Annotated in this window: 122 protein-coding genes, 1 tRNA gene, 1 other RNA gene, 1 pseudogene and 1 riboswitch; of the genes and pseudogenes, 60 read left to right on the forward strand and 65 right to left on the reverse strand. The window is 56.5% G+C overall.

Features of this window, described 5'->3' with window-relative positions:
- Window positions 1–362: 362 nt before the first annotated feature.
- The 4 genes from Q0816_RS19355 to Q0816_RS19370 form a co-directional block, all read right to left on the reverse strand.
- Window positions 363–439 (reverse strand) — tRNA-Arg (locus Q0816_RS19355).
- A gap of 64 nt (window positions 440–503) precedes the next feature.
- Window positions 504–1,886: a HAMP domain-containing sensor histidine kinase gene (locus Q0816_RS19360; RefSeq protein ID WP_298853740.1), complete on the reverse strand. Its 1,383-nt coding sequence runs from the start codon at window positions 1,884–1,886 to the stop codon at window positions 504–506.
- A gap of 17 nt (window positions 1,887–1,903) precedes the next feature.
- Window positions 1,904–3,322, reverse strand: a complete 1,419-nt coding sequence (locus Q0816_RS19365; RefSeq protein ID WP_298853742.1) for an FAD-dependent oxidoreductase — start codon at window positions 3,320–3,322, stop codon at window positions 1,904–1,906.
- Between the two features lie 3 nt (window positions 3,323–3,325).
- A complete protein-coding gene (locus Q0816_RS19370; protein WP_298853745.1) occupies window positions 3,326–4,057 on the reverse strand; it encodes a TVP38/TMEM64 family protein in 732 nt (243 codons plus the stop codon).
- 297 nt (window positions 4,058–4,354) lie between these two features.
- Between Q0816_RS19370 and rpmH the strand changes: the two genes are divergently transcribed.
- From rpmH to Q0816_RS19430, 12 genes are all read left to right on the forward strand, one after another.
- Window positions 4,355–4,489: a 50S ribosomal protein L34 gene (gene rpmH, locus Q0816_RS19375; protein ID WP_005980833.1), complete on the forward strand. Its 135-nt coding sequence runs from the start codon at window positions 4,355–4,357 to the stop codon at window positions 4,487–4,489.
- Between the two features lie 25 nt (window positions 4,490–4,514).
- Window positions 4,515–4,940: a ribonuclease P protein component gene (gene rnpA, locus Q0816_RS19380; RefSeq protein WP_298853748.1), complete on the forward strand. Its 426-nt coding sequence runs from the start codon at window positions 4,515–4,517 to the stop codon at window positions 4,938–4,940.
- The gene (gene yidD, locus Q0816_RS19385; protein WP_298853750.1) at window positions 4,937–5,182 is read left to right on the forward strand and encodes a membrane protein insertion efficiency factor YidD; all 246 of its coding nucleotides are present in this window, start codon (window positions 4,937–4,939) and stop codon (window positions 5,180–5,182) included. Before rnpA ends, yidD begins: the two co-directional genes overlap by 4 nt.
- A 67-nt stretch (window positions 5,183–5,249) precedes the next feature.
- Window positions 5,250–6,866 carry an acyl-CoA dehydrogenase family protein gene (locus Q0816_RS19390; RefSeq protein ID WP_298853752.1) on the forward strand — a complete coding sequence of 539 codons (1,617 nt, stop codon included), beginning with the start codon at window positions 5,250–5,252 and terminating at the stop codon, window positions 6,864–6,866.
- A 44-nt stretch (window positions 6,867–6,910) separates the two neighbouring features.
- Window positions 6,911–7,804 carry a tRNA 2-thiocytidine(32) synthetase TtcA gene (gene ttcA / locus Q0816_RS19395; RefSeq protein WP_298853754.1) on the forward strand — a complete coding sequence of 298 codons (894 nt, stop codon included), beginning with the start codon at window positions 6,911–6,913 and terminating at the stop codon, window positions 7,802–7,804.
- A 61-nt stretch (window positions 7,805–7,865) separates the two neighbouring features.
- Complete coding sequence (locus Q0816_RS19400; RefSeq protein WP_298853755.1) at window positions 7,866–9,398, forward strand: bifunctional diguanylate cyclase/phosphodiesterase; 1,533 nt, start codon at window positions 7,866–7,868, stop codon at window positions 9,396–9,398.
- Between the two features lie 126 nt (window positions 9,399–9,524).
- On the forward strand, window positions 9,525–11,354 hold the full coding sequence (gene yidC / locus Q0816_RS19405; protein WP_298853941.1) for a membrane protein insertase YidC: 1,830 nt from the start codon (window positions 9,525–9,527) through the stop codon (window positions 11,352–11,354).
- Window positions 11,351–12,088 carry an MOSC N-terminal beta barrel domain-containing protein gene (locus Q0816_RS19410; protein WP_298853756.1) on the forward strand — a complete coding sequence of 246 codons (738 nt, stop codon included), beginning with the start codon at window positions 11,351–11,353 and terminating at the stop codon, window positions 12,086–12,088. The genes yidC and Q0816_RS19410 overlap by 4 nt, the downstream gene beginning before the upstream one ends.
- Complete coding sequence (yihA, locus tag Q0816_RS19415; RefSeq protein WP_298853757.1) at window positions 12,085–12,738, forward strand: ribosome biogenesis GTP-binding protein YihA/YsxC; 654 nt, start codon at window positions 12,085–12,087, stop codon at window positions 12,736–12,738. The genes Q0816_RS19410 and yihA overlap by 4 nt, the downstream gene beginning before the upstream one ends.
- A 60-nt stretch (window positions 12,739–12,798) precedes the next feature.
- A complete protein-coding gene (gene argB / locus Q0816_RS19420; protein ID WP_298853758.1) occupies window positions 12,799–13,662 on the forward strand; it encodes an acetylglutamate kinase in 864 nt (287 codons plus the stop codon).
- Between the two features lie 22 nt (window positions 13,663–13,684).
- On the forward strand, window positions 13,685–14,371 hold the full coding sequence (locus Q0816_RS19425; protein ID WP_298853759.1) for a ferredoxin: 687 nt from the start codon (window positions 13,685–13,687) through the stop codon (window positions 14,369–14,371).
- Window positions 14,368–14,865, forward strand: a complete 498-nt coding sequence (locus tag Q0816_RS19430; RefSeq protein ID WP_298853760.1) for a histidine phosphatase family protein — start codon at window positions 14,368–14,370, stop codon at window positions 14,863–14,865. The genes Q0816_RS19425 and Q0816_RS19430 overlap by 4 nt, the downstream gene beginning before the upstream one ends.
- Window positions 14,866–14,914: 49 nt before the next feature.
- On the opposite strand, the gene Q0816_RS19435 is transcribed toward Q0816_RS19430, so the two are convergent.
- From Q0816_RS19435 to Q0816_RS19475, 9 genes are all read right to left on the reverse strand, one after another.
- Window positions 14,915–15,706 (reverse strand): amino acid ABC transporter ATP-binding protein, encoded by a 792-nt coding sequence (locus Q0816_RS19435; RefSeq protein ID WP_085823258.1) that lies wholly within the window; start codon window positions 15,704–15,706, stop codon window positions 14,915–14,917.
- 12 nt (window positions 15,707–15,718) lie between these two features.
- A complete protein-coding gene (locus tag Q0816_RS19440) occupies window positions 15,719–17,023 on the reverse strand; it encodes an amino acid ABC transporter permease (protein WP_298853765.1) in 1,305 nt (434 codons plus the stop codon).
- A gap of 1 nt (window position 17,024) precedes the next feature.
- The gene (locus tag Q0816_RS19445) at window positions 17,025–18,293 is read right to left on the reverse strand and encodes an ABC transporter permease subunit (protein WP_298853766.1); all 1,269 of its coding nucleotides are present in this window, start codon (window positions 18,291–18,293) and stop codon (window positions 17,025–17,027) included.
- A gap of 129 nt (window positions 18,294–18,422) precedes the next feature.
- A complete protein-coding gene (locus Q0816_RS19450; protein WP_298853768.1) occupies window positions 18,423–19,439 on the reverse strand; it encodes an amino acid ABC transporter substrate-binding protein in 1,017 nt (338 codons plus the stop codon).
- Window positions 19,440–19,644: 205 nt separating this feature from the next.
- Complete coding sequence (locus Q0816_RS19455; protein WP_298853769.1) at window positions 19,645–20,352, reverse strand: ATP12 family chaperone protein; 708 nt, start codon at window positions 20,350–20,352, stop codon at window positions 19,645–19,647.
- Between the two features lie 3 nt (window positions 20,353–20,355).
- Entirely contained in the window at window positions 20,356–21,027 is a 672-nt protein-coding gene (locus tag Q0816_RS19460; RefSeq protein WP_298853771.1) for an HAD-IA family hydrolase, read from the reverse strand.
- Window positions 21,024–22,067, reverse strand: coding sequence for an RluA family pseudouridine synthase (locus tag Q0816_RS19465; protein WP_298853772.1), 1,044 nt, complete (start codon window positions 22,065–22,067; stop codon window positions 21,024–21,026). The genes Q0816_RS19460 and Q0816_RS19465 overlap by 4 nt, the downstream gene beginning before the upstream one ends.
- Window positions 22,068–22,320: 253 nt before the next feature.
- The gene (locus Q0816_RS19470) at window positions 22,321–23,631 is read right to left on the reverse strand and encodes a replication-associated recombination protein A (protein WP_298853773.1); all 1,311 of its coding nucleotides are present in this window, start codon (window positions 23,629–23,631) and stop codon (window positions 22,321–22,323) included.
- Between the two features lie 3 nt (window positions 23,632–23,634).
- Window positions 23,635–25,020, reverse strand: a complete 1,386-nt coding sequence (locus Q0816_RS19475; RefSeq protein WP_298853774.1) for a trypsin-like peptidase domain-containing protein — start codon at window positions 25,018–25,020, stop codon at window positions 23,635–23,637.
- A gap of 283 nt (window positions 25,021–25,303) precedes the next feature.
- On the opposite strand from Q0816_RS19475, the gene Q0816_RS19480 reads away from it, so the two are divergent.
- A complete protein-coding gene (locus Q0816_RS19480) occupies window positions 25,304–26,146 on the forward strand; it encodes a TAXI family TRAP transporter solute-binding subunit (RefSeq protein ID WP_298853942.1) in 843 nt (280 codons plus the stop codon).
- Between the two features lie 79 nt (window positions 26,147–26,225).
- On the opposite strand, the gene rplQ is transcribed toward Q0816_RS19480, so the two are convergent.
- From rplQ to rplO, 7 genes are all read right to left on the reverse strand, one after another.
- Window positions 26,226–26,648, reverse strand: a complete 423-nt coding sequence (gene rplQ, locus Q0816_RS19485; RefSeq protein WP_058272384.1) for a 50S ribosomal protein L17 — start codon at window positions 26,646–26,648, stop codon at window positions 26,226–26,228.
- Between the two features lie 118 nt (window positions 26,649–26,766).
- Window positions 26,767–27,783 carry a DNA-directed RNA polymerase subunit alpha gene (locus Q0816_RS19490; protein ID WP_298853776.1) on the reverse strand — a complete coding sequence of 339 codons (1,017 nt, stop codon included), beginning with the start codon at window positions 27,781–27,783 and terminating at the stop codon, window positions 26,767–26,769.
- A gap of 115 nt (window positions 27,784–27,898) precedes the next feature.
- Window positions 27,899–28,288: a 30S ribosomal protein S11 gene (rpsK, locus tag Q0816_RS19495; protein ID WP_037311698.1), complete on the reverse strand. Its 390-nt coding sequence runs from the start codon at window positions 28,286–28,288 to the stop codon at window positions 27,899–27,901.
- Between the two features lie 14 nt (window positions 28,289–28,302).
- Entirely contained in the window at window positions 28,303–28,671 is a 369-nt protein-coding gene (gene rpsM / locus Q0816_RS19500; RefSeq protein WP_074736181.1) for a 30S ribosomal protein S13, read from the reverse strand.
- 414 nt (window positions 28,672–29,085) lie between these two features.
- Entirely contained in the window at window positions 29,086–29,730 is a 645-nt protein-coding gene (locus tag Q0816_RS19505) for an adenylate kinase (RefSeq protein ID WP_298853779.1), read from the reverse strand.
- The gene (secY, locus tag Q0816_RS19510) at window positions 29,727–31,091 is read right to left on the reverse strand and encodes a preprotein translocase subunit SecY (RefSeq protein WP_298853780.1); all 1,365 of its coding nucleotides are present in this window, start codon (window positions 31,089–31,091) and stop codon (window positions 29,727–29,729) included. Before secY ends, Q0816_RS19505 begins: the two co-directional genes overlap by 4 nt.
- 109 nt (window positions 31,092–31,200) lie before the next feature.
- Window positions 31,201–31,674 (reverse strand): 50S ribosomal protein L15, encoded by a 474-nt coding sequence (gene rplO, locus Q0816_RS19515; RefSeq protein WP_298853781.1) that lies wholly within the window; start codon window positions 31,672–31,674, stop codon window positions 31,201–31,203.
- A gap of 358 nt (window positions 31,675–32,032) precedes the next feature.
- Between rplO and Q0816_RS19520 the strand changes: the two genes are divergently transcribed.
- The 3 genes and pseudogenes from Q0816_RS19520 (at window position 32,033) to Q0816_RS19530 (ending at window position 33,516) form a co-directional block, all read left to right on the forward strand.
- Entirely contained in the window at window positions 32,033–33,067 is a 1,035-nt protein-coding gene (locus tag Q0816_RS19520; protein WP_298853782.1) for a fatty acid desaturase, read from the forward strand.
- A 5-nt stretch (window positions 33,068–33,072) separates the two neighbouring features.
- Window positions 33,073–33,168 (forward strand): annotated as a pseudogene (locus Q0816_RS19525) (50S ribosomal protein L23); the annotation flags it as partial.
- Window positions 33,169–33,339: 171 nt separating this feature from the next.
- Entirely contained in the window at window positions 33,340–33,516 is a 177-nt protein-coding gene (locus tag Q0816_RS19530) for a hypothetical protein (RefSeq protein WP_298853783.1), read from the forward strand.
- Window positions 33,517–33,704: 188 nt separating this feature from the next.
- On the opposite strand, the gene Q0816_RS19535 is transcribed toward Q0816_RS19530, so the two are convergent.
- Complete coding sequence (locus Q0816_RS19535; RefSeq protein ID WP_298853784.1) at window positions 33,705–34,844, reverse strand: MBL fold metallo-hydrolase; 1,140 nt, start codon at window positions 34,842–34,844, stop codon at window positions 33,705–33,707.
- Between the two features lie 146 nt (window positions 34,845–34,990).
- Here Q0816_RS19535 and Q0816_RS19540 point away from each other — a divergent pair, with 146 nt between their 5' ends.
- The 9 genes from Q0816_RS19540 to Q0816_RS19580 all read left to right on the forward strand — a co-directional run bounded on the left by Q0816_RS19540 (window position 34,991) and on the right by Q0816_RS19580 (window position 40,306).
- Window positions 34,991–35,563: a TetR/AcrR family transcriptional regulator gene (locus Q0816_RS19540; protein ID WP_298853785.1), complete on the forward strand. Its 573-nt coding sequence runs from the start codon at window positions 34,991–34,993 to the stop codon at window positions 35,561–35,563.
- 266 nt (window positions 35,564–35,829) lie between these two features.
- A complete protein-coding gene (rplB, locus tag Q0816_RS19545; RefSeq protein WP_008757664.1) occupies window positions 35,830–36,672 on the forward strand; it encodes a 50S ribosomal protein L2 in 843 nt (280 codons plus the stop codon).
- Between the two features lie 3 nt (window positions 36,673–36,675).
- Window positions 36,676–36,954, forward strand: a complete 279-nt coding sequence (gene rpsS, locus Q0816_RS19550) for a 30S ribosomal protein S19 (protein WP_010437056.1) — start codon at window positions 36,676–36,678, stop codon at window positions 36,952–36,954.
- Window positions 36,955–36,957: 3 nt separating this feature from the next.
- Entirely contained in the window at window positions 36,958–37,338 is a 381-nt protein-coding gene (rplV, locus tag Q0816_RS19555) for a 50S ribosomal protein L22 (RefSeq protein ID WP_039538267.1), read from the forward strand.
- Window positions 37,338–38,048, forward strand: a complete 711-nt coding sequence (rpsC, locus tag Q0816_RS19560) for a 30S ribosomal protein S3 (RefSeq protein ID WP_298853789.1) — start codon at window positions 37,338–37,340, stop codon at window positions 38,046–38,048. Before rplV ends, rpsC begins: the two co-directional genes overlap by 1 nt.
- Before the next feature lie 12 nt (window positions 38,049–38,060).
- Window positions 38,061–38,474: a 50S ribosomal protein L16 gene (gene rplP / locus Q0816_RS19565; RefSeq protein ID WP_050605840.1), complete on the forward strand. Its 414-nt coding sequence runs from the start codon at window positions 38,061–38,063 to the stop codon at window positions 38,472–38,474.
- A 159-nt stretch (window positions 38,475–38,633) separates the two neighbouring features.
- Window positions 38,634–39,182, forward strand: a complete 549-nt coding sequence (locus Q0816_RS19570) for an amino acid synthesis family protein (RefSeq protein ID WP_298853795.1) — start codon at window positions 38,634–38,636, stop codon at window positions 39,180–39,182.
- 40 nt (window positions 39,183–39,222) lie between these two features.
- Window positions 39,223–39,843 (forward strand): 2OG-Fe(II) oxygenase family protein, encoded by a 621-nt coding sequence (locus Q0816_RS19575; protein ID WP_298853797.1) that lies wholly within the window; start codon window positions 39,223–39,225, stop codon window positions 39,841–39,843.
- Window positions 39,844–40,099: 256 nt separating this feature from the next.
- On the forward strand, window positions 40,100–40,306 hold the full coding sequence (locus tag Q0816_RS19580; protein ID WP_010437077.1) for a cold-shock protein: 207 nt from the start codon (window positions 40,100–40,102) through the stop codon (window positions 40,304–40,306).
- A gap of 68 nt (window positions 40,307–40,374) precedes the next feature.
- Here Q0816_RS19580 and Q0816_RS19585 read toward each other — a convergent pair whose 3' ends face one another.
- A complete protein-coding gene (locus Q0816_RS19585) occupies window positions 40,375–40,746 on the reverse strand; it encodes a hypothetical protein (protein ID WP_298853800.1) in 372 nt (123 codons plus the stop codon).
- A gap of 329 nt (window positions 40,747–41,075) precedes the next feature.
- On the opposite strand from Q0816_RS19585, the gene rpmC reads away from it, so the two are divergent.
- From rpmC to Q0816_RS19650, 13 genes are all read left to right on the forward strand, one after another.
- Window positions 41,076–41,282, forward strand: coding sequence for a 50S ribosomal protein L29 (gene rpmC / locus Q0816_RS19590; RefSeq protein ID WP_058283508.1), 207 nt, complete (start codon window positions 41,076–41,078; stop codon window positions 41,280–41,282).
- 4 nt (window positions 41,283–41,286) lie between these two features.
- Window positions 41,287–41,517, forward strand: coding sequence for a 30S ribosomal protein S17 (rpsQ, locus tag Q0816_RS19595; RefSeq protein ID WP_085823139.1), 231 nt, complete (start codon window positions 41,287–41,289; stop codon window positions 41,515–41,517).
- 75 nt (window positions 41,518–41,592) lie between these two features.
- Window positions 41,593–41,961 (forward strand): 50S ribosomal protein L14, encoded by a 369-nt coding sequence (rplN, locus tag Q0816_RS19600; protein ID WP_155148681.1) that lies wholly within the window; start codon window positions 41,593–41,595, stop codon window positions 41,959–41,961.
- A gap of 2 nt (window positions 41,962–41,963) precedes the next feature.
- Entirely contained in the window at window positions 41,964–42,275 is a 312-nt protein-coding gene (gene rplX / locus Q0816_RS19605) for a 50S ribosomal protein L24 (RefSeq protein WP_298853813.1), read from the forward strand.
- Window positions 42,268–42,828: a 50S ribosomal protein L5 gene (gene rplE / locus Q0816_RS19610; protein WP_298853815.1), complete on the forward strand. Its 561-nt coding sequence runs from the start codon at window positions 42,268–42,270 to the stop codon at window positions 42,826–42,828. Before rplX ends, rplE begins: the two co-directional genes overlap by 8 nt.
- A gap of 20 nt (window positions 42,829–42,848) precedes the next feature.
- Entirely contained in the window at window positions 42,849–43,154 is a 306-nt protein-coding gene (rpsN, locus tag Q0816_RS19615; protein ID WP_010437098.1) for a 30S ribosomal protein S14, read from the forward strand.
- Between the two features lie 13 nt (window positions 43,155–43,167).
- Entirely contained in the window at window positions 43,168–43,560 is a 393-nt protein-coding gene (rpsH, locus tag Q0816_RS19620; protein ID WP_008757119.1) for a 30S ribosomal protein S8, read from the forward strand.
- An 11-nt stretch (window positions 43,561–43,571) separates the two neighbouring features.
- Window positions 43,572–44,105: a 50S ribosomal protein L6 gene (gene rplF / locus Q0816_RS19625; RefSeq protein WP_298853821.1), complete on the forward strand. Its 534-nt coding sequence runs from the start codon at window positions 43,572–43,574 to the stop codon at window positions 44,103–44,105.
- A gap of 11 nt (window positions 44,106–44,116) precedes the next feature.
- Window positions 44,117–44,476 carry a 50S ribosomal protein L18 gene (gene rplR, locus Q0816_RS19630; protein WP_298853823.1) on the forward strand — a complete coding sequence of 120 codons (360 nt, stop codon included), beginning with the start codon at window positions 44,117–44,119 and terminating at the stop codon, window positions 44,474–44,476.
- Between the two features lie 115 nt (window positions 44,477–44,591).
- On the forward strand, window positions 44,592–45,161 hold the full coding sequence (gene rpsE, locus Q0816_RS19635; RefSeq protein WP_298853825.1) for a 30S ribosomal protein S5: 570 nt from the start codon (window positions 44,592–44,594) through the stop codon (window positions 45,159–45,161).
- 12 nt (window positions 45,162–45,173) lie between these two features.
- On the forward strand, window positions 45,174–45,362 hold the full coding sequence (gene rpmD / locus Q0816_RS19640) for a 50S ribosomal protein L30 (RefSeq protein WP_050605831.1): 189 nt from the start codon (window positions 45,174–45,176) through the stop codon (window positions 45,360–45,362).
- A 226-nt stretch (window positions 45,363–45,588) separates the two neighbouring features.
- Window positions 45,589–46,200 (forward strand): hypothetical protein, encoded by a 612-nt coding sequence (locus Q0816_RS19645; RefSeq protein WP_298853827.1) that lies wholly within the window; start codon window positions 45,589–45,591, stop codon window positions 46,198–46,200.
- Window positions 46,201–46,438: 238 nt separating this feature from the next.
- The gene (locus Q0816_RS19650) at window positions 46,439–46,651 is read left to right on the forward strand and encodes a DUF1127 domain-containing protein (protein ID WP_298853829.1); all 213 of its coding nucleotides are present in this window, start codon (window positions 46,439–46,441) and stop codon (window positions 46,649–46,651) included.
- A gap of 398 nt (window positions 46,652–47,049) precedes the next feature.
- On the opposite strand, the gene Q0816_RS19655 is transcribed toward Q0816_RS19650, so the two are convergent.
- The 5 genes from Q0816_RS19655 to rpsJ are packed head-to-tail and all read right to left on the reverse strand — an operon-like array spanning window position 47,050 to window position 49,149.
- Entirely contained in the window at window positions 47,050–47,187 is a 138-nt protein-coding gene (locus tag Q0816_RS19655; RefSeq protein WP_298853831.1) for a hypothetical protein, read from the reverse strand.
- The gene (locus tag Q0816_RS19660) at window positions 47,184–47,480 is read right to left on the reverse strand and encodes a 50S ribosomal protein L23 (RefSeq protein ID WP_058272362.1); all 297 of its coding nucleotides are present in this window, start codon (window positions 47,478–47,480) and stop codon (window positions 47,184–47,186) included. Before Q0816_RS19660 ends, Q0816_RS19655 begins: the two co-directional genes overlap by 4 nt.
- Window positions 47,477–48,094 carry a 50S ribosomal protein L4 gene (gene rplD / locus Q0816_RS19665; RefSeq protein ID WP_298853836.1) on the reverse strand — a complete coding sequence of 206 codons (618 nt, stop codon included), beginning with the start codon at window positions 48,092–48,094 and terminating at the stop codon, window positions 47,477–47,479. Before rplD ends, Q0816_RS19660 begins: the two co-directional genes overlap by 4 nt.
- A complete protein-coding gene (gene rplC / locus Q0816_RS19670) occupies window positions 48,091–48,816 on the reverse strand; it encodes a 50S ribosomal protein L3 (RefSeq protein ID WP_298853839.1) in 726 nt (241 codons plus the stop codon). The genes rplD and rplC overlap by 4 nt, the downstream gene beginning before the upstream one ends.
- Window positions 48,817–48,834: 18 nt before the next feature.
- The gene (gene rpsJ / locus Q0816_RS19675) at window positions 48,835–49,149 is read right to left on the reverse strand and encodes a 30S ribosomal protein S10 (protein ID WP_008756422.1); all 315 of its coding nucleotides are present in this window, start codon (window positions 49,147–49,149) and stop codon (window positions 48,835–48,837) included.
- 274 nt (window positions 49,150–49,423) lie between these two features.
- Here rpsJ and Q0816_RS19680 point away from each other — a divergent pair, with 274 nt between their 5' ends.
- Complete coding sequence (locus Q0816_RS19680; protein WP_298853841.1) at window positions 49,424–49,888, forward strand: hypothetical protein; 465 nt, start codon at window positions 49,424–49,426, stop codon at window positions 49,886–49,888.
- Between the two features lie 299 nt (window positions 49,889–50,187).
- On the opposite strand, the gene tuf is transcribed toward Q0816_RS19680, so the two are convergent.
- Genes tuf through rpsL form a run of 4 tightly spaced genes read right to left on the reverse strand, consistent with a single transcriptional unit; the run spans window position 50,188 to window position 54,414 of the window.
- Window positions 50,188–51,363: an elongation factor Tu gene (tuf, locus tag Q0816_RS19685; protein WP_298849637.1), complete on the reverse strand. Its 1,176-nt coding sequence runs from the start codon at window positions 51,361–51,363 to the stop codon at window positions 50,188–50,190.
- A 57-nt stretch (window positions 51,364–51,420) separates the two neighbouring features.
- Window positions 51,421–53,538 carry an elongation factor G gene (gene fusA, locus Q0816_RS19690; protein WP_282120247.1) on the reverse strand — a complete coding sequence of 706 codons (2,118 nt, stop codon included), beginning with the start codon at window positions 53,536–53,538 and terminating at the stop codon, window positions 51,421–51,423.
- A gap of 18 nt (window positions 53,539–53,556) precedes the next feature.
- Window positions 53,557–54,027 (reverse strand): 30S ribosomal protein S7, encoded by a 471-nt coding sequence (gene rpsG, locus Q0816_RS19695; protein ID WP_008756926.1) that lies wholly within the window; start codon window positions 54,025–54,027, stop codon window positions 53,557–53,559.
- A 15-nt stretch (window positions 54,028–54,042) separates the two neighbouring features.
- A complete protein-coding gene (gene rpsL, locus Q0816_RS19700; protein ID WP_009810698.1) occupies window positions 54,043–54,414 on the reverse strand; it encodes a 30S ribosomal protein S12 in 372 nt (123 codons plus the stop codon).
- Between the two features lie 395 nt (window positions 54,415–54,809).
- On the opposite strand from rpsL, the gene Q0816_RS19705 reads away from it, so the two are divergent.
- Window positions 54,810–55,616 carry a putative rhamnosyl transferase gene (locus Q0816_RS19705; RefSeq protein WP_298853848.1) on the forward strand — a complete coding sequence of 269 codons (807 nt, stop codon included), beginning with the start codon at window positions 54,810–54,812 and terminating at the stop codon, window positions 55,614–55,616.
- A gap of 15 nt (window positions 55,617–55,631) precedes the next feature.
- Window positions 55,632–56,438 (forward strand): putative rhamnosyl transferase, encoded by an 807-nt coding sequence (locus tag Q0816_RS19710; RefSeq protein WP_298853851.1) that lies wholly within the window; start codon window positions 55,632–55,634, stop codon window positions 56,436–56,438.
- Here Q0816_RS19710 and Q0816_RS19715 read toward each other — a convergent pair.
- The 6 genes from Q0816_RS19715 to rplJ form a co-directional block, all read right to left on the reverse strand.
- Complete coding sequence (locus Q0816_RS19715; RefSeq protein WP_298853853.1) at window positions 56,423–57,292, reverse strand: DMT family transporter; 870 nt, start codon at window positions 57,290–57,292, stop codon at window positions 56,423–56,425. The two genes, Q0816_RS19710 and Q0816_RS19715, sit on opposite strands and share 16 nt — an antisense overlap.
- A 90-nt stretch (window positions 57,293–57,382) precedes the next feature.
- On the reverse strand, window positions 57,383–57,865 hold the full coding sequence (locus tag Q0816_RS19720; RefSeq protein ID WP_298853854.1) for a hypothetical protein: 483 nt from the start codon (window positions 57,863–57,865) through the stop codon (window positions 57,383–57,385).
- Window positions 57,866–58,050: 185 nt separating this feature from the next.
- Window positions 58,051–62,292, reverse strand: coding sequence for a DNA-directed RNA polymerase subunit beta' (rpoC, locus tag Q0816_RS19725; RefSeq protein ID WP_298853856.1), 4,242 nt, complete (start codon window positions 62,290–62,292; stop codon window positions 58,051–58,053).
- Between the two features lie 49 nt (window positions 62,293–62,341).
- A complete protein-coding gene (rpoB, locus tag Q0816_RS19730; protein WP_298853858.1) occupies window positions 62,342–66,475 on the reverse strand; it encodes a DNA-directed RNA polymerase subunit beta in 4,134 nt (1,377 codons plus the stop codon).
- Between the two features lie 249 nt (window positions 66,476–66,724).
- Window positions 66,725–67,099: a 50S ribosomal protein L7/L12 gene (rplL, locus tag Q0816_RS19735; RefSeq protein WP_037314964.1), complete on the reverse strand. Its 375-nt coding sequence runs from the start codon at window positions 67,097–67,099 to the stop codon at window positions 66,725–66,727.
- Between the two features lie 80 nt (window positions 67,100–67,179).
- Window positions 67,180–67,698 carry a 50S ribosomal protein L10 gene (gene rplJ / locus Q0816_RS19740; RefSeq protein WP_050605019.1) on the reverse strand — a complete coding sequence of 173 codons (519 nt, stop codon included), beginning with the start codon at window positions 67,696–67,698 and terminating at the stop codon, window positions 67,180–67,182.
- Between the two features lie 442 nt (window positions 67,699–68,140).
- On the opposite strand from rplJ, the gene Q0816_RS19745 reads away from it, so the two are divergent.
- Entirely contained in the window at window positions 68,141–68,911 is a 771-nt protein-coding gene (locus Q0816_RS19745; protein ID WP_298853864.1) for a class II glutamine amidotransferase, read from the forward strand.
- A 56-nt stretch (window positions 68,912–68,967) separates the two neighbouring features.
- Here Q0816_RS19745 and rplA read toward each other — a convergent pair whose 3' ends face one another.
- Both rplA and rplK read right to left on the reverse strand, forming a co-directional pair.
- Complete coding sequence (gene rplA / locus Q0816_RS19750; protein WP_298853865.1) at window positions 68,968–69,666, reverse strand: 50S ribosomal protein L1; 699 nt, start codon at window positions 69,664–69,666, stop codon at window positions 68,968–68,970.
- Between the two features lies 1 nt (window position 69,667).
- Entirely contained in the window at window positions 69,668–70,117 is a 450-nt protein-coding gene (gene rplK, locus Q0816_RS19755) for a 50S ribosomal protein L11 (RefSeq protein ID WP_037314971.1), read from the reverse strand.
- 313 nt (window positions 70,118–70,430) lie between these two features.
- Between rplK and Q0816_RS19760 the strand changes: the two genes are divergently transcribed.
- Together Q0816_RS19760 and Q0816_RS19765 are read left to right on the forward strand one after the other, a co-directional pair.
- Window positions 70,431–71,291, forward strand: a complete 861-nt coding sequence (locus Q0816_RS19760) for a hypothetical protein (RefSeq protein WP_298853867.1) — start codon at window positions 70,431–70,433, stop codon at window positions 71,289–71,291.
- A complete protein-coding gene (locus Q0816_RS19765; protein ID WP_298853869.1) occupies window positions 71,288–72,052 on the forward strand; it encodes a hypothetical protein in 765 nt (254 codons plus the stop codon). Before Q0816_RS19760 ends, Q0816_RS19765 begins: the two co-directional genes overlap by 4 nt.
- Before the next feature lie 131 nt (window positions 72,053–72,183).
- Here Q0816_RS19765 and nusG read toward each other — a convergent pair whose 3' ends face one another.
- From nusG to ccoN, 10 genes are all read right to left on the reverse strand, one after another.
- Entirely contained in the window at window positions 72,184–72,717 is a 534-nt protein-coding gene (nusG, locus tag Q0816_RS19770; RefSeq protein WP_298853871.1) for a transcription termination/antitermination protein NusG, read from the reverse strand.
- A gap of 200 nt (window positions 72,718–72,917) precedes the next feature.
- The gene (gene secE, locus Q0816_RS19775; RefSeq protein ID WP_298853873.1) at window positions 72,918–73,115 is read right to left on the reverse strand and encodes a preprotein translocase subunit SecE; all 198 of its coding nucleotides are present in this window, start codon (window positions 73,113–73,115) and stop codon (window positions 72,918–72,920) included.
- Between the two features lie 99 nt (window positions 73,116–73,214).
- A complete protein-coding gene (ccoS, locus tag Q0816_RS19780) occupies window positions 73,215–73,373 on the reverse strand; it encodes a cbb3-type cytochrome oxidase assembly protein CcoS (RefSeq protein WP_170417043.1) in 159 nt (52 codons plus the stop codon).
- A 5-nt stretch (window positions 73,374–73,378) separates the two neighbouring features.
- Window positions 73,379–75,556 carry a heavy metal translocating P-type ATPase gene (locus tag Q0816_RS19785; protein ID WP_298853875.1) on the reverse strand — a complete coding sequence of 726 codons (2,178 nt, stop codon included), beginning with the start codon at window positions 75,554–75,556 and terminating at the stop codon, window positions 73,379–73,381.
- A 3-nt stretch (window positions 75,557–75,559) separates the two neighbouring features.
- Entirely contained in the window at window positions 75,560–76,018 is a 459-nt protein-coding gene (locus tag Q0816_RS19790; protein WP_298853877.1) for a FixH family protein, read from the reverse strand.
- Between the two features lie 2 nt (window positions 76,019–76,020).
- A complete protein-coding gene (gene ccoG / locus Q0816_RS19795; RefSeq protein ID WP_298853879.1) occupies window positions 76,021–77,448 on the reverse strand; it encodes a cytochrome c oxidase accessory protein CcoG in 1,428 nt (475 codons plus the stop codon).
- Between the two features lie 356 nt (window positions 77,449–77,804).
- Complete coding sequence (gene ccoP / locus Q0816_RS19800; protein WP_298853881.1) at window positions 77,805–78,668, reverse strand: cytochrome-c oxidase, cbb3-type subunit III; 864 nt, start codon at window positions 78,666–78,668, stop codon at window positions 77,805–77,807.
- Entirely contained in the window at window positions 78,665–78,850 is a 186-nt protein-coding gene (locus Q0816_RS19805) for a cbb3-type cytochrome c oxidase subunit 3 (RefSeq protein ID WP_298853883.1), read from the reverse strand. Before Q0816_RS19805 ends, ccoP begins: the two co-directional genes overlap by 4 nt.
- Before the next feature lie 11 nt (window positions 78,851–78,861).
- A complete protein-coding gene (gene ccoO / locus Q0816_RS19810; protein ID WP_298853885.1) occupies window positions 78,862–79,590 on the reverse strand; it encodes a cytochrome-c oxidase, cbb3-type subunit II in 729 nt (242 codons plus the stop codon).
- A gap of 16 nt (window positions 79,591–79,606) precedes the next feature.
- Window positions 79,607–81,214, reverse strand: coding sequence for a cytochrome-c oxidase, cbb3-type subunit I (gene ccoN, locus Q0816_RS19815; protein ID WP_298853887.1), 1,608 nt, complete (start codon window positions 81,212–81,214; stop codon window positions 79,607–79,609).
- A gap of 201 nt (window positions 81,215–81,415) precedes the next feature.
- Between ccoN and Q0816_RS19820 the strand changes: the two genes are divergently transcribed.
- Window positions 81,416–82,255, forward strand: a complete 840-nt coding sequence (locus Q0816_RS19820; protein WP_298853888.1) for a universal stress protein — start codon at window positions 81,416–81,418, stop codon at window positions 82,253–82,255.
- 38 nt (window positions 82,256–82,293) lie between these two features.
- Here Q0816_RS19820 and Q0816_RS19825 read toward each other — a convergent pair whose 3' ends face one another.
- On the reverse strand, window positions 82,294–82,548 hold the full coding sequence (locus Q0816_RS19825) for a GlsB/YeaQ/YmgE family stress response membrane protein (protein ID WP_298853890.1): 255 nt from the start codon (window positions 82,546–82,548) through the stop codon (window positions 82,294–82,296).
- Window positions 82,549–82,620: 72 nt separating this feature from the next.
- The gene (fnrL, locus tag Q0816_RS19830) at window positions 82,621–83,364 is read right to left on the reverse strand and encodes a transcriptional regulator FnrL (protein WP_298853892.1); all 744 of its coding nucleotides are present in this window, start codon (window positions 83,362–83,364) and stop codon (window positions 82,621–82,623) included.
- A gap of 61 nt (window positions 83,365–83,425) precedes the next feature.
- On the opposite strand from fnrL, the gene hemN reads away from it, so the two are divergent.
- On the forward strand, window positions 83,426–84,781 hold the full coding sequence (gene hemN, locus Q0816_RS19835; RefSeq protein WP_298853894.1) for an oxygen-independent coproporphyrinogen III oxidase: 1,356 nt from the start codon (window positions 83,426–83,428) through the stop codon (window positions 84,779–84,781).
- A 210-nt stretch (window positions 84,782–84,991) separates the two neighbouring features.
- On the forward strand, window positions 84,992–86,920 hold the full coding sequence (locus tag Q0816_RS19840; RefSeq protein WP_298853896.1) for an elongation factor G: 1,929 nt from the start codon (window positions 84,992–84,994) through the stop codon (window positions 86,918–86,920).
- Between the two features lie 24 nt (window positions 86,921–86,944).
- Here the strand turns inward: Q0816_RS19840 and Q0816_RS19845 are convergent, their stop codons facing one another.
- The 6 genes from Q0816_RS19845 to Q0816_RS19870 all read right to left on the reverse strand — a co-directional run bounded on the left by Q0816_RS19845 (window position 86,945) and on the right by Q0816_RS19870 (window position 93,644).
- Window positions 86,945–88,534 (reverse strand): ABC transporter ATP-binding protein, encoded by a 1,590-nt coding sequence (locus Q0816_RS19845; protein ID WP_298853898.1) that lies wholly within the window; start codon window positions 88,532–88,534, stop codon window positions 86,945–86,947.
- A complete protein-coding gene (locus tag Q0816_RS19850) occupies window positions 88,531–88,848 on the reverse strand; it encodes a hypothetical protein (RefSeq protein ID WP_298853900.1) in 318 nt (105 codons plus the stop codon). Before Q0816_RS19850 ends, Q0816_RS19845 begins: the two co-directional genes overlap by 4 nt.
- Window positions 88,845–89,951, reverse strand: coding sequence for an ABC transporter permease (locus Q0816_RS19855; RefSeq protein WP_298853902.1), 1,107 nt, complete (start codon window positions 89,949–89,951; stop codon window positions 88,845–88,847). The genes Q0816_RS19850 and Q0816_RS19855 overlap by 4 nt, the downstream gene beginning before the upstream one ends.
- Window positions 89,952–91,049, reverse strand: coding sequence for a microcin C ABC transporter permease YejB (locus tag Q0816_RS19860; protein WP_298853904.1), 1,098 nt, complete (start codon window positions 91,047–91,049; stop codon window positions 89,952–89,954). It lies immediately after the preceding gene.
- A gap of 1 nt (window position 91,050) precedes the next feature.
- Complete coding sequence (locus Q0816_RS19865; protein ID WP_298853906.1) at window positions 91,051–92,961, reverse strand: extracellular solute-binding protein; 1,911 nt, start codon at window positions 92,959–92,961, stop codon at window positions 91,051–91,053.
- A 170-nt stretch (window positions 92,962–93,131) separates the two neighbouring features.
- Window positions 93,132–93,644 carry a cytochrome c family protein gene (locus Q0816_RS19870; protein WP_298853944.1) on the reverse strand — a complete coding sequence of 171 codons (513 nt, stop codon included), beginning with the start codon at window positions 93,642–93,644 and terminating at the stop codon, window positions 93,132–93,134.
- 120 nt (window positions 93,645–93,764) lie between these two features.
- On the opposite strand from Q0816_RS19870, the gene Q0816_RS19875 reads away from it, so the two are divergent.
- A complete protein-coding gene (locus tag Q0816_RS19875) occupies window positions 93,765–94,598 on the forward strand; it encodes a prephenate dehydratase (RefSeq protein WP_298853908.1) in 834 nt (277 codons plus the stop codon).
- A gap of 4 nt (window positions 94,599–94,602) precedes the next feature.
- Here Q0816_RS19875 and Q0816_RS19880 read toward each other — a convergent pair whose 3' ends face one another.
- The 3 genes from Q0816_RS19880 to nudC are packed head-to-tail and all read right to left on the reverse strand — an operon-like array spanning window position 94,603 to window position 96,685.
- Window positions 94,603–95,145 (reverse strand): chloramphenicol phosphotransferase CPT family protein, encoded by a 543-nt coding sequence (locus Q0816_RS19880; RefSeq protein ID WP_298853910.1) that lies wholly within the window; start codon window positions 95,143–95,145, stop codon window positions 94,603–94,605.
- A gap of 50 nt (window positions 95,146–95,195) precedes the next feature.
- Window positions 95,196–95,663 (reverse strand): SRPBCC family protein, encoded by a 468-nt coding sequence (locus tag Q0816_RS19885; protein WP_298853913.1) that lies wholly within the window; start codon window positions 95,661–95,663, stop codon window positions 95,196–95,198.
- Window positions 95,664–95,701: 38 nt separating this feature from the next.
- Window positions 95,702–96,685 carry an NAD(+) diphosphatase gene (gene nudC / locus Q0816_RS19890; RefSeq protein WP_298853914.1) on the reverse strand — a complete coding sequence of 328 codons (984 nt, stop codon included), beginning with the start codon at window positions 96,683–96,685 and terminating at the stop codon, window positions 95,702–95,704.
- Window positions 96,686–96,867: 182 nt separating this feature from the next.
- On the opposite strand from nudC, the gene Q0816_RS19895 reads away from it, so the two are divergent.
- Together Q0816_RS19895 and ffs are read left to right on the forward strand one after the other, a co-directional pair.
- On the forward strand, window positions 96,868–98,736 hold the full coding sequence (locus Q0816_RS19895; RefSeq protein WP_298853917.1) for a bifunctional 2',3'-cyclic-nucleotide 2'-phosphodiesterase/3'-nucleotidase: 1,869 nt from the start codon (window positions 96,868–96,870) through the stop codon (window positions 98,734–98,736).
- A gap of 39 nt (window positions 98,737–98,775) precedes the next feature.
- Window positions 98,776–98,874, forward strand: an RNA gene (ffs, locus tag Q0816_RS19900) — signal recognition particle sRNA small type.
- A gap of 58 nt (window positions 98,875–98,932) precedes the next feature.
- Here the strand turns inward: ffs and Q0816_RS19905 are convergent.
- On the reverse strand, window positions 98,933–99,871 hold the full coding sequence (locus Q0816_RS19905) for a hypothetical protein (RefSeq protein WP_367180545.1): 939 nt from the start codon (window positions 99,869–99,871) through the stop codon (window positions 98,933–98,935).
- Between the two features lie 55 nt (window positions 99,872–99,926).
- A riboswitch (cobalamin riboswitch) is annotated at window positions 99,927–100,148 on the forward strand.
- Window positions 100,149–100,238: 90 nt separating this feature from the next.
- Between Q0816_RS19905 and Q0816_RS19910 the strand changes: the two genes are divergently transcribed.
- A complete protein-coding gene (locus tag Q0816_RS19910) occupies window positions 100,239–100,646 on the forward strand; it encodes a hypothetical protein (RefSeq protein WP_298853919.1) in 408 nt (135 codons plus the stop codon).
- Here Q0816_RS19910 and Q0816_RS19915 read toward each other — a convergent pair.
- Window positions 100,638–101,150 (reverse strand): dual specificity protein phosphatase family protein, encoded by a 513-nt coding sequence (locus Q0816_RS19915; protein ID WP_298853921.1) that lies wholly within the window; start codon window positions 101,148–101,150, stop codon window positions 100,638–100,640. The genes Q0816_RS19910 and Q0816_RS19915 overlap by 9 nt on opposite strands.
- 150 nt (window positions 101,151–101,300) lie before the next feature.
- Between Q0816_RS19915 and Q0816_RS19920 the strand changes: the two genes are divergently transcribed.
- From Q0816_RS19920 to Q0816_RS19945, 6 genes are all read left to right on the forward strand, one after another.
- A complete protein-coding gene (locus Q0816_RS19920; RefSeq protein ID WP_298853949.1) occupies window positions 101,301–103,085 on the forward strand; it encodes a DNA polymerase III subunit gamma/tau in 1,785 nt (594 codons plus the stop codon).
- Window positions 103,086–103,176: 91 nt separating this feature from the next.
- Window positions 103,177–104,046 (forward strand): TauD/TfdA family dioxygenase, encoded by an 870-nt coding sequence (locus Q0816_RS19925; RefSeq protein WP_298853922.1) that lies wholly within the window; start codon window positions 103,177–103,179, stop codon window positions 104,044–104,046.
- A gap of 212 nt (window positions 104,047–104,258) precedes the next feature.
- On the forward strand, window positions 104,259–104,612 hold the full coding sequence (locus Q0816_RS19930) for a YbaB/EbfC family nucleoid-associated protein (protein ID WP_298853924.1): 354 nt from the start codon (window positions 104,259–104,261) through the stop codon (window positions 104,610–104,612).
- 64 nt (window positions 104,613–104,676) lie between these two features.
- Window positions 104,677–105,270: a recombination mediator RecR gene (gene recR / locus Q0816_RS19935; protein WP_298853926.1), complete on the forward strand. Its 594-nt coding sequence runs from the start codon at window positions 104,677–104,679 to the stop codon at window positions 105,268–105,270.
- A 78-nt stretch (window positions 105,271–105,348) separates the two neighbouring features.
- Complete coding sequence (locus tag Q0816_RS19940) at window positions 105,349–105,912, forward strand: histidine phosphatase family protein (RefSeq protein ID WP_298853927.1); 564 nt, start codon at window positions 105,349–105,351, stop codon at window positions 105,910–105,912.
- A gap of 139 nt (window positions 105,913–106,051) precedes the next feature.
- Window positions 106,052–106,540 (forward strand): hypothetical protein, encoded by a 489-nt coding sequence (locus tag Q0816_RS19945; protein ID WP_298853929.1) that lies wholly within the window; start codon window positions 106,052–106,054, stop codon window positions 106,538–106,540.
- Here the strand turns inward: Q0816_RS19945 and Q0816_RS19950 are convergent.
- Window positions 106,537–107,166 carry a ribonuclease T2 gene (locus Q0816_RS19950; protein WP_298853931.1) on the reverse strand — a complete coding sequence of 210 codons (630 nt, stop codon included), beginning with the start codon at window positions 107,164–107,166 and terminating at the stop codon, window positions 106,537–106,539. The two genes, Q0816_RS19945 and Q0816_RS19950, sit on opposite strands and share 4 nt — an antisense overlap.
- Before the next feature lie 130 nt (window positions 107,167–107,296).
- On the opposite strand from Q0816_RS19950, the gene Q0816_RS19955 reads away from it, so the two are divergent.
- Window positions 107,297–108,058 (forward strand): DUF1013 domain-containing protein, encoded by a 762-nt coding sequence (locus Q0816_RS19955; protein ID WP_298853933.1) that lies wholly within the window; start codon window positions 107,297–107,299, stop codon window positions 108,056–108,058.
- A gap of 51 nt (window positions 108,059–108,109) precedes the next feature.
- Window positions 108,110–108,499, forward strand: a complete 390-nt coding sequence (locus Q0816_RS19960; protein WP_298853934.1) for a hypothetical protein — start codon at window positions 108,110–108,112, stop codon at window positions 108,497–108,499.
- Window positions 108,500–108,555: 56 nt separating this feature from the next.
- Here the strand turns inward: Q0816_RS19960 and Q0816_RS19965 are convergent, their stop codons facing one another.
- Together Q0816_RS19965 and Q0816_RS19970 are read right to left on the reverse strand one after the other, a co-directional pair.
- Window positions 108,556–109,587 (reverse strand): permease, encoded by a 1,032-nt coding sequence (locus Q0816_RS19965; RefSeq protein WP_298853936.1) that lies wholly within the window; start codon window positions 109,585–109,587, stop codon window positions 108,556–108,558.
- The gene (locus tag Q0816_RS19970) at window positions 109,580–109,888 is read right to left on the reverse strand and encodes a winged helix-turn-helix domain-containing protein (protein WP_298853938.1); all 309 of its coding nucleotides are present in this window, start codon (window positions 109,886–109,888) and stop codon (window positions 109,580–109,582) included. The genes Q0816_RS19965 and Q0816_RS19970 overlap by 8 nt, the downstream gene beginning before the upstream one ends.
- Window positions 109,889–110,022: 134 nt before the next feature.
- Between Q0816_RS19970 and Q0816_RS19975 the strand changes: the two genes are divergently transcribed.
- Window positions 110,023–111,483 (forward strand): PLP-dependent aminotransferase family protein, encoded by a 1,461-nt coding sequence (locus Q0816_RS19975; protein WP_298853939.1) that lies wholly within the window; start codon window positions 110,023–110,025, stop codon window positions 111,481–111,483.
- The last annotated feature ends 202 nt before the right edge of the window (window positions 111,484–111,685 follow it).

The raw sequence follows: 111,685 nt of genomic DNA on the forward strand, positions 1-111,685 counted from the left end.
CTTTCGCATTCGTTTGCTCCTTCGAAAAGTTGAGCAAACTCTACATCAGAGCGAGGGAAGTTTCGGGGGGCAGGTCATCCTCAAAATCTCTAAACTAGTCACAAGACAATAGTTTCCACCCCTGTTAGGAGTTAACTTAGAACTTGTATGGAAGTCTGTCGCCCAGCAAAAAAACAGTAAACGGGTAGAATATTTGGCTGAACCCGATCAGGTAACTCATAGTCAGTTTGAACTGACGAGTTAGTTCCCGGTATCAATCCGTCGCTGTCTACAGGCCATTCGAAACTAGCCACCTCTTTGGCGGGTATGTTGGCGGGTAGCTGGTAAAAACCGCCATTTTTTCCAATGAATTCAAAGGAAAGTGGCGGACCGAGGAGGATTCGAACCCCCGACCCCTTGATTCGTAGTCAAGTACTCTATCCAGCTGAGCTATCGGTCCGCGTTGGTGAGGCGGTGTTTAGACCTGCCGCTCGAGACGCGCAAGTCGATTCTTCAAAAAAAAATTAAAAAGTCATATCCCCACGGGGCAGGCTTATTTCAAATATGGTTCCCTCGGGTCCGGTCTCTTTCAATGCCAGATCACCACCGTGCCCACGCACCAGTTCCTGAGAGATTGCCAAGCCCAAACCAGAGCCACCCTTTCGAACCCCGCCTTGAAACGGAGTAAACAGGTTTTCGCGCGCTTTTGGCGGAAGGCCTGGCCCCGTGTCGCGAATTTCAATGCACCAGGTGTCATCATATTCACATCCGGCAATGGTGACTCGCCCAGGTTTTCCCGAAGCCACCAGAGCCTGTCTCGCGTTTCGCACGAGGTTCATGATGACACGGTACAATTGCTCGGGATCCGCGCGGGCGACAAGGTCCTCGGACACTTCGTTCACGATCTCAACGCAGGCATCGGCGACAGCAAGCTGTTCACTGGCCGCAATATCCGCTGCGATCGATCGCAACGGAACCATTGTCAGGGTGGGTGCGGGCTCTTCAGCGCGACCGAAAGCCAACGTGCTTTCACACAAAGACACCGCGCGCGTGATGGAGTTCACCAGTTTCGGTGCCATTCGCCGCACCAGCGGGTCATCACTGGATTCGATCCTGTCCGTGAACAATTGCGCCGATGTCAGAATGTTGCGTAAATCATGACTGACCTTGGCAACTGCACCCCCCAACTGCGCAAGCCTCTCGCGTTGTTTGAGCGCCTGAGTCAGATCGGTCTGAAGCATTTTCAGCGCCTCTTCGGCTTCACGCAGTTCCGTCACCTTGGAATTCGGTGAGATAACGCCACGCGCGTCTTCCGGCGCGCTGGCATAGCGCTGCATATACCCGACAACGCTTTTGATAGGCCGCACAAGAACAACTCGTACAGCAAGAAACAGAAAGAACGCAGTGATGATGGATATCACAAAGGACAGACCCAGAATGCGCAGACCGTAGTCAACCATCGCCATGCGCAACGGTGTGCTGTCTGCGGTGACTTCGATCAGCAGCCCTGCGCCCTTGACCGGCTCCCCGATGACCCGGATGACTTCATTCTCGGGTGTAAAAATCCGGCTGATCGCATCCCGGATCAGAATCCATGGGCTCGCATCCCGTAAATCGAACGTTTTGGCAATCTGGTTCGGAATCGGTGACGACAACATCAGTTGCCGGACTTCATCACGTCGCAATACCACGTTGTAGACGCCTGCATTTGCCAGCAGTTCCGCCTCGAGATCTTCGGCCAGCATATCGTCTGCCAGCAAAGCCAGAGACGCGATCTGGGCGCGCTCCAGCCGGTTCAGCAGAAAATCCTCTCGGAACCGGGCAATCGAAGGGACAAAGATCAGGATTTCGGCCAACATGACGAAGACCGTCGTCAGGATCAGAAATCGGCCCGACAGCGAATTCAAATTGCGCCCTCCTCAAGTCAGGGAATCCAGCGCTGGACGAACCTGACCACCCGTTTAACTGTCTGATTCTCAAACAGCCTTGGCGAGAAATAAGCACCCGCCACGCGTTTGTTAAGCTCTCCGATCGTCGGATAGGGCGAAACCATAGCTGCAATCTGCCCCATCTTCAGGTTATTGGCCAAAGCCAACGACCACAAGTTGATCAACTCACCCGCCTGATGCCCAACGATTGTGGCGCCGACGGGTCGGCCATTCACCACCATGACTTTGATAAAGCCATTGGTTTTGCGCTCAGCAATCGCCCGGTCATTGTGGTGATAGTCAAAGCGCGCGATTTCGAGCTTTTCGCCATGTGCTTCGCGTGCCTGTGCTTCGGTCAGTCCGACCTGTGCCAGTTCAGGGTCGGTATAAGTTGCCCATGGAATATGCGTCGTTTTCGCCTTGGACGGCAGACCGAACAGGGCTGATCGAATGATGATGCCCGCATGATATCCTGCTACATGGGTGAATTGCAGTCCGCCCGCCACGTCGCCAATCGCATAGACCCGACGGTTCGTCGTGCGCAGGGCGTCATCCGTCTTGAGTCCGGTTCTCGTGCGATCAATTCCAGCCGCTTCTAGATTCAGACGTTCAATATTGGCTTTGCGTCCGGCAGCGATCAAAAGGTGAGAGCCACGATGAATATCGCCGTTTTCGGTCACGACCTCCACGGCGCCTTCTTTCCCACGAATCTGCGCAACCATGGCGTTTTCGTGAATGGCCACACCTTCGTTGCGCAAGGCATCCAGCACCACAGACGCCGCCTCGGGGTCGTCTTTACCCAAAGCCTGGAAACCTTCGACAACCGTTACCTTGCTGCCAAGGCGCAGATGGGCCTGTGCCATCTCCATGCCGATCGGGCCACCGCCAATTATCAGCAGGTGATCTGGCCGCTCTCGCAAATCAAAGATGGTCTCGTTCGTATAGTGCGGCACCGCGTCCAACCCCGGAATGGGTGGCACCAACGGTGAAGAACCGGTCGCAATAACGATGCGACGCGCGGTGATGACATGATCCCCAGCCTGCACCTGTTCAGAGGATATGAAGGTGCCGTATTCGCGGATAACCTTCACGCCAAAGCCTTCGAACCGTTCCTGACTGTCCATTGGTTCGATCTGGGCGATCACGTCATGCACATGATCCTTTGCGGCGGCATAATCGACCTGAGGGCTCGTATCCGCGACGCCAAACGCGGCGGAATGCGCCTGCCCAAAGGCGGCCTTGCCACTTGCGATCAGCGCTTTTGACGGGACGCAGCCGAAATTCAGGCAATCGCCCCCCATCTTATGCCCTTCCAGCAGAACGACATCTGCGCCCATCTGACTGGCCCCGGCGGCAACGGACAACCCGCCGGACCCGGCACCAATGACCAGGAGGTCCGTTTTCAGTTCCTTCATGGTTCAGCCGTCCTTTTTCGCGCGCAGCGCTTTGACAACGATGGGCAACGCGGCCAATACACACAACCCGATGATCGGCCCGATCACAAACGGCTCCCACAGCAACGAGACATCAGGGGTTTCTCCACGGTCGAACACCCCGCCCAACCCGACCCCGATCCATGTGTACACAATTCCTCCGGGGATGATGCCCAGCGCGGTGGTCAAAAGGAAATTGCGGAACTTCACACCGACCAGAGCCGGCACAAGATTGGCAACAAAGAAAGGTACGACCGGCACCAGACGCAACAGGAACAGTACCGAGATTTCATTTTCCCGCAGCCCGTCTTTGAGCTTTTTGATCGTCCCTTTGGAAGATTCCAGCCGCGACGTCAGTGCTTCGCCCAATCCCCAGCGTGCCGCCAGGAAAATTGCCGACGCGCCAATAGTGGCGGAGACAACATTGAATACCGTTCCAGCAAACAGACCGAAAAGAAAGCCGCCCGTCATCGATGCCACCGCAGCACCCGGCAGTGAAAAGGCCACTATGACAATGTAGATGGCAACAAAAGCGGCCACCATGACCCAGTAGTGATCGTCTCGCCATGCCAAAAGCGACTCGCGATTGTCCCGCAAGGTCTCGAAGGTCAGGTAATCCCCAAGCGTAAAGAAACCGACAACGGCAATCCCAAGGATTACAAGCAAAGGAACATGGCGCGCAAACCCGTTGCGCGATGCCTGTGTTGTTTCGGACATCGAATTTTCCGGCTGTTTTTGTTTCATCTTGAGCCCAACATGCGCCGCCCGCCCTCCTAACGACAACAGGGTTCACGGGGCCTTGATCCAAGTAGCCGCGAATGTGAGGGTTTCAGTCGATAAACGAGTGTTTTGAAATGTTTTCGTCGGCCAGTGTACAGAATTGTTGCAAAAGCCGCGAAAACCCGGCTGTTGGGGTTTGACTTACCCCCCGCTTAGCAGTAGAGGACGGGCTTCGAACACTAGGGCCAGGCGAATCCGCGCCGCACCCCACCGCTATTGATTGGAGACGGAGCGATGAAACGCACCTATCAGCCTTCGAACCTGGTTCGCAAACGCCGCCACGGTTTCCGCGCGCGCATGGCCACCAAGGCCGGCCGCAAGATCCTGAACGCGCGCCGTGCACGCGGCCGCAAATCGCTGAGCGCGTAAACCGCTTACCGATCAGGTTATGAACATGACGCCGCCGGAGGCCCCTGTGGATGGTAAGAACCACCCCGGGAACACGCCCCCGGCGGCGTCCGTTTGTGCGCCTGAACCTTTGATCGTCCTGAAGAAACGTTCCGACTTTCTGAAAGCTGCTCGCGCACGCAGGCAGGGTACGTCTTCGATGATGGTGCAGGCCCGCAAACGGGAAGCGGACGAAGCCTGTGGCATTCGCGTCGGCTTCACCTGTTCGAAGAAAGTTGGCAATGCGGTGGCCCGCAATCGCGCCAAACGCCGCCTGCGCGAAGCCGCGCGGGCCGTTTTGCTGGAATCTGGCCGCGATGGATGGGATTACGTGCTGATTGGACGTGCGGATGTCACGGCCAATCGCCCCTATGACGCATTGTTGGACGACTTGCGCTATGCGCTCCGCAAGGTGCACGCAGCAGGAAAATGACCTTTCTGTCACATATCGTCGCCCTGCCCGTTCGGGCGTATCGGCTGATCTTCAGCCCATGGGTCGGCTTTAATTGCCGCTACCAGCCCACATGCTCAGCCTATGCGCTGGAGGCGCTGGAGAAACACGGTGCAGTCAAAGGATCATATCTGGCCGCTCACCGAATTTGCCGTTGCCACCCCTGGGGCGGCGATGGGTATGATCCAGTACCCAACGGCGAGCATCACGATCCCTCGGCCTGACCCCTCGTCAGACTTGACCGGTACGCGCAGCGCCTGAACAGTTGGACCAGTTCAATCCGAGGTCCAGATGACATCCCAAGCGCGCACCACCCTGCCGACGCACGACGTTTTGAACCAACCGCCCGTGCGCGGTGATATTGACCTTTGGTCGTCTGACCCGGTGCTGCAAAACGTTGTGAGCGCAACGGGTGGGCGCGTTGCGGAACTGGCAGCGTATGGCAAAACGCTCGGAACAGAAGAAACGCGGGTGGTGGGGCGCGAAGCGAACCGGCACCCACCCGAACTGCGTCTGTTCGATCAGGGCGGGAGGCGTCTGGACGAGGTACGGTTCCACCCTGCCTATCATCAGATGATGCAGATCAGTCAATCCGCCGGCTATGCCGCCCTGGCCTGGGACGGGCAGCCCGGAGGGCATGCGACCCACGCGGCGATGGTCTATTTGGCCGGGCAGGTCGAACCCGGTCATTGCTGCCCGATGACCATGACCTACGCGGCAATACCGGCACTCGCCGCCACTGAACACATTGCATCACTCTGGCAGCAAAAACTTGAGGCCCGCCACTACGACCCTTCTGTCAAACCGATCGGGCAGAAGACCAGCGCAACGCTGGGCATGGCCATGACCGAGAAACAGGGCGGCTCAGATATCCGCGCCAACACAACCGTCGCGACCCGCGATGGAGATCTCTGGCGCTTGCGCGGGCACAAATGGTTTTGCTCGGCACCGATGTCCGATGGGTTCCTTACATTGGCGCAAGCACCCGACGGGTTGACCTGTTTTCTGGTGCCCCGCTGGCTGGAAGGTAAGCGCAATGCAATCCACCTGATGCGCCTGAAAGACAAGCTGGGCAACAAATCTAACGCGTCCGCTGAAATCGAGTATCACGACGCGTTGGCCTTCCGGTTGGGAGACGAGGGCGCGGGTGTGCGCACTATTCTGGAAATGGTGCACCACACGAGGCTCGACACGGCCATGGCCCCCGCTGGCCTGATGCGCGCAGCACTCAGCGAGGCGCATCACTGGGTGACGCATCGCAGCGCCTTTCAGCGCCGTTTGATCGACCAGCCCCTGATGCGCGCCGTGCTGGCTGATCTTGTATTGGATTGGGAAGGCGCATTGACCTTGGGAATGCGCGTCGCAAAAGCCTTTGACGGTCATGCACCCGAGGACAAAGCCTTTGCCCGGGTCAGCGTCGCGTTGGCCAAGTTCGTGAACAACAAGCGCTGTCCGGTCGTCGTGGTCGAAGCGATGGAGGTGCTGGGCGGCATGGGTTACGTCGAAGATACCCCCCTGCCTCTGATCTATCGCGAAGCGCCTTTGAACAGCATTTGGGAAGGGTCAGGCAACGTGATCTGTCTGGACGTCCTGCGCACTCTGGCGCGCGATCCGCTAGCTGCAGAGGTACTGCAGGCAGAACTGGATTCTGCGACAGGCGTAGACAGGGGATATGACGCAGCTCTGGCCGAGCATCGCGACCGCTGGCCAAGTCTACCGCCCGAGGCTGAAGCGCGGTGGTATGTTGAACGCATGGCGCTCCTGCTGACGGCCTCGCAATTGCTGCGTCGAGCGCCGGGCGCCGTGGCGGACGGTTTCATTGCCACGCGCCTTTCTGCGGAAAGCGGCCGCATTCCAGGTTCGGTCGCCGGGTTGGACACCGATGCTTTGCTTGCCCGCCTTGGCTGACCCGACCACTTGCCCGGTTGCACCATCTGCTGTAGGGGCAGCGCATGTTTGACGATGCAGACGATATCCACCCGCTCTTTGCCGGCGCGCCCTCGACCACCGAGTTCAAGAAATTGCGCAAGCGCATTGTTCGCCAGACCCGTGAAGCGATCGAGCAATACGGGATGGTGGATCCGTCCGCCCATGACAAGGATGGCAAACAGCCGCGCTGGCTGGTCTGCCTTTCGGGCGGCAAAGACAGTTATACATTGCTGGCCATTCTCTACGAGCTCAAATGGCGCGGATTGCTGCCGGTAGACCTGCTGGCATGCAATCTGGATCAGGGTCAGCCCGGTTTTCCGGCTACTGTTCTACCCGAGTTTCTGGACCGGACGGGTGTACCGCACCGGATCGAGTATCAGGACACTTATTCCGTTGTGATGGATAAGGTTCCACAAGGTCGGACCTATTGCGCCCTGTGTTCGCGACTGCGCCGCGGCAACCTGTATCGCATTGCTCGGGAAGAGGGATGTTCTGCCGTCGTGCTGGGCCATCACCGTGACGATATTCTCGAGACTTTTTTCATGAACCTTTTTCATGGCGGCCGTCTGGCCACCATGCCACCGAAACTGGTGAACGAAGAAGGCGATCTGTTTGTCTTCCGTCCGCTTGCACATGTTGCCGAAGCCGATTGCGAAAGGTTCGCCAAAGCTATGCAATATCCGATCATCCCGTGTGATCTGTGCGGCAGTCAGGACGGGCTGCAGCGGCAGCAGGTCAAACAGATTCTCGATCAATGGGAAAAGAACAGTCCGGGTCGGCGTCAGGTTATGTTCCGCGCGTTAACCAATGCGCGCCCTTCTCACCTTCTTGATCCGAAACTCTTTGATTTCGTTAATCTTTCATTGAATTTGGACAAAAAACCAGAGAATTCGAAAGAAATTCCGCTGCTGCGTTAACGACTGACTCAGACTGGTTTCCTAGGCTTGGCAGGCAATTCATGCCCAAGGTCAGGACCCGATGCGGAACCATCCCATTGTCGATCGTTTTTTCCAATCCCTGATGACCGTTCTGCACGGTCCCGCCGTGCTGGCATTTCTACCGGCGCTAAGCCTAGGCGCGTTTTGGATCGGTGGTGAACGCGCCTTGATCGCAATCGCATTGGGTTTACCCTTGATGCTTGCAGGCATCGGTGTTTATTCATCTGCCCCGACAAGCCAGAAAAGGCGACTAAGCGGGTTGCTGTCAAAAGACCGGTTCGAAACTGTTCTGTGGCAGGTTTTTGCGGATACTCGCCGTCAAGATGAAACTTCGGCCTGTTTCGCAGTGGTCCTGGACGACTATACCCAACTGCTTGATCTGCATGGCCAAGCGGCCGCGAACCATGTGGCTCAACAATTCTGTTCTCGTATGTTGGCGATGATTCGCGTCAATGATTGCGCAACTTGTATTGATGGAAGCAAGATGATGGTTGTTCTGCGCCCCGCGCAGCAGCTTGATCTGGAAGCCTGCATACAGATGTCCGGTCGAATGCAATCCGCCGTTGAAGATCCTATCGTGCTGAACGGAACCGGCGTCTATATGTCCTGCTCCATAGGTTTCTGCCTGAGCAGCAATGTCCGTGAGGGGTCAGCGATGGATTGGTGTCAGGCCGCGAACAGCGCCCTGCTGGAAGCGCAACAAAACGGGCCATCGACGATACGTTCCTTTTCGTCCGAAACACGCCGCCGGGCTCAGGTCAGAACAAATCTGCGCAAAGAGTTCGACACAGCATTGGAGAGCGGGGAAATCCGCCCTTGGTTTCAGCCACAGATCTCGACAGATACCGGACACGTCTCTGGTTTTGAGGCTCTGGCCCGTTGGGAGCATCCGGAAAAAGGAGTGCTGGGACCGACTGTGTTCCTACCCTTCGCCGAACAGGCCGAACTGATGGGGCAATTGGGACAAGCCATGCGGCACCACGCCTTTGCCGCAATGCACGACTGGGATCAGGCCGGTCTGCCAGTGCCGCGCATCGGAATCAATTTTTCCTCGGACGAGCTGCGCGACCCTCGCCTGATCGACCGCTTGAAATGGGAACTGGATCAATTCGATCTGACACCTGACAGACTGGCAGTCGAGGTGTTGGAAACCGTCTTTTCCAGAGGACCAGATGACGTGATCACTCGCAATGTCACAGGGTTGGCCGCGATGGGATGCTGTATTGATCTGGATGATTTCGGCACCGGCCATGCCTCGATCGCGTCGATCAAAAGATTCAATGTGTCCCGGATCAAGATCGACCGGTCCTTTGTGACCAAGGCGGATCAGGACACAAGCCAGCAGCAACTGGCTAGCGCTATTTTGACCATGGCGGAACAGCTGCATCTGGAAACTTTGGCCGAAGGCATCGAAACGCCGGGCGAGCACGCATTGATGGCACAGCTGGGATGCGACCACGTCCAGGGTTTTGGTATCGGCAAGCCGATGCCCTTCGAAAAAACCGCGGGATGGATCACGTCTTATCGCAAGAAGATCGACAGAATGCCCAAAATCGGACGGCAAACGGGCTAAAGTACCGAGTTTAGCACCACGGAAGATCGAACCGTGATGAAATTTCGAGCGATTCCGCTTGACCTTTGGGCCTGCACTCTGTTGAACCCTGCGGGTGTCTTTCACTGCTCAAGGTGGCTGTCCCAGATGGACGATCAGAACAAGAATCTCATCCTCGCAACCGCGCTCAGCTTTCTGGTGATCCTGGTCTGGTTCGTGCTGTTCCCTCCACCGGAACCGACACCGACCGCAGAACAGGCTGAAACTGTCGGTGTCGAAGGCGAAGACGTTCAGACGCCAAGCGCCACTGACGCAGGCGTTGTCGGTGAAGCAACCGCAACCACCTCTGAAGCAGAACCCGAGGCCACGGCACCCCGGGTCAACATCGATACACCCCGTCTGACCGGCAGCCTGTCGCTTGCCGGGGGCCGAATTGATGAGTTGTCGCTCAAGGACTACAAGGTTTCGCTGGCCGAGGATTCTCCGATCGTCGAGCTTTTGTCGCCGGTTGGAAGTGAATCCGCTTATTATGCCCTCTATGGCTGGGCTCCCGGCGCAGGTTTGACAGCCGCGGATGTCCCCGGCCCAAATACCCTCTGGGCGCTTGAGCAGGGCGAGACTCTGGGCGTTGACACACCGGTGACGCTGGCCTGGGACAATGGCAATGGTCTGACTTTCCGCCGCACCATCGCCGTGGACGAGAACTATATGTTCTCGGTCACTCAATCGGTCGAGAACGCCACTGAAGCCGAAGTCGGCATGGCCCCATACGGCATCCTAGCACGCCATGGCATCGGTGAAGACGGTGATTTGCCTGGCTTGAAGAATTTTTTCATTCTTCATGAGGGCGTTATGGTCATGGCTGATGGCGTTCTGGATGAAATCGATTATGGCGATGTGCGCGACTTTGACATCGACCCCAATGAACGCGCGCAGGCCGAGGTCTTTCAGGTCAAGGAAGGCGGCTGGGTCGGGTTCACCGACCACTACTGGATGACCACCCTGATCCCGGCTGAGGGCGCAACATTCAAGGCAGCCGCCAAGTACGATGCGCGCCGCAAGATTTACCAGACAGAAACAGTTCTGCCGACACTGACAGTTGCATCCGGCGCCACCGAAGAGGTCACGACCCAACTGTTCGCTGGTGCCAAGGAATGGGAAACCATCCGCGAATATCAGGCCGAAGGTGTTCAGAAGTTCATCGACAGCATTGATTGGGGCTGGTTCTACTTCCTGACCAAGCCGATCTTCTGGCTGCTGCACAACATCAACGCCCTGATCGGTAACATGGGCTGGTCGATCATCGGCCTGACGCTGATCATCAAGGCGATCCTGTTCCCGCTGGCATTCAAATCCTACGTCTCGATGGCGAAGATGAAGGAACTGCAGCCGCAGATGGAAGCCCTGAAAGAAGCCGCAGGCGACGACCGCCAGAAGATGCAGCAGGGCATGATGGAGCTGTACAAGAAAGAAAAGGTGAACCCCGCTGCGGGCTGCCTGCCAATCCTAATGCAAATCCCGATCTTCTTCTCGCTGTACAAGGTGATCTTCGTCACTATCGAACTGCGTCAAGCCCCTTGGTTTGGTCCGTTCCGGGACCTGAGCGCGCCGGACCCGACCTCGATCATGAACTTCTTTGGCTGGCTGCCATGGGCCGGGCCGCAGCCCGACAGCTTGATGGCCCTGATCTTCATCGGCATTCTGCCGCTGCTGCTGGGTATCTCGATGTGGTTACAGCAGAAACTGAATCCGGCACCAACAGACGCAACGCAGGCCATGATCTTTGCCTGGATGCCGTGGGTCTTCATGTTCATGTTGGGGGGGTTCGCCAGTGGTCTGGTCGTGTACTGGATTGCAAACAACACGATCACCTTTACGCAGCAATATCTGATCATGCGCAGCCAGGGCTACAAGCCTGACGTGTTCGGAAACATTAGGTCCGGCTTCAAACGGGCGCAAAAAACGGACAACAAATGAGCGGAATGGTCTCAGGCCTTTGGCGCCACCCGATCAAAAGCCATGGGCGTGAATCCCTGAGCCAAGTCACAGTTATCCCCGGGCAGACAATGCCCGGGGATCGCGTTTGGGCGGTTGCTCATGAGGTCGCGAAAACCGATGGCTCGGAATGGGCATCTTGTTCGAATTTCAGCCGTACAGCCAAAGCACCCAAGCTGGCGGCGATCTCGGCGGAAATGTTGGGGGAACGGGTGACCCTGTCCCACCCAGAGCGACCTGATTTGAATTTTGCGCCCGATACCGAGCAAGAGATTTTTCTGAATTGGGTAAAACCGTTAATGCCTGCGGACCGCGCGGCATCGGCCCGGATTGTCCGGGTACCGGGACGTGGCATGACCGACAGCGATTTCCCGTCGGTCAGCCTGTGCAACATGGCTTCGCACCGTGCGATCGAACAGAAACTGGGCCAGACCCTGTCCACTGTGCGGTGGCGTGGCAACGTCTGGTTCGAAGGTCTGCCTTTGTGGGATGAGTTTGACTGGCTGGGTCGGGACGTTCGCATAGGTGAGGCCGTGTTTCGTGTACGCGAGCGCATCACCCGCTGTATGGCCACCACAGCCAACCCCCAAACCGGCGAGCGGGACGTGGATACGCTGCGCGCTCTCAACAGCTGGGATCATCAGGATTTCGGCGTCTACGCCGAGGTCATTCAGGGCGGTGAAATCCGCATAAACGATGAGGTGCAGGTGCTATGACCACACTTCCTTTCCCACTGGTTGAGGATCCGGATGAGTTCGCAAAGGAACGCGGACGCAAGCTGTTTGCGGGCCCTTCCGAGTTCGTCAAAGGCGTCGTCGCCATGAACGGTTTGCCCGCCCCTGACAGGCTGGAAGTCTGTTTTGCAGGGCGCTCAAATGTCGGCAAGTCCAGCCTGATCAACGCCTTGACCGGTACCAAAGGCCTGGCACGCGCGTCCAACACCCCCGGTCGCACACAAGAGATCAACTTTTTCACCCAAGGCCCAGATCTCTATCTTGTGGATCTGCCGGGCTATGGCTATGCCAACGCCCCGGTGAAAGTGGTCGAGAAGTGGCAGAAGCTGCTGAAACAATACCTCAGCGGTCGCCAGACATTGCGCCGTGCCTTCGTCCTGATCGATGCACGCCACGGCGTAAAACCGGTTGACGCTGAAATCATGAAACTGCTGGACACCAGCGCCGTGACTTTTCAGTGCGTTCTGACCAAGGCAGACAAGGTCAAAACTGGGGATCGTGAAAAGGTTCTGGAACAAACCCGAGCAGCACTGTCCAAGCATCCCGCAGCTTTCCCGGAAATTGTACTGACCTCATCCGAGAAAGGTGACGGCATCGCAACCTTGCGGTCTATCATTGCGCATCTGGAATAGCTTCGCCCTTGGCACCGCCGTGCAAAGGTCCTAACACGGTTTTCCAGAGGACCTTAAGCCATGAAGACACGAGATATGAACCGGGACTGGATCGCAACCGCAGCCACACTCAACAGCGCCCTGCCTTATCTGCAGCGCTATGACGGAGCCATAGTCGTCATCAAGCTTGGCGGACACGCCATGGGCAGCGACGAGGCGATGGAAAGCTTTGCCCGCGACGTGGTTCTGATGCGCCAAGTGGGGGTGAATCCGGTAGTCGTGCATGGCGGCGGTCCGATGATAAACGCGATGCTCGGCAAGCTGGATATCCAGTCGGAATTCGTGAATGGCAAGCGCGTGACCGACAAAGCCACGGTTGAAGTGGTCGAGATGGTTCTGTCCGGCCTTGTGAACAAACGCATCGTTCAGGCGATCAACGATCAGGGTGGCTCGGCCGTGGGCCTGTCGGGCAAAGATGCAAGCCTGATGGTCTGCGAACAGACGGATGCGTCGCTGGGCTTTGTTGGCACCCCTGCCGAGATGAATCCGAAAATCCTGCATGATCTGTTCTCGCATGACGTGATTCCGGTGATCGCCCCGCTGGGTGCAGGCCGCGAGGGTGAGACATTCAACGTAAACGGCGACACGGCAGCCGGGGCGATCGCCTCAGCGCTTAAGGCAGACCGTCTGTTGCTGCTGACCGATGTCTCGGGCGTGAAGAATGCAGCGGGTGAAGTTGTGACCGAACTGAAGGCAGGTCAGATCAGGGAAATGACCCGCGAAGGCACCATTGCAGGCGGCATGATCCCCAAGACTGAAACTGCACTGGATGCCTTGCACAGCGGCGTTCGGGCGGTTGTCATACTCGACGGGCGTGCACCAAACGCGGTGCTGCTGGAGCTGTTCACGGAACACGGGGCCGGGTCACTGATACGACCAGACTGAACCCTGAGCGCGAGGAAGAGACATGACAAATCTTGCACAACCTTCCTCTGATCCCGTTGTTGCCACCTATGAACAGGTTGAGCGCGCAGCACGGCGCGCGGGGTTGATCGTCATGGGTGCGCTGCATCCCCATCATGCCGCTGCCAATCAACTCGACACCGGCACGCTGATCCTGTTGGGGGCCGGTGCTGATTTCTGGCCTGTTCTGAAAGCCTCAACAGAGTGGTACGGGCCCGACCCGGTAGACCGATGGTCGACAAGAGTGGTGAGCCAGATGGCACAGGCGTTTGGTGCTCAGGCGTATTTCCCGTTTGGAGGTCCTCCCTACACTCCATTCATAGACTGGGCCCTCAAGTCGGGGCGTACGTTCAGCAGCCCGGTCGGGGCGCTCGTGCATGACACCGTTGGCATGATGATTTCGTATCGCGGCGCACTGCACTTTGCCGAAGAGTTTGCCATCCCCGAGGCGTCCTGTGTTTCGCCTTGTGAAACCTGTGCCGCACCCTGCACTACGGCCTGCCCGGTCGGAGCGCTGAATTCGCACGACTTCTATAACATCGCCACCTGCCACGATTATCTTAGTACCACTGACGGTCAGACCTGCATGACTGGCGGTTGCCTTGTCCGCCTCGCCTGCCCGCTCAGCATGGGCGCAGGGCGCGACCCCGAACAGTCAGCCCATCATATGAGAGCTTTTCATCCGTTATGACCCGCACCCTGATCCTGACACGTCATGCAAAATCCAGCTGGGACAATCCGGAGCTTGGCGATCATGAACGCCCGCTGAACAAGCGCGGGCGCAAGTCAGCCCCAGCGGTTGCTGCGTGGTTGCGTGACCATGGCTGGCTGCCGGATGAAGTGCTTAGTTCGACTTCAACCCGCACCCGCGAGACATGGGATCGGATGGGCTTGCAAGCCGATAAGGTCTGTTTTCACGGCACGCTCTATCACGCGGGCTCGGAAAGCATGTTACAAGAGCTGTCCGGTGCCACGGAACCGACCGTATTGATGTTGGGCCACAATCCCGGAATCGCCGATTTCGCCAACCGCCTTGTGCGGCAACCCCCGGATCACATGCGTTTTTTCGACTACCCGTCCTGTGCAACCACGGTCATGACTTTCGACATTAACAGCTGGTCCGAAATCCAATGGCATACAGGCACAGTACTGGGGTTCACCATCCCGCGTGAGTTGATCGAATAGAAAAAGGCGAGGCAATGCCCCGCCTTCGTTCTTAAGATCCTGATTAGGATCAGTGACCCAGAATCTGGCTGAGGAACAGTTTGGTCCGCTCGCTCTGCGGGTTGTTGAAGAACTCTTCCGGTTCGTTCTGTTCAACAATCTGACCCGCATCCATGAAGATCACACGGTTGGCCACCTGCCGTGCAAAGCCCATCTCGTGGGTCACACACAGCATGGTCATGCCTTCCTCGGCCAGTTCGATCATGGTGTCGAGCACCTCTTTGATCATCTCGGGGTCTAGTGCGGATGTCGGTTCATCGAACAACATAATCCGCGGCATCATGCAGAGTGAGCGGGCAATCGCCACACGCTGCTGCTGACCACCTGACAGCTGGCCGGGATACTTGTCGGCTTGCTCGGGTATCTTAACCTTTTCCAGGAAATGCATCGCACGCTCTTCGGCCTCTTTTTTGGGCGTCTTGCGCACCCAAATCGGGGCCAGCGTGCAGTTTTCCAGAATGGTCAGGTGCGGGAACAGGTTGAAGTGCTGGAACACCATGCCAACCTCGGACCGGATCTTGTCGATGTTCTTGAGGTCATTCGACAGTTCGGTTCCGTCCACCATGATCGTGCCCTGCTGGTGTTCCTCCAGCGCGTTCAGGCAACGGATCAGGGTGGATTTACCAGACCCCGACGGACCTGCGATCACGATCCGCTCGCCTTGATTGACGGTCAGATTGATATCGCGCAGCACGTGGAACGACCCGTACCACTTGTTCATGTTGTTGATTTCGATGGCGACCTCGTCGCTCACCTGCATCTTTGAGCGGTCGATTTCGCGTTCAATTGCAAGTTCAGACATGTGTTGAACTCCTTAACGGTGGCCAGTCTGAAGCTTGCGCTCCAGATACATGGAATAACGGGACATGGAGAAGCAGACGACGAAGAACAGCGCGCCAATGAAGGCGAATAGTTCCCAGTAGATGCCATTCCACGCGGTATCGGCGCGGATCGCGTTAGCTAGGCCAAGCACGTCGAACAGCCCGATGATCGACACCAGAACCGTATCCTTGAAGATCCCGATGAATGTGCTCACGATGCCCGGAATTGAAATTTTCAGGGCTTGCGGCATGATGATCAACCGCTGTGCTTGCCAGTAGTTCAGGCCCAAACTGTCGGCGCCTTCGTACTGACCCCGTGGCAAGGCAGCCAGACCACCCCGGATCACTTCGGCCATATAGGCGGCCGAGAACAGGGTCATCATGATCATCACCCGCAGGATGATGTCAAAGTTGGTGCCCGGTGGCAGGAACAGGTTCAGCAGCAGCGACGCCACAAACAACAGGGTGATCAGCGGCACGCCACGGATGAACTCGATAAAGCCCACGCACATGTATTTGACGATCAGCAAGTCGGACTGGCGACCCAGCGCCAAAACGACCCCGATTGGCAGGGATACACCAATGGCGACAACACCCAGCAAGATCGCCAGCATGAATCCACCGAACTGACGGCTTTGAACGGCCTCAATGCCGATGGGCAGGATCGAATCCAATGCGCCAACGAAGTAGCTGGAAAGCAGCAGCCACCAGATCAGTGCGGCGACGGCGCTGCCGATCATCCCGATCAACTCGCTAAGTTGCTTGCTCAGAGCAGAGTATACGCCCCACCCGATGACAAAACCCAGCGCGGCTGAGATCGGGCCCCAGATAGTGCCACCCCACATCAGGAACGGCATCAGGAACGGGTAGATCGCGGTGAAAATCAGCAACTTGCTCGGCACCCGGTCCGAATACAGCACCGGTGCCAGGGCAACCAGCAACAGAACAAGCGCCAGAATCGGGCGCCAATACAGATGGCTTGGGTAGAATCCGAACAACAACTGCAGCCAGCGGTCGTTGATGACGGCCCAGCAAGCATGACCATGGGTAGAGCCCCAGGTTGCCATCATGATCTCACGACACTCTGTCAGTGAATTGGCGTTCCAAACGGATTGGAACGTCCATGGCAAAACGCCCGACAACACATACCAAATCGCATAGAGCGAAACCAGCGTCAGGATCGAGTTAAACCATCCAGAAAACAGGTTATGCTTGGCCCAGCCGATTAGCCCGACTTCGGATGCAGGCGGAGCTTGCTCCGGCAACATTTCCGTGCGGACAAATGAAACATCACTCATATTACCGCTCCACCAGTTTGACACTATTGTTGTACCAGTTCATCACCGCCGAAATGCTCAGCGAGATGCACAGATAGACCAGCATCAGCAGCAGAACGCATTCTAGCTCACGCCCGGTCTGGTTCATGGTGATGCCACCCAGCGTACCCGTGATATCCATATACCCAACCGCAATCGCCAGAGACGAGTTCTTGGTCAGGTTCAGATAGTTCGAGATCATCGGTGGGATGATCACCCGCAATGCCTGCGGCAGGATCACCAGACGCATGGTGCGGCCCGGACGTAGTCCCAGCGCTGATGCGGCTTCTGTCTGACCTTTGGAAATAGCCAGAATACCAGCGCGTACAATTTCTGCGATGAACGCAGCAGTATAGAGTGACAAGGCCAACCACAGCGCAATCAGAGAGTTGCGCATATGCGTGCCACCCTTAAAGTTAAAGCCCTTCAGTTCGGGGTAGCCAAGGTGGAAACCCAGCGCCGCCATCAGAATGATCAACGGAACGAACAAAATGCCCAACTGGATATGCCAGGTTTTGGGACGGTCGCCGGTCGACTCTTGCTTGGCCGCGGCCCAGGCAGACACTTTGCGCATGGAAAAGATGCTGCCGCCGAGAACGATCAAAAACGCGATCAGGTCCAGAGAAATGTCAAACCGCAGGCTTGATGCGCCGAACAGATGGACATCACCAAGACTGCGGGAAAACAGGAATTCCGGGATGTAGACACCGCGATTGGTGACTGCCACGGAATTGAACAAATCCATCGAAGCCGTGGGATTTTCACCCCTGAATGCATTGGGTGCCGGTAAACCTTCGATCAGGATGGCCATTGCCAAGACGATCCAAAGCAAAACGGGAACGTTGCGGAACATCTCGACGTAAACCGTCATGATCCTTGCGATCAGCCAGTTGTTTGACAGACGCAGGACACCGACCATAACACCGACAATCGTGGCCGTGATACAACCCAGAACGGCAACGACCAGTGTGTTTAAAAGCCCGATAAAGGCCGCGCGCAAATGGCTGTCGCGCGAGTCGTATTCCAGTAAGCGCTGGTTGATGTCATAGCTTGCCGATTCACCGAAAAAGCCGAACTCAACCGGTTTTCCAAGCGCTTCGAGGTTTTGAATGGTGTTCGAAATGATCCAGGCTGCCAGAAGCATGAAACCGATCAATGCGATGACCTGAATGGTCGCAGATCGGTACCGCGTATCGTAAAGGAGCATGGACAGCCGGAACTGCTCCTTCGGCGGGTCAGTGAGAGTCGTCATGACCTATGTATATCCCCGTGCATCCCGTTTTTTTTGCCGACAGAGTTGGTCTCCGCTCAGATCTAACGGGCGTGTTTCTTTCTTGATGGAAAAAGGGCGCAGGTTACCCTGCGCCCAATTCCTTATGTTTTAGCGGAACGGCGGCGAGTACAGCAGGCCACCTTCAGTCCACTGTGCGTTCAGGCCACGTGCCAGACCGATCGGAGTTTCTTCGCCGATGTTCTTGGCAAACACTTCGCCATAGTTGCCGCCGGCCTTGATGGCTTTCGCAGCCCAGTCAGCGTCCAGGCCCAGCATCTCGCCCAGGGTGCCTTCGGTACCCAGCAGACGGTTGATTTCCGGGTTTTCGGTGCCAGCGCTCAGCTCATCGATATTGGCCGAGGTAACACCCAGTTCTTCCGCCGAGACCAGCGCGTTCAAAGTCCAGCGAACAACGTCACCCCATTCGTGGTCGCCGTGACGGACCAGCGGGCCCAGCGGCTCTTTCGAGATGATTTCGGGCAGCAGAACGTGCTCGTCCGGTGCTTCAAACGTGGCGCGGGTTGCAGCCAGGCCGGATGCGTCGGTGGTATAAACGTCGCATGCGCCAGCCAGATACTGCTGCTGCGCTTCGGCGTTAGTTTCGATCGGAACCGGCTCGTAGCTGATGTTGTTCGAGCGGAAGAAGTCCGCTAGGTTCAGCTCGGTCGTGGTACCCGTCTGGATGCAGACAGTTGCGCCATCTAGTTCCTTGGCCGAGCTTACGCCCAGCGCCTTGGGAACCATGAAGCCCTGACCGTCATAATAGTTCACGCCGGTGAATTCGAACTTCAGGTCGACGTCGCGGCTGAAGGTCCAGGTGGTGTTACGCGCCAGCATGTCGATCTCGCCCGAGGCCAGAGCGGTAAAGCGTGTCTTACCGGTGGTCGGAACGAACTCGACGGCGTTGGCGTCGCCCAGAACGGCAGCAGCAACAGCTCGGCACAGCGATACGTCAAAGCCCTGCCATTCGCCATTAGCATCGGGTGCAGCAAAGCCAACCAGACCGGTGGTCACGCCACAGTTCAGCTTGCCGCGCGCTTTAACGTCGTCAACGGTGCCTGCTACGGCTGCGCCGGCAGCAAGACCGGCAATCGTCGCCGCGCCCAAGATTACGGATTTTTTCATTTTTACCTCTTCCTGATTTTTCGCCCCTTCCGAGGCGGCTCTGCCCGGCAAGTGGATGCCGGATAGGTTACCCCAAAGGTGTCTCCCCTTTAGTGGCACTGAGTTTGGGCGTATTCATAAACAAACGTCAAGGGCCGGATCATCGAAAACGATGGATCAGGCCGCAAGCTGTTTGCAGATTTGCTCAAAAAACAGAAATTAAGGATCAAACCGACATATCAAAGAAGCGCTTAGCATGCAGAAATGCAGCCTTCTTGGTTTCGGCGACGGCATGGGCTTCGTCGTCATGCCCCCATTGTTCGATCTGCCAGGTTTCGTCCAATCTTGAAATGCGCCATATCTCGTCCGGTTTGCGCCAATTCATGGCTGCCGCAAAGCCGAGAATCAATGACCCCGACATGCTAACCAGATCGTGAAAAGCCGCTAGCTGGAACGCATCCAGCCCGTGAACCTTCGAACGCAATGTTGACACGGCAGAGTCAGATTGAGGCTGGTGCCGTACACCAGAAATTGGCACTAAACGAGCTGACAGAACAGTCTCCGCCCAATCCAGGGCAGGGTCCCATTCAGCGTTCTGACGATCCCGCAATTCCTGGGGATGGGTTGCCCGGTAACACAGCAGATCAGAATCGCCATAATCAGCAAGCATATCGGCAACTTCACGGTGCTGGAGGCGAACTTTATCAATTGCCGCATTTGCCGACCGGGTGAACGGCATCGTCGCGGGATCGACCTCTTTTTCCTGCGTGTCCCATTCTGCTGCGACCGCTTCGGCCAAGGTACGGGTTGGCAGGATCAAACCTTCTTTGGCCGGCGTTTTGACCCGACGGCCATCCAATTCAATCGTAAACCCGCCGTCAGCCTCAACAACGTTGCTGTCTTTCCAGAAGCGTTTCGGTTTCCAGTCACTCATGTTCTAGTCCCACATCCCAGCCAACGCATTGGGCAACTGGTCAAAGGTTTCAATAATGCAAGAGGCCGAGGTCAATTCCGACCGGTCATGATAGCCCCAGGTGACGCCGATACCGCGCACCCCGGCGGTCGAGGCCATGTCCATGTCATAGCTTGTGTCGCCGATCATCACCGCGCAGACGGGATCAACACCGGTTTCCGCCAATGCAGTCTGCACCATGGACGGATGCGGCTTTGACGGATGGTGATCCGCAACCTGCCGGGTTACGAAATACGCGTCCAGCCGATGTGCTTCGATCAACGCGTCCAACCCGCGCTGTGACTTGCCGGTGGCTACTCCCAAAAGCAATTCGGGCACGGCATGCAATGCTTCAATCGCCTCGCGCGCACCAGGGTAGAGCGGAGAACAGGCCGCCCCCAAATCAAGACGATGCGCGTGATAGGCCTCTTTGTACCCTTCAACGAGATCGTTCTGGACCGAAAGCGGCTGATCCGGCACCAATCGGGCAATGGCATGCGGTAACGACAGCCCGACAATGGACAGGATCGCCTCACGCGTGGGCACGGGAACCGAAATGGCCTGAAAGCTGGTGGTCATGGCGTGAACGATACTGCCCTGACTGTCGACCAATGTGCCGTCGACATCGAACAGAACCAACCGCAAGGGTGCGCTCATTGCAGCTCCTCGAACGGGTCGTCTGCGGCCAGATCCTCGGTCCAGCCGAACGTGTCCCAACTGTGTTTCATATGATCGGGCAAAGGCGCGGTCACCGTCACAGGTTTCCGCGTCACCGGGTGCAGGAATGACAGCCGCCGCGCGTGCAGATGCAATTTCTTGCTAATGATCCCACCCAGTTGTGCACCCCAGCCATCGCCAAGATTTTCCTGACCCGAACCGCCGTATTTTCCATCACCGATGATCGGATGCCCGATGGCGGCCATATGCGCGCGCAATTGGTGGGTGCGCCCGGTAATCGGCTCCATCGCGACCCATGCGGCGCGGCCAGCTACACGGTAAAGGGTCGCATACAGCGTATGGGCCCGTTTCGCGCCGGGTGTGCTGTCCATCTCGTTCAGATGCACAGGGATCATCTTTTCCCCTTCACCCTGTTTGCCGTGGCCCGCCGCCTTGACCAGACCGGTTTTGATCTCACCCAGGTACGGCGTTGGAACACCAGCCACCAGCGCCCAATAGATTTTGCGAGTATCTCGATGACGGAACGCCGCCGTCAGCCCTTTGGCGGCTTCACGTGTGCGGGCTAGCAACAGAACACCGGACGTGTCCTTGTCCAAACGGTGGACCAGGCGCGGGTTCTCATCATAGCCGAACCGCAGCGCCTCGGACAGGCTGTCGACATGCCGGGTCTGCCCGCTGCCACCCTGTACGGGTAAGCCATTCGGTTTGTTCAGCGCCAGAATATGATCGTCGCGATAGATCACGCAGGATTGGATCATTTTGGCATCCGCATCCGAGATACGATGCTTGACCTCAGCCGGTTTGTGATCGGCATCCGGCAGGGGCGGCACGCGGACCACCTGCCCCACCTCTAACCGGGTCGAGGCCTTGGCGCGGCTACCGTCAACACGCAGCTCTCCCTTGCGGCACATCTTTTCAATGCGACCCTGGCCGACATGCGGAAACAGGCGGCGCAGCCAGCGGTCTACGCGCTGGTCCCCGTCACCTTCAGCGACTGAAATCATCTGTACGCCACTCATGCCATTACCCCTTGTTCCGCGCGGGTGATCCGCCCGGATTGCGTGTTAGTCCGTGTCCCAGAAATCATGGGCGTCTGTCGCGCGCAACGCGGCAAGAGTCAAGGTATCTGGCTGTTGAACTCAGATGTTCAAAACGTCTCTCTGGTGCCCTGCTCCATCCCAAAAACGGCCCACACCCGGTGCTTTTGCGTTGAACGGCTTCCAAGCCTGTCACCTGTGACGCGACGACTTGGCCAAGCTTGACTCGGCGCACCTAGTCGTTCCGCTGTGCCCGCAGCTTGGCAAAGTAATCGAGGCGCTTCTTCAACTCACGTTCGAACCCGCGTTCGACCGGTTGATACAAAACCGGGCGTTTCATTGTCTCGGGGAAGTAGTCCTGTCCGGAAAACCCATCTTCGGCATCATGGTCATAGGCGTAGCCCGCACCATATCCCTGATCTTTCATCAGGGATGTCGGCGCATTCAGGATATGCTTGGGCGGTGGCTCGCTGCCGGATTGCTTGGCCAGTCGCATTGCCGCCTTGAAACCGACATAGGCGCCGTTGGACTTCGGGGCCAAGGCAAGATAGACCAGCGCCTGGGCCAGCGCCAACTCTCCTTCAGGCGAACCAAGACGTTCGTAAGTTTCCCACGATTGCAAGCAAATGCCCTGCGCTTGTGGATCGGCCAAGCCGATATCCTCGACCGCCATCCGCGTGATCCTGCGCGCCAGATAGCGCGGATCTTCACCACCGGTCAGCATTCGCGCGAACCAGTACAGGGCCGCATCCGGATCAGACCCACGCACCGATTTATGCAGGGCCGAGATCAAGTTGTAGTGTTCATCACCTGACTTGTCATATATCGCAGCCCTCCGCATCAGGCGCGTCGACAGCGCGTCCGGATCCAGCGGCGCATCCACTTTCCAGGCCGAGACTTGTTCGATCAGGTTCAGCAAAGCCCGACCATCGCCATCTGCCATTTCCTGCAACGCATCCCGTGCGGCAGCCGTCAATGGCAATGCGCGGTCCAGTTCTTTTTCTGCGCGTTGGATCAGGCGTTCAAGGTCGGCAAGGCTGAGCCGTTCCAGTACCAGAACCTGCGACCGGCTGAGCACAGCGGCATTCAGTTCAAAGGATGGGTTCTCGGTCGTTGCCCCAACCAAAAGGATGGTGCCGTCTTCCATATGGGGCAGAAACCCGTCCTGCTGTGCTTTGTTGAATCGATGGATCTCATCCACAAACAACAGTGTCCCCTGCCCGTTCTGGCGGCGAATCTTGGCGGCTTCGAAGACTTTCTTCAGATCGGGAACACCCGTAAAAATCGCACTGATCTGAACGAATTGCAGATCGGTCTCTTGTGCCAACAGCCTTGCAATCGTGGTCTTTCCGACACCAGGCGGCCCCCAGAAGATCAGGCTCGACAGACTGCCGGACGCCAGCATCACGCCCAGCGGAGCCTCGGGGCCCAGCACCTGTTCCTGCCCGATTACCTCGGCAAGCGACTGCGGCCGCAAACGGTCAGCCAATGGCCGGTGTGGGGAAGCGGCGGGTTCTGTCGACCCGGTATCAAACAGATCACTCACAGGTCACAGCCGGAACCGCAAAGAGACGGAACGACCACCGCGCAGAAGACCCATCTGCACGCGGCGCCCCGGATCGGTCAGTGCGTTTTCAACGTCACGAGGGCGCTGGACACCTTCGGAATTGATGCTTTCAAGAATATCCCCGGGTCGCAAACCCGCGCGGCCACCGTATGGACCGGGATCTACAACAACGACACCTGTCTGGGACAGCGACAAACCCAAATTGGCAATCACTGCCGGATTGACCCGCGACACAACCAGCCCCGGCAGAACAGTCTCGTCGTCCAGCGTCGTTTCTTCGGCGGCTGGAATCTCGGGGGCCTTGATCAGAGCCACCTCGACCTCATCACTCTGCTCGCCACGCAATCGGGTCAGTACCGAGGTTCCGCCGACCCCGGCGACAGACATTCGGAACTTCATCTCGGCGGGCGAGTTTACCTCGTCTCCGTCCACGTGGGTTACGACGTCTCCCACGTTCAACCCGGCCTCGCGCAACGGGCTGAGTTTATGCAAGTCAGAGATCACAACACCCAGCGGGATGGCCAGACCAAGGGATTCTGCGATATCCGCGCTCATATGTTGACCCGACATGCCGGCCCACGGGCTGACGAAACGGTCATTTCCTTGTTGTGCCTGCTTTAGGAATTCCGCCACCAGATTGGCCGGAATGGCAAAGCCGATGCCATTTGATCCTCCTGAGCGGGTCAGGATTGAGGTGTTGATCCCGATCAGGTGACCATTCACGTCGATCAGCGCCCCGCCAGAGTTGCCGGGATTGATCGCCGCATCGGTCTGAATGAAATAGCCGCGCGCATTCCCGGTAGCCGTACCAGTTCGGGCAAGCCCCGAGATGATACCGGACGACACTGTCTGCCCCACCCCAAACGGGTTCCCGATAGCCAGCGCCAGTTCTCCGACCTCGACCAGATCGGAATCGCGAAGGGTCAGGTAAGGCAAATCTTCAGCCTCTTCCAGACGCAGGATCGCGATATCGCTTTCCTCATGGCCCAGCACAACCCTGGCTGAAAACTCGCGCCGATCCGTGGTCACCACCCGGATCTCGGTCGCGGAACCAACAACGTGGTAATTGGAAACGACATAGCCATCATCGGACAGAATCACGCCTGAACCCAACGAGTTCTGCACCCGTTGGCGCGGTTCCCCAAAGCCCCGACCAAAGAAGTCCTGAAAGAATGGGTCCGAGAGAAACGGGTTCGCCCGGTCCTGCCGCACGATCTTGGCATAGATGTTCACCACCGCCGGTGAAGCCTGCTTGACCACAGGAGCGAAGCCGAGGCTGATCTCGGTCTGCGATGTCGGAATTTTTGTTTCAGCATGAACTGAAACCGCAAATGAGGCCAACAGCAGCGAGCACAGAATTTTCCGCATGATCTTTCCGTCTATGACTTGCCCATCGGATATGCGAGGCATGTGACAAGATTGCAAGCGCGATGCAGTCTCTTGCGCATTGACTTGGTCGGGGGGCGGTGAAAACGTTCGCCCGAATTAGTCAAACGAAACGGACCAATTGTGCTTAGTAGAATACTTGCGGCGGGGCAAAAGCACCTGCGACCATCTTCTTTTCTTCTGACCGCTGCCCTTGGGTTGTCCGCACATACTGTGCAGGCTGCGGATACCAAACTGACCATGGGGACAGGGGGAAAAAGCGGATATCATTTTTGCCATCGGTACCCTGCTGTGCACATCCTTTGCCCAAAATCCAGCTGGTTACAAGTGCAACGCCAAAGCCACAGATGGCCCACGAGAGAATCTGCCAAAGCTACGCCGGGGTAAATTCGACCTCGTGGTAGCGCGGTCGGATTGGGCGCAAAACGGGCTGAAGGGCACGGGCTTTTTCAAAAACAAGGGCGCGGACACATCTCTGCGTTCCTTGTTCTCAATTCACAGCGCACCTTTAACCGTCATCGCGCGCGCCGGGTCCAACATCAGGTCTGTTGATGATCTGGACGGGAAGAGTGTCAAGCTGGATGGTTCAGCCACTTACTTGGTGAAACAACTTCCCCAGGTGGCAAACTGGGATACCTCCGCCTTTGACACCTATAAGCCCAACGAAAGGAACCTATTGCGAAAACGGTTGTGTTCGGGTGACATTGACGCCATTGCAAACGTCACCGGCTACCCGTCCAGTTGGATTCAAAAAACGGCACAGACCTGTCCGATCCAATTGGTTTCGGTGTCTGGCCGTCAGATTGATCGCTTGGTTTCCGGGTCAGATGCGCTCAGCCAAGTTTCGATCCCCGCTAACACGTATAGAGGGGTAGCAAGACCTACCAAAACCTTTGGCTTCAGGGCCACCTTGCTGAGTAGCGCCGGCGTGTCCGAGGACGATGTCTATGCGTTCGTCAAATCCACGTTTGAAAACCTGCCGCAACTTGCGCGCAACCATCCCGCCCTGAGTGGGTTGAGGCCATCGAACATGATCCGCGACGGCCTGCCGGCACCATTGCATCCGGGGGCTGCCCGATATTATCGGGAAAAGGGTTGGCTAAAATAAAGTCGCAGCAAAAAACGCCTGAAAATGAAAAACCCCCGCGTTTGGGACGCGGGGGTTTTCACATGAAAGCCGGGCTTTCTTATTCTTCGTCTGCGGCCTCTTCGGCAGCAACGCGGGCCTTGTCGGCCGCGCCTTTGGCGTCCAGATCACGATCAACAAATTCGATGATCGCCATCGGAGCCATGTCACCATAGCGGAAGCCAGCTTTCAGAATGCGGACATAACCGCCCTGACGCTCGGCATAGCGGGGGCCCAGAATTTCGAACAGCTTGGCGACGTCTTTGTCTTCTTTCAGCTGCGATGCGGCCTGACGGCGGGCGTGCAGGTCGCCGCGCTTGCCCAGAGTGACCAGCTTTTCGATGATCGGGCGCAGTTCTTTTGCCTTGGGCAGAGTTGTCTTGATCTGCTCATGTTCGATGAGCGAGCCAGCCATGTTCGCAAACAGAGCCTTACGGTGCTCATGGGTACGGTTCAGGCGGCGGTAACCACGTGCGTGACGCATTTTCTAGTTCCTTCTTTCGCGTTTTGCTTTGTCTGGCCGGCGATGCGTGTCACCGGCTCTCCTTGGGGCAAGATCGCCCTTTTATTCCCCGGCAGCCCGGGCATTTAGGAAGACGCGTTTAGAACGCGTCTTCGAATTTCTTCGCCAGATCTTCGATGTTGTCGGGCGGCCAGTCCTCGACATCCATGCCGAGGTGCAGACCCATGCCGGACAGCACTTCCTTGATCTCGTTCAACGACTTGCGGCCGAAGTTCGGGGTGCGCAGCATCTCGGCTTCGGTTTTCTGGATCAGGTCGCCGATGTAAACGATGTTGTCGTTCTTCAGGCAGTTTGCCGAGCGGACAGACAGTTCCAGCTCGTCCACTTTCTTCAGCAGCAGCGGGTTGAACTCCAGACCATCATCTTCGTCCTGACGGCTGGCCGATTCCGGTTCGTCGAAGTTGACGAAGATCGACAGCTGATCCTGCAGAATGCGAGCGGCAAAAGCCAGTGCGTCTTCCGGCGTGATCGAACCATCGGTCTCGATCTTCAGGGTCAGCTTGTCATAGTCCAGAACCTGACCTTCACGGGTCGGCTGAACGTCATAGGCAACCTTTTTGACCGGCGAATAGATCGCGTCGATCGGGATCAAGCCGATAGGCGCATCTTCTGGCTTGTTCTTTTCAGCCGAGACATAACCCTTGCCAGTGTTGACGGTCAGTTCCATGAACAGGTCTGCGCCATCGTCCAGGTGGCAGATGACGTGATCGCGGTTCAGAACCTCGATGCCGGCGCTTTCGCTGACGTCGCCTGCGGTGACAACTGCGGGGCCTTTGGCATTGATCGACAGGCGCTTGGGGCCTTCGACCTCCATGCGCAGGGCGACCTGCTTGAGGTTCAAGATGATGTCGGTGACATCTTCACGAACGCCTGCGACGCTTGAGAACTCGTGCAGGACGTTGTCGATCTGGACGCTGGTGATGGCCGCGCCTTGCAGCGAGCTCATCAGGACACGGCGCAGGGCGTTGCCCAAGGTCAGACCAAAGCCACGCTCCAGCGGTTCGGCGACCAGCGTCGCCTGACGCGCGGGATCGTTGCCCGGCTTGGCTTCCAGCTGGGTCGGCTTGATCAATTCTGCCCAATTCTTGTGGATCATGTAATCCCTCCATTCCTGTCCGCGCCCCATGACCAACAAGGTGCAGACGCCCGAGGTTCAAAATGACGTGCTGGGGCCGTGCAAAAACACTGGCCCCAGCCTAATTCAAAATCGCTTAGACGCGGCGACGCTTCGGTGGGCGGCAGCCGTTATGAGCGATCGGCGTCACGTCACGGATCGACGTGATGTTGAAGCCCACAGCAGCCAGCGCGCGCAGAGCCGATTCACGACCCGAACCGGGGCCCTGAACTTCGACTTCTAGTGTCTTGACGCCGTGATCCTGCGCCTTCTTGCCTGCATCTTCCGCAGCCATCTGAGCGGCATAAGGCGTCGATTTACGCGACCCTTTGAACCCCATTGTCCCGGCTGACGACCATGCAATGGCGTTGCCCTGCACGTCCGAGATCAAGATTTTGGTGTTGTTGAAGGTCGAATTCACATGGGCGACGCCCGATGCGATATTCTTGCGCTCTTTTTTCTTGGTACGAGTCTTTTCGCGTGCCATCAGTCAGACCCCCCTTATTTCTTCTTACCGGCAATGGCCTTTGCGGGGCCTTTGCGAGTGCGAGCGTTGGTGTGAGTACGCTGACCGCGAACGGGCAGGTTACGACGGTGACGCAGACCGCGATAGCAGCCCAGATCCATCAGGCGCTTGACGTTCATCTGAACTTCACGACGCAGGTCACCTTCAACGGTGAAGTTTGCATCGATATGCTCGCGGATGGCCAGAACTTCGGCGTCGGACAGTTCATTGACGCGACGGTGCGCTTCAATGCCAACGGCTTCGCAGATCGCCTGCGCCGAGGTGTTTCCGATACCGGTGATATATGTGAGGGCGATAGGTACCCGCTTTGCAGTCGGGATGTTTACGCCGGCAATACGTGCCACGTGTCACTTTCCTTTTTGTTGCGGTTCCGTAACTCCGGAACCTTTTTTCACAACACTTGACCGTGGCAGTGAGGCCAGAGGGTCCAGTATTATTCGAGGTGGTCGGGGCGCAAGCGACGAATCCCTCGCGCGATCTTGATTCCCTTTGGGGATGGGGGTCGATATGGGCTTTTTCCGGTGACGTCAAGCCCTTATCAATCCGGCCAGCAAACCTTCTCTCTGACATACTGGTCAAAGATGAAATGCTTGCTGGTTTGATCTCTGCAAAAGTCGATGTGTGTGTTCAACCCACCTAGGGTTCCCCCAATACTCCACCGACAACAACACCAACTAAGAAACCGACCAGACATCCGCCAGCGAACCCAAAGAATTTCCACATCTCTGGTGTCCTCTGAAATTCAGTATGATTAAATCTTAGTCCAGAACAGCCGCAATAGCGCTCTGAACTTCTTCGATCTCGCCCAATCCATCAACCCAGGACAAGTTGCCCTTGGCATGGTAATAGCCGATCAACATCGAGGTTTTCTTGTAGTATTCCATCAGACGAGTCTTGAGGCTTTCCTCATTATCGTCCGCGCGGCGTTTGAATTCAGTTTCCTTGCCGCAGTTGGTGCATTTTCCGTCCGCCGGGATTGGCTTGGTGATGTCGTTATAAACTTCACCGCAACCACCACAGGTCGACCGCGCCGTGATCCGTGCGACCAGAGCGTCATCATTGACCTCCATCGCGACAACCGAATCCAGCATCTCACCAGTACTGTCAAGCAATTCGCCCAAAGCATCCGCCTGCGCCAGCGTGCGTGGGAAACCGTCGAAGATGAAACCGCCTTTGGCACCGGCTTCCAGCTTTTCGCGGATCAGGCCGATCACGATCTCATCGGTGACCAGTTCGCCCTTGGCCATAACTTCGGCCACCCGGTTACCCATTTCGGTGCCGCTGTCCTTGGCCTCGCGCAGCATGTCTCCGGTGCTCAGTTGCACCATGCCGCGTGTTTCGACCAGGTGGCGCGCCTGCGTGCCCTTGCCTGCCCCCGGGGGGCCCAAAAGAATGATGTTCATCGACGAGCGGGTCCCTTCCTGCTGCGTTTCTTTCCTTTGCCACGCAGTTGGGACTTTTCAATAAGCCCTTCGTATTGATGCGCCAGCAGATGGCTCTGAACCTGTTGGATCGTATCCATCGTCACAGAGACGATAATCAGAACCGACGTACCACCGAAATAGAACGGGATTGCAAACTGGTTCCGTAAAATCTCGGGCAGAAGACAGACCAGTGCAAGATAGGCCGAACCCAGAACCAGAACACGGTTAACCACGTATTCCAGATATTCTGCTGTCTTTTTACCTGGGCGGATACCCGGCACAAAACCGTTCTGCTTTTTGAGGTTGTCCGCCACGTCGTCGGGTTTGAACGACACGTTGAAGGTGTAGAAATAGGCAAAAAACACGATCATTGACGCAAAGAACAACAAGTAAAGCGGCTGACCAGGGCCGAAGTTCGCCAGCAGCCAGGACATGATCGGCCCGTTTGCAGCGCCGGATGAGAATGTCGAGATCGTCACCGGCAGCAGAAGCAGCGAGCTTGCAAAAATCGCCGGGATAACGCCCGCTGGGTTCACTTTGACAGGCAGGTGGCTGGAGCCGCCTTCATAGACTTTCATACCGGCCTGACGACGCGGGTACTGAATGTGGATCTTGCGCAATGCGCGCTCCATGAAGACAACGAATGTGATCACCACAATGACCATAACAATCACGCCGACGATCACGGCAGGGCTGATCGCGCCAGAACGGCCAGAAGCAAAGAATTGCGCCAGAGCGGCCGGAACTTCGGCGATGATGCCAACGAAGATGATCAGAGAGATACCGTTGCCGATGCCGCGTGCGGTGATTTGCTCACCCAACCACATCAGGAACATGGTGCCGCCAACCAGCGTGATCATGGTCGACATGCGGAAATAGAGGCCGGGATCAGTTGCCAGATCACCTGATTCCAGCGAAACGGCCAAACCATAGGCCTGAACCGTGGCCAGCGCCACGGTGCCGAAACGGGTATACTGGTTGATCTTTTTGCGGCCCTGCTCGCCCTCTTTCTTAAGCTGTTCTAGTGCGGGCACCATCGAGGTCAGCAGCTGGACGATGATGGAGGCCGAGATATACGGCATGATGCCGAGGGCAAAAATCCCCATCCGCCCCAGCGCCCCGCCGGTGAACATAGAAATCATGCCGCCGATGCCCTGCCCCGCCTGTTCCATGAACTCGCGCAAGGCTGCACCGTCAATGCCCGGCACCGGAATAAAGGTGCCCAGACGATAGACGATCAGCAATGCAAGCGTGAACAGGATGCGGTTGCGCAGATCGGTGGCTTTGCCAAGGGCAGCCCAGCTTGTGTTGGCTGCCATTTGTTCTGCTGCTGATACCATAAATCGGTCTCTCTTATGAAAACACCGCCCGGAACCGTTTTCCGGCTCGGGCGGCGTCTTGGAAAACTCTGAGGTCTATGTAAGCGGGTCTTTGCCCGCTCACAAGCGCTTACTCTGCCGCAGCAGCTTTTGTGACCGTAAGTGAGCCGCCCGCTTTCTCAACTGCTTCAACAGCAGATTTCGAAGCACCGGTGACTTCCAGGTTCACTTTGGCGCTGATCTCGCCTTTGGCCAGAACGCGGATACCGTCCAGCTTGCGGCGCACCAGGCCGGACGCAACCAAAGCGTCTTCGGTGATCGCAGCCGATGCGTCGAGCTTGCCAGCTTCGACGAATTTCTGGATCAGGCCCAGATTGATAACGGCGAATTCCTTGCGGTTCGGCTTGTTGAAGCCACGCTTGGGAAGACGCTGGTACAATGGCATCTGACCGCCTTCGTAGCCATTGATTGCAACGCCCGAGCGGGATTTCTGGCCCTTGATACCACGGCCACCCATTTTACCTTTGCCGGAACCCGGACCACGGCCAACGCGTGTGCGTTTCGGTGTGGCGCCCGGATTGTCGCGCAGTTCGTTCAGTTTCATTTCGCTTCTCCTAAGCCGGATATGACCCCGAAGCGTGATGGGCCAAACACGGCATTTCTTGGTTTTGATTCTCGCGGCCGGAAAGCCACCGCAGGCGTATAGGCCCGATGACCGTAGTTGGCAAGCCCACAGATTCGCGGCTGCTTTGCGTTACCGACTCGGTTTCTTTGGTGGGTTGAACCGCCCGAAAAGGAACGGGACGGCCCGCGTTACACGGGAAAAAAGGCTCAGCGGCCGGGGCTCCTGATAGCCCATGACCAAAATTTGAGCGCAAATTACTGCGCTTTGACCAGAAAACGCTTGCCATGGCGGTGCGGTAGTCTATCCGGTTTCACACAAACAAGAACTTGGCAGGCGCATGACTGAACCCTTTCTCTCGACCCGGAAACAGCCGGAAGTAACCGCTGCACGTGACTGGGTAACGACGCTTGCCAAATATCGTGAGCCAAACCAACTGCGCAGTTCCTTCGAGTTAGGCGTCAGCATTGTCCCCTTCTTCGCGCTGTGGGCTTTGTCCTGGATGTCGCTGTCGGTCAGCTATTGGCTGGCATTTGCGATTTCTGTTCTCAACGCCGCTTTCCTGTTGCGCCTGTTTGCAATCCAGCATGATTGCGGGCATGGCGCGTTTTTCAGGAACCGGTCGGTCAGTGACTGGGTCGGACGTGGAATCGGAGTTCTGACGCTGACGCCTTATGACGTCTGGCGCCGCACACACTCGACACATCACAACAGTTCCGGCAATCTGGGCAAACGCGGGATGGGCGATATCCACACCCTCACCGTGGCCGAGTATCAGTCGAAAACCCCGATGGACCGGTTCTGGTATCGGGTTTATCGGAACCCGATCACTCTGTTCGTGTTTGGCCCCGGCTATCTGTTTCTGTTTCAGAACCGCCTTCCGCTGGGTCTGACCGATAGCGTCAGGTTCTGGGTCAGTGCGATGGCCACCAATGTCGCAATTCTGGTTGCGCTAGTGGCCATCTACTATTTTGGCGGTCTGATGCCGGTACTGCTGATCTTTCTGCCCTCGACCCTGATCGCCGCAACAGCCGGAGTTTGGCTGTTTTATGTGCAGCACCAGTTCGAGGACACGCATTGGGAATCTGATGATGACTGGCAACTGCACGAAGCAGCGCTGCACGGAAGCTCTCATTATATATTGCCGTCGGTGTTGCAGTGGTTCACGGCCAATATCGGCATCCACCACGTGCACCACCTTTACAGCCGTATTCCGTTCTACCGCCTGACCGAAGTGTTGCGCGACCATGATGAGCTGGCAAACAGCAACAGGATGACCATTCGCGAGAGCCTCGCGAACGCGCGGCTGCATCTATGGGATGAGAAGAACCGCCGCCTGTTGTCCTTCGCCGAGGCCCGCGCGCTTTACGGGTAAACGGTAGGTTCTGCGGCCAGCTGGGCAAGCGGGAATACATCAGAAAGGCATATTTGATGTTCGAAGCGGGCAACACCTTCGCAGTGTCCATCGGTCTCTGATCGAACCCGTCTTTGGAGAGAAACATCGCCCTGCCTCTAAAGCGGGATTTTTGTTTGGGCGGACAAGTGTTTTGGGCCCAAATTGGATGCGTTCCATGTTGCCAAAATTTCCACGTGCCCCTCGGAAAGCAGCCGTTGCTCCGGGCACGTGATACGGATAGCCTCACCCTCATGAAACATGTCCCCAAAGAAACGACGGATGAAGCCCTTATTCAGGAGTTCCTGGATAAAGGAGGCAAAGTCAGTGTCGGCAAGACCAAACCTGCGCCCGCAGAGCTGGGTTTGAGCAAGAATGTCTGGAACGCCAAGTTGACCAGAGAAGAAAAGGCCGCGCGCGATAAGAAGTGATCGTGCGAGGCCAGTTGGGCAGGCGGAAAGACGTCAGGAAACTGTGACCCTGAGAGAGAGGAGCACACATCGACGTGTCCGGCGGTCTCAGGTCGAACCCGTTTTGGGAGCGGCAAAGGCCCCAGCGCTAGCAGGGGCCTTACTTTGTGAGGATTGGTACCAAGCTGTTTTTGGCACGCTGATCGTGTTTAGTAGAGGTCGCCGTCCGAAGCCTGCAGGATGTTGACCACACCTTCGTCGATCATCTCTTGCAGAACGCTGAGCCGGTCAAAGTCTTCAGGGCTGTTGTAGTTCTGCACATGAACCATGACGATGCCTTTGACACCGCTGTCATCTTGCAGCTTCTTCATGTCTTTGGGGAACATGTGGTAGGCGCCGATGACCTTCACTTTTTCTTCCTCGGTCTCACCGCCCCAAGGTGCGTACTTGATGTTCTTGCGGGTGATGCCCTCGATAAATAACAAGTCGGCATCCTTGGATGCATTCACCAAGCCTTCCGAGTAGTGCCCGTCGCCGCCAAAGACAAGAACACGACCGTCAGGTTTGGTCGTGAACCTGTAGGCGTGGGTGTTCTCCAAAAACCCATGCGCTGTCGGGAAGGCTTCGACCAGAACATTGTCATCTTCGAAAATCTTACGTCCGTTGACGTCAACATGTGGCCAAACCGGCACCCCAACTGCGGTTGCACCGTCGAATTTCTGCACTGTCGATCCCTGCGCCATCTCGTTGCGGTCAATGCGCCACGCGTCGTTGATGCTGGCCATCATCTCGTCGACACCGGCGGGGCCGTAAACCTTCTTGTCGACGACGGCCAGGTTCGACCCGAATTTGAACGGATTCAAAATGAAAGACGGCAATCCAACGGTATGATCTTCATGCAGGTGGGTCAGGAACATGTACTTGATGTTCGGAACGTTCATGATCGTTGCCAGATCCATTGCGTCCTGAGATTGAACCGATTTTCCCAGCGCGCGCCACCAGCCTTCTCCAGCGTCAATGAAATAGGGATAGTCGTTTACGATTACCGCCAGAGCCGGGCCATAACGATAGGGGTTGGGGTTCGGGTCGCCGCTTCCCATGACCAGAACTTTGGACGGCTTGTCGGCAGGCGAACGATCAAGTGGCCCTCGGTTCTCAAATATTGGCCAGTTTCCGGGCGAACTGAAGGCCGTCTTCATATTCTTCATTTGCGTGAACGGCACGTTGAGATGGTTCTGCTCTGTTGTTGCAGCACCGGCCGCAAGATTTTCTTCCCAGGTTTGCGCAGTTGCAGTTGCGGCAATGACGCAAGCTGTCGCGAGCGTTGCTGATAAAAGTTTCTTAGGCATCGTACATCCCCCTTGAGGTCTGAAAATCCTATCCATTCGAATATGTATATTGGGTACCTTTTGGTTTGCTCCATACCTAATAGTCTGTAAAGTACTTTTTGGTATGTATATCTTGACGGAACGCAATTTTGGCTTAAAAACAAGGCATGCGCGACACTCAAAAATCACCGCTTCTTCCTCGATATGACCGCGAAAGATGGTTGGAAACAGCCCTTAATGTCCTTGCGACAGAGGGGGGTGCGCGGCTGCGAATCGACTCTCTCGTCAAAAACCTTGGCGTGACGAAGGGCAGTTTTTATCACCACTTCAAAAACCGTGATGAGTTTGTTCGGGCGCTGATCGACTACTGGTCCAAGGAGTTTACGGAGTCAGTCATCAACGATGTCAATTCGTCCGAGGCTTCACCGTCAGAGCGCCTGTTGTCGTTAACGCAACATGTCGAAGCTGAAGGACTTGATCAATTTGATATCGCTTTCCGATCCTGGGCGGCTCAGGACCCCGTTGTGGCCGAAGCCCTGAAAGAAGTCGACCGCAGGCGATATGAGTTTGTGAAGGGGGTTTTTGAGGCCATTGGATTTGAGGGTGCCGAACTAGAAATGCGAGTCAGGCTGTTTCTTGTATTTGTCAGCGCGCGCCGGTCTGTGTACACGCCCCAAAACACGTACGATTCAGCAAGCGAAACACTCCTGAGGCATGAGTTTCTCACTCAAAAACGCTAATTGGTATGCAAACCAACAAGAGGTTCTAATGGCGCTCCTTCGATCAGGGAATAAAGGGGAGTGAGACACATACATAATGTTTTTGATTTCTATAGACACCCACCCCTAACGCTGCTAAATGCACCCAATCTTGCGGCCTCGGATTCGTTCCGGGGCCTATGATATTTGAAACCGGGGACCTTCGGGGCCCTATACCCTTGGCACCTACGGGGGCCTATCACATAGCGGGGAAACTCCCTGCACTTGCTAAACGGAAGACAGAAAGCATGGCACTCAAGTCGTACAAGCCGACGACGCCGGGCCAGCGCGGGCTGGTGCTGATCGACCGTTCGGAGCTTTGGAAAGGACGTCCGGTCAAGTCTCTCACTGAGGGTTTGACCAAATCGGGCGGCCGGAACAACACCGGACGGATCACTTCACGCCGCCGCGGCGGTGGCGCAAAGCGTCTCTACCGGATCGTTGACTTCAAACGGAACAAATTTGATGTCGCGGCAACCGTCGAACGGATCGAATATGACCCGAACCGGACCGCATTCATCGCACTGGTAAAATACGAAGACGGCGAGCAGGCCTATATCCTGGCTCCGCAGCGTCTGGCTGTCGGTGACAAAGTCGTGGCATCCGCCAAGGCCGACATCAAGCCGGGCAACGCAATGCCGTTCTCGGGCATGCCCATCGGTACTATCGTCCACAACATCGAGATGAAGCCTGGAAAAGGCGGTCAGATCGCACGTGCGGCCGGTACTTACGCTCAGTTCGTTGGTCGCGATGGCGGCTACGCTCAGATCCGTCTGAGCTCGGGCGAGCTGCGCATGGTCCGTCAGGAATGCATGGCCACCGTCGGTGCCGTGTCCAACCCCGACAACTCGAACCAGAACCTCGGTAAAGCCGGTCGTATGCGCCACAAGGGCGTGCGTCCGTCGGTTCGTGGTGTTGCAATGAACCCGATCGATCACCCGCACGGTGGTGGTGAAGGTCGTACCTCGGGTGGCCGTACACCGGTTACGCCATGGGGTAAGGACACCAAGGGTAAGCGTACCCGCAACAAGAACAAAGCGTCCCAGAAGCTGATCATCCGCTCGCGGCACGCCAAGAAGAAGGGACGTTAATCTATGTCTCGCTCTGTTTGGAAGGGTCCTTTCGTCGATGCTTACGTGCTGAAAAAAGCCGAAGCAGCGCGCGAGTCGGGCCGCAACGAAGTCATCAAGATCTGGTCGCGTCGTTCCACCATTCTGCCCCAGTTCGTGGGTCTGACCTTTGGTGTGTACAACGGCCATAAACATATCCCCGTCAACGTCTCGGAAGACATGATCGGTCAGAAGTTCGGTGAATACTCGCCGACTCGGACCTATTACGGTCACGCCGCTGACAAAAAAGCGAAACGGAAGTAAGTCATGGGCAAGGAAAAGAACCCCCGCCGCGTGGCCGAAAACGAAGCAATGGCGAAAACGCGCATGCTCCGTACCAGCCCGCAGAAACTGAACCTGGTTGCGCAGATGATCCGCGGCAAGAAAGTCGAGAAGGCTCTGACCGACCTGACTTTCTCGAACAAGCGTGTCGCGCAGGACGTCAAGAAGTGCCTGCAGTCCGCAATCGCGAATGCCGAAAACAACCACAATCTGGACGTTGACGAACTGATCGTCGCTGAAGCATGGGTTGGCAAGAACCTGGTCATGAAGCGCGGTCGTCCGCGGGCCCGTGGTCGTTTCGGCAAGATCATGAAGCCGTTCTCGGAGATCACCATCAAGGTGCGTCAAGTTGAGGAGCAAGCCTAATGGGACATAAAGTCAATCCGATCGGCATGCGCCTTCAGGTCAACCGCACCTGGGACAGCCGCTGGTACGCAGACACCAAAGACTATGGTGACCTGCTGCTGGAAGACCTCAAGATTCGTGAGTTCATCCAGAAAGAGTGCAAGCAAGCCGGCATCGCCCGTGTGATCATCGAACGTCCGCACAAAAAGTGCCGCGTTACGATCCACACGGCACGCCCGGGTGTCATCATCGGCAAGAAAGGCGCGGACATTGAAGTCCTGCGCAAGAAAATCGCTCTGATGACCGACAGCGAACTGCACCTGAACATCGTCGAAGTGCGCAAGCCCGAGCTTGACGCGCAGCTGGTTGCCGAGTCCATCGCTCAGCAGCTAGAGCGTCGTGTTTCGTTCCGTCGCGCCATGAAGCGCTCGGTTCAGAACGCCATGCGCATGGGCGCCCTGGGTATCCGTGTGAACGTCGCTGGCCGTCTGGGCGGTGCTGAAATCGCACGGACCGAGTGGTACCGCGAAGGACGCGTGCCTCTGCACACTCTGCGTGCCGACATCGATTACGCACATGCCGAAGCGATGACCCCCTACGGGATCATCGGGATCAAGGTCTGGATCTTCAAAGGTGAGATCATGGAACACGATCCGCAGGCACGTGACCGTAAAGCACAGGAACTCCAGGACGGCCCTGCACCTCGTGGTGCTGGTGGCGGTCGTCGCTAAGGAGGGAAAGATATGCTTCAACCAAAGCGTACTAAATTCCGCAAGATGCACAAAGGCCGGATCAAGGGCGAAGCCAAAGGTGGCTCTGATCTGAACTTTGGCACTTACGGTCTGAAAGCTCTGCAGCCTGAACGCGTCACTGCGCGTCAGATCGAAGCTGCACGTCGTGCCATGACCCGTCACATGAAACGTCAGGGTCGTGTCTGGATCCGTATCTTCCCCGATACTCCGGTCACTGCAAAGCCGATCGAAGTTCGTATGGGTAAAGGTAAGGGTTCGGTCGACCGCTGGGTTTGCAAGGTCAAGCCCGGTCGCGTGATGTTCGAGATCGACGGCGTCAATGACGAGATCGCCCGCGAGGCCCTGCGCCTGGCTGCGATGAAGCTGCCGATCAAGACCCGCGTAGTGGTTCGCGAAGACTGGTAAGCGATCCGGGGGCAACCCCGTTCGTGACAAGATTGACCCTCGTCGGGAAACCGGCGGGGGTTTTCTGTCGTTTTGGGCACATGTGATCCGGATGGCAGTGAAAACAGTCGACCTTTGATCAAAGCGTTTCTAGGCTGCGTTGAGGATTGGGAGCGTTTTATGGATCAGCCGCGCAAGAAAGTGTTTGTCAAAGAAGTCGTGACCACGGATCAATTGGGGCAACCTTGTGATCCGATCAGTCGCGTCGCGGTTATGGCCGTCATCCGGAACCCCCTGGCAGGAGCGTTTTCAGAGGATCTGTCCGAGCTGTTCGAAATCGGTGGTTCTTTGGGTGCGGAACTTGCCGCCGAGGCGGTGGCGCAACTGGACGGTGCGCCGGTTTCATACGGCAAAGCGGCGATCGTTGGCGTGAATGGTGATCTTGAACAGGGCGGGGCAGTGATCCACCCTAAACTCGGAGCGCCCATGCGTGCAGCGGCGGGCGGAGGAGAGGCGGTGATCCCGTCAAACGCCAAGCTGGGCGCGCCGGGTTGCGCGATTGATCTGCCGCTTGGACACAAGGACAATCCTTGGTCGTTCGACCATTTCGACACAATGACTTTGAACATCCCTGACGCGCCAAAACCGGATGAGATCGTGCTGTGCCTTGCCTATGCCGATGGCGGCCGTCCAATCCCGCGCTGTGGCAAAGGGCCCGTTAAAAGCTAAACGGCTGGTCTTGCCGAAAACACTGGGGTATGCCCGGCCCATGGCACAGATTGAATCACTCTTCGTTACCCGTCTCTATCGCGCAGCTTTGTCCGAATTCGATCCCAAGATCGACGCGGAGGAGTTGGAAAATTCCTGCTTTGTCATCGCCGAAGACGACGAGGCCGGTCAGGGCTGGTGCGAAGAGAACGGCTATCCCGGCTACACTAGCTATGCGTCGCTGACTGACCTGCCCTGGCGGTTCCCGATCTTCGCCGATCTGGTCAAGGTGCTGGATCAGCATGTTGCCGCTTTTGCCAAGGATCTGGAGTTTGATCTGGGTGAGGATAAACTGAAACTGGAAGATCTGTGGATCAACATTCTGCCTGAAGGCGGCATGCATTCCAGCCACCTTCACCCGCACAGTGTTATTTCGGGGACCACCTATGTCGCGATGCCTGAAGGGGCCAGTGCGCTGAAACTGGAAGACCCTCGTTCAGGCCGCATGATGGCTGCGCCAACACGGCTCAAAGGCGGTCGACGTGACCTTCAGCCGTTCATCTATATGAAGCCGCAAGTGGGGGATGTTCTTCTGTGGGAAAGCTGGTTACGCCACGAGGTCCCGATGAACATGGCTGAGGATGAACGGATCAGTGTCAGCTTCAACTACAAATGGGAATGAACCCCGGTTCATGATACGCTGATTGCCCCAGTATATCGATTGCGAGATGTCTGGACTGTACCTTTTCCAATCACGTTTCACCTCAGGTTGCCGATTAGCCTTGCAATATGTGCCGCCATGGACCATGTGAAGCACGCTTACGTTTTTCTTTTTCGACCACTGTCTCCCGATTTTCGGCGTTCAGTCTCTCGATCCAGACCTACCACGCCGCGCTGTCGCAATTCCGCGGACAGCAATTTATTAGGAGAATACGGATATGGCCAATGGCACCGTAAAATGGTTCAACACAACTAAGGGTTTTGGCTTCATTGCACCGGAGACCGGTGGCAAAGACGTGTTTGTACACATCTCTGCTGTTGAGCGCTCGGGTCTGACCGGCCTGGCCGACGACCAGAAAGTAACATTCGACATCGAACCCGGCCGTGACGGTCGCGAGTCGGCTGTGAACATCGCTCTGGCGTAAGTCACTCAGACTTAGACAGTTGCAGACGCGGTCTCGTGCAAACGAGGCCGCGTTTTGCGTTTTGCAGATTACTTGGCAGACACCCGAGCGCGAAACTTTGGGAACCCGATGCAGTTGCCATTCACGGAGCCGGATCTGTAGGCCCCGTTTTTGAATTTAAGGTCAAACTTCATCACGCTTCCCGACGAACAACTGCCTTGTTTGGAAATCGTTGCATCGAATTGCAGCCGATCATCTGTGACTTTTCGAACCTTAATGCCTTCTGGCGTAATTCCATGAGCCGCAAGAACCTGTGGTGTGTTGTTGTTGACGGTAATATCCATCTGCCAGGGTCGGCTGGAATTGATGGTCAGGGTCCATTTGCCGTCGGGCGCAGCCGTAGCAAAGGATGCAGACATCAACATTGTAAATGTAAAGATCGATAATTTGGAACGTTGCATAAGGCACCTCACCGTTAAACAATCACTAAAATCAAACCATGATGATAGGTCAGCATACGTTCAAAGGCCAACAGTTTGAGAATCGCGGGTAGACCGGACCAAGGCGTCTCGACAACTACCAACGATTTGAAACTTGGGTATCAGAGCAAAACAATCCTTCAGAATGGTGTGCAAACTTTCCCTTGTCACCCACCCCTGAACCCCCTATAGAGCGTCATCTTGCGGTCCCCCGGCTGAGTCGGGGGATTCGTATGTCTATCATTCATCCACCAGGTCAAAGGTGACCCGTGTACGGGGCCTTCTGGTGTTTTGAGCAAAGGAAAAAGGCGATGAACGCCCAAGAACTGCGTGACAAGACCCCGGACCAGCTCCGCGAGGAACTGGCCAACCTGAAGAAAGAGAGCTTTAACCTGCGCTTTCAACAGGCAACCGGTCAGCTGGAAAGCACCGCCGGCATCAAGGCGGCGCGCCGCAATGCTGCCCGCGTCAAAACCATTCTGAACGAAAAGGCCGCTGTAGCGGCATCCGAGGAGTAATCAGATGCCCAAGCGTATCCTGTCCGGCACCGTAACCAGCGACGCCAACGAGCAGACCGTGACCGTTTCGGTCGAACGTCGCTTTAAGCACCCGCTGCTGCACAAAACCGTTCGTAAGTCCAAGAAATACCGGGCTCACGACGAAAAGAACGCCTTCAAGGTCGGCGACACCGTACGCATCATCGAATGCGCGCCGAAATCGAAGACGAAACGTTGGGAAGTTCTGGAAGCGTAAGCTTCCGGGATTTTTCATTTGTCGAAACCCTGGGGGATCTAACGAGACCAGCCCCCACAGGTCGGGAGAAACCACATGATCCAGATGCAGACCAATCTGGATGTCGCTGACAACTCCGGCGCACGCCGAGTTCAGTGCATCAAGGTCCTGGGTGGTTCCAAGCGTAAATACGCCTCCGTCGGCGACATCATTGTCGTCTCGGTGAAGGAAGCCATCCCACGCGGCCGCGTAAAGAAAGGTGACGTCCGCAAGGCCGTCGTCGTACGCACCGCCAAGGAAGTCCGCCGCGCAGACGGCACCGCGATCCGCTTTGATCGCAACGCCGCCGTTATTCTGAACAACAACAACGAGCCCGTAGGTACACGTATCTTTGGCCCGGTTGTTCGTGAACTGCGCAGCAAGAACTTCATGAAAATCATCTCGCTCGCTCCGGAGGTGCTGTAATCATGGCTGCTAAACTCCGCAAAGGCGACAAGGTCGTCGTGCTGGCCGGCAAGGACAAGGGCAAAGAGGGAACCATTTCCTCGGTTGACCCGAAAGCCGGAAAAGCTGTTGTCGACGGCATCAACATTGCCATCCGCCACACACGTCAGTCGCAAGGTTCGCAAGGTGGTCGCCTGCCTCAAGCAAACCCGGTCGAGCTGTCGAACCTGGCACTGCTGGACAAGAACGGCAAAGCAACCCGCGTTGGCTTCCGCATGGAAGGTGACAAGAAAGTTCGTTTCGCCAAGACCACGGGGGACGTGATCGATGCTTGATACTGCAAACTATACCCCACGTCTGAAGGCTCAGTACGCTGAAACCATCCGCCCTGCTCTGAAAGAAGAGTTCGGCTACAAGAACGACATGGAGCTGCCTAAGCTGGAAAAAATCGTTCTGAACATCGGTTGTGGTGCAGAAGCTGTTCGTGATTCCAAGAAAGCCAAAGCGGCTGTTGCGGATCTGACGGCGATTGCTGGCCAACAGGCTGTTGCGACACTGGCGAAAAAGTCAATCGCAGGCTTCCGCGTCCGTGAAGACATGCCGCTGGGCGCCAAGGTAACCCTGCGCGGTGACCGGATGTACGAATTCCTGGATCGTCTGATCACCATCGCGATGCCGCGTATTCGTGACTTCCGTGGTGTTAAGCCGTCTTTCGATGGTCAGGGCAACTTTGCCATGGGCATGAAAGAGCACATCGTGTTCCCCGAAATCGATTTCGACAAAGTCGACGAGGTCTGGGGCCTGGATATCGTAATTGCCACCACAGCGAAAACCGACGCTGAAGGCAAGGCACTGTTGAAAGCTTTCAACATGCCGTTCAACGCCTGATCGCCGGGAGGATTTGAGACATGGCTAAAAAAGCAATGATCGAACGCGAGAAGAAGCGCGAACGCCTGGTGGCCAAATATGCCGCAAAGCGTGCCGAGCTGAAAGAAATCGCGAATGACGAGAGCAAGCCGATGGAAGAGCGTTTCAAAGCGCGTCTGAAACTGGCGAAACTGCCGCGCAACAGCTCGGCAACCCGTCTTCACAACCGTTGTCAGCTGACCGGTCGTCCTCACGCTTACTATCGTAAGCTGAAGGTCAGCCGTATCGCGCTGCGCGAGCTGGGTTCTGCTGGTCAGATCCCCGGCATGGTGAAATCGAGCTGGTAAGGGAGACATAGATATGAATGATCCTATCGGCGATATGCTCACCCGTATCCGCAACGCGCAAATGCGCGGCAAGTCCACCGTTTCCACCCCGGCTTCCAAGCTGCGTGGTTGGGTTCTGGACGTGCTGGCGGACGAAGGTTATATCCGTGGCTATGAGGCGACGACCGGTGAAAACGGTCATCCGGCCATCGAAATCAGCCTGAAATACTACGAAGGCACCCCTGTCATTCGCGAACTGAAGCGGGTCTCAAAACCCGGTCGTCGCGTATACATGGGCGTCAATGACATCCCGCAGGTCCGTCAGGGTCTGGGCGTGTCGATTGTCAGCACTCCGAAAGGTGTGATGTCGGACCAGAACGCTCGCTCCAACAATGTTGGTGGCGAAGTGCTCTGCACCGTCTTCTAAGGAGGTCTGCAATGTCTCGTATTGGTAAAAAACCGGTCGAGCTGCCCAGCGGCGTTTCCGCCTCTGTGTCGGGTCAGACCATCGAAGTCAAAGGTCCGAAAGGCACCCGCAGCTTCACCGCAACCGACGATGTGACTTTGTCGGTCGAAGACAACGTGGTTCAAATCAACCCCCGCGGCATGTCCAAGCGCGCGCGCCAGCAGTGGGGCATGAGCCGCACGATGGTCGCAAACCTGGTGACCGGTGTGACCGAAGGCTTCAAGAAAGAGCTGGAGATCCAGGGTGTTGGTTACCGGGCACAGATGCAGGGCAACACCCTGAAGCTGAACCTGGGCTACAGCCACGACGTTGATTTCGTTGCTCCGGAAGGTGTCACCATCACCGCACCGAAGCAGACCGTGATCATTGTGGAAGGAAACGACCAGCAGCAGGTGGGCGAAACCGCGGCGAAAATCCGCGAATGGCGCCGTCCCGAGCCCTATAAGGGCAAAGGCATCCGCTACAAGGGCGAGTTCATCTTCCGCAAGGAAGGCAAAAAGAAGTAAGGACGCAGACAATGGCAAACAGCAAAAGAACCCTGTTTCTGAAGCGCCGCCTGCGCGTTCGGAACAAACTTCGCAAGGTCAACGCGGGTCGTCCGCGCCTGTCCGTACATCGTTCGAACAAGAACATCTCTGTTCAGCTGATCGACGACGTACGTGGCGTGACCCTGGCCTCAGCCTCGAGCCTGGAAAAAGACTTGGGTATCGTTGGCAAGAACAACGTCGAAGCGGCGGCGAAAGTCGGCGCAGCCATCGCCGAGCGTGCCAAGAAGGCAGGCGTCGAAGAGGCTTATTTCGATCGCGGCGGCTTCCTGTTCCACGGCAAAGTGAAGGCTGTCGCCGACGCTGCGCGTGAAGGTGGTTTGAAGATCTAAGACTTGCGGGCGGGTTTCGATCCGCCCCGATGATCCGGGGGCCTTGGCAATGCCGGGGCCCACTTGGATTGAACAAACGACGCCGCAAGCGTCACCAAAGAAAAGGGATGCCAAAATGGCAGAACGTGATAACCGCCGGGGCCGTGGTCGTGACCGCGACGAAGCTCCGGAATTCGCAGATCGTCTGGTTGCGATCAACCGTGTGTCGAAAACCGTAAAAGGTGGTAAGCGCTTTGGCTTCGCCGCTCTGGTGGTTGTCGGCGATCAGAAAGGCCGTGTCGGCTTTGGCAAAGGTAAAGCGAAAGAAGTACCCGAGGCCATCCGTAAGGCAACCGAACAAGCCAAGCGTCAGATGATCCGCGTGCAGCTGCGCGAAGGTCGGACCTTGCACCACGACATCGAGGGCCGTCACGGCGCCGGTAAAGTGGTTATGCGCACAGCACCTGAAGGTACCGGTATCATCGCCGGTGGTCCGATGCGTGCCGTGTTCGAAATGCTGGGCGTTAAGGACGTTGTTTCCAAGTCGCTGGGCTCGCAGAACCCGTACAACATGATCCGTGCCACCATCAACGGCCTGCAGAAAGAGCAGAGCCCGCGTTCGGTCGCACAGCGTCGTGGCAAAAAGGTTGCCGACATCCTGCCCAAGCGGGAAGAAGCACCGGCTGCTGCTGAAGCAGAAGCATAAGGAGAGCGACCCATGGCAAAAACCATCGTCGTCAAGCAGATCGGCTCACCGATCCGCCGCCCCGCCGAACAACGCGCGACCCTGATCGGTCTGGGCCTGAACAAGATGCACAAAACCCGTGAGCTGGAGGATACTCCTTCGGTCCGCGGTATGATCCGCAAGATCCCGCATCTGGTAGAGATCGTCGAAGAGCGCGGCTAAACGCAGCCTCTTTGAAGAACTAAGAACGCCTCTGACTTCGGTCAGGGGCGTTTTTTTTCGCTTTTTGACCTTCTAAACACCGGGAAACATCACTTTGATCTGACTTCCACACTGCAACTATTGACGGGCGCCAATGGGTCAACGAGCGCTCTCGTGAGCGTGGTCAGACTAGACTTTTGCAACATCTTGATTAAGCTTTTGAGCGATATAGTCATGAGGTTTGCCGATGACCGATACCGAGTCCGAACCTGCCGAATCCGAGATTCTCAGAATTGGTGACGAAAAGTATCAAAAAGCTGAAAAGCTAATCCGAACCACGCAAGAGGCTAACGCGGCCAGCACCTTGAAGCTGGATCGGCATATTACTGTTGCCCGGTCCTATTTCTGGGACGCAAACGGCCGGTCTAACCTATTCTCTCGTCTCTTGGGGATCGACGTAAAGGGGAAACGAGTAGGTGTCTTTCAAGAAGCCAAGTCATTCACAGTTTTGCTTGACGCGGATGGTGATGAATACGAGGTCGGAGTCTCTGTGCGCCTTGAGGTCAATGCAGACCGGTTTGAACTAGGGGCGCAGGTTTCAATTCCAAACATCGCTGCTGAAGCACAGCTGGGAAATAGCAAGGCAGAGATGGAGATCAGTGTGCTAGGCTATTATGGCCCTCTAGGAGACATCTTACCCGCCCCCAAGGCAGTGGATGTCACCAGTTACGCAGAATATCTCGAATCCTTTCGGAAAATCCAAAGACTGGTCTTTTCAAAAGAAGGCTCCGAGTTCCACCACCCCATTCCCTTGGGAGAAAGACGCATTGTTCAAGCTGCATCGAGTCTGAACAATTAGTGCCAATTGCGCTCCACTTGAATAAAGCCCTTTTGGTAGGTTTTTGTGATGACTTGCATTTCTGTTTTTGACGCAGAACCGAAAACGTGGCCGCAACGCTATTCCCCTAACGCATATCGGCTAGACCGAAACTTCGGTTGTTAGCGATAAACTTCACGCCTATCTCAGCTTTGTCCAAATAAGGAACACACAAGGAAACGTCAGGGAATTCGCCCTGATTAGAGAAAGGAACATAGAAATGACAACCGCAACACTGACAAATACCGGCTTCAACTTCGGCACACGGATCGCGGACATGATCGTACGGATCAAAACGGTGCGTGCACGTGCCGCTGAGTATCAGCGCACCTATTCCGAATTGCAGCACCTGAGCAACCGCGAATTGGATGACATTGGCGTCCGCCGTTGCGACATCGCGGACATTGCGCACCGGCACGTATACTGCTCGTAACCGCAAATACCGGCAAACCAACTCAAAGGCGCCATCCGGCGCCTTTTCTGTTTTCTGAAATAGACTCCCGTCTGGCACACAGGGCTTTCAGGAGCGGCCTGAGGACTAAAACATGTGCGGCATGCCCTCTCCCGGATCCAACCATTTCGTCGCCCTACGACGCTAAAATCAACGTAATGGTTCGATTGAAGCTGCGAAGCGGCCCTGCAGCACTTGGGAAACACAACGAAGAAACAATCTCGGCAGAAACCTGGGCTGCGCCAATGAGTTTTTTCACCACGATCCATAGGACAAGCGCGAGCGTCCTTAAACGCGACACACGACGCGGAATACTACCGTCACCTGAGGAAGGTTTGATCCAACGACCTGCGGCCTCTCACAGGCGGTTAAGTTCCTTCTCATTTCAACCCGTCCAGCCACAGCCCACCTGAATCGTCCTGGGCAGCATTCAATCCGGTTCCAGTACCTGAAACGAAATCGGCCCCGGCGGGTTGAACCGCCGAGGCCGTGAATAGTTGCAGTAAGCGTCGGATCAAAGACCGGTGCTCACGTCGATGGTGTTACCCTCTTCCAGGGTCACATATGCTTTTTTGACGTCCTTCCGCTTGCCCAATTGGCCGCGGAACCGCTTGACCTTGCCTTTGGTGATGGTGGTGTTCACCGCCTTCACCTTGACGCCAAACAGCGATTCAACCGCTTCTTTGATCTGCGGTTTGTTGCTGTCGATCGCCACTTCAAAGACAATCGCGCCGTTCTCAGACGCCATGGTCGACTTTTCGGTGATGATCGGCTTGCGGATCACGTCGTAGTGTTCTGCCTTCGCGCTCATTTCAGACGAGCCTCCAGTGCTTCGACAGCCGCTTTGGTGAGCACCAGAGTGTCACGCTTGAGGATGTCATAGACGTTTGCGCCCATCGACGGCAGGATATCCAGACCTTCGATGTTCTTGGACGCTTTCAGGAACCCTTCGTTCACGGTCGCGCCATCGATAACCAGAGCGCGTTTCCAGCCCAGGTTTGCAACCTGTTTGGCCAGAGCGGCGGTCTTGCCTTCGGCTTCGGCGTTTTCGATCACAACCAGTTCACCTGCCTTGGCTTTTGCCGACAGAGCGTGGCGCAGGCCAAGCTTGCGGAACTTCTTCGGCAGGTCATGACCATGCGAACGCACGACCGGACCTTTGTAGATACCACCACCACGGAAGATCGGCGCGTTACGGTCCCCATGGCGAGCGCCACCGGTGCCCTTCTGGCGATAGATCTTCTTGGTCGAGTAGCTGGTCTCGCGGCGGGTCTTGACCTTGTGGGTGCCGGCTTGCGCGTTGTTGCGCTGCCAACGGACCACACGGTGCAGGATGTCCGCACGCGGCTCGAGACCGAACAGGTCTGCGTTCAGCTCGATGTCGCCGGCTTTGCCGCCGTCCAGTTTGATTACATCAAGTTTCATGCTTCACCACCTTCCGCGGGAGCTTCTTCCGCAGGTGCTTCGGTTGCAGCCGATTTCACAGCAGCCGGGAAAGGCAGGCCTTCCGGTGCTTTCTTCTTCACGGCGTCCTTGACGGTAACCCAGCCCGACTTCGGTCCAGGAACGGCGCCTTTGATGAACACCAGACCACGGTCGGCATCGGTTTTGACGACTTCCAGGTTCTGGGTAGTAACACGGGCAGCACCCATGTGACCGGCCATCTTCTTGCCTTTGAACACCTTGCCCGGGTCCTGACACTGACCCGTTGAGCCGTGCGAACGGTGGCTGATCGAAACACCGTGCGAGGCGCGCAGACCACCGAAGTTATGGCGCTTCATTGCACCGGCAAAGCCTTTACCGATCGAGGTGCCCGAAACGTCAACCTTCTGACCTTCCAGGAAGTGTTCTGCCGAAATTTCGGCGCCCACTTCGATCAGGCCGTCAGCAGAGACGCGGAACTCGGCCAGCTTACGCTTGGGCTCGACCTTGGCAGCGGCGTAGTGACCGCGCATGGCCTTCGAGGTGCGTTTTGCCTTGGCAGCACCAGCACCCAACTGAACGGCGGTGTAGCCGTCTTTGTCATCAGTGCGCTGTGCAACGACCTGCAGGTTGTCCAGGTGAAGAACGGTCACAGGGATCTGCTTGCCGTCTTCCATGAACAGGCGGGTCATGCCAACTTTTTTTGCGATAATACCAGAGCGCATAATCTATACCCTCCGATCTTACGACTGCAGCTTGATCTCGACGTCCACACCAGCAGCGAGGTCGAGCTTCATCAGCGCGTCAACGGTCTGGGGGGTCGGATCAACGATGTCCAAGAGACGCTTGTGGGTGCGGATCTCGAACTGGTCGCGGGATTTCTTGTCAACGTGAGGGCCACGGAGAACCGTGAACTTCTCAATCTTGTTCGGCAGCGGGATCGGGCCGCGCACGTTCGCGCCGGTCCGCTTGGCAGTGTTGACGATCTCTTGCGTGCTGGCATCCAGAACGCGATAGTCAAATGCCTTCAGCCGAATACGGATATTTTGGCTTTGCATAATAACAGCCTTTTATCAGGCGTTGAGGTTGAGAGGAGGACAAGCGCGCATCGCCAACCCTCATCGAACCCAAAAGGCGGGAATCACCCCGCCTTGAAGTTCTTAGTGAGAACTCGCGCGATCTACAGGGGTTGGTGGGGTTTGGCAAGGGGGAAGTCGCCGAGGGTGATATTGAATCTACTCATTCTATTGTACAATCTCTCATTTAGCATTCATCTCAAAGGAAGCCTCAGCTTTCACATTTTGAACTCGTCTGATTTTGGAGTGACCTTATATGGACAAAGCGGATAAGATATTAGGTATATTGCAAAAAACTGTTGTAGTTATCGGTGCAATTGCGGCTGCGTGGTATGTTTTCGTAAGACAGGATCATTCAATCCACGCAATCTTGAACGTATCCGGTAAAATTCAAGAAGACTGCACGCTGGTTGCACAGATGAAAGTGCAAAATCCAAAAGGTGTAATTATCGAACCTGTTAGTTTTTCCATTCAAGCTTACACCTTGGATTATAGAGAGATCGTCGACACGCCGGACAATCAACTCCGGATTTCAGAACAACTGATAGAAGTGGAGAACATTGCCAAAGTCGGAGAAGACTTTTCTCGCGTCCTTGCTATTAGGCTACCCGAAAGGGTTAGTCGCGAAAAAGCAATAATGTTGCGAGCACAAATGACCCTTAAAGATAGCAAAATTTATAACGAAGAGACAATTGTAGAGGTTCCGAAATGCGTTTTTTGATAGTCATTTTGACGGTGGTTAGTACTTTGCCCGGGTGCTCGGCCAAAATTGGTCCAGAATGCGAGGGCCTATCCAGGCACGTTGGTTATGACTTGCCCGTTACTCCGATTGAACTGGAGAAAATCCGAGTGCGTGGCTTCACCGAATGCGCCGCATACATTGAGAAAAACTCTTTGGTAAAGACCTAAACACAAAAAGGCCGCCCCATGTGGGACGGCCCTCTTTAGTTCAACCGAGTTGCTTCCGGCAGATTTTCCTTTGGAAAATCGCCTGCCGCAACCAGGCGCGACAAGCGCGCCTTACTCGACGATTTTCGACACGACGCCAGCGCCGACGGTGCGGCCGCCTTCGCGGATGGCGAAGCGCAGGCCGTTTTCCATCGCGATCGGGGCGATCAGTTCAACTTCGAACGACACGTTGTCGCCGGGCATGACCATCTCGGTGCCAGCTGCCAGGGTCACGGTGCCGGTCACGTCAGTGGTCCGGAAGTAGAACTGCGGACGGTAGTTCGCGAAGAACGGCGTGTGACGGCCACCCTCTTCCTTGGTCAGGATGTAGGCTTCGGCTTCGAACTTGGTGTGCGGTGTTACCGAGCCCGGCTTACACAGAACCTGGCCACGCTCAACGCCTTCACGGTCAACACCACGCAGCAGCGCGCCGATGTTGTCGCCCGCTTCACCGCGGTCCAGCAGCTTGCGGAACATTTCAACGCCGGTACAGGTGGTTTTGCTGGTGTCGCGGATGCCGACGATTTCGATCTCGTCGCCAACGTTGATCACGCCACGCTCAACACGACCGGTCACAACGGTACCACGACCCGAGATCGAGAACACGTCTTCGATCGGCATCAGGAACGGCTGGTCAACGGCACGCTCTGGGGTGTCGATATACTCATCAACAGCCGCCATCAGTTCGCGGATCTTCTCTTCGCCGATTTCAGGGTTGTTGCCTTCCATCGCGGCCAGAGCCGAACCGGCAATGATCGGAATGTCGTCGCCGGGGTAGTCATATGAAGACAGCAGCTCGCGGATTTCCATTTCCACCAGTTCCAGCAGCTCTTCGTCGTCAACCTGGTCCACTTTGTTCATGAACACGACCATCTTCGGGATGCCAACCTGACGGCCCAGCAGGATGTGCTCGCGGGTCTGCGGCATCGGGCCGTCAGCTGCGTTCACAACCAGAATCGCGCCGTCCATTTGCGCCGCACCGGTGATCATGTTCTTGACGTAGTCGGCGTGGCCGGGGCAATCGACATGCGCATAGTGGCGCGCGTCGGTCTCGTATTCCACGTGGGCGGTCGAGATGGTGATGCCACGAGCCTTTTCTTCAGGCGCACCGTCAATCTGGTCATACGCTTTGAAGTCACCGAAATACTTGGTGATTGCTGCGGTCAGCGTCGTTTTACCATGGTCAACGTGGCCAATCGTGCCGATGTTGACGTGCGGCTTATTACGCTCAAACTTTTCCTTTGCCATGATGGCCTCCTGTCATTGAGAAAGGGAAGAGGTCGAACGCCCCTTCCCCGATTTCGCTTATGCGTATTTCGCCTGGATCTCGTCCGAGATGTTCTGCGGAACCGGATCGTAGTGGTCGAACTGCATGGTGAACTGGGCACGGCCCGACGACATCGAACGCAGAGTGTTGATGTAGCCGAACATGTTGGCCAGCGGAACGAACGCGTCGATCGCGATGGCGTTACCGCGGTTTTCCTGACCGGAAACCTGTCCCCGACGTGATGTCAGGTCACCAATGATACCTCCGGTATACTCTTCCGGGGTAATCACTTCGACCTTCATGATCGGTTCAAGCAGTTTCGCACCAGCTTTGCGCATGCCTTCGCGCATACCCATACGAGCCGCGATTTCAAAGGCCAGAACCGAGGAGTCCACGTCGTGGTATTTACCTTCGATCAGGGCAACTTTGAAGTCGATCACAGGGAAGCCAGCCAGCGGACCGCTATCCATAACGGATCTGATACCTTTTTCGACACCCGGGATATATTCCTTGGGCACCGAACCACCAACAACGCGAGATTCGAACGAATAGCCTTCGCCCGGCTCTGTCGGCGAGATGATCATCTTCACCTCGGCGAACTGACCCGAACCACCCGACTGTTTCTTGTGGGTGTAAACGATCTCGGCTTCGTGACCGATGGTTTCGCGATAGGCCACCTGCGGCGCACCAATGTTCGCTTCAACCTTGAATTCACGCTTGAGACGGTCAATCAGGATGTCCAGGTGAAGTTCGCCCATACCCTTCATAATGGTCTGACCCGATTCCAGATCAGTTTCCACGCGGAAAGACGGGTCTTCGGCGGCCAAACGGCCCAGACCCTGGCTCATTTTCTCCTGGTCAGCCTTGGTTTTCGGCTCAACCGCAATCTCGATCACTGGATCAGGGAAGGTCATGGTTTCCAGAACCACCGGATCACCGGTCGAACACAGGGTGTCGCCCGTGGTGGTGTCTTTCAGACCTGCCAATGCGATAATGTCACCTGCGAATGCTTCCGTGATTTCCTCACGATCATTCGAGTGCATCATCATCATCCGGCCGATACGCTCTTTCTTACCCTTGGTCGAGTTCAGAAGCGTGTCTCCTTTGGCCAGAGTACCCGAGTAGATGCGGGTAAAGGTCAGCGAACCAACAAAGGGGTCGTTCATGATTTTGAACGCCAGACCCGAGAACGCCATATCATCATCCGCACGGCGGGCGATGTTACGGGTTTCTTCTTCGTCACCGGGTTTGAAGCCCATGTAATCAACAACGTCCAGCGGGCTGGGCAGATAGTCGATCACAGCGTTAAGCAGCGGCTGAACACCTTTGTTCTTGAACGCGGAACCGCCCAGAACCGGAACAAACGCGATTTCCAGAGTACCCTTGCGCAGCAGAGCGCGCAGGGTCGGAACGTCGGGCTCATTGCCTTCCAGGTATTCCATCATTGCGTCGTCGTCCATTTCGACGGCCGCTTCGACCATTTTACCGCGCCATTCGTCAGCCATGTCTTTCAGGCTGTCACGGATCGGTGCTTTGACCCAGCTTGCACCAAGGTCTTCACCCTGCCACAGCCATTCTTCCATGGTGACCAGATCGATCAGGCCTTCCAGCTCGGTTTCTGCGCCGATCGGGATACCAACCGGGACAGCACGTGCGCCGGTACGATCTTCGATCATTGCAACGCAGTTGAAGAAGTCCGCGCCGATCTTGTCCATCTTGTTGACGAACACCATACGCGGAACCTTGTAGCGGTCAGCCTGACGCCACACGGTTTCGGTCTGGGGCTCAACACCGGCGTTTGCGTCCAGAACGCAGACGGCACCGTCGAGAACCGCCAGCGAGCGTTCAACTTCGATGGTGAAGTCAACGTGGCCGGGGGTGTCGATGATGTTCAGGCGGTGCTTGGGCGAGTCAGCGGTTTCACCGTCTTCGGTGCGTTCCCAGAAAGTGGTGGTCGCAGCCGAGGTGATGGTGATGCCGCGTTCCTGCTCCTGCTCCATCCAGTCCATGGTGGCTGCACCATCGTGCACCTCACCAATGTTGTGGGATTTGCCGGTGTAATACAGGATACGCTCTGAGCAGGTGGTTTTACCTGCATCGATATGCGCCATGATACCGAAGTTACGGTAATGGTTGAGTGTATATTCGCGTGCCATTTTGATAAGCCTCTGGAATTACCAACGGTAGTGGCTGAAGGCTTTGTTCGCCTCGGCCATCTTGTGGGTGTCTTCGCGCTTTTTAACGGCGGTACCACGGGACTGTACGGCGTCCAGCAGCTCGCCCGCAAGGCGCTCTTCCATGGTGTTTTCATTACGGCCACGCGCAGCAGTGATCAGCCAGCGGATGGCCAGTGCTTCGCGGCGCTCGGGGCGCACTTCGACCGGGACCTGATAGGTTGCACCACCAACCCGGCGCGAGCGAACCTCGACCGACGGTTTGATGTTGTCGAGCGCTTCGTGGAACACTTCGACAGGTGCGCGCTTGATCTTGCCTTCAACACGGTCAAAGGCGTTGTAGACGATGCGCTCTGCAACCGACTTCTTACCGTCGATCATCAGGTTGTTCATGAATTTGGTCAGTACCTTGTCGCCAAATTTGGCGTCAGGCAGGACTTCGCGTTTTTCGGCGGCGTGACGACGTGACATATCAGCCTCTCCTTCTTACTTGGGACGCTTCGCGCCGTATTTCGAACGACGTTGCTTACGATCTTTGACGCCCTGAGTATCCAGAACACCGCGCAGGATGTGGTAACGCACACCGGGAAGGTCTTTTACACGACCGCCACGGATCAGAACAACCGAGTGTTCCTGAAGGTTGTGGCTTTCACCCGGGATGTACGAGATCACCTCGAACCCGTTGGTCAGGCGCACTTTGGCAACCTTACGCATAGCCGAGTTCGGCTTTTTTGGTGTGGTGGTGTACACGCGGGTGCAGACGCCGCGCTTCTGCGGGCACTGCTCCAGGTGCATGGACTTCGAGCGTTTTATTTTAGGCTGCCGCGGCTTGCGGATCAGCTGTTGAATAGTTGGCATTCCGGTTCTTTCCCCGTTTTGCAACACACATGACATGCACGCGCGTTGCGTGCGGCTAAATTCGCTGCGCTTATGCGTCCACAAGCGCAAAACCCACGAGCGTTCCCATTCCGAGGTGAACGTCGCGGTTGTTTCTCAGAGGGCGCGAACTTCAAAATTGTTCGGGCCTTGACCAGTTCATTACTGGAATCGGCTACGGGGCGGCCCCCGGCACCGAGATCACGCGCGTAATAGGGGGTTGCGGACCGAGTGTCAACAGCACTATGCCGAACACCCTTGGCGGATATACACAGACACGTCGGGCAGAATGCCCTGCGTCAAGCCAGTACAACACCCGTTGCGACGCAAACGCGGCACAGGCATAGTCGCGCGGGATACCAGCCGATGGATAAACTATGCAAGTAATTGGCCTGTGCCGCTTTTCCTATCCCGCCATAGGCGGTTTCCAGGCCGGATATGAAACTATCGAAAATCGCCGGCAATTTCTATACGCACCCGACAGGCTGGAAGAGCGGTTTCGCCTGTTCGAAGCCATTACGCTGCCCTGCGTTCGCGCCCAGACAGATGGGGATTTTGAACTTTTGGTTCTGACCGGAACCTGCCTGCCGAAGTCCTGCGCAGATCGTCTGCATGATCTGACCGCAGGGATCAAACAAATCCGTATCATCAAAAAGGAACCAGCTGATCATAAACAGATCATGCGAGAGGTTTTGAACTCCGCCCGAACTGATCCAAATCAGCCTTGCCTTCAATTCCGGCATGACGACGATGACGCAGTATCTGTCGATTTTATCGAAGGGCTGCGTTCTGCTGTTCAGGACAACGCAGGGCTGATTCAGAAGAGCGAGTCTGTCGCGATAGATTTTAATCGCGGGTACATTGCCCGGTGCGATGCGCAAGGTATTCATGCGGCGCAGGTCTACAGGTCGCTGCTGGGTGTCGGGCTGGGTATGATTGTTCAGGGCGGCAGTACACGGACTATATTTGATCGCCTGCACAACAGATTGGCCAGGTTCATGCCCATGATCAATTACCCTGACGCACCGATGTGGGTCCGCACGCTGAACGGATTCAACGATTCCGATCACGCGCAAAACGACACCACCGAACTCCTGCCTCTCACAGCCGAGTTGGATTACGAATTTCAGGTGCGATTCTCTATTGATCCGGATGAAATCAAAGCGGTGTATGCAACCAAATGATCCGGAGTTGAAAAGATGCAGGTCATTGGTCTTTGCCGTTTTTCATATCCCGCAATTGGGGGATTTCAGACAACCCATGAATCCGTCGGAGAAAGACGGCAATTCTTGTACCAACCGGACAGGCTGGAAGAGCGGTTTCGCCTGTTCGAAACCATCGCACTGCCCGGATTCAGAAAACAATCCGACGAAGATTTCCTATTGGTGATTGTGGTCGGTGAATGCCTGCCCAAACCGGCATTTGATCGTCTGCATGATCTGACATCCAACCTAATGCAGGTGCGCATTGTCGCGCAACCACCGGGACGACACCGAAAAGTCATGCAAGAGGTCCTGAATTCAGCACGGGCCGACCTGAACCAGCCATGCCTGCAATTTCGCCATGACGATGATGACGCCGTATCCGTGAATTTCGTCGAACGGTTGCGGGGTTGCGTCCGGGATTGCGCCGATCTGTTTCAGAACCGCGCCTTGGTTGCCGTGGATTTCAATTGCGGCTACTTCGCCCGGGCTAGTACCGATGGCATTCAGGCCGCGCGCGTGCATCGCCCTTTGATGACGGCCGGGCTTGGGATGTATGTGCGGGGGGGCGAGCAAAAGTCGATCATGAACTTTACCCACAACAGGATCAACCGAGCGATGCCAGTCGTCACCCGACCGGACACGCCGATGTGGGTGCGGGGCCTGAACCGCTTCAATGATTCACCGCGCACCAGAAACACCAATGTCGAACTAAACCCTCTTACCCCTCAGCAGAAGGCCGAATTCCTGTCTCAATTCGCTATCGACCATGACATCGTCACACGGGTTCACGCCGCGCCCTGACGAACGCGTTCCCGGAGCAATGTGAATAACCCTGCTCCCACAATCAGGAGAACACCCAGCATCGTCACAGTGTCCGGCCATTCGTCAAACACGACCCAACCCAACCCGAGCGCCCAGATCAGGCTGGAATACCGGAACGGTGCGACAAACCCAACGTCGCCCTGACGCATGACCATGACACTGAACAAATAGCCCAGCAGCACAAACACAGCTGCCGCCGCAACCAGCGGCCCAGCCATGGCCGAGACCGGAACCCAACCTTCAAATACCGAAGCAATCGCCGCTGCCCCTGCGATGGACGCTGACGTCGCAAGGGTGACAACCATTGACGGCACATTGGCCGACATATGTCGGGTGATAAGATCCCGAACCGTTATCGAAGCCACAGCAATCAGCGCATATATGGAATACAGGCTGAACCCGTCAGGTCCGGGCCTGACGATCAGCAGCATACCTACGAAGCCTATGGCTATTGCGATTGCGCGTCGCCAACCAACCTGTTCCGAAAAGCACAATGCCGCACCCAACGTCACCGTGAGAGGCAATGCCTGAAGAATGGCCGTGACATTGGCAAGCGGCATGTTCTTGAGCGCTGTCAGAAAAAAGAATGTTACCGACAACTCGGCAAGGCAGCGCAATGCAATCAGCCATTTGTCGCGGCGCGAAAAATTCAGATGTAACGTTCCCAAAGACCTGGCAAGGATATAGATCAGAAAAACTGCCAATATCCCCCGCATAGCCACCAACTGAAACAAAGGCAGTTCCTGCAGGGCAACCTTTACCAACGTGTCGTTCAGGGTAAACGCCGCCATGCTGCCCATCATCAGCAGGGCGCCTGTTGTGTTTGGGGTCATACTGCGTCAGGCTCCGGGGCTGGAAAATGCCCCGCATTGGCCAAGGACTCGGGTTGGATGTCAATATCGCCTGGACCGATTACCTGACCGTCAACCAAATGGAAGGATGGTGCCAAACAGATTCAGACTGGAGGGTTCAGTCGTGTCTTTGACAAAATCCACCCAGTCTTCTCCGTATATATGTTCGAAAACCACCGGGTATTTCCACACGAGATTATGAAAGGTGAAAGTTGTCACCAACGCGCCAACCGTAAGTGCCCCGGCGAACTCGCGCAGTTTACCTTTCAAAAACATCATCACCATTATACAGGCCCCGCCTGCAAGCCCGAGACTGACGAAGTCCTGCGTATCAACCTGGCTATGCACCGGAATTCCAACCGATTGATATTGAATGAAACGGGTCAGGAAAACCGCCATAACCCCCAGTAAAAAAGCCCCCAGAAACGCAGTGGGATAACCCAGGCGCTGCCAGATACTATCGCTTCTGGACGGGGGCACCTTGCTTGCGTTTTCTTGCGAGCGCTGTTTGATCCGCGCCACACGGTCTTCAAAAGAATTGTTTTCGGTGCCCATGGGTCAGCTCAGAACTATCTGTAAATCACATTACAGGGCTAAACCACAGATTGTAGAACCACAAGCAGCGGACACCCGGGCCAAAGAAAACGTTCAGACAAATCAGATCAAAATGCTGTGCCCTTCAGCGTCAAAAAAAGGCCCCGCGATTTCGCAGGGCCTTTCTTAATTCGATACGACGAAGCTTACTCCCGGCTTTCCGGTGTTTCCACCAGAACGTCCAGTTCATCTCCGACCAGATCGTCATCCATAATCGGCGCAGCCAAGGCAGCGGCCGCTTCGGCCTCTTCCCGGCGGGCTTCGATGACCACGTTGTCACGCGACTGGGCGACACGCTGTACGCTCTGAGTAGCCCCACCCGTACCGGCAGGGATCAGACGACCGACAATGACGTTCTCTTTCAGGCCAACCAGCTTGTCCTTCTTGCCCTGAACCGAAGCCTCGGTCAGAACGCGGGTGGTTTCCTGGAACGACGCCGCCGAGATGAACGAACGCGTCTGCAGCGAAGCTTTGGTGATCCCCAGCAGGATCGGTTCGCCCTGAGCCAGACGACCGCCACGGGCCAACGTCTTCTCGTTGGCCGCGTCGAACTCCTGCTTGTCGACATGTTCGCCTTTCAGCAGGGTGGTGTCGCCTGAATCCAGGATCTCCCACTTCTGCAGCATCTGGCGCACGATCACCTCGATGTGCTTGTCGTTGATCTTCACGCCCTGCAGACGATAAACATCCTGCACCTCGTCGATCATGTAATCCGCCAGCGCTTCGACACCCATGATGGACAGGATGTCATGCGGAGCTGGGTTACCGTCCATCAGGTATTCGCCCTTCTGGATAAAGTCGCCTTCCGCGACCGGGATATGTTTGCCCTTGGGCACCATATACTCGATCGTTTCCATAGACTCGTCCGCCGGTTCGATGCTGATGCGACGCTTGTTCTTGTAGTCGCGGCCAAAGCGCACGTAACCATCGGCTTCTGCGATGATCGCGTGATCCTTCGGACGACGGGCTTCGAACAGTTCGGCCACACGCGGCAAACCACCGGTGATGTCCTTGGTTTTGGCGCCTTCACGCGGGATACGCGCAACAACTTCACCGGCCTCGATCTGCTGACCATCTTCGATCGACAGAATCGCATCCACAGACATCGGATAGTGAACCGGGTTGCCCGCATCGTTACGGACCGGCTCGCCATCTTCGCCAACCAGAATGATCTCGGGCTTGAGGTCGCTGCCTTTGGGGGCCGCGCGCCAGTCGATCACGATTTTCTGGGTCATGCCGGTCGCATCATCGGTCTCGTCCCGGACAGCGATGCCCGAAACCAGATCAACGTATTTTGCAGTACCGGCTTTCTCGGCGATGATCGGCAGAGTGTAGGGGTCCCATTCGTACAGCTTGTCACCGCGAGCAACCTTGGCACCATCCTTGACGAACAGCTTGGAGCCGTAGCCCAGCTTGTGGCTGGCACGTTCCTCGCCGTGTTCGTCCTTGATCACCAGCTTCATGTTCCGACCCATCACCAGGATTTCACCTGCGGAATTGGCCAGAACCTGCGGGTTCTCGAACGAAACCACACCGTCTTGGCTGGCCTCCTGGAATGACTGTTGACCACCTTGGGCAACACCACCGATGTGGAAGGTCCGCATCGTCAGCTGCGTACCGGGCTCACCGATGGATTGCGCGGCGATGATGCCAACAGCTTCACCGGTGTTGACCTGTGTACCGCGCGCAAGGTCACGACCATAGCAGGTGGCACAGACCCCCTCTTCCGACTCACAGGTCAGTGGCGAGCGGATGCGCATGGATGCAACTGCGGCCTCATCAATGATGTCTGCCATGCGCTCGTCGATGAGTTGACCAGCAGCAACCAGCACCTCATCCGTGCCCGGACGAAGAACATCGTCTGCCGATACACGGCCCAGCACACGTTCGGCCAGCGAGGCAACAACCTCGCCATCGTTCACGGCAGCTTCTGCGGTGATAGCACGCTCGGTGCCACAATCGATCTCGCGAACGATGCAGTCCTGTGCGACGTCAACCAGACGGCGAGTCAGGTAACCCGAGTTCGCCGTTTTCAGAGCCGTATCCGACAGGCCCTTACGGGCACCGTGGGTCGAGTTAAAGTACTCGAGAACGGTCAGACCTTCTTTAAAGTTGGAAATGATCGGCGTTTCAATGATGTCACCGTTCGGCTTGGCCATCAGGCCACGCATACCGCCCAGCTGCTTCATCTGAGTGACCGAGCCACGCGCACCGGAGTGGGCCATCATGTAGACCGAGTTCGGCTCCTGCTCGGATCCGTCCGCAGCCCGATCCGAGGATGAGATCGTGCTCATCATCGCCTCAGTCACGCGATCGTTACACTTCGACCAGGCATCGACAACTTTGTTGTACTTTTCGCCCTGAGTGATCAGACCGTCCATGTACTGCTGTTCAAAGTCCTTCACCTGACTGCGGGTTTCATCAACGATGCCCCACTTGTCGTTCGGGATGACCATGTCGTCCTTACCGAACGAGATACCGGCTTTAAACGCTTCTTTGAAGCCCATCGACATGATCTGGTCACAGAAGATAACCGACTCTTTCTGACCGCAATAGCGGTAGACGGTGTCGATCACCTGCTGCACTTCTTTTTTCCGCAGCAGACGGTTGACCAGCTCGAACGGCGCTTTGTTGTTCATAGGCAGCAAGGCACCCAAACGCAGACGGCCCGGAGTGGTCTCGTAACGCTTCTGAACTTCGTTGCCTTCCTCGTCGATCTGGGTGACCCGCGCGGTGATCTTGGTGTGCAGATGTACCTCGCCCGAATCCAGCGCGTGCTGAACTTCGTCGATAGAACCGAACACCTTGCCTTCACCCGACATGCCTTCGCGTTCCAGTGTCACATAGTACAGACCCAGGATCATATCCTGCGAAGGAACGATGATCGGCGCGCCATTTGCAGGCGACAGAACGTTATTCGTCGACATCATCAGAACACGCGCTTCCAGCTGGGCCTCAAGGCTCAGCGGGACGTGCACGGCCATCTGATCCCCGTCGAAGTCGGCGTTAAAGGCCGAACAGACCAGCGGGTGCAGCTGGATGGCTTTGCCTTCGATCAGGACCGGCTCGAACGCCTGAATGCCAAGACGGTGCAGCGTCGGCGCACGGTTCAGCATCACGGGGTGTTCGCGGATAACCTCGTCGAGGATATCCCACACTTCGGGGCGCTCTTTCTCGACCAGTTTCTTCGCCTGTTTCACGGTCGAAGACAGACCCTTGGCTTCAAGGCGCGAGTAGATGAACGGCTTGAACAGCTCCAGCGCCATCTTCTTGGGCAGACCACACTGGTGCAACTTGAGCTCCGGACCGGTCACAATGACCGAACGGCCCGAGAAGTCGACGCGTTTCCCCAGAAGGTTCTGACGGAAGCGACCCTGCTTACCCTTCAGCATGTCCGACAGCGATTTCAGCGGGCGCTTGTTGGCGCCGGTGATCACGCGGCCACGACGGCCGTTGTCGAACAGAGCGTCCACAGATTCCTGCAGCATCCGCTTTTCGTTGCGGACAATGATGTCAGGTGCGCGCAGTTCGATCAGACGCTTCAGACGGTTGTTCCGGTTGATGACGCGGCGATACAGATCGTTCAGATCCGAGGTCGCGAAACGGCCACCATCCAGCGGAACCAGCGGACGCAGTTCCGGCGGAATGACCGGAATCACGGTCATCACCATCCATTCAGGCCGGTTGCCCGACTCGAGGAAGGATTCAACAACCTTCAGACGCTTGATGATCTTCTTGGGCTTCAGCTCGCCGGTTGCTTCGGCCAGATCAGCGCGCAACTGCTCGGCTTCGGCTTCCAGATCGATCTGGGCCAGCATCTCACGAATGGCTTCAGCACCGATATTGGCGGTGAACGCGTCCATGCCATAGGCATCCTGCGCATCCATGTACTCTTCTTCTGTCAACATCTGGCCATACGACAGGTCGGTCAGACCGGGCTCGATGACGACATAGTTTTCAAAGTACAGAACGCGTTCCAGATCGCGCAGCGTCATGTCCAGCATCAGACCGATGCGGGACGGCAGCGATTTCAGGAACCAGATGTGTGCGACGGGCGCGGCCAGTTCGATATGGCCCATACGCTCGCGACGGACTTTCTGCAAGGTGACTTCCACACCGCATTTCTCGCAGACAACGCCGCGATACTTCATCCGCTTATATTTGCCGCACAGACATTCGTAGTCTTTGATCGGGCCAAAGATACGTGCGCAGAACAGACCGTCACGTTCAGGCTTGAACGTCCGGTAATTGATGGTTTCGGGTTTCTTGATCTCGCCATAGGACCAAGACAGGATCCGCTCGGGCGACGCCAAGGAGACTTTGATCTCGTCAAAGACTTTCGGAGGCGTCAGCGGGTTGAACGGGTTGTTGGTGATTTCCTGGTTCATTTTGCGTCCTTACAAATTGGGATGGGATGAGTGTGGGGCGTTGCCGCCCCTACTCTTCCTCCGCATCCAGGAGTTCCATATTCAGGCCGAGACCACGGACTTCTTTAACCAGAACGTTGAACGATTCCGGTACGCCCGCTTCAAAGTTATCCTCGCCCTTGACGATCGACTCATAGACCTTGGTCCGGCCCGCGACGTCATCCGATTTCACGGTCAGCATCTCCTGCAGGGTGTAGGCGGCGCCATAAGCTTCCAGAGCCCAGACCTCCATCTCACCAAAGCGCTGACCACCGAACTGCGCCTTACCACCCAGCGGTTGCTGGGTAACCAGGCTGTACGGCCCGGTCGAACGCGCGTGGATTTTGTCATCCACAAGGTGGTGCAGTTTCAGCAGGTACTTGATACCCACGGTGACCGGGCGCGCAAATTGCTCACCGGTACGACCGTCGAACAGAACCGACTGACCGCTTTCCGAGAAGCCCGCACGCACCAGTGCGTCGTTGACGTCAGCTTCCTTGGCACCGTCAAAGACCGGGGTCGCGATCGGAACACCACGAGTCACGTTGCCCGCCGCTTCGATCAGATGCCCCTCGTCCATGCCGGCAATGCCTTCGTCGTAGACATTTTCGCCATAGGCCAGCTTCATCGCTTCGCGAACCGGAGTCAGGTCGCCGGAACGGCGGTATTCACCCAGTGCATCGTCGATGTTCAAACCCAGACCGCGTGCGGCCCAACCCATGTGGGTTTCAAGGATCTGACCAACGTTCATACGCGAAGGCACGCCCAGCGGGTTCAGACAGAAGTCAACCGGAGTACCGTCGGCCAGGAACGGCATGTCTTCCATCGGAACAACCTTGGAGATCACACCTTTGTTCCCGTGACGACCGGCCATCTTGTCGCCCGGCTGCAGCTTACGCTTCACGGCGATGAAGACCTTGACCATCTTCATCACACCCGGCGGCAGGTCGTCGCCACGACGGACCTTCTCGACCTTGTCCTCGAAACGGGCGTCCAGCGCACGTTTGAGCACTTCGTATTGCTCGTTCAGCGCCTCGACGATCTGTGCATCCTTCTCGTCTTCCAGCGCCAGCTGCCACCACTGACCACGGGTCAGCATGTCCAGCAGGTCCTCGGTGATCACCGACCCTGCCTTGACGCCTTTCGGGCCTTTGACCGCGGTTTTGCCCATGATCAGACCTTGCAGGCGCGCATAGATGTTGCGGTCCAGGATCGCCAGCTCGTCGTCCCGGTCACGGGCCAGACGTTCGACTTCCTCACGCTCGATCTGCAGTGCACGCTCGTCTTTTTCGACGCCGTGACGGTTGAAGACGCGGACTTCAACGACCGTTCCGTAATCGCCCGGTTTCACGCGCAACGAGGTGTCGCGCACGTCAGATGCTTTTTCACCAAAGATGGCGCGCAGCAGCTTTTCTTCCGGGGTCATCGGGCTTTCGCCCTTCGGAGTGATCTTGCCGACCAGAATATCGCCCGGCTCAACATCCGCGCCGATGTAAACGATGCCCGCCTCGTCGAGGTTGCGCAGCGCTTCTTCACCGACGTTCGGGATGTCGCGAGTGATCTCTTCCGGACCCAGCTTTGTATCCCGGGCGGCGACTTCGAATTCCTCGATATGAACCGAGGTAAAGACGTCATCACGCGCGATACGTTCCGAGATCAGGATCGAGTCTTCGTAGTTGTAACCGTTCCACGGCATGAACGCGACGACCACGTTCTTACCAAGCGCCAGTTCACCGATATCGGTGGACGGACCATCGGCAATCACCTCGCCCTTCTGGACGGTATCACCCACCTTGATCAGCGGACGCTGGTTGATGCAGGTGTTCTGGTTCGATCGCTGGAACTTGCGCAGACGGTAGATATCAACACCGGCGTCGCCCAGTTCCAGATCTTCAGTGGCGCGAATAACGATACGCTGGGCATCGACCTGGTCGATGATGCCGGCGCGTTTCGCCTGGATCGCAGCGCCTGAATCGATCGCAACCTTTTCCTCGATGCCGGTACCAACCAGCGGCGCTTCGGCCCGCAGAAGCGGAACCGCCTGACGTTGCATGTTCGAGCCCATCAGAGCGCGGTTGGCGTCGTCGTTTTCAAGGAACGGGATCAGCGATGCAGCGACCGAGACCAGCTGTTTCGGGCTGACGTCGATAAGGTCCACATTCTCGCGCGGGGCAAGAGTGTAGTCGCCCGACTGACGGGTCGAAACCAGATCGTTGATGAACTTGCCATCGGCATCCAGTGTCGCGTTCGCCTGTGCCACGGTGTGACGCATTTCCTCGGTCGCGGACATGTAATGAACCTCATCGGTCACCTCGGCGTCTTTGACAACGCGATAGGGTGTTTCGATGAAGCCATATTTGTTCACGCGGGCGAAGGTGGCCAGCGAGTTGATCAGACCGATGTTCGGACCTTCAGGCGTTTCGATCGGGCACATCCGGCCATAATGGGTCGGGTGCACGTCGCGCACTTCAAAACCCGCGCGCTCACGTGTCAGACCACCGGGGCCAAGCGCCGAGAGACGGCGTTTGTGGGTCACCTCGGACAGCGGGTTGGTCTGGTCCATGAACTGCGACAGCTGCGACGAGCCGAAGAATTCGCGGACAGCAGCCGCAGCCGGTTTCGCGTTGATCAGGTCCTGCGGCATGACGGTGTCAATTTCGACCGACGACATACGCTCTTTGATCGCGCGCTCCATGCGCAGCAGACCGACGCGGTACTGGTTTTCCATCAACTCGCCGACCGAGCGCACACGACGGTTGCCGAGGTGGTCGATATCGTCGATGTCACCCTTGCCGTCACGCAGTTCCACCAGCGCCTTGATGCAGGCGACGATGTCTTCGCGGCGAAGCGTGCGCAGGGTATCCGGCGCATCCAGAGCCAGGCGCATGTTCATCTTCACACGGCCAACGGCGGACAGGTCATACCGTTCGCCATCGAAGAACAGCGTGTCGAACAAGGCCGATGCAGCTTCGACGGTGGGCGGCTCACCCGGACGCATGACGCGGTAGATATCCATCAGCGCGCTTTCACGGTTCAGGTTCTTGTCCTGAGCCATGGTGTTGCGCATGTAGGGGCCAACGTTGACGTTGTCGATATCCAGAACCGGAATGTCGGTGATGCCCGCATCGATCAGCTCTTTTGCGGTGCCGCCGATCAGGTCGCCACCTTTGTCGTATTCCAGGGTCAGCTCATCACCGGCCTCGACATAGATCGCGCCAGTTTCCTCGTTGATGATATCCTTGGCAACGAATTTGCCGACGATGTGATCGAACGGAACCAGCAATTCGGTAACGTTGCCTTCGTCGATCAGCTTCTTGACTGCGCGTGGCGTGACCTTCTTGCCTGCTTCGGCGATCACTTCACCGGATTTCGCGTCGATCAGATCATAGGTCGGACGGGTGCCGCGCACACGTTCGGGGAAGAACGGCGTGACCCATCCCTTCTTCTTGTCCAGCGAGTACGACACTGTTGTGTAATACGCGTCCATGATCGCTTCCTGATCCAGACCCAGCGCATATAGCAGAGTCGTCACAGGCAGTTTGCGGCGGCGGTCGATACGGGCGAACACGATGTCCTTGGCGTCGAACTCAAAGTCCAACCAGCTGCCGCGATACGGGATGATGCGGCAGGCAAACAACAGCTTACCCGAGGAATGGGTTTTACCCTTGTCGTGATCGAAGAACACACCAGGCGAACGGTGCATTTGCGAAACGATCACACGCTCGGTGCCGTTTACGACGAAGGTGCCGTTCGGCGTCATCAGGGGCATGTCGCCCATGAAGACATCCTGTTCCTTGATGTCTTTGACCGATTTCGCGCCGGTGTCTTCATCGACATCGAACACGATCAGACGCAGGGTGACCTTGAGCGGCGCGCTATAGGTCATGTCGCGCTGCATACACTCTTCGACGTCATATTTGGGTTTTTCCAGATCGTATTTCACGAACTCCAGAACGGAAGTTTCGTTGAAATCCTTGATCGGGAAAACCGACTGGAACACGCCTTTGATGCCTTCGCCGTCAGCGGGCTGCTCTGCATCGCCGGAGCGCAGGAATAGATCATAAGAAGATTTCTGGACCTCAATGAGGTTCGGCATCTCCAGCACTTCGCGGATTTTGCCGTAATATTTCCGAAGACGTTTCTGGCCAAGGAACGATTGAGCCATGTCAGATGTCACCTTTCGATGTTCTCAGCGGGCTAAGACACCGTCGGGCCCCGGCGCCTTGCACAATAGAGACAACACGTTCGGATCAATTCGTGGCCACCGTCCCGAAGGCAGCCTCCCGATCCGAAACCGTGTCTTAGAAAACGCCCCACATGCTGAGGCCCTTTCTAAGACAGGTTCGGCTGGACCCGGATTTCTCCGGATCCAGCCAAATTTTACGATACGTCAGCGACGTATCTGTCGACTGACTTAGGCCAGCTCGACTTCGGCGCCAGCTGCTTCCAGCTTGCCTTTGACTTCTTCGGCTTCGTCTTTCGACACGCCTTCTTTGATCTTGCCGCCAGCTTCGACCAGTTCCTTGGCTTCTTTCAGGCCCAGACCGGTGATGCCGCGAACTTCTTTGATCACGTTGATTTTCGAAGCGCCGGCGTTTTTCAGAACGACGTCGAATTCGGTTTTTTCTTCCTCAGCAGCGCCACCGGCGTCGCCGCCAGCTGCCATGACAACTGCGCCGCCAGCTGCGGGCTCGATGCCATATTCGTCTTTGAGGATGGTTTTCAGTTCTTGTGCTTCCAGCAGGGTCAGACCCACGATGCTTTCTGCGAGTGCTTTCAGATCAGCCATTTTATCAGCTCTTTCCGTTTTACAGTGTGTGTTCCAACGTCAGGGCATTTGCCCTACGCAGATCATTCAGTGCCAACCGCTTACGCAGCTTCCGCCTTCTCTTCGATGGTGGAAAGGATGCTTGCGATGTTGCTTGCAGGTGCGCCAATCGCGCCGGCGATGTTCGAAGCAGGTGCGCCAATGCAGCCCACGATCTGAGCAATAAGCTCCTCGCGAGACGGCATTTTCGAAACTGTTTCGACGCCTTTGCGGTCCAGAGCGTTCTCACCCATTGCGCCACCAAGAATCTCAAAATTCTTGTTATCCTTGGCGAAGTCCTCGGCCACCTTGGCTGCTGCCACGGGGTCTTCGGAATAGGTCAGAACGGTCATACCCGTCAGCAGGTCAGCAATGCTTGCACATGGCTTTCCGTCGAGGGCGATTTTGGCGAGCCTGTTCTTGGCAACACGCACGGCGCCACCCGCGTCACGAGCACGTGCGCGAAGGTCCTGCATCTCGGCAACTGTCAGACCGGCGTAGTGCGAAACCACCACGACGCCAGAGCTTTCGAAGATCTGGCCGAGTTCCTCGACCACTTTCTCTTTCTGGGCTCTATCCACAGTTCTCTCCAAGTTTGGGATGATATTTCATCCCGGCTCATATTTGCTGCGGCTTGCGCCCCAGCGTTCAGGTCCGTTGTTACGGGGTTGAGCCAAAATTCGCCCGAGGGCCAGAGCCCCCGAAATTCTTTGGTCTTACCCGTCTCAGGCAGGGAATTAAGGGGCCGAATGGCACCACCCACCGTCTTGGACGAAACAAAATAAAGCGCACGACGAATCGCACGCTTTATTTCGTAGCTCTACTTAGGCCAGTTGAGTGGGGTTTCCAAGGGGTAAATCACTTTGAAAACTCCAATATCCCATAGTCCAGCCCGTTCAGCGCGTTTGACCGTGGTGACCCGCAATCCAGCAGATTAGATTGTGCACAATTGTGAGATGACTTCCTCTGCGAATTGACCGAGCCTTGTGGCGCAGATGTGCTGCGCAACCAGAGGACCAAAATATGTGCCGAATTGTTGCCTATTCAGGGCCTAGCATACCGCTTGAAAACATCATCATCAAACCTCGACACTCTCTCCTTGAACAAAGCCAGCACGCCAATGAAGCAAAGCTTGCTGTAAACGGAGATGGATTCGGCATGGCTTGGTACGCAAAACAGGAAAGACCCGGTTTGTACCGTGACGTTTTGCCAGCCTGGTCGGATGGCAATCTGGATGATCTGTGCAGAATGATCAAGTCACCCCTGTTTCTTGCCCATGTGAGGGCTTCTACTTTTGGAGAGGTTTCGCGTTCGAATTGCCATCCGTTTACCTTCGGAAAATGGTCCTTTGTGCACAATGGTCAGATTGGCGAATTTGGGCACCTGAAAAGAGGTCTGGAAACCTCTTTGACGGATGAGTTTTACGCCGCGCGTCGGGGCTCCACAGATTCAGAGTTGCTGTTTCTCTTAATGCTTGCCAACGGCCTGGATACATCAGTTGCAGAGGCGATCCAGACCACGTTACGGCAAATCCTGGCGCTGGGTGCCGACCGAAAAGAACCAGATCGGATGGCCGTCGCCATATCTGATGGCACAACACTCTATGCATTCCGCTATTCCACCGATCAACGCAGCCCGTCTTTGTATATTGGCGAAGGATTGGACCACGGTGGCAGGGTGATCGCCTCTGAACCTTTGGACAAAGGTGTCGGTACATGGACGTCCATCGAAGAATTCGGGTTCTTTACGCTAAAGGGCAATGTCGCCCGTCACACCAGCCTGACTTTGAATTGAAAAAGAAAGGGCAGCCAAAATTGGCTGCCCGATGCAAATAACAGCTTTGGCGACGTTTATTCGCCCGCAGCTTCCGCAACATCTACAGTCACGCCCGGGCCCATGGTCGAGCTCAGCGCGATTTTCTTCATGTAGGTGCCTTTGGCGCCCGACGGTTTCGCCTTGGCCACAGCCGAGACAAACGCGCGGACGTTTTCGACCAGCTTGGCTTCGTCGAACGACGCTTTGCCAACACCGGCGTGCACAACGCCGCCTTTTTCCGCTTTGAACTGAACTTCACCGCCCTTGGCTGCTTCCACGGCTGCTTTCACGTCCATGGTCACAGTGCCGACCTTGGGGTTCGGCATCAGGTTGCGGGGGCCCAGGACCTTACCCAGACGACCGACGATCGGCATCATGTCCGGGGTGGCAATGCAGCGATCGAATTCGATGGTGCCGCCCTGAATAGTTTCCATCAGGTCTTCTGCACCAATGATATCCGCGCCAGCTTCTTTCGCTTCGTCAGCCTTGGGGCCACGAGCGAACACAGCAACGCGCATGGTTTTGCCGGTGCCATTTGGCAGGCCGACAACGCCACGAACCATCTGGTCTGCGTGACGGGTGTCAACACCCAAGTTTAGAGCGATCTCGACGGTTTCGTCAAACTTCGAAGTTGCGTGGGCTTTAACCAGTGCAACCGCTTCTTCCACCGACAGATCTGTCTTGCCAGCGAAAGCTTCGCGCGCGGTGCGCGTACGTTTACCGAGTTTTGCCATCTTACTTCACCTCGATGCCCATAGAGCGGGCCGAGCCCAGGATGATCTGCATTGCGCCTTCGACGTCGTTGGCGTTCAGATCTTTCATTTTGGCTTCGGCGATTTCACGAACCTGCTTGCTGGTCACGGTAGCCACGGTCTCACGACCTGGGTTTTCCGCGCCACGGGGGCGGTTACGCTTGCCAACCGGCTTCAGGCCAGCGGCTTTTTTCAGGTAATAAGACGCGGGCGGCGTCTTGATGTCCATGGTGAAGGACTTGTCCTGATAATAGGTGATCACAGTTGGGCAAGGCGCGCCCTGCTCCATGTCTGCTGTCTTGGCGTTGAACGCCTTGCAGAATTCCATGATGTTGATGCCGCGCTGACCCAGCGCCGGACCAACTGGCGGCGACGGGTTCGCCTGACCTGCAGGAACCTGCAGTTTCATTGTACCAGCAAGCTTCTTGGCCATTTGGTTTTCCTTTCAACGTAGATGAGACGCGTCCCATCCGGTTTATGTTGCGTGGTCCGATCCGGGATCGCGATCCCTGCAACCTCCCACGAGAGAATCTCGCCCGAAGACGATAGGGCGGCATGTATAGCGGAACAGAGGGGTTGGCAAGTGGTGTGCACCTTATTCCTGAATGGTGCGTTTATCTTCTGATCAGGTGTTGGTGACAGTAAGGAATCTCCAAACATAGTAATTTATTTGAATACTTTAGTTGCTTCAAAAGCGAAGGCAGGTATCGTAGTACAGCTTGGTCAACAAAAAGAGGTGGTCAGGGATGGCATCATCTCGACTAAACAAGGGACTACTGATCTTCATTCTTTTTGCTGTGGTTCCAGGCTGCGGCAGCAAGGCTCAGGATCAAAGCGCCGCGTCCGATACGGTTGCCCAAACCGGCGCATCTGACAGACCTTCTTCATTTGCTCCGACAGGGATTGATCCTGCCTCCTTTGCCGGTCGGTTTCAGATCAAACTGACCAAAGAAGTTCCCCTGCGCGATATTCCTGTTCCCTTTACCGTTTATGGCGGTCTCGAAGAAGCCAGCCCTACCCGTTTGCGATTGAAGGCCTTCATGGATCTGCGTGGATTGCAGGAAAAGGCGCCTCAGATACTAACTGGCCCCTTGGAAGAAAGCTGCAAACGCCAAATCTACCTCGAGGTTCGAAATGTCACTGCCAAGGGTGACACCGTGCGGGTCGAGGGCTCGGCTCGTGCTCGGTTTACAACCTGCAATCGGCGCGAAGAACCGGGCTTTCGATACTTTGGGGCAACGGTAGACGCGGTTGCGGTCGCCAAGGCAGAGGTGAAAGGCCAATGTCTCACATTCAGTATCGAAGGGGTTGATCTGAATCCGCGCGGGTTCATCGGCGCTGTCACCGACCTGTTCGGCCTGACCAATCGCATCAACGAAGCAGTCCTGGAAAAGGGAGGCGAGTTTTTGGCAGCCCATCCGGTTTGTCCGCCACTGCCTGAAGAATTCACAGTTCTCGACCCTGATTACGAGTCCGGAGGCACACGCGAAATTGCTCCCGGTGGGATGGGAGCAGCTATTACCGGATCTGCCGATGTCAGCGCAGAGACAATAGTCAAAGTCCTTGGTGGGCTGAAGGAGCTTGGCGTATTGGAGTTTTCTGAATGAGACTTTGGTTGGTTTTCCCAGTCTTAATAGCAGCCGCTTTGGTTGCCCGGGCAACCAATGCACAACAGGTCGATTTCGTCATCGACTCGACATTACAGGTCCGGGAGACGGCGCTGCCATATACGCTCGATCTGAACCTCACCGCTGTCGCCCCTACTCGGATCGGAGTGGGCGCGTTACTCGATCTTCGAGAAATTCAGAAAATTGTGCCTGAGCGATTGGCTGATAAAGCAATTGTTGACAATTGCGGTCTGCAAGTCCGACTTGATGATCTAAGCTTTGAAGCCCAGGACGATGCGATGGATCTTAATGGGGATGTGACCATCACGATCTTCGAATGCAGCCGGACCAGTGAACGCGACTTTCAGCGCGGTGAACAGAAAAAGGCTATCTTGGCGAATATGTCCACCGAAGCGACTGTCGAGTTGCGCGACAATTGCGCCTTTTTCAAACTCATTGATCTTACGCTTACGGCTCCCGAAGAACTGCGTGAGCAGCTTTTGGAAGATAATACTCTCGACTCCGTAAAGAAGCTTATGCTGGCAGCTATCGATCTTGTGTTAAACGAAACCCCGTTGTGCCCGGAACTCCCGGCGGAACTCGCGTCCCTTGACCCGGTTTACGAAAATGGCGGCCCAAGAGAGATCGGAGAAGGTGGACTTGGTGTATTCCTTGACGGGTCGGTGGATGTCAGCCCTTCGACAATTCTCGACATTCTTACAGTCCTTCAACAACAAGAACTGATCCCCGGCCCACCATAACTGCAAAACAGTTTTATTGTCGCTGACGTACTACGCCGTTTCCATATGGGCTTAAAAACTGGCTCGTCAAAACAAAAAAGCGCTGCGGTGCCGTTGGCACTGCAGCGCTTCAAAATTCTCTGTAAAGCGCGTTAGATCTGCTTCGTGACCTGCGTGAAATCCAGCTCGACCGGAGTTTCTCGACCAAAGATCGAGACCGAGACCTTCAGCTTCTGCGCATCGTCGTCTACGCCTTCGACCATGCCGTCGAAATCTTCGAACGGGCCGTCGTTGACCTTGACTTTCTCGCCAATCTCGAAGGTGATCATCAGCTTGGGCGCTTCTTCACCTTCCTGAACGCGGTTGAGGATCTGGTTCACCTCAGCGTCGCGCATCGGCATCGGGCGCCCCTGAGGGCCCAGAAAGCCGGTAACGCGATTGATCGAATTGATCAGGTGATAACCCTGATCCGACATCTCCATATGCACCAGCACATAGCCGGGCATGAAGCGGCGTTCGGTCGTGACCTTCTTGCCCCGGCGCACTTCGATCACCTCTTCGGTGGGCACCAGAACTTCGTCGATATCGTCCTCAAGGCCCTGCTCGGCCACCGACGTGCGGATCTGCTCTGCGATCTTCTTTTCGAAATTCGAAAGAACGCTGACCGAGTACCACCGTTTCGCCATGAACCTGTCGTCCTTGTTTGTCTTCGGGGCATTCTGTTTGCCGAACACGCCCGTCATTAAAATCCTGTCAAGCCATCCGGAATAAAAAGCGGCGCGCAGCCCGAATCGCCACACGCCCATTCCGAATAGTACCGTGTCACCTACTCTGACATTGCGCGCTGCGCAAGGGGGCAGCGGTGTTTCCGCCCTTCCAAACCGGCTTAGCCGAAGGCACCGAGAATCAGCTGAAGACCACTGCGGATACCCAGATCGACCAGAGCAAAGAAGACCGCTGTCAGCGCCGCCATGATGAAGACCATAACCGTGGTCAGCAGCACCTCGCGCCGGGTTGGCCAGACGACCTTGGAAACTTCGGCACGGACCTGCTGAATGAACTGGATCGGGTTGATAGTAGCCATTTGGCGTGTTCTCTCTGCTAGCGGATGGGCCGGACATAGCCGGGCATTGCGACAATTTCAAGGGCAGTTGGAACAACTCTGCCCCTACCGGACACTCAGTCACGGCTTGGGTTTGTCATCCCATTCGTCACTCAGGATGCGGCGTGCGTCGCCTTCGGGGTCTTCATACTGGTTGGAGCGCACCGTGTAGATGAAGGCGACCAAACCAACGCCGCCCAGAAACAGAGAAATCGGGATCAGATAGGCAAGCACTTCCATCCGGGTCACCTCAGCCGCAATGCATTAAGCGACACGGTAATCGACGAGGTCGACATCGCCAAGGCCGCGATCAGCGGTGTCGCAAGTCCGATAACCGCCAGCGGAACGGCAATCACGTTGTAAACCGTCGCGATCTGAAAATTCTCACGAATACGCTTGGTGGCTTTGACCGCCGTATCGCAGGCATCCGCAATCGGCGAAAGATCATTGCCCAACAACACGATGTCAGATGCGACCCGTGCGGCATCCAGCGCAGAGGCCGGAGAGATCGACACATGCGCCGCCGCCAGAGCGGCAGTATCGTTCAGCCCGTCACCGATCATCAAGACGTTGCGGCCCTGATCGCTGAGGTCCTGAATGCGTTTTGCCTTGTCCTGCGGTAAAGCCTCGGCAATCCAATCCGTGATACCCAGCTTTTCTGCCAGAGATTTCACAGCACCCTGCGAGTCTCCTGAAATCAAAAGCACATGCTTGCCCGAAGCACGTAGCGCGTCCACCGCCTCTGCCGCACCCGGGCGCAACGTATCCGAGAAACGAAACGCTTCGGGCGCGTCATCACCGACCGCCAGCCAGGCTGAGGTTTCCGTACCCTGATCAGCACCGACCCATGCCGCCCTGCCCAAACGAACGCGCTGACCACGGTATTCCCCTTCGGTGCCATATCCGGGCACTTCGGTAATGCCTCGCACATTTGCTGGCTTAATTCCGGCCGCGCGCGCCGCTTTTACCAATGACACGGACAAGGGATGCGCCGAGGCCTCGGCCAGCGCCTGGGCAATCTCGACTTTGGCGCGTGCATGATCTCCTAGGTTGACCAGCTCCGGGGCGCCGGATGTCAGGGTGCCGGTTTTATCGAACACCACCGTGTCGGCCTCGGACAATCGTTCGAGCGCTGTTGCGTGTTTGATCAGCATTCCCTTGCGGAACAACCGACCCGAAGCGGCAGTCGTCACCGCGGGAACAGCCAAACCCAGCGCGCAGGGGCAGGTTATGATCAGAACTGCCGCCGCAATATTCAGTGCCGTACGCAAATCACCGGAATAGAGGTACCACCCAACAAAGCTGAGCGCTGACAGGATATGCACACCAGGCGCATAGAGCTTGGCCGCTTTGTCTGCCAACGAGGTATAGCGGGACCGGCCAGACTCGGCGATGGCCACCAGATCAGCCATGCGATGCAAGGACGTATCCTCGCCCACGGCGGTTGCCTGAATGGTCAAAGGTCCGGTCAGGTTCACTTCGCCCGCGCTGACAGTTTGTCCTGCTTCGGCGAAGACAGGCACTGTCTCGCCGGTCAGAAGGGATCGATCCAGTTCGGACCGACCCGACACGATCTGACCGTCTACAGGCATGCGCCCACCCGGTCGTACGAGGATCAGATCTCCGACGCGCAACTCGGCAACGGCAATTTCTTCTTCAATGCCGTCAATAACCCGAATTGCACGGGGAACTTCCAGAGCGGTCAATTCCTCGGCCGCGGACCGCGCTGCAGCGCGGGTGCGGAAATCCAGATACCGACCAGCCAGCAGAAAGAAGGTCAATGTCAGTGCAGCGTCGAAATAGGCGTGCTCACCGCTCAGTGCGGTTTCCCACAGTGATGTGATAAGCGCCAGCAGGATCGCCAGCACAATCGGCACATCCATATTCAGTCGCCGCACCCGCAAGGCGCTCCAGGCATTGGCAAAGAAAGGCTGGGCCGAGAAGGCTATGGCGGGCAATGCAATCGCGGCTGAGATCCAGTGGAACATGTCGCGCGTCGCGTCGGTCGCACCAGACCAAACAGACACCGAAAGCAACATGACGTTCATGGATGCAAACCCGGCGACCGCCAGACGCATCAACAGGTCGCGGCCGGACTTGTCTGTCTGTGTGGCTGACAAAGCACCGGGATCAAGCTCGTGGGCTTCAAACCCTGCCTGCTCAAGCACAGGGATCAGATCGGCAGCACGCATTTCCGGTGCGGCTTTGATCAACGCGCGCTTCAGGGTCAGGTTCACACGCGCGTCTTCAACACCGGGATGCGCGTTCAGTTCACGCTCGACCGTCGCGATACAGGCCGAACAATGAATGCCCGGCAGTGACAAGGCAATCTGCACGTCTTCCGGTATGGGCCGGGCGGGTTCTGGCGGAGCCGCAAGGCAACCCGGGCAGGCCGCTGTACCAGATGAAAGCTGCGCCGTCATTGGCTACCCTTTCACATACAGCGGCACCCGCTGCGAAAATTCGGCGCCACTATTGTCACGCGCCACCAAGCGGATGTTCCAGTTCCCCTTACTCAATGTGGCAGGTGTAGCATAAGCTGTACCGTCGAACGTGAAATCCGGCGCGAAATCGTCGCGCACGTGGGTTGCCCGCCCAACAACCGCCTGCAATTCGCTCACCTGAACCGGGGCACCACTTTCATCGGTGATGTGCAGGATCAGAAGACCGCCTTTGGTTTCCGCCCGAACAGCCCAGCCCAACGCCTGCTGTTCTTTCAGGCGCTCGTTGAATTCCTGACTGGCAACGTATGAGTTCTTCACCTCCAGCCCGGGAAAGGTTTGGACCGCCTTGTAGGCAAGAACAAGGTTCACCGCGATAATCACGCCGAAAGCACCGACAAACACAGCCAGAGCGTGCTTTCCAGTGAATTTACGTTCAGCCATGATCAGTTCCCCCGTCCGTTAAACGTGGTGTCCTTGTAGGCGCGTTCACCGCTGCTGAGATCTTCGACCCAGATCCGCACTGGCGTGGCCTCCGCTGCGGCCGGGGCAGCATCGCGGGACGCCACGATGTATACGCGGGTCAATTGTGCAGTATCCGCCGTGACATTCACAGTATCGATCTTGGTTCCTTCAATTTCCACCCGCATCGCCGGATCGCCTGCCAAGGACAATTTGAACAATCGGTCCTCACCATGCTTATTGCGTAGACGCACGTCATAGGTATTACGGATTGTGCCGTCTGACAGGGTGACAAACGTTGGGTTACGCACCGGCGCAACAGTCAAATCGATATCGGACCGGATGAACAGTGCGAATAGCAATCCGAAACCCACCAATGACCACATTGCCGTATACATGATCGTACGAGCTCGGAAGATATGTTTCCACACGCTCTTGGGCAGCATACCGGACCGTTCATGCGTTTCATCGCTGAGGGCCATATAGTCGATCAGCCCACGCGGCTTGCCGATCTTGGCCATCATATCATCACAGGCATCGATACATAAGGCGCAGGTGATGCATTCCAGTTGCTGGCCGTCCCGGATATCGATCCCGACCGGGCAAACGTTCACGCAGGCCATGCAATCGATGCAATCTCCCAACTCGGAATCTGCGGTCCGCTTGCCCTTGCCGCGCGGCTCGCCCCGCCATTCGCGGTAACCGACAACCAGCGTATCCTCATCCATCATTGCCGCTTGAATGCGCGGCCAGGGGCACGCGTAAATGCAGATCTGCTCGCGGGCGAACCCACCAAAGAAGAATGTGGTGCCTGTCAGGATCAGCATTGTCGTGTAGGCAACCGGATGCGCTTTGCCGGTCACCAGATCCATCGCCAGCGTCGGTGCATCTGCGAAGTAGAACACCCAGGCACCACCCGTGGCCAAGCCGATCAGGAACCAGGTCACCCATTTCGTCAACCGAAGCCGCGCCTTGCGGAAATCAAGTTTTTCTTGCCGGTGCAAACGCAACCGGGCGTTTCGATCCCCTTCGATCCAACGCTCGACCAGAATGAACAGGTCGGTCCAGACCGTTTGCGGGCAGGCATACCCGCACCACACGCGCCCCAAGGCTGATGTAAACAGAAACAGACCCAGCCCTGCCATGATCAGCAGACCGGCTACAAAGTAGAACTCATGCGGCCAGATCTCGATCCAGAAGAAATAGAAACGCCGGTTAGCCAAATCCAGCAGAACGGCCTGATCCGGCAGGCTGGGGCCACGATCCCATCTGATCCACGGCGTCACATAATAGATGCCCAATGTTACGATGAGGATGATCCATTTCAGGTTTCGAAACGGCCCCGAAACACGTCTTGGAAAGATTGGTTCTCGCGCGGCGTATAGGCTGGGGGCGGGATCGGAATCGCTCACTGGCTGGCTCCATAAATGGGTCTTCTGAAGGCGTCTTGTTCCAGATCATGCATGGATGAACTTTGACATGGGTCAAAACGCGCATCGAGCAAACATCTTTTGGGTTTCACAGAGCCCGGATACCAAAGAAGTTTTTGCACCCTGGCTTCTGTTTTATGGTTTTCCGCTTGGAAATATTGCGTTTTTCAAGCAGGCCTGTGTCTTGATGATAATACAAACACCGGGTTCCGGCCCATTGGCAAATCACCCGAAAATTCGTTAAAAAAGCACCGGCTGTTCAGGAAACGCGCGAACAGATGGAACAGCCGGTGCTACAGCCTTCGGGCGGCGAACCGCCCGAAGGTGCTCTCTAGGTCTTACTGGCCACCACCCAACTGGTGGACATAGGCGGACACCGCACGGATCTGCGCCTCGGTCAGGCGAGTATCCCAGTTCGGCATGACGCCAAAGCGGCTATAGGTCACTGTTTCGGTCAAAGCCTCTTCGCTACCGCCATAAAGCCAGATCGCGTCGGTCAGGTTCGGCGCGCCCTGAAACACGTCGCCTGTGCCATCTTCGCCGTGACAGGACGCGCAATTGTCTTCGAAAACAACTTTGCCCGCCTGCGCAGCTGCATCGTCGGTCTGGGCGTTGCTCAGCGACATGACATATTGAACCACCTGCGTGATTTCATCGTGCTCGAGGATTTCACCGAAGGCCGGCATCTCGGAATAACGCGCATCGTCGCTTTCTTCGTTCCGGATACCATAGCTGACGGAGTAGACGATATCTTCCATCGTGCCACCCCAAAGCCAGGCGTCATCCAGCAGATTCGGGAAGCCCGGCGCACCCTGCGCACCGGAACCATGACACTGTGCACACCAGGTGCGGAACACGGCGCCGCCGGAGTTCACGGCATATTGCTGAAGCTCTGCGTCCTTGGCGATGTCTTCCAGTGATGTTTCCACCAGTCTGGCATTCCAGGGCGCATTTGCCTCTTCAAACGCGACCATCTCCTGCTGAACCAGACCCCGTGAAGACCAGCCCAGAACACCTGCTGTCGCAGATTGAACCAGAGGCCACGCCGGATACAGGATCGTGTAGATCACGGCCCAGAAGATTGTGGCATAAAAGGTCCACAGCCACCAGCGCGGCATCGGATTGTCGAACTCTTCGATCCCGTCCCAGCTGTGTCCAGTTGTATTCGGGTCACCCGGCTGTTTTTCAGGTGTCTTGCTCATTTCCTCGCCTCCTTGACTTCGGCGGGTTTGTCTTGATGCCGGAAGGGGATGTTGGCGGTGTCCTTGTATTCCTTGCTTGCACCGGGGCGGAAAACCCAGATGACAATGCCAACAAAGAAAACGAACAACAGCAGCAACATCCAGCTATCCGCGAACTGCCTTAGGATTGAGTATAATTCCATCACACCCTCCTTTAGCGGCTTGCGTCGGGAGTGAAGGTCGAGAAATCGACCAACGTGCCCAGCATCTGAAGATAAGCAACCAGCGCATCCATTTCGGTCAGCTCTGCCTGACCGTCAAAATTGCGCACGTTGACCTTGTCGCCATACCGTTCAAGCAGGCCGTCATAGTCGCTGTCCGGATCGGCTTGGGCCAGGAAATCGGCCTGGGCCTGTTTAAGCATCTCGTCCGTATAAGGAGTACCGACCAAAGCATTCGCAGCCATGGTGTCACCGATGTACTTACCGTCCAGCTTGCGATGCTCAAGGAAGCCATATTTCGGCATCACCGATTCAGGCACAACCGACTGTGGATTGCGCAAGTGGTCTACCTGCCACTGGTCCGAATATCGGCCTCCAACACGCGCCAAATCAGGCCCGGTACGCTTGGAGCCCCATTGATGGGGATGGTCATACATAGATTCGGCCGCCAGTGAGTAGTGGCCATACCGTTCGACCTCATCCCGCATTGGACGGATCATCTGACTGTGACAAGTGTAGCACCCCTCACGGATGTAGATGTCACGCCCCGCCATTTCCAAGGGTGTGTAAGGACGCATGCCCTCAACCTTCTCAATGGTGTTCTCAAGATAGAACAGGGGGGTGATCTGCACGAGGCCACCGATGGTCACGACCAGAAAGCTGAACACCAGCAAGAGGGTCGCGTTGGTCTCGAGGATCTTATGTTTGTCGAGAATTGCCATTGCTCCGGCCCTCCCTCTATTCAGCCGGGACTGCGACGGTCAGGCTGGCCTCTTTGGCCGGCGCTTTCCGTACAGTCATCCACAGGTTGTAGCACATGATCACGGCGCCAGCGAGGAACATGACCCCCCCCAGACCGCGCACCACATACATCGGGAACTTGGCGGCAACGGTGTCGGCGAATGAATTCACCAGGAAGCCGTTGGCATCCACTTCACGCCACATCAGGCCTTCCATGATGCCCGTGACCCACATCGACGCGGCATACAGAACGATGCCGATAGTGGCGAGCCAGAAGTGCCAGCTGACCATCTGCAGCGAATACAGACGCTCGCGCTTCCAAAGAACAGGGACCAGGAAGTACAGCGCACCAAAGGTGATCATGCCGTTCCAGCCCAGCGCGCCCGAGTGCACGTGGCCAATGGTCCAGTCGGTGTAGTGGGAAAGGCTGTTTACGGCGCGGATCGACATCATCGGACCCTCAAAGGTCGACATGCCGTAGAAGCCAACAGCGATCACCATCATACGGATCACCGGGTCTGTGCGCAGTTTGTCCCATGCGCCAGACAAGGTCATCAGGCCATTGATCATGCCACCCCAGGACGGCATCCACAGCACGATCGAAAACACCATACCCAGCGTCGAAGCCCAATCAGGCAACGCGGTATAATGCAGGTGGTGCGGACCGGCCCAGATATACAAGAAGATAATCGCCCAGAAGTGGATAATCGACAGCTTATAGCTGAACACCGGACGTTCGGCCTGTTTCGGGATGAAGTAGTACATCATGCCCAAGAATCCGGCGGTCAGGAAGAAGCCCACTGCGTTGTGGCCGTACCACCATTGGATCATGGCGTCTTGTACGCCGGACCAGACAATAACCGATTTCGAACCCCAGATGCTGACCGGGATGGTCATGTTGTTGACCAGGTGCAGCATGGCGACGGTGACAATGAAGGCCAGATAGAACCAGTTCGCCACATAGATGTGGGGCTCTTTCCGCTTAACGATTGTACCAAGAAATACGGCCAAATAGGCAACCCACACGATGGTCAGCCACAGGTCAACATACCATTCCGGCTCGGCATATTCCTTGGACTGCGTTCCACCCAGAACATAACCGGTTGCGGCCAGCACGATGAATAGCTGATAGCCCCAGAATACGAACCACGCCAGGTTGCCGCCCCACAGCCGCGCCGCGCTTGTGCGTTGTACGACGTAGAACGAGGTTGCGATCAGAGCGTTGCCACCAAAGGCAAAAATCACCGCCGAAGTGTGCAGCGGACGCAGACGGCCAAAGTTCAGATAACCTTGTGCCCAATCGAAGTTCAGTACCGGAAAGGCGAGCTGAAACGCGATAAAGGTCCCCGCAAGGAACCCGACCACGCCCCAGAAGGCGGTTGCAATCACGCCATAGCGGATCACGTCATCCATGTATTCGCCCGAGCGGTCGATCAAAATATCTGGCTCGTCAGTGTTTCGAAGCGTCCAGATGAACAAACCGCCAGCGATAAGCATCACCAGCACTGCATGCACCTGATACGCCAAATCGCGTGCATAATTGGTTCCGATCGCTGCGAACAGCGCGATCAGCCCAAGCACGATCAGCTTGATGTAATTCGACATATTGCGTCCCTTTGCCATGCTCCGCGCGCTTTTGATTCTTATTGCGCGCGAAACCCTTTTGACTGGCTGCCGTTCTGAAGCACGGCGGCTACTACTGCTTTGATCTGTATCAAGACAGTTCTGCGATTTCTGTGACACCCATTGTAGAGGAAATAGGCCAACTGGTCACATGAGACCAAATGCCCGAAACATGAGGTCGCAATGACTTACAAATCTCTTCTCACTGTCATGACCGAAACCCAGACGGCACCGGCTGCTCTGGCGCAGATGGTGGCTTTGGCAGAGTCACAAGATGCCCATGCCGAAGCCCTGTGCCTTGGTGTCGATCGCAGCCAGACAGGTTATTATTATGCGGGCGCCAATGCGCTCATTGTTCAGGAAACACTCAGCCGGGCAAATGCCGAGGCACAGGAGTTGTTGACGTTTGCCAATGATTACCTTGGTAAATCCGGTGTTCGCTGGTCCGCTGAGCATGGCGTCGCACAGATTGCCGATATTGGACGCCATGTCGCGCATCGGGCCCGGTTTTCCGACCTGGTGATCTTACCACATCCCTACGGCAAAGACCGTGGGGCCGAGGCTGAACCCATCATCGAAGCGGCCATGTTCGAAGGGCACAGCCCGGTTTTAGTTGTTCCGGACGATACCGAACCTCTGAAAGTACCGCGCAATATTATGATCGCCTGGAACGAAAGCGTCGAAGCGATGTGTGCCATCCGGCGCGCCCTGCCCTTCCTGAAACAGGCCGAACTGACCAGAATCGTGGTCATTGACCCACCCCGGCATGGGCCGGACCGATCTGATCCGGGCGGGATGCTGTCACAAATGCTGGCCCGTCATGGCGTCAAATGTGAGATTGATGTGCTGAGCAAGACCATGACGCGCGTGTCGGATATACTCAACCGCCACGCATCCGATACGGAATCGGATTTGATCGTAATGGGTGCCTATGGCCACTCCCGTTTCCGCGAGGCCATTCTGGGCGGCGCGACCCGCAACATGCTTGAGCAATCTTCTGTGCCCGTATTCCTGGCGCATTGATTCGCCCCCCCAAAAGCCGCCTGACTTGGCGGCTTTTGTCATCCTTTGCGGATGAGGCCTATCAGGAACAAGAGAATTACAGCACCTGTTGTTGCGAAGAAGATCGACGACAGCAGGCCGCCGCCAACCGCAAAGCCAAGCGCCGGAAAAATCAGCCCTGACAAAAACGCACCGACGATCCCGACAATTATGTTGCCGAACAGACCGAACCCACGGCCTTCCATGATCTTGCCGGACAGCCAACCGGCGATTGCGCCGATGAGCAGCATTGCCAACAAACTGCTGAATTCCATGCCACGCTCCTATGTTAGATAGCTCCGCAACAAAACACTGCGGCAGGTGTCGCCTGAAGAAAGTGGTTCAAGTCAGACAAGAAAGCCGCCATCCGAATCGTCGCCCGCCTCTTCCATGAGGCGACCCAAATCGGGGATGGTCACATGCCGCTTGCCTTCAAGCGTTATCACGCCGTCCTTTTTCAGAGCTGATATCTGGCGACTGACTGTTTCCAGCGTCAGGCCCAGATAATCCGCCATGGCTTCTCGGGTCAGGGGCAAATCAAACACGATGGGCCCAGACAAACCTTTTTGGCTGACCGACGCGTCACGACGGGCGATAATTGACAACAGGCTGGCAATCTTCTCGCGCGCTGTTTTGCGCCCAAGGACCAGCATCCACTCGCGGGCGGCGTCGAGTTCGTCCAACGTCATCTGCAAAAGGCGATGGGCGATGTGCGGGGTGTGGTCCAACAGCTCTTCGAAGGGCTTCTTGCGGAAACAACACATAACGACATCCGTCGTCGCCTGAACATCATAAGGCGCTGTCTCGCGCCCCGGGCGACCCACGAAATCGCTGGGCAACAGCAGACCGACCATTTGAGTCCTGCCGTCTTCCATCGTCTGTGTCAAAGAGGCGATTCCAGCCACGACCGAGCCGACAAAATTCATCTGATCCCCTGACCAGATGATTGTCTGACCCGCCTCAAAACTGCGATAATACTTTATGCTTTCAAGCTCTTCCAGCTCATCGGCATCACAACGGGCACAGACCGCACGATGTCGAATCGGGCAATCTCCGCAATTAGAGTGGTCAAACTGTGCTTTTACTGTCATGCGCGTTCCTACTTGATCTCCGTCAAAGCAACCAAGTCGTCTGTCTCCTAAGGGTATAGCTATGATAGTGAAACCTCAATTGGCAAAGCTTGGACTTTTTGACGCGAAAGTACCGCGTTACACAAGCTATCCCACGGCGCCCCATTTCAGCAATGACGTGGGAGCAGATATGTTTGGCGACTGGATATCTGGGATCAAACCCGGCCGCGCTTTGTCTTTGTATATCCATGTTCCCTTCTGCCGCAGGCTGTGTTGGTTCTGCGCCTGCCGGACACAGGGAACACAAACCGACAATCCGGTGATCGCCTATGTCGATGTTCTGAAGGCTGAACTGGATCTTTTGGCGGCACGGTTGCCTGAAGGTGTGGTCCTGTCGCGTCTGCACTGGGGCGGCGGCACACCAACGTTGCTGAACGCCCAACTGATGCGCGAATTGGCACAACACATCCTGGGTATAGTGCCCATGGGGCCTGATGCTGAATTCTCGGTCGAGATCGACCCGAACGAGGTTGACGAGGCGCGTCTGGATGCGCTGGCAGATGCTGGCATGAACCGCGCGTCGATTGGAGTGCAGGATTTCGATGACGAAATCCAGAAAACCATTGGTCGAATTCAAAGCTATGACACCACACGCGACGCGATCGACATGATCCGCGCGCGCGGCATCACCAGCCTGAACGCCGATATTCTTTACGGTCTGCCACATCAGACAAAGACCCGGATGACGGAAAGTGTGCAGAAACTCTTGTCGCTCAGCCCGGATCGGGTCGCGCTTTACGGTTATGCCCATGTGCCGTGGATGGCCAAACGGCAACAGTTGATTCCGTCGGACGCTCTGCCCACGCCCGAACAACGCCTCGAACTGTTTGACACAGCCCGACGTTTGTTTCTGTGGGACAAATATGCCGAGATCGGCATCGACCACTTTGCCACGCAGGATGATGGGCTTACCCACGCGTTGCATGCTGGCCGTCTCAAACGGAACTTTCAGGGCTATACTGACGATCAAGCTGATGTTCTGATCGGTGTCGGCGCCAGCTCGATCTCGCGCTTCCCGCAGGGATATGCACAAAACGCACCTGCCACGTCTGCCCATACCAAAGCCATCCGCAACGGGCAGTTTTCAACCTCACGCGGACATCTCTTCAAGGGTCAGGATATCCTGCGTGCGCGCCTGATCGAAGCGCTGATGTGCGATTTCAAGATCGACACTGCAGAAATCCTGCGGGATCACGATATATCTGCCGCTGAACTGGACCAGATGTATCGCGCGGCCAATGCTTCTTTCGACGGGCTGCTGCAGATCACCGAAGACGGGCTTAATGTACCGCCCGAAGCGCGTGCGCTGACCCGGATAATTGCCCGCAGCTTTGATGCCTATGACCTCAGCAAGGCGGGACACAGCTCGGCGATCTGACCTTTTTCTGCGGGCTGCATTCAGCTCGTGCAGCGGAAAACACATCAGGGGCTTGACGCACGCCTGCGGTTTTTCCCACACTCGTGTTGTAGGGCGATGTTTCGCCTTGCAACCTGAGGCGGGCAAAATCAGGCAATCCTTGTCGGCGCATACGCGTCGGTCGGTCCCTTTCGTGCAACCATTCTGCAACCTGAAAGAGGGACAACACTCATGCGCGTTTTCACCGTCCTCGGGCCCAGCCAATCGGGCAAATCTACCCTGGTCGAGGCTATCAGCCGCCTCGACGGGCGCCCCACCAAATTCGATGTTTCCGGAACCGTGCAATTGCACGGTTTTTCTTACCTGAACGAACCCTGGTGCGCGATCGACGTTGATGGGGGCGGCGATGCGCTGGCCTATGTCGGGCCTGCGATGGCCATTTCGGACGCTGCAGTGGTGGTCGTGCCACCCGACCCCAATGCTGCCGTTTTGTGCGCGCCATACCTGCGACTGGTAGAAGAGGCCGGCATCCCCTGCTTTCTGTTCATCAACCGGATGGACAACCCAAACGGTCGCATTCGGGACATCATCGCAGCGCTGCAAACATATTGCACCCATCACATCGCTTTGCGTCAGGTGCCAATCCGCGACGGCGAGGCAATCGTAGGCGCGGTCGATCTGATCTCGGAACGGGCATGGAAGTATCAAGAAGGCCAACCCTCGGCCCTGATCGAACTGCCTAAATCCGTCGAGGACCGCGAACAGGAAGCCCGAACCGAGCTGCTCGAAACATTGTCCGATTTCGATGACAACCTGTTGGAACAGCTGATTGAAGACAAGCGGCCTCCCAGTGACGAAGTTTATGATCTGGCCGCACAGGTCTTGCAGAACCACCAGTTGATCCCCGCCTGCCTGGGTGCCGCGAGCCACGGAAACGGGCTGACGCGTCTGATGAAAGCGCTGCGCCACGAGGCACCCGCGTTTGATATCGCTGCCGGTCGAGACGAGGCCGCAGACAGTGCCCGCGCAATCGCCGGCTTTGCGGATGTCAAAAAACACATCGGAAAGATCGTCGTTCTGCGTGGCCTCGGGGATGGCGTACAAGCCCATGAGGCCTTGGGCGGTGAAACCGTCGGCAACCTGACTACGCTGGATGCCAAGACCCAAATTGCCTCCTTGGACGCCGGACAGATTGGTCTTGCGGTCAAGTCCGACCATCTTAACCCGGGCTACATTTATGACAGCAATTCAGCGACAGAGCTTCCCGAATGGGCGGCCTCGCATCCGGTCGCACATCGGCAGATCGTCTCACCAGCGCATGAGCGTGACGATGTACGCCTGTCCAACGCCGTGAGCCGTCTGGCCGAGATCGATCCCGGTCTGCACTTGCAACAGGATGAACTGAGCGGCCATTTGATCCTTGGATCACAGGGCCCACAACACATGCGCCGCGTGACCGCCAAGCTGGCCGAGGATTTTGGAATCGAGATTGAAGCGGACCACGTCGAAACCGCCTATCGCGAAACCATCCGAACGCCTATCGAACATCGCCACCGCCATCGCAAACAATCCGGCGGGGCTGGGCAGTTCGCGGATGTGGTGATCTCGGTCGCGCCACTGCCCCGAGGTTCGGGGTTCCAGTTTGAAGAGGTCGTTAAAGGCGGTGCGGTGCCCAAGAACTATATCCCGTCGGTGGAACACGGTGCCAAGGACGCGCTTGAACAAGGCCCCGAGGGCTTTCCTGTCGTCGATGTAAAAGTGACCCTGAGCGACGGCAAACACCACAACGTGGACAGTTCGGATTATGCCTTCCGCACCGCAGGCAAGAACGCCGTGCGTGATGCGCTGCCTCAGGCCAAGCCGGTGGTTCTGCAACCGATCCTGAGCGCTGAAATTCACCTGCCTTCCGATTTTGTGGGCGATCTCGTGCCAACAATCAGTTCTCTGCAGGGACAGGTTCTGGGATTTGAAGGCAACCCAAACGCATCAGGTTGGGAGATATTCAACGCTCAGATTCCCGCCGTTTCCGAGGATGAGTTGCATCGCACTCTCGCCAGTGCCACGCGCGGAACCGGGTGGGTTAAGCTCAGCTTTGATCACTATGAAGAACTGCGCGGACCGGTGCCGAATGCGGCGGCCAAGGAAAAGGCAAACGCTTGACCAACTGAAAAAGGCGGGCTGGCCTCAGCCCGCCGCAGCAATCAGTTCGCGGGTATAGTCGGTTTGAGCGTTTTCGAACAAATCCTCAGCCGTGCCCATTTCAACCACATCCCCATTTCGCATGACGATGACGTTATGCGACATCGCCCGCACAACTTTCAGGTCATGGCTGATGAACAGATACGCCAGCCCGTATTTCTTTTGCAAATCGCGCAGCAGATCGACGATCTGAACCTGAACCGTCATGTCCAGCGCGCTGGTCGGCTCGTCCAGAACCAGCAGCTTGGGCCGCAGAACCATTGCCCGCGCAATGGCGATGCGCTGGCGTTGCCCGCCTGAGAATTCATGCGGATACCGGTCCATCGCCGCAGGATCCAGTCCCACTTCGGTCATTACATCTGCAACCAGCTCGCGCGGGGCGCGGTGAGGGTCAATGTTGTGAATCGCCAGACCTTCGGCGATAATCTGCTGACAGGTCATGCGTGGGCTGAGGCTGCCGAAAGGGTCCTGAAACACGATCTGCATATCCTTACGCAGCCTGCGCAGCTCTCGTGTGGACCATTTTCGCACATCCTGATCGCGGAAAGTGATGCCGCCTTCGGATGCGATCAACCGCATGATCGCCAGAGCCAGCGTGGTCTTGCCCGACCCGCTTTCGCCCACAATCCCCAGAGTCTCACCCGCCCGTACGCTCAGCGTGGCATCGTTCACCGCTTTCACATGCCCAACCGTGCGTTTCAGAAACCCGCGCTGGATTGGGAACCAGATCTTCAAATGATCGGTACGCGCGACTTCTTCTGCGTTTGGTGCAACGGGCTCGGGCTGACCCGAAGGTTCTGCGGCCAGGAGTTTGCGGGTGTATGGATGCTGAGGATTGTCGAAGATTTCCTGCGTCTCTCCGGTTTCGACAATCTCTCCGTCTTTCATCACACAAACCCGATCGGCGATCCGGCGCACGATGCCCAGATCATGGGTGATGAACAGCATCCCCATGTTTTCGGATTTCTGCAGTTCGGCCAGCAACTCGAGGATTTGTGCTTGAATGGTCACGTCCAATGCGGTCGTCGGCTCATCCGCGATCAGAATGTCCGGCTTGTTGGCCAGCGCCATGGCGATCATAATCCGCTGACGCTGTCCACCCGACAATTGGTGCGGGTAACTGTCCAGCCGTTCCTCGGGGTCACGGATACCGACCTTGTTCAACAGTTCGAGAATCCGCTCGCGCGCTACATGACCGGTAACCCCCTGATGCAGGGCCAGAGATTCAGCCATCTGTTTCTGGATCGTGTGCAACGGGTTCAATGAGGTCATCGGTTCCTGAAAGATAAAGCTGATGTCATTGCCGCGCACATCCATCAGATGCTGCTCGGAGGCGCCGATCATCTCTTGCCCGTCATAGGTTACCGAGCCTTCGACCAGTGCACTGTCGCCCAGCAGCGAAACAGTCGACAGCGCCGTGACGGATTTGCCCGATCCGGACTCGCCCACCAAGGCAACTGTCTCGCCCCGGTCAACGGTAAAGGATACGCCGTTGACTGCCGCGCTGATTTGCCCATCCTGACGAAAGGATACGCTCAAATTCCGCACGTTCAGCAAGCAAGTTTCGCTGTTCATACGCTAATCCCTTCCAGAGCCGCTGACATAAAGCCAACCCAAACCGCACTGATCAGCGCCGTTACCTGTAATAAGGTTGGGGAAGATCGCTTCTTTGCGTACCTAGCGGCGCTGGCAAGCAGCGAAAACGCTCCCGGACCAAACAGAACAAAGAAAATGAGCCCAAACACTTCGAACCGAAAGGCCCCATGCGGATGGGAACGCACCGGATCCCAGCCAATCCATGCCAGCATGCAGGCGATATTAATCAGGGCTGCTGCTGTCGCATTTTGGATCACGCGGGCGATCACGCTGGTAGTTGTGTCCAAAGTCATGAGAACGTCTTTCTCGGATCGAACGCATCCCGCACGCCTTCAAAAATGAAGACCAGCAGAGACAGCATGATGGCAAAGGTGAAGAAGGCGGTGAAGGCCAGCCACGGGGCCTGCAAGTTCTGTTTGGCCTGCAAGGTCAGTTCCCCCAGCGATGGGGCCGAGGATGGCAGACCAAAGCCCAAGTAATCCAGCGAGGCCAGACCGCCGATGGTGCCGGTGACGATGAACGGCATGAAAGTCAGCGTGGCAACCATTGCATTGGGCAGCATGTGGCGGAACATGATCGTCATGTTACCCACGCCCAGCGCCCGAGCAGCGCGCACATATTCAAGGTTTCGGGCCCTTAGAAATTCGGCACGCACCACGCCCACCAGCCCCGTCCAACTGAACAGGATCATCAACGCGACCAGCAGCCAGAAACTTCGTCCAAGCACAGCAAACATGATGATAATGACGTAAAGCGATGGTGTCGCTGACCAGATCTCGATGATCCGCTGAAAAACAAGATCCAGCCATCCGCCAAAGAAACCCTGAACGGCTCCGGCGAAAATGCCGATCAGGCTTGCTGCACCGGTCACCAGTAGCGTGAACAGGATCGAGAGGCGAAAGCCGTAAATCACCCGGGCCAGTACATCACGCTTGGTGTCATCGGTGCCCAGAAGGTTCTGCCCATTGGGCGGCAAAGGCGCCGCCCCCGGCCTGTCCACTGAAGTGTTGAATGAATACGGAATCAACGGCCAGAGCGCCCAGCCTTTCTCGAACCCTTCAGCCTGGAATGTGCCAGCATCAATTTGTTCGATTATCCCTTCGGGATCGTCGAAACATTCCTCCAATCCACCGCTGTCGATCAGGCACTGAACCTCGGGGTCGCGATAAATCGCTTCGGTTTGAAAATCTCCGCCAAAGTCGGTCTCCGCATAGAAGTTGAAGACCGGTGTAAAGTACTCACCGCGAAATTTGACCAGGATGGGTTTGTCATTGGCAATGAACTCGGCAAAAAGCGAAAGGCCGAACAGCACCGAAAAAATGATCAAGGACCAGAAGGCGCGCCTGTTGCGGCAGAAATTGTTCCAGCGTCGCTGGTTCAAAGGGGACAATGCCATTTACCCCTCCCGCTTTTCGAAATCGATGCGTGGGTCAACCAGCACGTACATCAGATCGCTGATGATGCCCACGACCAGCCCCATCAGACCAAAGATGAACAAGGTTCCGAAGATGACCGGATAGTCCCGCGCCACAGCGGCCTCGAAGCCCAGACGGCCCAACCCGTCCAGCGAGAAGATCGTCTCGATAATGATCGAGCCGCCAAAGAACACACCGATGAACACAGCAGGAAAGCCTGCAATGACGATCAGCATCGCATTTCGGAAAACATGCCCGTAAAGCACCTTGCTTTCGCTCAAACCCTTGGCACGGGCGGTCATTACGTATTGCTTTTTGATCTCATCCAAAAACGAGTTCTTGGTCAGCAGGGTCAGTGTGGCAAAGGCCGAGATGGTCAAAGCGATGATCGGCAGCGCAATGTGCCAGAAATAGTCAGCGATTTTGCCAAGCAAGCTGAGGCTGTCCCAATTGTCCGAGGTCAGACCTCGCAAAGGGAAAATCTGCCAGTATGAGCCGCCAGCAAACAACACCAGCAGCAAAATGGCGAAGAGGAAGCCGGGGATTGCATAGGCCACAATGATCGCCCCGCTGGTCCAGGTATCGAACCGCGATCCATCCTTGATCGCTTTACGAATGCCCAGCGGGATAGAAACCAGATAGGCAATCAAAGTCGACCACAGGCCCAGGGAAATCGATACCGGCATTTTCTCGAGCACAAGGTCAATGACGCTGATCGAGCGAAAATAACTCTCGCCGAAATCAAGCGTCAGATAGTTGCCCATCATGTTCAGGAACCGTTCCAGCGGCGGCTTGTCGAACCCGAATTCCTTTTCCAGTTCGGCAATAAATTCGGGCGGAAGACCCCTAGCACCGACATACTTGTCGTCAAATACGCCGCCCACCGGCTCTGCACCTGCTCCGGTATCACCACCTCCGCCAGCAAACCCGGCAAAAACGTCGCCCTGACCCTCGATCTGCGCGATGATCTGCTCGACTGGTCCACCGGGCACGAATTGTACCAGCGTGAAGTTGACGATCATAATGCCCAGAAGGGTCGGAATGATCAGCAACAAGCGTCTTAGAATATAGGCGCCCATGTTATCGCAGTGCGCCTTTTGCTTTCAAAGCGGCCTCTTTTTCCGGATTGATCCACCACAGATCGAGATGGCCCAGCGAATAGGGTGGCAGGTTTTCAGGGTATTCATACATATCGTAATACGCGGTCCAGTAGTCTGCGATGAACCCCACAGGGATAACGAAGAACTCATATCGCAACGCGCGATCCAGCGCCATCAATGCCGTATCCTGATCCACCTGGTTGTCAGTTTCAAAAGACGCCTCGATGATTGCGTCAACCAAGGGGCTGGCCAAACCAGCCGGGTTGAAAAGGCTAAAGGCGGCTTCTTCTGATCCGTACATCTGGCTCAGCCCGCCGCCGGTAGAAAGGAAAGATCCGTAGCGTGTAGAGTACACCATGTCGTAGTCCCGCTCGCGGCTACGCAGAGTGTATTGCGCCGGGTCAACCTTTTCCGCCGAAGCCTCCACCCCAATGGATTGCAGGTTCTGAACATAGGTTTCAATCATCGTCGCAGTCGATGTCGGCAGGTTTGAAGGATATGGGATGTTAACCTTCAGCGTCTGCCCTTCTGCGTTTCGACGCACATTGCCATCACCAACAGCCCAACCTGCCTCATCCAATAATTTTGACGCTTTACGCAAATTACGCCTGTCATTCAGGCGGTCAGGTTTTGATTCGTGCGCCACAACCGCGGGCTCCGTCAGTACATTTTCGGGCACGACGTCGCCCAGCGCTTGCAGAAACGCCAGTTCATCACCTTCTGGGAGACCTTGCGCCTCAAGCGGGGTCCCTTGTGTGAAAGAACTGCGCGGGGCGTTCAGACCGAACAACAAAGACTCGTTAGCCCACTCAAAATTGAAGGCCAAGGCCAGTGCCTTGCGGACGTTTTTTTCCGCAAACTGCGGTTTTCCGAGGTTGAATACGAAACCTGACGGTGTTGGAGGGCTGCCGTCCATGATCTCATCCTGAACAACCACACCCTCGTTCAACTTCGGGAAGTCGTACCCGGTCGCCCACAGTTTGGGGTCGCTTTCGATCCGAAGCGTGTACTCACCTGCCTTGAAGCCTTCGAACGCAGCGGTCTGATCCGCAAAATACTCGACACGGATCGTATCGAAATTATTGCGCCCCACATTGAAAGGCAGGTCTTTGCCCCAATAGTCATCGCGACGCTTGTATACGATCCGCCGGTTGATGTCGTAGCTGTCGAGCTTATAGGGGCCTGATCCAACAGCCACCTCCAGGCGTGGTTCATCCAGACGACGGGACTCATCCGCCTCGAACCATGCTTTTGAGAAAACAGGTGTTGCGCCCACTGTTTCGATCAGGCTGCGACGTGTCACTTCGGGGTTGAACGAGAATTTGACCGTATGATCATCCAGTGCTTCGGCCCCTGTCACCATGCGACCTACAGCTTGCGCATAAGAAGGCAGGCCCTGCTCGATGAATAGACGGTGGCTATAGACAACATCTTCCGCCGTTACCGGGCTGCCGTCCCAAAAGGTCGCCTCGGGTCGCAAATGGAAGATGACATAGTTGCGGCCTTCGTCATACTCGAGGCTTTCCGCCACTACACCATAATACTGCCCGACACTGTCATCCGCGCTTTCAAACAAGCGATCATATTGCAGTGTCGTCAATGCGCCAGCGCGCCCCTTGCGGGAATAGGGGTTGAGAGAATCAAACGTCCCGGAAGCCGCCAATGACAACTCGCCACCTTTGGGTGCATCGGGATTAACGTAGCTCAGATTCGGATAATCCGCCGGGTAATCCAAATTCCCAAAGTATGAGTACCCATGGCTGCTGGTAACGCCTTCGTCCAATGCGTGGGCACCCTGCGGCGCAGCAATTACCAATGCGGCGCACATACCCAATATGCCAGCCCATGGCCTTGCATTAAGATCACGTGTGGCAGGCAAAAGGGACATCATGTGGCTCATCCTCGGGGTCATGTTCATCTTTTATGTCGTAACCGCCAGCTAAAATGCCAGCACTGACAGATTCAAGTTTAGAGTGCGTGAGCGCTTTGTGAAGTTTCCTTCAGACAAAAAAAGCCGCTGCTCACAGCAGCGGCTTTCGAATTCTCTATTCTGTCAGGCAATCAGTTGCCGATTGTCTGCAGATAAGCGATCAGGTCTGCGCGATCCTGCGGCTTTTTCAAACCGGCAAAGCTCATCGACGTGCCCGAAATATAGGCACTTGGGCGCTCAATGAACGCATCCAGCGCCTCAGGTGTCCAGTTGCCGCCATGCGCCTGCATGCTGGCCGAATACCCGGTGAAACCGTTGGCCGAGGCGACTGGGCGATCAACAACGCCGTACAGATAAGGGCCCGTGCCGTTCGCGCCGTCTTCCAGCTTGTGGCATGCGGTGCATTTGCGGAACACTTTCGCGCCCTTGTCGACGTCAGCGGCGGCCAGCATGTCTTCGAAGACCACTTCTTCGCCGTCGGCGCTTTCGCCCGAGCTCTCGGTTTCGATAATGTAGGCGGCCTCAGCCGAGCCATGGCCACCGGAAGAATAGAGGACGGTTGCCCCCCATTTGGCCAGAAGCAGCACCAGGAAAGTGCCGAACAGGCCTGCGGCGGCCTTGGTAACTGTCATCGTGTCGAACATTGATCGCGTGTCCATTTCAGCTGTCTGGGCAGGTGTCTAAGGCTTCCACTTGCGAGAGGCAAGGTATAGACACCGCGACGAAACGACCAAATCGCGAACTTGTTGCATGGAATCGACCAAATGACCAATCGCATTGCCTTTCAGGGCGAACCCGGCGCCTATAGTCACGAGGCCTGTCGCAACGCGCGGCCCGATATGGAGGCCCTGCCCTGCCGCACATTCGAAGACGTGATCGAATCGGTCCGCTCGGGCGCGGCCGATCTTGCGATGCTTCCGGTCGAAAACACGACCTATGGTCGGGTAGCCGACATTCACCGTCTTATGCCCCACAGTGGTCTGCATATCATCGACGAGGCTTTTGTGCGTGTGCACATCAACCTGCTGGGTGTGCCCGGTGCCAAACTGGGTGATATCACCGAGGCGCATTCGCATCTGGTGCTGCTACCGCAATGTTCCGGTTTTTTGAAAGAACATGGCATTCGCGGTCGCGTCAGTCCAGACAATGCCCGCGCCGCACGCGAAGTCGCAGAAGTAGGGGACTTGCATTCTGCCGCCCTGGCCAGTGAATTGGCGGGCGAAATCTATGACCTGAATGTCCTGGCCCGCCACATCGAGGACAATGACAACAACACGACCCGGTTTCTGATCATGTCGCGCGAAGCCAATGAATCGCGACGGGGCGATCATGGAATGATCACCAGCTTCGTGTTTCAGGTCCGCAACATCCCGGCGGCGCTTTACAAAGCCATGGGGGGGTTTGCCACCAACGGAATCAACATGACCAAGCTGGAAAGCTATATGGTCGACGGGTCCTTCACCGCGACGCAGTTTTATGCGGATATCGTCGGCCATCCCGAAGACCGCAACGTTCAGTTGGCCATGGACGAGCTCGAGCACTTCACGACCAACGTAGAAGTTCTCGGCGTCTATCCGGCAGCCCAACCGCGCGGCTGACGCATCATTTCAAGGGCTGGCTGAATTCTGATCGGCGCAGATCGCTGCGCCATGTCCGGAGGATTGCCTGAACGTTGACCTCGACACCATCCGTCGAATCAAGCTCGGTATCGTAAACTCTGCCAACGTGAATCTTGGAATGGTCGCGTTCGGCACTGCCTACAAGGCGATCACCGCGCAAACGTTCGCGTTCTATCAACTGAGTGACCGGGCAATGAACGGCAACAAACAAAACATCAAACGGGCAGAGCAGGCAGCGCAGATCTTCGGCCCACCCCGGCGTATCCAGAATGTGTTCCAGGATCAGGTTGTTGCCAGCCGCCGCATAAGTCGCCAGCGACTTGTGAAACGCATCAAAGAAGGCTGACCTGTCAGCAGACCAATCAAACTCTCCACTGCGATACCGACTCAGGGGGAGGACGCCAGAATCGCGCAGATGATCGATTGAGATATGCCAGAATGGCTTTTCAATGGTCTGCTGCAACGCCTTCGCAATCGTCGATTTTCCGCTACTTGACGCACCGTGTAGAAAAATAATGTGCGACATTCAGGTTTTCTTCCGTGCTGTCTTACCCGGATCAGAATGCCGGATATCCCTTACGCTCCGTGCAAGTGGCGCTGCTCCAATTCACGCGCAAATTCGCTGAGCCGCACTTGGAACTGCTTGCGAAACCGTGATTGTCCCAACTTTATGGATTGCAGCAGCAACCGCGCGGGCAAAGACTTTGCAGCCAAAGACATCTCGACGCTCAAACGCGTTCGGCGCGGCGAGAGGGCCAGAAAATCTACAGTGGTCAGGCCGGTCATCCCTTTGCTGGCAGCCTCAAACCGCATTTGCGACGGCTTGTCATAATCTGTCATAACAACCGACATATGGCGTGGCTTTCCGCGCAGCTTGAATTCCGTTTTCCACTCGGTCCCTGCGGTCACCAATGCACCACCACCCAAGCGTCGCACGTCGATGCCACGACGCATCGCCATACGCTCGAACCGTTCGAAATCCGACACCATGTCAAATACCGAATTGACTGGGGCTTCAATATCTTCCCGCGCTGAAAACTGCATAGTGACCTTTGCTGTTTTTGGCTTAACCAGTTTTTCCCTCAGTCCAGCGTATCTGCAAGCCAGTTCTGAAGCAGAAAATGAGCGATAGCGCCCTTACGGGCAGGCAACAAGCTTGGATGTTCGCCGGCAAAGGCCTGCATCATTTCGGATTTGCCGACCCACATCGCCTCTTCGATCTCGACCGGATCGATCACGATGTCACGTGACAATGCTTCGCCTGCGCATCCGAACATCAGCGATGCCGGAAAAGGCCAGGGTTGGCTGGACAAATACGAAACCGAGCCCACAGGCACACCCGCCTCTTCCATCACTTCACGCCGCACCGCCGCCTCAAGCGTTTCGCCGGGCTCAACAAATCCCGCCAGCAACGAGAACATTCCCTCGGGCCAGCCCGGGGAGCGGCCCATGAGCACACTTTCTCCATGGGTGATCAGCATGATCACAACCGGATCCGTGCGCGGGAAATGCTGCCCACCGCAGGACGGACAGCTGCGTTGCCATCCCCCTTGCGACACTTCACTGGCGGCACCGCAGCGTGCGCAATAGCGATGTGTTTCGTGCCATCCGATAACCGCTTTGGCCGTCGCAGCCAGTTCAGCATCCCGCGCCGATAGCCGAGACATAATCCGGCGAAGCTCGACAAATACATGCCCTTCCGGCAAATCCGGGTGCTGCTGCTCAGATCTGTCCACGAATTCTCCCAGACCGGCCAGGTCCAATCCCTCTGCAGTCCAGGCCGAGATATCCGCCGCAAACAAAGGTGCGCCCTCTGAGCTCATACCAAGAAATACAGGGGCTTCGATAACACCGCCGGGGCCATCACTGATCAGTGGATGTGTCATCGGGGTCAGGGCCAACTGATCCAGCGCCTCCCCCACTACCAACAGTTTCCCTCGCCACAGCAGTATGCACCGTGCAGCAGGATTACACGTCGCCTCGGCCAACTTGTCCGCATCCCCGCGAAGATGCGCTGCCCGATCAAGGCCTGAACCCCCGAAGGTCACCTGCTCTGCGTTTTTCATTGAATTTCCTTCTGGTCTTGCGCACAGGGCTGCCATGTCTCAAGCCATGTTGCAATGGCCATTCAAGCCACGAACGCCACAGGTCCGCCGCCGAAAAGCCGCATGGTAGCCCTGGAAAAATCATCTAGAGTGCGTTTTGATGAATTTAGTCAATAACCACATTCAAAAGCAGAATACCCAAAGTGAAGCAAAACCCCTCGACGCAGGTGCATTTCACGAGCGCCAGTGGGCGTGTTCGCATTCTGGCCACGACCGACCTGCATATGAACCTGACCGGTTTTGACTATTACACAGACACACCGGACCCGACGCTTGGATTGACACGTACCGCCAGCCTTATCCGCAAGGCCCGGCAGGAGGCCACGGAAGCGTTGGTGCTAATGCTCGATAATGGCGACTCGCTTCAGGGAACGCCACTGGGCGAATGGGCGATGCGAGACTGCAATCCCCATCCGATCATGCAGGAATTCAAAGCGTTGGATTATGATGCGTTGGGTCTGGGTAACCATGACTTTGGGTTCGGGCTGGCAACTTTGGACAACATCCTTGCGCAAGCCCCATGTCCGGTTCTTTGCAGCAACTTGCAACGGACCAGTGGAACACGGTCGTGGCAACGTTACACAATTTTGGACCGCAAAATTTCATTGGACGGAAAAGAGACACCAATTCGCATTGGTGTCTTTTCAGTTCTGCCGCCGCAAACGGCCCGTTGGGAAGAGCATAACCTAGGCGAAGATGTGGTTGCGGACGACATCATGATTACAGCGCAGTCCTGCACGCAAGTGTTGCGCGATAAGGGTTGCGATTTGGTGGTAACACTTGCCCATTCCGGCCTAGGGAACGCGGAACCGGTGGCCGACATGGAGAATGCAGTCATTCCCCTGGCCGCGATCGATGGCATCGATGCCATTGTTGCCGGACATACCCACCTGATCTTTCCCGGAACAGGCCATGACAACCTCCCTCATGTCGATCACCTGACGGGGCAGGTACATGGAACGCCTGTTGTCATGCCCGGTTCGGCCGGCTCTTACCTCGGAGTTATCGATTTGACTGTCGTCAAAGGGGCGGACAGCAAACTGCGTGTCGAAGACAGTCAAATCGCACTGCGCCCAGTTTTCAAAGACAGTGTAGCCGTCGAGGAAGACCCTGAGACTTCAGGCCTGTGTGAATCGGCCCATCGCCAGACCCGGCATGCTGTCGCCCAGCCCGTCGCGCAAATCTCTGACAATTTACATAGCTATTTCAGCTTTTGCGCACCTGATCGCGGGCTTGCTCTGGTGGCGGCCGCACAGGCCGCTGTTTTGCGCCCTTTCCTGCATGGAACAACCCTTGCTGAACTTCCGCTTTTGTCGGTTGCTTCACCAGCTAAGTGCGGCGGGCGTGCAGGCCCACGATATTACACCGAGGTTCCAGCAGGCAAAATATGCCAGCGCCATGTAGCAGACCTGTATGTTTTTCCGAATGAATTGCGCGCTATTCAGATCGACGGCGCCCATTTGCTGGACTGGTTGGAGATGTCAGCCAGCGCACTCAACCAGCTGGAACCCGCCGCAGAAACAGAGCTGATCAACTCTGAATGGGCCGGATACAACTTCGACATCGTGTTTGGCCTGTCCTATCAGATCGACCCCTCTCAGCCTCCGCGTTTCGACGCCCAGGGGAAGATGGTCCATCGCGACCACAGGCGGATTCATAACCTGACACATGCTGGCCGCCCCGTGCGGCCCGAGCAGACGTTCGTCCTGGCCCTGAACAACTACCGCGCCAGCGGCGGCGGGTATTACCCAAGTTCGCCGTTGTCCCAACTTATCAATCTGCCGCCGATCGATATCAAAGACCTTTTGAGGGACTATTTGACTCGGCGCCTGCCAACCGACCCATTGTCCAAGCAACCCTACCCTTTTTCGCTTAAGCCTCAGCCAGGTACTAAGACAATCCTCCGAACAGGCCCGGGTGCCCTGAAATACATCGATGAATTGAGCCCGTTTGACCCCAAAGAACTGGGCCCTGATGACAAAGGATTTGAACGCATCCGCCTCATGCTCTGACGGGTTGTCTTTTCCCGAAGGTTTCCCTATATCCAGAGTCGAGAGGTTGGCGCGGGCGAGCGCCTCGCCAACCTGGTCAGGTCCGGAAGGAAGCAGCCACAACGAGCCCCGCTTGGGTCGATGTCCAACCTCTCACTTTCCCTACATTTGCTCGGCCTATGATGCAGGGCGCGTTGCGGCAACGCTCGAAGACGGTCTAGGCATCGATCAGACGAGGCCAGAGGGCCGCGTTTCGACGGGCGAAGGCCCCGATATGCCCAACTTCCGACAATCCCAAGTCAGTGGGTCTCAACAAGTGTCGTTTGGCCTCGGTGCCGTAGAGATCGGCAAGCCGCCAAACAGCCTGTGGCGGGACCATTTGATCATCCTCGAAAGTGAACAGGTCCACTGGTTTTCCTGACCCTGTCCACCGTGTGGCGGGCAGATCTGTCCCGATCTCAGGGACATAGTTCAAAGGGGCTGTACACCACTTGCGCCATTGCCAGTACACCGAGGCTGGCAAATCCGCACCAAACCCGATCGCTTTTCCCGGTAGGTACCCCAGCGCCTTCACCAAAAGCGGAGCATGTCCATACCAGAAAAGCCCGGCCAAACCACGATAGGGCCAAGGATGGTCGGTCAGGGTTACAAGCCCCGAACACACGCAAATCATCCGATCGATCTGGTTAACATCCGGCTGCACAGGCCCCAGCATAGCGCCAACTGAATGACCTATGGTCCAGTGCTGGGCATCTGGAAAACGCCTGCGCATTTCGGTCCGGGCTGCAGGCATATCGATCAATGCCCAATCCGCCATCGTCGTGCGCGCATCCTTCATTCGACCGCTCAAAGACTGCCCATAATCCCTGTAGTCGTAAGTAAGGCAAGCCATTCCTTGCTCGGCGGCCAGCCATCGCGCAAAATGGCGATAGTAGTCTCGCGGCACGCCTGTAGCACTGTTCAGCACCACAACGGTTTCGGGTGGATTCAACGGTTGATACAACCGCGCCGACAGCGTCGCTGACCCGGACGGAAAGCGAAAATCTTCGGTTATAACCGTCTGCTCTGTGTCCAACATGATCTCTGACCGTTCGCTGAAACAATCGGTTTTCTGAACTTCAATGCCGCTGACACTACGAAGAAACGTAAGTTGCATCCAGCATGACCAAACGTCCGGACAAAAGATCGGCTTGACTCGGAACGCGACCAGACGCTAGCCGTTGTGTGATGGTTTCCGGCTTCCACAAGGGGTCGGGATGAAAAGGGAACACGGTGCGGTTTTGTCTGGCCATGCAGGCATCAACCAAATCCGCGACTGCCCCCGCAACTGTAAACGGTAAGCGATGCCGAAGTACCACTGGCTAAACGGCTGGGAAGGTTGGCAAAGCGATGACCCGCAAGTCAGGAGACCTGCCATCGGAAACGAAACCGTAATTCGGGCGGGGTGTCCGGGCAGGGTCTGACTGCGATATGCCGTCCCACCTGCTCCAAGTCTCCTGTCCACCACGCGCGGAGGGCGCAGGATGATCTGGAAAACAAAAACGCACCAATACAGTGCAACCGTATGTCAGCGGACGGGCAAAACCTGCCCGGCTTTGGCGCGGCTGGCACGTTCGATTTCCGAGGCCATGGAACAAGCCACGTCAGCCACAAATGAGGATTTCGAGTTTGACGGCAGCAGCAAGCTATCACATTGCACCGAAGGATGTCATGCGACCTTCCAGGCGAAATCAGACAGCATTCGTATCTTTTGTGGCACGCAGCCCGAGGCGGCGATCAAGAACCTGAACGTTTATGCTGATTTGATCTTTGGAAACACGTGCTGTCCGTTGCCTTCTGGCATCGTGAAAAACCCACCTTGCGCCATGATCGAAGTTTCTGCGATCCGGCCTCGAAAAACCACCTACGCGCCCGAGCAGCTTTCAGTCTGATCCCACACCCACCTGCGCCTGAGCAAGCTGAGACGCCCAGGCCAGTTGCGCATCGGTTTCGACGGCACAAGGTCGAACGGCGCGCAAACGTTCCAGCGCTTTGTCGGCCCGTTCGCCACATTCAACCATCAGCCGCAAGACAACCATACCTGACCTGCCGCAGCCTCCTCGGCAGTGCACCAATACGCGACCTCCACCTGACAGCGCGTGTCGGGCTGAGGCGCTGACGGACGGCCACGCGTCCTGAATCGCCTTTGTGGGCGCTCCGAAATCTTCGATCGGCAGGTGAACCCACCGACTGGCGCGGCTTTGTATGTCGCTGCCGAAATCTTGCGCCCCGTCCTGAAGCATCTCGACATCTGTTGTCATCGACAACACAAGCCCCGGCTGCCAGGCTGCAATCGTGTCCAGATCGCTTGCATAATCCCCGCCACGTCCCGGCATCGAGGTAAGGGCAAGCGTTCCGCCTCCGACTTGCAAGGCATAGACCACCAGCTGCGACATGAATTATGTCCTCCCCAAAGAACTCTTTACAAAAATGAGTCATTAAATCTGTTGATTCAGTTTAATGCGAAACCGGTCCATTTCTAAAACAAAAATCATCACACCCCGCTGTGGACGCGGGCAGCGGCGGCCACTACGCTGTGCCGAAGCATCGAATCCGAACGAGAAGACATGACAGACACGCCCAGCCCCGCCTATCAGGTTCTCGCCCGCAAGTATCGCCCGGAAACCTTTGCCGATCTGGTGGGCCAGGATGCCATGGTGCGCACCCTGAAAAACGCGTTCGAAGCAGACCGGATTGCACAGGCCTTCATCATGACCGGCATTCGCGGCACCGGTAAAACCACAACCGCGCGGATCATAGCCAAAGGCATGAACTGTATCGGCCCGGATGGAAATGGCGGGCCAACAACCGAGCCGTGTGGTCAGTGCGAGCATTGCCTGGCAATTATGGAAGGCCGTCATGTCGACGTGATGGAGATGGACGCCGCCAGCCGTACCGGCGTGAACGATATTCGCGAAATCATCGACAGCGTCCGCTATCGCGCCGCCAGCGCGCGCTACAAGATCTACATCATCGACGAGGTTCACATGCTCTCGACCAGCGCGTTCAATGCGCTGCTCAAAACGCTCGAGGAACCGCCCGCTCATGTAAAGTTCATCTTCGCGACGACCGAAATTCGCAAAGTTCCTGTAACAGTTCTGTCCCGATGCCAGCGCTTTGACCTGCGAAGGATCGAACCCGAAGACATGATCAGCCTGCTGCAAAAGATCGCCGGGTCCGAAAAGGCCCAGATCGCTGACGATGCGCTGGCCCTGATCACCCGCGCGGCTGAAGGATCAGCCCGGGATGCGACGTCCTTGTTGGATCAGGCCATCTCTCATGGCGCGGGTGAGACAACCGCCGATCAGGTCCGTGCGATGTTGGGTCTGGCAGATCGCAGCCGGGTTCTGGACCTGATGGACATGATCCTGCGTGGCGACGCGGCCGGTGCCTTGACCGAATTGAGCGGACAATATGCGGAAGGCGCGGACCCATTGGCCGTGCTGCGCGATCTGGCCGAAATCACGCATTGGGTGTCCGTGGTAAAGATCACTCCGGACGCCGCCGAAGACCCGACGGTTTCCCCGGACGAGCGAACCCGAGGCCAGCAAATGGCAGAGGCCCTGCCAATGCGGGTCCTGACCCGGATGTGGCAAATGTTGTTGAAAGCGCTCGAGGAAGTCTCTGCCGCGCCCAATTCCATGATGGCCGCTGAGATGGCCGTTATCCGCCTGACACATGTCGCTGATTTGCCCAGCCCTGAAGAACTGATCAAACGGTTGCAGGACGCCCCGCCTCCGCCACCCGGAGGACCTAGCGGGGGCGTTTCCATGTCTCGACAGGGCGCGATGCCGACACAGGCCAGTGCGGCCCCGGCACCTGCCTACGCAACGCCCCCCCGTGGCGCGGGAGGTGCGCCTGTTGCCGCATTGGCGCAGGATGTCCAAACAGCCCTTGCCCGGTACCCGACCTTTGAACATGTGGTCGAACTGATCCGTACCAACCGCGACGTGAAACTGCTGGTCGAGGTGGAAAACGGCGTGCGACTGGTTTCCTACCAGCCTGGCCGGATCGAATTCGCGCCGTCCCAGCAGGCGCCCGCAGACCTTGCTCCACGGTTGGGCTCTGCCTTACAACGATGGACCGGCAATCGATGGGCGGTCTCTATTGTCTCCGACGGGGATGCACCAACAATCGCAGAAGTGCGGGACCAGGCCGAATTGGCCCTGAAATCCGAGGCCGAGCAACACCCGCTGGTTCAGGCCGTACTTGCGCAATTTCCCAAGGCAAAAATCACAAAGATCGAAACGCCCGAGCAGCGCACTGCCAAAGTCGAAACCGAGGCGCTGCCCGAAGTCGAAGACGAATGGGATCCGTTCGAGGAGGATTGATCGGGCAACGCGCCGTCACGTGTCGCAAATGAAGCAGATTGAAAATACGAGTGACTCCACCCTGCCATGATGTGAGGGAGGGAGGAAATTCATGCGAACGTCACCACTGCACCCGCGTTTCGGAATGGTCGTTCATGACGTCAATCTGCGCGACGTTACTAACGAGCATCTATATCCCGAAATCCGCCAGGCATTCGAAACCCATTCGGCGCTGCTGTTTCCCGCGCAATCAATCTCGGATGCGGATCACATCCGCCTCGCCGAACTGTTTGGCCCGCTGGAAAACCGCGAAGCCATGGCGGCGGGTCGCGACATCGAGTTTCAGCTTCCCGAGTTGACAAACAAGACAAAGGACGGCGTGCGCGCGAAAGACGATCTGCGCCAGTTGGACTTGCAGGCCAATATGTTGTGGCACACGGACAGTACGTTCTTGCCGACGCCTGCGCTGATCAACATTCTGACCGCTAAGGTCGTGCCCCCTTCCGGTGGTGAAACCGAGCTCGCATCGACCCGCGCGGCGTGGGCGGATATGCCGGCTCATCTGATAGCTGCCCTGAAGGATGCGGTCATCTGGCACCGGTTGTCTCATTCCCGATCCAAAATTTCTGCCGATCTGGCTGCACTGCCGAAAATGACCCGATGGCCGGATCGCCCGTGGCGTGCGATCTGGCCAAACCCCGTGACCAGAGAAGAAGCCCTATTCATCGCCTCGCACGCGTTCGCCATCGAAGGGATGGGGCATGAAGAAAGTCAGGCGCTGCTGGACGAAGCCATCGCGTTCTGTACGCAGCCCGAATATGTCTATTCGCACCAATGGTCTGTCGGCGACGTTCTGATCTGGGACGAACGCGCGACACTGCATCGTGGCCGCCCCTGGGATTATGATCATCCAAGAACTCTGAAATCCATCTGCTGCTCTGTTACCGACGCCGATGGTCTAAAACTTGTCCGAGTGATTTAAGAACCAATCCTCCCGCGCCCGCCACGGTTTATCGGCTGCGCCGATACCCCTGAGCGGTCTTGGGCCCGGCACCACATGGGCCGTGCCCATGTGGTGCCGGGCCCAACGGGGGGAAAGGTCTTGCCAAAGACCTTGACCACGGGTGGGAGAACCCTTGTGCCATGTGGCTGCGACTCGTATTTAGAACGCAAACAGAGACACAGGAGAATACTATGCTGAAAGGACTCGGCGGGCTTGGCGGTCTGGGCGACATGGCCAAGATGATGAAATCCGCACAAGACCTGCAAACGAAGATGACTGAAATGCAGGAAGAGCTGAACCACCTGACGGTTGTTGGCGAATCCGGAGCTGGATTGGTCAAGGCGACTGCAACAGCCAAGGGTGAACTCAAGGGTCTGGACATCGACACGTCCATTTTCAACGGCGACGACAAGGAAGTGGTTGAAGACTTGATCCTGGCCGCGATCAAGGATGCGCAGACCAAAGCAGCAGAACGTTCTCAGGAAGAAATGGCCAAGCTGACCGAAAGCATGGGCCTGCCAGCAGACATCAAGCTGCCGTTCTGATACAGGCTCCTGAACGATCATCGGCCGGGCGGCTTTGCCCGGTCCATTTGCAGGAGCCTGCGGATTGAGTTCCAACAGCGACATAGACAATCTGATCGACCTGATGGCCAAGCTGCCCGGCCTTGGCCCGCGCTCGGCCCGTCGCGCCGTTCTGCATCTGATCCGCAAACGTGCCCTGCTGCTGACGCCCTTGTCTGATGCCATGCAGCAGGTCGCCATAACCGCACGTGAATGTCTGAACTGCGGCAACGTGGGCACCTCCGACATCTGCGGTATCTGCGACAATGAGGCCCGCGCGACCGGAGAGCTGTGCGTGGTCGAGGATGTCGCCGACCTTTGGGCGATGGAACGCGCAGCTGTGTTCAAAGGCCGCTACCACGTTCTGGGCGGCACCCTGTCGGCGCTGGACGGGATCGGACCGGACGAGCTGCGCATTCCCCGCCTCAAGGATCGGGTGATGTCCGAGGGAATATCGGAAGTCATTCTGGCGCTGAACGCCACCGTCGACGGCCAGACCACCGCCCACTACATCGCGGACCAGTTGGAGGGGCAGGTGCGCCTGACCTCACTGGCGCAGGGCGTGCCGATTGGCGGCGAGTTGGATTATCTGGATGACGGGACGATTACAGCGGCGCTGAGGGCGCGGAAAGAGCTTTAGACCAGTATAGTAAAACAGCAATCTTCTTTGATTCAGTAAGAACAACACCTCTACCGGCATTAAAATCAGGTAAACATCTTGAGCAAGTTCCCAGATCTATTTGTCCTCAGGCATGGCGAAACCGAATGGAACACACAGGGCAAATTCCAAGGACGTAAGGACTCTCCGTTGACGGAAAACGGCAAGTCTCAGGCTCGGAAACAAAACGAGATACTCAGTCAAATACCAGATGCCCCTTCGCGCGTTTATGTCAGTCCACAGGATCGGGCAACACACACAGCCCGCTTAGCCACAGCAGCTCATCATGAGGTAATATATGACGATCGGCTTATGGAAATCGCGTTCGGACAATGGGAAGGCGCGACAAGAAGTTTCATCCGGGAGCAAATCGACTACTCCTATGAAAGTTACCATTGGTATTTTCGCAGCCCCGGCGGAGAAAGCTTTGATGATATCTGCGAAAGGGTGGACTCATTTTTGAACGAACAAAATGAGCCTGTGATTATCGTAACCCATGGCGTTACATCTTTAGTGCTCAGAGGGCTTTGGTTGGGCCTTGATCAGGATGATCTGTTACGACTTCCAAGAACACAGGGGTGTGTGTTCCATCTTACTAACGGTATTGAAACCGTTTTAACCTGACCGAATACTTTTTGACCCGGAACTCAGGTTTGTCCCATCAGCGCTGCTGGGAAAGTCTTGGTTCGAAAAAGCGACTTTGGATGATCACTGAACTGCTCTAAGGATAAATAAACTCAGCGAATACTTTGGAGCTCTCCACATGACCCGCCTTCTCGCCTTCACCTTCGCCGCCTTTACAGCCACGTCCGCCTTGTCGCAGGACCTCATCGACAAGGGCTTCGTCGAAGGTTGGAACATCATGATGGATCCCGCGCTCGGCAACGGGTGCTTGATCCAGACGGTTTATCAGGACCTGTCGGTGGTTCGGCTGGGCTATGACGCGTTGGACAATCGCGGGTATTTCGCCGTTTACAACAAGGCTTGGGGCGACATCAATCAAGGCGAAAGCTATCCGATCCGGTTTGAGCTGGATAGCAAAAGCTATGACGCCACTGCCATCGGGTTCAACGAGCGCGACGTACCGGGCGCGACGGTGTTTTTCACCGATCGAAGCTTTGTGAACGCCATCGCTCAGAACAAAACGATGACCGTCTACAACCCCGCAGGTGAGGTGGTGATGGCCATCGACCTCAAAGGAACCGCCAAGGCGCTGGACTACGCCCGCGATTGTCAGAACAAGAAACTCTAACGAATCGGATCGAACAGCGCGTCCTTGGCGGTGCAATCGCGGATCACATCTCGGCCACACGGCACAGGATCAAGGTCGCGCGACAGGCACAGGCGGACCTCTTCAATAAAGCCCTGCTTGCAGGTGATCGTGATCATGTCGCGTTCCAACTCGGGATTGGCTTTCAGAAAGGCCTCTTCGACCACCGAAGCGGGCAGTTTGACGGATGAGTCCAGCTTGCGAAACACCTGCGGGCGTTCGACCGCTTCATAGGCCCGCCGGGACAAGGCGAAATAATCGGACGCCGATAGCCCCGAGCATGTGCCGTGTTTCTTCCACTGATGCCACGCAAGGCCGGAATTGCCCTGAATATCCTCCATTTCCCGCGTCATGTGACGCGGAGGTGGAGCCTCGGCCGTACGGCAAAACGACGGCCAGCCCTGATGGAATTGCGGCCAAAGCCCATGCAGAATCCACCCATGGTCATGTCGTCCGTGACATTGGTCGGCTCCACGTGCATCACCTTCGCGCGCGCACCAGTTGGGTGACCAGCTGAGCGACAGCACGTAGTAATCAAACTCACCCGCTTTTTCGCCCTCGGCCACCGCAGCCATCGCGCTGAAGACCCACAAAACTACCCAGCGCATTCGCCTCTTCCCTTCTTGCTGTGTGGCGACTATATACGGCCCAAGTTCCCCGACAACGGAAACCTGCCCCAAGACCAAGGGGCCGCCGAATTCCGGCGACGGGACAGATGTATGCATAGGAGACGGGCTGATGGCAAAACCGCTTATGGCCAAGGCAACCGCCGTATGGCTGGTGGACAATACCACGATCAGCTTCAAGCAGATCGCGGATTTCGTAGGGATGCACGAATTGGAAGTGCAGGGTATCGCTGACGGCGATGTGGCTGCTGGCGTGAAGGGCTTTGACCCGATTGCCAACAACCAGCTGACCCAGGACGAGATCGACGCAGCGCAGGACAACCCGCTTTACAAGCTGAAGCTCAAGTTCAACCCGGCGGCGTCTGGTGAAGAAAAGCGCCGTGGCCCGCGTTACACTCCGCTGTCGAAGCGTCAGGACCGTCCGAATTCGATTCTGTGGCTGGTCAAGTTCCATCCGGAACTCAGCGATGGTCAGATCGCCAAACTGGTGGGCACAACCAAACCCACCATCCAGTCGATCCGCGAGCGCACCCACTGGAACATCTCCAATATGCAACCCATCGACCCTGTCGCCCTGGGCCTGTGCAAACAGTCCGAGCTGGACACAGCCGTGCAGAAGGCAGCCGCCAAGAAAGCGGCTGAGGGCGGTGTGATGAGTGACGATGAGCGTCGTAAGCTGGTGTCGACCGAGCAGTCGCTAGAAATGGATGCAGCGCCGAAGATCCCGACTGCGATCGAAGGCCTGGAAACCTTCTCGCTGTCCGATGAACCATCGGAAGAGAAAGACGACGAGCCGATTATTGACGCCGACAGCTTCTTCAATCTGCCCAAAGGTGGGGCGGATGACGAAGACGAAGACGATCTTCGCCCGTAACGTACAATCAGCCCTGGCCAGAACAGTTGGGGCTTTTTTGACGGACTTGCCATGCTGAGCATTCTTTCTGCGGCTTTTGGCCCGCACCGCGCCGTTACCATCTACGCCTTTCTCAAAACCTGGGGGCTGGGTCTGGCTGGCGGCGTTGTTATGATCGCCATCGTCACCACCTTGTTTTTGCTTGGGGATGAAGGCGAACACAAGCACGAGGCGTTCCTGATCGTCCCGGTTCTGTCCGCAACCCCGGTGAACGGAGACCTGAAGAACGGCGTCGTGGCTTCGATCCGCTTGCCGGATGGATCTGCCACGTCAATCACTTCGACAGAGGCGCAGGTTTCGCAGACGGTGGGCACGACAGCCTGTGTGGAAAAACGCGTTTACGTCGAAAGCGGCGAAGCCCGGTATCGGTTCAAACTGCCACGTCTCTGCGAAGGCAGTTAACCGGAATAGTTCAGTCAAGAAACCGCCCGGTGCTGACACCGGGCGGTTTTTTTAGTTCATACCATCTGAAAGATGATGCCTGCGACTATTGCGCCACCTACACCAAGGCTCAGATAGGTTGCAAAGACGCGTGGCTTGACCAGTGACCACACTGCGGCCATCGCCGGAATGGAACTGACGGCACCCGCAACCATGAACGACATGGCAGCCCCTGCGCTCATTCCCTGCTCCATCAACCCCGCCAATAGCGGAGGCGCCACGTAGGAATTCAGATAGGCGGGCATTCCCACAAGTGCGGCAACGACGATCGGCAACACGCCTTCTCCGCCCACCACGCCGGCGATCAGATCAGCAGGCACGTAGTTGACCAACAGAGCTTCGAGCACATAGGCCAGAGCCAGCCATTTCAGCAGAAACAATCCGTTATGAATAAATTCCGAACGGAATCGTAGGCGGCGTTCGGGCTCTTGCCAGAATTTCCAGACCGGCTTGTCATCCATTTTCGGACCGCATCCGCAACATCCGGCAGGTTTGTATTCCCGCAGGGGCTGGGCAAACGCACCTTGGCGCATCAGCAATCGCACGGCGAACCCACCGAACAGGCCAAGGGCGACAGCAGCAACAGCTTTACCAATGGCGAAGGGCCATCCAAGTGCACCCGCAGTAATCAATAGCGTCGGCGGATCGATCAATGGTGAGCTGAGCCAGAACGCCATGACCGCAGACAATGGCGCGCCAAGGGCCAGAAGACCGGCAATAAAGGGAATGACTTCGCAGGAACAAAACGGTGCAAGCCCACCGAACAGCGCAGCCAGAAAGATCATTCGGGTCTCGCGGCCCTCAAAGGCGCGCGCCACCATCACTTCAGCTCCGGTCGCCTTGAGGTAAGACAACAGAAGCACGGCAAACAGGATATATTGCCCTGTATGCGCCAGCGCCTTGACCGCAAAAGTCACCACCTCTCGCAGATTGCTGGGGTCCAGGATTGCCACTGCCGCAAGGATTGCAACGATCAATGCCCAAGGGGTCTTGATCAGGTCCAACGCCCCTTTGGCTGTCATCCGGGGGTTTTGAGTTAATTCAGCCATCGTTTGCGGCCTTTCCAACTGCGTCGGCGCAACACTCGCTGAGAATGAATTGCGCCAGATTTCTCAATTCGTCGTAACAGGCCCGGTTGATCGTGGTTCGACCGATCTTTTCCTGTTCGACCACCCCACCAGCCGCAAGAAACCGCAGGTGATGAGCCAAAGTCGACGGGGCGATTCCCGTCCGGTTCTGGATCTCGCCAACGGTCAAACCGGCCTCGCCAGCCCTGACCAGAGTCTTGAGGACTTTCAGCCGGGCTTCAGAGCCCATGGCAGAAAATCCGGCAGCAGCAGCTTCCCACATGAGTCACCTCCATTAAACTAGATTTCTAGTTATGTAGTTTGAATTGACTCCCCGGTCAACCCACCTGATGGAAAATTCGCAGCGACAACGTAAGTCCAGATTGCCCCCGCCTTAAGTCCACCCTATAAGCAGGCATGGGGATTTCCGTCGATACATTCTTTCTGGAACTCAATGGTCAGGGCACATTGCAGGCCCAGATCCAGCAGATGATTGCCGAAGGCATCCTGTCTGGTCGTTTTCACGTCGGGGAAAAACTGCCGTCGTCGCGCAAATTGGCGGCGCATCTGGGTGTCAGCAGAATTACGGTGACGCTGGCTTATACCGAATTGTTGGCCAATGATTACCTGACTGCCAAGGGACGGTCCGGATACTATGTCTCGCAAAATGCACCTGTCCCGCCCAAATACTCGCCAGTCCAGCGTGGCACCGAGACCGTGGACTGGGACAAAGCACTGGCGCGCCGTTTTCTGGACAGAAACGTTCTGCCGAAACCCAGCGACTGGCGGGAATATCGCTATCCGTTCATCTACGGTCAGGCCGACCGGACTTTGTTTGATCACGCCAACTGGCGATTATGTGCTGTCCGCGCGTTGGGTCATAAGGACTTCGATTCCCTGACCGGAGACTACGTGGACCAGGATGATCCGCTGTTGGTGGAGTTTATTGCGCGTCACACCCTGCCACGTCGCGGCATCGTTGCCCGCCCTGAAGAGATATTGATCACCCTGGGCGCGCAGAATGCATTGTGGTTGGCCTCGCGCATTTTGCTGACCCATAATCGTACTGCGGTAATAGAAGACCCTTGCTATTACGCGCTGCGAAGCCTTCTAAATCACTGGGACTGCGCTGTAACACCCTTAAGTGTTGATCGGGACGGTCTGCCACCCGAGACAATCCCCGACGAAGCTGATGTGATCTTTACCACCCCCAGCCATCAAAGCCCGACAACCGCGACTATGCCGATCGAACGTCGCAACCAGTTACTGGACCGGGCACGTGATCTGGACGCGATGGTTGTCGAGGACGATTACGAATTTGAAATGGCCTTTCTGGGCGCACCTTCTCCGGCGCTCAAATCCATGGACCGGGATGGGCGTGTGATTTACGTCGGCAGCTTTTCCAAATCTCTGTTCCCCGGATTACGCCTTGGATATATGGTCGGCTCAGAACCGTTCATCCGCGAGGCGCGCGCGCTGCGCTCATTGGTTCTGCGCCATCCACCGGGTCACATTCAGCGCACGGCGGCATATTTCCTGTCATTGGGCCATTACGACGCGCAGATCCGGCGCATGTCAAAAGCACTGCAAGAGCGGCGCGATGTGATGGACAAGGCCATCGCGGAAAGCGGCCTGACCGTGGCTGGGCGCGGTGTGATAGGGGGTTCGTCAATGTGGATGTCGGCCCCCAATCATATGGATACTGCACAGCTCGCAAGCAGGTTGCAGAACCAGGGTGTTCATATTGAGCCGGGCGCACCGTTTTTCTCGGGACCAGACAGGCCACAGAATTTTTACCGCCTCGGTTACTCCTCCATTTCGACCAACCGCATCGCACCGGGTGTGAAACTTATCGCGGATGCTATTCGGACGACCTGAGCCGTATCTGGACCTAATCCGGCTTTCGTTTTGGCCCTAACGCAGGCCGCACCCTTACGCCAAAACCATATCAAACGCCGGGTACAGTACCCGGATTCACTCACTCATGTTTGGAGAGCACCCAGATGAAGATGACGACTGAAGAGGCCTTTGTTAAGGTTCTGCAGATGCACGGGATTGAACATGCGTTCGGGATCATTGG

Origin of the sequence: uncultured Ruegeria sp. (assembly GCF_947497005.1) — a bacterium.
Taxonomy (GTDB): Bacteria; Pseudomonadota; Alphaproteobacteria; order Rhodobacterales; family Rhodobacteraceae; genus Ruegeria.

Bases quoted from the DNA above. Each gene is read 5' to 3' on its own strand.
- rpsL (WP_009810698.1), bottom strand. From the start codon at position 54,414: ATGCCAACTATTCAACAGCTGATCCGCAAGCCGCGGCAGCCTAAAATA.
- rpsQ (WP_085823139.1), top strand. From the start codon at position 41,287: ATGCCCAAGCGTATCCTGTCCGGCACCGTAACCAGCGACGCCAACGAG.
- rplF (WP_298853821.1), top strand. From the start codon at position 43,572: ATGTCTCGTATTGGTAAAAAACCGGTCGAGCTGCCCAGCGGCGTTTCC.
- nusG (WP_298853871.1), bottom strand. From the start codon at position 72,717: ATGGCGAAACGGTGGTACTCGGTCAGCGTTCTTTCGAATTTCGAAAAG.
- Q0816_RS19885 (WP_298853913.1), bottom strand. From the start codon at position 95,663: ATGCAGTTTTCAGCGCGGGAAGATATTGAAGCCCCAGTCAATTCGGTA.
- Q0816_RS19910 (WP_298853919.1), top strand. From the start codon at position 100,239: ATGATCTGGAAAACAAAAACGCACCAATACAGTGCAACCGTATGTCAG.
- Q0816_RS19645 (WP_298853827.1), top strand. From the start codon at position 45,589: ATGACCGATACCGAGTCCGAACCTGCCGAATCCGAGATTCTCAGAATT.
- rplC (WP_298853839.1), bottom strand. From the start codon at position 48,816: ATGCGCTCTGGTATTATCGCAAAAAAAGTTGGCATGACCCGCCTGTTC.
- Q0816_RS19370 (WP_298853745.1), bottom strand. From the start codon at position 4,057: ATGTCCGAAACAACACAGGCATCGCGCAACGGGTTTGCGCGCCATGTT.
- Q0816_RS19400 (WP_298853755.1), top strand. From the start codon at position 7,866: ATGCGGAACCATCCCATTGTCGATCGTTTTTTCCAATCCCTGATGACC.
- Q0816_RS19580 (WP_010437077.1), top strand. From the start codon at position 40,100: ATGGCCAATGGCACCGTAAAATGGTTCAACACAACTAAGGGTTTTGGC.
- Q0816_RS19950 (WP_298853931.1), bottom strand. From the start codon at position 107,166: ATGCGCTGGGTAGTTTTGTGGGTCTTCAGCGCGATGGCTGCGGTGGCC.
- rplE (WP_298853815.1), top strand. From the start codon at position 42,268: ATGCTTGATACTGCAAACTATACCCCACGTCTGAAGGCTCAGTACGCT.
- Q0816_RS19450 (WP_298853768.1), bottom strand. From the start codon at position 19,439: ATGAAAAAATCCGTAATCTTGGGCGCGGCGACGATTGCCGGTCTTGCT.
- nudC (WP_298853914.1), bottom strand. From the start codon at position 96,685: ATGAAAAACGCAGAGCAGGTGACCTTCGGGGGTTCAGGCCTTGATCGG.
- Q0816_RS19945 (WP_298853929.1), top strand. From the start codon at position 106,052: ATGACCCGCCTTCTCGCCTTCACCTTCGCCGCCTTTACAGCCACGTCC.
- Q0816_RS19825 (WP_298853890.1), bottom strand. From the start codon at position 82,548: ATGGAATTCAGCAGTTTGTTGGCAATGCTGCTCATCGGCGCAATCGCC.
- Q0816_RS19745 (WP_298853864.1), top strand. From the start codon at position 68,141: ATGTGCCGAATTGTTGCCTATTCAGGGCCTAGCATACCGCTTGAAAAC.
- Q0816_RS19460 (WP_298853771.1), bottom strand. From the start codon at position 21,027: ATGAGCGCACCCTTGCGGTTGGTTCTGTTCGATGTCGACGGCACATTG.
- Q0816_RS19960 (WP_298853934.1), top strand. From the start codon at position 108,110: ATGCTGAGCATTCTTTCTGCGGCTTTTGGCCCGCACCGCGCCGTTACC.
- rplP (WP_050605840.1), top strand. From the start codon at position 38,061: ATGCTTCAACCAAAGCGTACTAAATTCCGCAAGATGCACAAAGGCCGG.
- Q0816_RS19915 (WP_298853921.1), bottom strand. From the start codon at position 101,150: ATGTCGCAGCTGGTGGTCTATGCCTTGCAAGTCGGAGGCGGAACGCTT.
- rpsG (WP_008756926.1), bottom strand. From the start codon at position 54,027: ATGTCACGTCGTCACGCCGCCGAAAAACGCGAAGTCCTGCCTGACGCC.
- Q0816_RS19660 (WP_058272362.1), bottom strand. From the start codon at position 47,480: ATGAGCGCGAAGGCAGAACACTACGACGTGATCCGCAAGCCGATCATC.
- Q0816_RS19880 (WP_298853910.1), bottom strand. From the start codon at position 95,145: ATGTCGCACATTATTTTTCTACACGGTGCGTCAAGTAGCGGAAAATCG.
- Q0816_RS19930 (WP_298853924.1), top strand. From the start codon at position 104,259: ATGCTGAAAGGACTCGGCGGGCTTGGCGGTCTGGGCGACATGGCCAAG.
- Q0816_RS19765 (WP_298853869.1), top strand. From the start codon at position 71,288: ATGAGACTTTGGTTGGTTTTCCCAGTCTTAATAGCAGCCGCTTTGGTT.
- Q0816_RS19650 (WP_298853829.1), top strand. From the start codon at position 46,439: ATGACAACCGCAACACTGACAAATACCGGCTTCAACTTCGGCACACGG.
- Q0816_RS19715 (WP_298853853.1), bottom strand. From the start codon at position 57,292: ATGACCCCAAACACAACAGGCGCCCTGCTGATGATGGGCAGCATGGCG.
- rnpA (WP_298853748.1), top strand. From the start codon at position 4,515: ATGACGCCGCCGGAGGCCCCTGTGGATGGTAAGAACCACCCCGGGAAC.
- rpsN (WP_010437098.1), top strand. From the start codon at position 42,849: ATGGCTAAAAAAGCAATGATCGAACGCGAGAAGAAGCGCGAACGCCTG.
- Q0816_RS19710 (WP_298853851.1), top strand. From the start codon at position 55,632: ATGCAGGTCATTGGTCTTTGCCGTTTTTCATATCCCGCAATTGGGGGA.
- rpmC (WP_058283508.1), top strand. From the start codon at position 41,076: ATGAACGCCCAAGAACTGCGTGACAAGACCCCGGACCAGCTCCGCGAG.
- Q0816_RS19535 (WP_298853784.1), bottom strand. From the start codon at position 34,844: ATGCCTAAGAAACTTTTATCAGCAACGCTCGCGACAGCTTGCGTCATT.
- Q0816_RS19860 (WP_298853904.1), bottom strand. From the start codon at position 91,049: ATGGGCGCCTATATTCTAAGACGCTTGTTGCTGATCATTCCGACCCTT.
- Q0816_RS19465 (WP_298853772.1), bottom strand. From the start codon at position 22,067: ATGAGTGGCGTACAGATGATTTCAGTCGCTGAAGGTGACGGGGACCAG.
- Q0816_RS19455 (WP_298853769.1), bottom strand. From the start codon at position 20,352: ATGAGTGACTGGAAACCGAAACGCTTCTGGAAAGACAGCAACGTTGTT.
- Q0816_RS19490 (WP_298853776.1), bottom strand. From the start codon at position 27,783: ATGATCCACAAGAATTGGGCAGAATTGATCAAGCCGACCCAGCTGGAA.
- Q0816_RS19680 (WP_298853841.1), top strand. From the start codon at position 49,424: ATGGACAAAGCGGATAAGATATTAGGTATATTGCAAAAAACTGTTGTA.
- Q0816_RS19760 (WP_298853867.1), top strand. From the start codon at position 70,431: ATGGCATCATCTCGACTAAACAAGGGACTACTGATCTTCATTCTTTTT.
- rplX (WP_298853813.1), top strand. From the start codon at position 41,964: ATGGCTGCTAAACTCCGCAAAGGCGACAAGGTCGTCGTGCTGGCCGGC.
- ccoP (WP_298853881.1), bottom strand. From the start codon at position 78,668: ATGAGCAAGACACCTGAAAAACAGCCGGGTGACCCGAATACAACTGGA.
- rpsC (WP_298853789.1), top strand. From the start codon at position 37,338: ATGGGACATAAAGTCAATCCGATCGGCATGCGCCTTCAGGTCAACCGC.
- Q0816_RS19475 (WP_298853774.1), bottom strand. From the start codon at position 25,020: ATGCGGAAAATTCTGTGCTCGCTGCTGTTGGCCTCATTTGCGGTTTCA.
- rplB (WP_008757664.1), top strand. From the start codon at position 35,830: ATGGCACTCAAGTCGTACAAGCCGACGACGCCGGGCCAGCGCGGGCTG.
- Q0816_RS19785 (WP_298853875.1), bottom strand. From the start codon at position 75,556: ATGACGGCGCAGCTTTCATCTGGTACAGCGGCCTGCCCGGGTTGCCTT.
- Q0816_RS19505 (WP_298853779.1), bottom strand. From the start codon at position 29,730: ATGAACATCATTCTTTTGGGCCCCCCGGGGGCAGGCAAGGGCACGCAG.
- Q0816_RS19805 (WP_298853883.1), bottom strand. From the start codon at position 78,850: ATGGAATTATACTCAATCCTAAGGCAGTTCGCGGATAGCTGGATGTTG.
- hemN (WP_298853894.1), top strand. From the start codon at position 83,426: ATGATAGTGAAACCTCAATTGGCAAAGCTTGGACTTTTTGACGCGAAA.
- Q0816_RS19720 (WP_298853854.1), bottom strand. From the start codon at position 57,865: ATGGGCACCGAAAACAATTCTTTTGAAGACCGTGTGGCGCGGATCAAA.
- Q0816_RS19855 (WP_298853902.1), bottom strand. From the start codon at position 89,951: ATGGCATTGTCCCCTTTGAACCAGCGACGCTGGAACAATTTCTGCCGC.
- rpoB (WP_298853858.1), bottom strand. From the start codon at position 66,475: ATGGCTCAATCGTTCCTTGGCCAGAAACGTCTTCGGAAATATTACGGC.
- Q0816_RS19425 (WP_298853759.1), top strand. From the start codon at position 13,685: ATGACAAATCTTGCACAACCTTCCTCTGATCCCGTTGTTGCCACCTAT.
- Q0816_RS19540 (WP_298853785.1), top strand. From the start codon at position 34,991: ATGCGCGACACTCAAAAATCACCGCTTCTTCCTCGATATGACCGCGAA.
- argB (WP_298853758.1), top strand. From the start codon at position 12,799: ATGAAGACACGAGATATGAACCGGGACTGGATCGCAACCGCAGCCACA.
- rpoC (WP_298853856.1), bottom strand. From the start codon at position 62,292: ATGAACCAGGAAATCACCAACAACCCGTTCAACCCGCTGACGCCTCCG.
- rpsK (WP_037311698.1), bottom strand. From the start codon at position 28,288: ATGGCACGCGAAAAGACTCGTACCAAGAAAAAAGAGCGCAAGAATATC.
- ttcA (WP_298853754.1), top strand. From the start codon at position 6,911: ATGTTTGACGATGCAGACGATATCCACCCGCTCTTTGCCGGCGCGCCC.
- Q0816_RS19865 (WP_298853906.1), bottom strand. From the start codon at position 92,961: ATGATGTCCCTTTTGCCTGCCACACGTGATCTTAATGCAAGGCCATGG.
- yidC (WP_298853941.1), top strand. From the start codon at position 9,525: ATGGACGATCAGAACAAGAATCTCATCCTCGCAACCGCGCTCAGCTTT.
- ccoS (WP_170417043.1), bottom strand. From the start codon at position 73,373: ATGGAAGTGCTTGCCTATCTGATCCCGATTTCTCTGTTTCTGGGCGGC.
- rplD (WP_298853836.1), bottom strand. From the start codon at position 48,094: ATGAAACTTGATGTAATCAAACTGGACGGCGGCAAAGCCGGCGACATC.
- tuf (WP_298849637.1), bottom strand. From the start codon at position 51,363: ATGGCAAAGGAAAAGTTTGAGCGTAATAAGCCGCACGTCAACATCGGC.
- rplO (WP_298853781.1), bottom strand. From the start codon at position 31,674: ATGAAACTGAACGAACTGCGCGACAATCCGGGCGCCACACCGAAACGC.
- Q0816_RS19875 (WP_298853908.1), top strand. From the start codon at position 93,765: ATGACCAATCGCATTGCCTTTCAGGGCGAACCCGGCGCCTATAGTCAC.
- fusA (WP_282120247.1), bottom strand. From the start codon at position 53,538: ATGGCACGCGAATATACACTCAACCATTACCGTAACTTCGGTATCATG.
- rpmH (WP_005980833.1), top strand. From the start codon at position 4,355: ATGAAACGCACCTATCAGCCTTCGAACCTGGTTCGCAAACGCCGCCAC.
- Q0816_RS19870 (WP_298853944.1), bottom strand. From the start codon at position 93,644: ATGTTCGACACGATGACAGTTACCAAGGCCGCCGCAGGCCTGTTCGGC.
- Q0816_RS19925 (WP_298853922.1), top strand. From the start codon at position 103,177: ATGCGAACGTCACCACTGCACCCGCGTTTCGGAATGGTCGTTCATGAC.
- rplK (WP_037314971.1), bottom strand. From the start codon at position 70,117: ATGGCCAAGAAGCTTGCTGGTACAATGAAACTGCAGGTTCCTGCAGGT.
- rpmD (WP_050605831.1), top strand. From the start codon at position 45,174: ATGGCAAAAACCATCGTCGTCAAGCAGATCGGCTCACCGATCCGCCGC.
- secY (WP_298853780.1), bottom strand. From the start codon at position 31,091: ATGGTATCAGCAGCAGAACAAATGGCAGCCAACACAAGCTGGGCTGCC.
- Q0816_RS19955 (WP_298853933.1), top strand. From the start codon at position 107,297: ATGGCAAAACCGCTTATGGCCAAGGCAACCGCCGTATGGCTGGTGGAC.
- ccoN (WP_298853887.1), bottom strand. From the start codon at position 81,214: ATGTCGAATTACATCAAGCTGATCGTGCTTGGGCTGATCGCGCTGTTC.
- Q0816_RS19520 (WP_298853782.1), top strand. From the start codon at position 32,033: ATGACTGAACCCTTTCTCTCGACCCGGAAACAGCCGGAAGTAACCGCT.
- Q0816_RS19430 (WP_298853760.1), top strand. From the start codon at position 14,368: ATGACCCGCACCCTGATCCTGACACGTCATGCAAAATCCAGCTGGGAC.
- fnrL (WP_298853892.1), bottom strand. From the start codon at position 83,364: ATGACAGTAAAAGCACAGTTTGACCACTCTAATTGCGGAGATTGCCCG.
- rplR (WP_298853823.1), top strand. From the start codon at position 44,117: ATGGCAAACAGCAAAAGAACCCTGTTTCTGAAGCGCCGCCTGCGCGTT.
- Q0816_RS19965 (WP_298853936.1), bottom strand. From the start codon at position 109,587: ATGGCTGAATTAACTCAAAACCCCCGGATGACAGCCAAAGGGGCGTTG.
- Q0816_RS19705 (WP_298853848.1), top strand. From the start codon at position 54,810: ATGCAAGTAATTGGCCTGTGCCGCTTTTCCTATCCCGCCATAGGCGGT.
- Q0816_RS19970 (WP_298853938.1), bottom strand. From the start codon at position 109,888: ATGTGGGAAGCTGCTGCTGCCGGATTTTCTGCCATGGGCTCTGAAGCC.
- Q0816_RS19440 (WP_298853765.1), bottom strand. From the start codon at position 17,023: ATGAGTGATGTTTCATTTGTCCGCACGGAAATGTTGCCGGAGCAAGCT.
- rplV (WP_039538267.1), top strand. From the start codon at position 36,958: ATGGGCAAGGAAAAGAACCCCCGCCGCGTGGCCGAAAACGAAGCAATG.
- Q0816_RS19575 (WP_298853797.1), top strand. From the start codon at position 39,223: ATGGCACAGATTGAATCACTCTTCGTTACCCGTCTCTATCGCGCAGCT.
- ccoO (WP_298853885.1), bottom strand. From the start codon at position 79,590: ATGGCAATTCTCGACAAACATAAGATCCTCGAGACCAACGCGACCCTC.
- Q0816_RS19905 (WP_367180545.1), bottom strand. From the start codon at position 99,871: ATGCAACTTACGTTTCTTCGTAGTGTCAGCGGCATTGAAGTTCAGAAA.
- yihA (WP_298853757.1), top strand. From the start codon at position 12,085: ATGACCACACTTCCTTTCCCACTGGTTGAGGATCCGGATGAGTTCGCA.
- Q0816_RS19845 (WP_298853898.1), bottom strand. From the start codon at position 88,534: ATGAACAGCGAAACTTGCTTGCTGAACGTGCGGAATTTGAGCGTATCC.
- rpsS (WP_010437056.1), top strand. From the start codon at position 36,676: ATGTCTCGCTCTGTTTGGAAGGGTCCTTTCGTCGATGCTTACGTGCTG.
- Q0816_RS19570 (WP_298853795.1), top strand. From the start codon at position 38,634: ATGGATCAGCCGCGCAAGAAAGTGTTTGTCAAAGAAGTCGTGACCACG.
- Q0816_RS19530 (WP_298853783.1), top strand. From the start codon at position 33,340: ATGAAACATGTCCCCAAAGAAACGACGGATGAAGCCCTTATTCAGGAG.
- Q0816_RS19585 (WP_298853800.1), bottom strand. From the start codon at position 40,746: ATGCAACGTTCCAAATTATCGATCTTTACATTTACAATGTTGATGTCT.
- rplN (WP_155148681.1), top strand. From the start codon at position 41,593: ATGATCCAGATGCAGACCAATCTGGATGTCGCTGACAACTCCGGCGCA.
- rpsE (WP_298853825.1), top strand. From the start codon at position 44,592: ATGGCAGAACGTGATAACCGCCGGGGCCGTGGTCGTGACCGCGACGAA.
- Q0816_RS19840 (WP_298853896.1), top strand. From the start codon at position 84,992: ATGCGCGTTTTCACCGTCCTCGGGCCCAGCCAATCGGGCAAATCTACC.
- Q0816_RS19365 (WP_298853742.1), bottom strand. From the start codon at position 3,322: ATGAAGGAACTGAAAACGGACCTCCTGGTCATTGGTGCCGGGTCCGGC.
- rplQ (WP_058272384.1), bottom strand. From the start codon at position 26,648: ATGCGTCACGCACGTGGTTACCGCCGCCTGAACCGTACCCATGAGCAC.
- Q0816_RS19850 (WP_298853900.1), bottom strand. From the start codon at position 88,848: ATGACTTTGGACACAACTACCAGCGTGATCGCCCGCGTGATCCAAAAT.
- Q0816_RS19820 (WP_298853888.1), top strand. From the start codon at position 81,416: ATGACTTACAAATCTCTTCTCACTGTCATGACCGAAACCCAGACGGCA.
- rplA (WP_298853865.1), bottom strand. From the start codon at position 69,666: ATGGCAAAACTCGGTAAACGTACGCGCACCGCGCGCGAAGCTTTCGCT.
- rpsH (WP_008757119.1), top strand. From the start codon at position 43,168: ATGAATGATCCTATCGGCGATATGCTCACCCGTATCCGCAACGCGCAA.
- rplL (WP_037314964.1), bottom strand. From the start codon at position 67,099: ATGGCTGATCTGAAAGCACTCGCAGAAAGCATCGTGGGTCTGACCCTG.
- secE (WP_298853873.1), bottom strand. From the start codon at position 73,115: ATGGCTACTATCAACCCGATCCAGTTCATTCAGCAGGTCCGTGCCGAA.
- Q0816_RS19410 (WP_298853756.1), top strand. From the start codon at position 11,351: ATGAGCGGAATGGTCTCAGGCCTTTGGCGCCACCCGATCAAAAGCCAT.
- yidD (WP_298853750.1), top strand. From the start codon at position 4,937: ATGACCTTTCTGTCACATATCGTCGCCCTGCCCGTTCGGGCGTATCGG.
- Q0816_RS19790 (WP_298853877.1), bottom strand. From the start codon at position 76,018: ATGGCTGAACGTAAATTCACTGGAAAGCACGCTCTGGCTGTGTTTGTC.
- rpsJ (WP_008756422.1), bottom strand. From the start codon at position 49,149: ATGCAAAGCCAAAATATCCGTATTCGGCTGAAGGCATTTGACTATCGC.
- Q0816_RS19445 (WP_298853766.1), bottom strand. From the start codon at position 18,293: ATGACGACTCTCACTGACCCGCCGAAGGAGCAGTTCCGGCTGTCCATG.
- Q0816_RS19435 (WP_085823258.1), bottom strand. From the start codon at position 15,706: ATGTCTGAACTTGCAATTGAACGCGAAATCGACCGCTCAAAGATGCAG.
- Q0816_RS19975 (WP_298853939.1), top strand. From the start codon at position 110,023: ATGGGGATTTCCGTCGATACATTCTTTCTGGAACTCAATGGTCAGGGC.
- Q0816_RS19390 (WP_298853752.1), top strand. From the start codon at position 5,250: ATGACATCCCAAGCGCGCACCACCCTGCCGACGCACGACGTTTTGAAC.